Consider the following 95,779-nt stretch of genomic DNA (forward strand, 5'->3'; position numbering starts at 1 on the left):
GGGCATCTAGCCCGGTCATTTGATATCCATGCCGTCCTTTTATAGACCAGGATCGGGAGATGTGTAGATACCGATGCTGCGATGGGGCCATCAGCCTTTTAAAGGGTCTTGACCGAAGCCGGATTAATCATCCGCGCCAACCCAAGGTTCTTCAGCGCCAGTTGCAGCGAGCTGTGGATAACTTGCGGGTTGTCGATGGTCATCAGCTCAGCCAGCAACTCCTTGGCCTTGCTCAGGTTGATCTGACGCAGCATCCACTTCACTTTCGGCAAGTTGGTGGCGTTCATCGACAGGCTGTCGAAGCCCATCGCCATCAACAACACTGCCGCCGCCGGGTCACCGGCCATTTCGCCGCAGATACTTACGGGCTTGCCTTCGGCATGAGCATCACGCACCACGTTCTGCAAGGCTTGCAACACTGCCGGGTGCAGGTAGTCGTAGAGATCGGCCACCCGCGGGTTGTTGCGGTCCACGGCCAGCAGGTACTGGGTCAGGTCGTTGGAGCCGACCGACAGGAAGTCCACTTGTCGCGCCAGTTCCCTGGTCTGATACACCGCCGCCGGAATCTCGATCATCACGCCAACCGGCGGCATCGGCACGTCGGTGCCTTCGTCGCGGACTTCGCCCCAGGCCCGATGAATCAGGTGCAGGGCTTCTTCCAGTTCATGGATGCCGGAAATCATCGGCAGCAGAATACGCAGGTTGTTCAGGCCTTCGCTGGCCTTGAGCATGGCGCGGGTCTGCACCAGGAAGATTTCCGGATGGTCGAGGGTCACACGAATGCCGCGCCAGCCGAGGAACGGGTTGTCTTCCTTGATCGGGAAGTACGACAGCGCCTTGTCGCCGCCGATGTCCAGGCTGCGCATGGTCACCGGTTGCGGATGGAACGCGGCGAGCTGCTCGCGATAGATTGCCAGCTGCTCCTTTTCGCTCGGGAAGCGCTGGTTGATCATGAACGGCACTTCGGTGCGGTACAGCCCCACGCCTTCGGCACCGCGCTTCTGCGCCCGCGCCACGTCCGCCAGCAGACCGGTGTTGACCCACAGCGGCATGCGGTGGCCGTCGACCGTTACACACGGCAAGTCCCGCAATGCATCCAGCCCGAGGGCCAGCTGTTTCTCTTCCTCGACCACCTCGGCGAACTGCTTGCGCAGCACGTCACTGGGGTTGGTATAGACCTCACCGTGGTAGCCGTCGACGATCATCTGGATGCCGTCGACCTTGGAGTACGGCAAGTCGACCAGGCCCATCACCGTCGGAATACCCATGGCGCGCGCCAGGATCGCCACGTGAGAGTTGCCGGAACCGAGTACCGACACCAGACCCACCAGCTTGCCTTCCGGCACCTCGCCGAGCATCGCCGGCGTCAGTTCTTCGCTGACCAGAATGGTGTTGTCGGGGTAGACCAGCGTCTGCTGCCGCTCTTCCTGCAGGTAAGCCAGCAAGCGCCGCCCGAGATCCTTGACGTCCGAGGCGCGCTCACGCAAGTAGGCGTCGTCCATCAATTCGAATCGGTTGACGTGTTCGGTGACCACCTGACGCAACGCGCCCTGAGCCCACTGACCGGTCTTGATCACCGTGGTGATTTCGCTGCCGAGCGAAGCATCGTCGAGCATCATCAGGTAAACGTCGAACAGCGCCCGCTCTTCAGGCCGCAGCTGGGTCGCCAGCTTGGCGGACAAGGCACGCATGTCGGCGCGCACACCTTCGATGGCGGTCTTGAACAGGCCAAGTTCCGCGTTGATGTCGGTGATGGTCTTGTCCGGCACCACATCCAGATCGGCCGGTGGCAGCATGACGACCGCGGTTCCGACCGCCGCGCCCGGCGAACCCGGTACACCGACGAACTTTGCTTCCTGGATACCTTTGCCCTGCCGACCCAGGCCACGGATCGAACCGGTGGCCTCGGCGTGGGCGATAACGCCGGCAAGTTGCGCGCTCATGGTCACGAGGAAGGCTTCTTCACCTTCATCGAACTGACGGCGTTCTTTTTGCTGAATGACCAACACGCCGACAACGCGACGGTGGTGAATGATCGGCGCCCCGAGGAACGAGGCGTAGCGCTCTTCACCGGTCTCGGCGAAGTAACGGTAGCGCGGGTGATCCGCGGCGTTTTCGAGGTTCAGGGGTTCTTCACGCGTGCCGACCAGGCCGACCAGACCTTCGTTGGGTGCCATGCTGACTTTGCCGATCGAGCGCTTGTTCAAGCCCTCGGTGGCCATCAGCACGAAGCGATTGGTCTCGGGGTCAAGCAAGTAGACCGAGCAGACCTGGCTGCCCATGGCCTCTTTGACGCGCAACACAATAATCCCCAACGCCGCCTTGAGATCCTTGGCGGAGTTAACTTCCTGGACGATCTTGCGCAGCGTATTGAGCATGGCTCGGGGTCGAACTCCGTCGTCAGTCGCGCGCTAAAAGGCGCGGGGCAAGCTCTTTGAGAGCGCGGCGATAAACCTCGCGCTTGAATGTCACCACCTGGCCCAACGGATACCAATAACTGACCCAACGCCAGCCATCGAATTCCGGTTTACCGGTCAAATCCATCCGCACCCGCTGCTCGTTGGAGATCAGGCGCAGGAGAAACCATTTCTGCTTCTGGCCGATGCACAGCGGTTGGCTATGCGTCCTGACCAGACGTTGCGGCAAACGATAGCGCAACCAGCCCCGGGTGCAGGCGAGTATTTCAACATCTTCGCGCTCCAGGCCCACTTCTTCGTTCAACTCGCGGTACAAGGCGTCTTCCGGCGTCTCCTGGGGGTTGATCCCTCCCTGTGGAAACTGCCAGGCATCTTGATTGATACGGCGAGCCCATAGCACCTGGCCGGCATCATTCGTCAGAATGATCCCGACATTGGGGCGGAAACCATCGGGGTCGATCACGGCAACAACCTCGCAAACGCATGTCGTCGCATTGTTCCACAAAGGTTGTGAAAGCAGCAACGAGCCGACCTACCTTATGTGCACTCTTGTGAAAAGTCCGTATTCTGGACACCTTTCTACAGACTTTTCAGCGAGTAACTGTAATGCGGCTGGCTTTATTCGACTTGGACAACACGCTTCTGGGCGGTGACAGTGACCACGCCTGGGGCGACTATCTGTGCGAACGCGGTTTCCTCGACGCCGTCGCCTACAAGGCACGCAACGACGAGTTCTATCAGGATTACCTGGCCGGCAAGCTGGATAACGACGCGTACCTGAACTTCTGCCTGGAAGTGCTCGGCCGCACCGAGATGGCCACGCTGGATCAATGGCACCTGGACTACATGCGCGACTGCATCGAACCGATCGTGCTGCCCAAAGGCATCGAACTGCTGGCCAAACACCGTGAGGCCGGCGACAAACTGGTGATCATCACCGCCACCAACCGCTTTGTGACCGGGCCGATTGCCACACGTTTAGGCGTTGAGACCCTGATCGCCACCGAATGCGAAATGATCGACGGCCGTTACACCGGACGCAGCACTGATGTCCCGTGCTTTCGCGAAGGCAAGGTGACGCGGTTGAATCGTTGGCTGGACGAAACCGGCCATAACCTGGAAGACAGCTATTTCTACAGCGATTCGATGAATGACTTGTCGTTGCTGGAACAGGTGGCGAATCCGATTGCTGTTGATCCGGATCCGAATCTGCGGGCCGAGGCCGAGAAGCGGGGTTGGCCGGTGATTTCGCTGCGCGATTGAGATCGCCATCGCGGGCAAGCCCGCTCCCACAGGGATCTCTGCTGCAAATGCTATCTATGTCACACAGCAGAACCTTGTGGGAGCGGGCTTGCTCGCGAAGGGGCCGACTCGGTCCAAAGCCCTAAACCGGCTTGGCCCCCATCAACCCCGCAATGGCGATAAAGCAGACAACGCTGAACAATGCGAGGGCGAAGGTAAACTTGCCATTGCCTCCCGGAACAGTGCGCAGCCGATTCAGCCGCACCACCAGCCAGAACCAGCCCAACGCCGCCACGGTGTAGAGCACACTGGAAGCCAGCAGCCAGGTCTGCCCCAACGGCCAGCCCACCAGATGCACCATCCACCAACCGGTGAACGGCATGCTCAACAGTGCCAGCCCCATCAATAGCCAGATGAACACCAGCGGTCGTTGCAAAGTACGAGTGTGAGCGCTCGCGTCGCCGTTACGGCGGGCGCGCCAGACCCAGATCGCCAACCCCAGTGCGCTGATCAACAGCAACACCGTCGCCACGCTATGAGCGATTTTGAGGGCGGTTAACGTTTCCATTGTTCGATTTCCTTATGGCCTGCCGATCAGCGTAGCCGCTCAGCCGAGAAACAGCTGATAGGCCGGGTTGTCGCTTTCGTCCCAGTACGGGTAGCCGATTTCTTCCAGCGCGGCCGGTACCAGATGACGCTCGTCGTGCGGCACTTGCAGGCCCGCGACTACACGGCCATCGGCGGCGCCATGGTTGCGGTAGTGGAACATCGAAATGTTCCAGCGCCCGCCGAGCTTGTTGAGGAAGTTGAACAACGCACCCGGACGCTCCGGAAACTCGAAGCGCAGCACCACTTCATCGACCACATGGACAGCACGTCCGCCAACCATATGGCGGATGTGCAACTTGGCCAGTTCGTTGTCGGTCAGGTCGAGCACCGGGAAACCCTGCTCGGAGAGACTGGCGAGCAGCGCACTGCGCGGGTCGTTTTCCGGATGCGTCTGCACGCCGACAAAGATGTGCGCTTCGCTGCCGGTGTTGTAGCGGTAGTTGAATTCGGTGATCTGGCGCTTGCCGATGGCTTCGCAGAACGCCTTGAAGCTGCCCGGTTTCTCGGGGATGGTCACGGCGATGATGGCTTCGCGACCCTCGCCCAGTTCAGCGCGTTCGGCCACGTGGCGCAAGCGGTCGAAGTTGACGTTGGCGCCGGAATCGATGGCCACGAAGGTGTGACCGGTGACACCGCGCTGCTCGACATACTTCTTGATCCCGGCCACGCCCAAGGCGCCGGCAGGCTCAGTGATCGAGCGGGTATCGTCGTAGATATCCTTGATTGCCGCACAGATCTCGTCGGTGCTGACAGTGATCACTTCGTCTACGTAGTCTTTGCAGATATCGAATGTGTGCTGACCAATCTGCGCCACGGCGACGCCATCAGCGAAGAGACCCACAGTCGGCAAAACCACGCGTTCGCCAGCGGCCATGGCGGCTTGCAGGCAGTTGGAGTCATCCGGTTCGACGCCGATGATTTTGATGTCCGGGCGCAGGTATTTCACGTACGCCGCAATCCCGGCGATCAGCCCGCCGCCGCCCACCGGAACGAAGATCGCATCCAGACGCCCCGGGTGCTGGCGCAGAATCTCCATGGCCACCGTGCCCTGCCCGGCAATGGTGTGGGGGTCATCGTAAGGGTGAATGTAGACGTAGCCTTTTTCGTCGACCAGTTTCAGCGAGTAGGCCAGGGCTTCCGGGAACGAATCCCCGTGCAGCACCACTTTACCGCCACGCGAGCGCACACCTTCGACCTTGATTTCCGGGGTGGTCTTGGGCATCACGATGGTCGCTTTCACGCCCAGAACCTTGGCCGCCAGGGCCAGGCCTTGCGCATGGTTGCCCGCCGACGCGGTGACCACGCCGCGAGCGCGCTCTTCATCGCTCAGTTGCGTCAGCTTGTTATAGGCGCCGCGAATCTTGAACGAAAACACCGGCTGCAAGTCTTCACGCTTGAGCCAGATATCGTTGCCCAGCCGCTCGGAGAGCTGGCGGGCAGTCTGCAATGGGGTTTCTACGGCAACGTCATAAACGCGCGAGGTGAGGATCTTTTTGACGTACTGTTCGAGCATCGGAAAGCATCACTGAGCGGGTTGGGCAGGGCCAAGGAGTCTAACCCGGCTTTTGGGCGGGCGACCACACTTGTAGGAGCGAGGCTTGCCCGCGAAAGCGATCTTACTGCCAATATTTATGCTGGATGTGACGACCTCTTCGCGGGCAAGCCTCGCTCCTACAGTTAATCAGTTGTCTGGCGCGTGCATTTGACCCGCCAATCGGGCAATGACCTTCCCCATCGCGAGGCCTATAATGCCGGCCTTTCGTCCCCTCTTCGGCACTTCGGAGCCCGCATGACCCAGGATCAACTCAAACAGGCAGTGGCTCAGGCCGCCGTCGACTTCATCCTTCCGACACTCGACGACAAGAGCATCGTCGGGGTCGGCACCGGCTCCACCGCCAATTGCTTCATCGATGCCCTGGCCAAGCACAAAGGCGCGTTCGATGGCGCGGTCGCCAGCTCCGAAGCCACCGCCGCCCGCCTCAAGGGCCACGGCATTCCGGTGTATGAGCTCAATACCGTCAGCGACCTGGAGTTCTACGTCGATGGCGCCGATGAAAGCGACGCGCACCTGAACCTGATCAAGGGCGGCGGCGCGGCCCTGACCCGCGAGAAGATTGTTGCGGCCGTGGCCAAGACCTTCATCTGCATCGCCGACGCCAGCAAACTGGTGCCGGTGCTTGGTGCGTTCCCGCTGCCGGTGGAAGTGATCCCGATGGCCCGCAGCCACGTGGCCCGCCAACTGGTGAAGCTCGGCGGCGACCCGGTCTATCGTGAAGGCGTGCTGACCGACAACGGCAACATCATCCTCGACGTGTTCAACATGCAGATCACCAACCCGGTGGAGCTGGAAACACAGATCAATGCCATCGTCGGCGTGGTCACCAACGGATTGTTCGCAACCCGCCCGGCCGATTTGCTGCTGTTGGGCACGAGTGAAGGCGTGAAAACCCTGCGCGCCGAGTAAGCGAAATCGCCCGGATTTATGGGCAAATGAAATACCTGTGGGAGCGGGCTTGCCCGCGATGAGGCCGTAACATTCAACATTGATGTTGACTGAAAGGCCGCCATCGCGGGCAAGCCCGCTCCCACAGTGTTTTGCGGTGTTGGTTAGTTTTGCGGTGGTTTTTTGAACACGTAGAACAGATTTGGCTCGCTGACGAGGTACAGGGTGCCGTCATCGTCCATGGCGATGCCTTCCGCTTGCGGTACAGTCTTCTGCAATCCCTGACGGCCCTTGCTCAGTGACAGGGTGGTCAGCGGTCGCCCGTCAACGTCCAGCTCCAGAATCAGTCGCGACTCATCGGACAGCGCCAGCAAATGGCCGCTGCGCTCGTCATACTGCAGGCTCGACAGGTCTCGCACGAACATCCCGGCATCGCGCTTGGGGTTGTTCACCACATGCACTGCGTAGGACTTCTCCGGGTTGTAGTGCGGGAAGCCCTGCACTTCGTAGATCAGCATCGGGTCGCGCTCCTTGGCAACGAACAAGCGCTTGCCCACCGAGTCATAGGCCAACCCTTCGAAACCCTTATTGCCACGCATATGCACGCCGAGGGTGATCTGTTCAGCGTCGGCGGCATCAAGGAACGTCGTGTCCGCCTCCAGATGAATCTTGATCAACCGTTGCTGGCGCTCGTCGGTGATCACGTAAGTGTCAGCGCTGATGAACTCCACCGCCTCCGGGTCGCCAAACCCGATCAGTGCCACACGCCGCAGGATTTTGCCTTCCAGGGACAATTCGATCAGTTCGGCATTTTTGTTGGTAACCGTGAACAGGCTTTTGCGCACGGGATCGAAGGTCAGCGCCGAAACATCGTCGTCCAGCCCCTCAATGACTCGCGCCTCGACCGTAACCTGATATTGATCCAGGCCAATCGACTGGGCATTCATCGGCTGCCATAACGTCTGCATATTGAACCAGGTGCGCTCGAACAGGCGCAGGTATTGGCCGACGGCAACCAGCATGATCAGCGCAATGACCGACAGGATCAGTATCAGGGGTTTGGGACGGGCAAGTCGGCGCATTCAGGCGGGCTCGGAAACAAGACGGGTGGATGAAATACCACGGCAGTATGAATTCAAGCTTAATGGCCAATGGCCTTTGACGACAATTGCCGAACTCCTACGGTTGTTTTTCGAAGCGATAGAACAGGTTCGGCTCACTCACAATGTACAGCGTGCCCGCTTCGTCCATCGTCACGCCTTCGGCACGGGGAATGGTTTTTTTCAGACCATTGAAACCACCCAGCAGAGTCATGAAACTGACCTGCTCGCCTTTTTCGTCCAATTCCAGCAACAAGTGAGAGTCGGCGGACAGCACCAAGGTATGGCCGGTGCGCGGATCGATGGCCAAGGCCGACAGGTTGCGGATATCCAGTTCGTCGCTGGACAGCTTTTGCTTGTCGCCCTTGAGGATTTGGCTGCCATCGCTTTTCCAGCTGAACAGCGCCGGCGGACGCTCTTCGCCCAGCAGCAGTTGCTGGTTACGCGCATCCCAAACGATCGCCTCGAAGGCCTTATTCTGGTTTTCCGACGGGCCCAGGTCGTATTTCGGGAAACTGGCGATATTCAGTTCCCGGGTATCGGCATCGACCTTGACGATGGAAAGCAGGTGTTTGCGCTCATCGGTAATTGCCAGCAAACCGTTGCCCATGACCGCTACCGCTTCCGGGTTGCCCCAACCCACCAGCGGCATCTTGCGCAACACATCGCCCTGCAACGTCAGCTCGACCAGGAACGGGTTCTTGCCCATCACCGCAAACAGGGTTTTGGTCTGCGGGTCATAAGAAACATCTGACGCTTCGTCCTTCTCCATGCCCGGCAGCAACTTGGCGTCGATCACCGCCCGGTAATCCGGCAGCCAGATACTCTCTTTTCGCTCGGCCGGGCTTTCGAAACGCTCCATCACCCAGAGCACGCCGCGATCATCCCAGTGCATCGCAAACACGAGGCCATACACAGCAGCCGCTACCAGCAAAAGCCAGGAATACCAACGCATGACAAAGCGCGAGCGGCGGGCAGTTTTCAGCTTGGACAGCGGTTGGGTGGCCATGCAGGGATGTGTTCCAGAAATTCAGGCTATGGGTAATAGCACATTGGGACTGGCTCAGACGCCAGAAGCCCCGGAATTATCCGGACAGTATGTGAAAAAAACGGGAAATGGCGGGATTGCCCTGCGTGGACACAGAAACTTGCGACCACTAGAAACCATTGTGGGAGCGGGCTTGCCCGCGATGGCGGTCTGACATTCAACATCAATGTTGACTGTCATGGCCTCATCGCGAGCAAGCCCGCTCCCACACAGGGTTTTGTGTTGGGTCAGCGCACGCTGCTGGTGAAGCGGCTGGCGCCTGGCAGTTCGAGCACCAGTTCGTCACCGACATTCAGCGGGCCAACACCCACCGGCGTACCGGTGAGGATCACGTCACCGGCCTGCAGCGAGAAGCAGCCGGCCATGTACTGGATCATCGGCACAATCGGATTCAGCATGTCCTTGCTGTTGCCATCCTGGCGCACTTCACCATTGATGGTCAGGCGGATACCGATGTCGGTCAGGTCGGCGAAGGTGCTGCCAGCCACGAACGGCGCAATCACTGCCGCGCCGTCGAAGGACTTGGCGATTTCCCACGGCAGGCCCTTGGCTTTCAGCTCGGCCTGTTTGTCGCGCAGGGTCAAGTCCAGAGCAGGGGCGATGCCGGAGATGGCATCCAGTACTTCTTCACGGCTCGGCTTGGTCGACAGTGGCTTGCCGATCAACACGGCGATTTCCGCTTCGTAATGCACCGAGCCACGTTCGGTCGGAATACTGAAACCGCCTTCCAGCGGCACCACGCAACTGCCCGGCTTGATAAACAGCAGTGGCTCGGTCGGCACCGGGTTGTCCAGTTCCTTGGCGTGTTCGGCGTAGTTACGGCCGATGCACACCACTTTCCCCAACGGGAAATGAATACGCGTACCGTCGACATACTGGTGCTGATAGCTCATTACCGACTCCTGTTTCGTAGTGCTTAAATTCCAAGTCAAACAGCGAAAATCTTGCCCGGGTTCATGATGCCGTTCGGGTCGAACACCGCTTTGACGGCTTTCATGTACTCGATCTCAACCGGCGAGCGACTGTAGGTCAAGTAATCACGCTTGGTCATGCCCACGCCATGTTCGGCGGAAATCGAACCGTTGTACTTCTCCACGGTTTCGAACACCCACTTGTTGACGGTCGCGCATTTGGCGAAGAACTCGTCCTTGCTCAGGTTGTCCGGCTTGAGGATGTTCAAATGCAGGTTGCCGTCGCCGATGTGGCCGAACCAGACGATTTCGAAATCCGGGTAATGTTCGCCGACGATCGCGTCGATTTCTTTCAGGAACGCCGGGACTTTCGACACAGTGACCGAAATGTCGTTCTTGTACGGCGTCCAGTGGGAGATGGTTTCGGAGATGTACTCGCGCAACTTCCAAAGGTTCTGCAACTGGGTTTCGCTCTGGCTCATCACGCCGTCCAGTACCCAGCCTTGCTCGACGCAGTGCTCGAAGGTTTCCAGGGCATGATTGGCCACTTCTTCGGTGGTCGCTTCGAATTCCAGCAGCGCGTAGAACGGGCAATCGGATTCGAACGGCGCTGGTACGTCACCGCGCGCCATAACCTTGGCCAAGGCTTTATCGGAGAAGAATTCGAAGGCAGTCAGGTCAAGCTTGCTCTGGAACGCGTGCAATACCGGCATGATCGAATCGAAATCGGCAGTGCCGAGGACCATCGCGGTGAGGTTTTTCGGCGCACGGTCCAGACGCATGGTGGCCTCGACCACAAAACCCAGCGTGCCTTCGGCACCGATGAACAGCTGACGCAGGTCGTAGCCGGTGGCGTTCTTGATCAGATCTTTATTCAGCTCCAGCAGATCGCCCTTACCGGTGACGACTTTCATGCCGGCCACCCAGTTGCGGGTCATGCCGTAGCGAATCACCTTGATCCCGCCGGCATTGGTGCCGATGTTGCCGCCAATCTGGCTGGAACCTGCCGAAGCGAAATCCACTGGGTAGTACAAACCGTGCTCTTCGGCCTTGTTCTGCAGTTGCTCGGTGACCACGCCCGGCTGACAAACGGCCGTGCGGTCAGTCAGGTTCACGTCGAGGATCTGGTTCATGTAGTCGAAGGACACGACCACTTCGCCATTGGCTGCCACGGCCGCAGCCGAAAGCCCGGTACGACCGCCAGACGGCACCAGCGCAACCTTGTGTTCATTGGCCCAACGGACGATGGCCTGGACCTGCTCGGTCGTCTTGGGAAACACGATGGCGGTCGGGGCCGGGGCGAAATGCTTGGTCCAATCCTTACCGTAAGCATTCAGGGAGTCGGCGTCGGTCAGGACCTTGCCAGGCTCAACCAGGGTCTTCAGCTCATCAATCAGCGCAGGATCGGTCATCGACAGAACTCTCGAACAATTCATGGTCATCCTGAGAACGCTTCACGTCGCAGGAATGAGTGTTTAGCGGGGTGCATATGCTAGCATATCGACCCCGCAGCATAGTGCCCAACGGCTGTCCTGCGGCGACGGCTTTCTTGCCGTCCGGGTCAGCATCTGTTGACCATTTCCTGCCATTTTTCTCCGGGATACAGGTTTACGCAGATGAGCAAGACTTCTCTCGATAAGAGCAAGATCAAGTTCCTTCTTCTCGAAGGCGTCCACCAATCGGCTGTCGACGTCCTCAAGGCGGCGGGCTACACCAGCATCGAGTACCTCACAGGTTCTCTGCCGGAAGCCCAGCTCAAGGAAAAGATCGCTGATGCGCACTTCATCGGCATTCGCTCCCGCACTCAGCTGACCGAAGAGATCTTCGATCACGCGAAGAAACTGGTGGCTGTCGGCTGTTTCTGCATCGGCACCAACCAGGTCGACCTCAACGCGGCTCGCGAACGCGGCATCGCGGTATTCAACGCGCCGTACTCCAACACTCGCTCCGTAGCCGAGCTGGTATTGGCCGAGGCGATCCTGTTGCTGCGCGGCATCCCTGAGAAGAACGCTTCCTGCCACCGCGGCGGCTGGATCAAGAGCGCAGCCAACTCCTTCGAGATCCGTGGCAAGAAGCTGGGCATCGTCGGTTACGGCTCGATCGGTACTCAGCTGTCGGTTCTGGCTGAAGGCCTGGGGATGCAGGTGTACTTCTACGACACCGTGACCAAGCTGCCACTGGGTAACGCCACCCAGGTCGGCAACCTGCACGAGCTGCTGGGCATGTCCGACATCGTCACCCTGCACGTTCCGGAAACCGCAGCCACCCAGTGGATGATCGGCGAGAAGGAAATCCGCGCCATCAAGAAGGGCGGCATTCTGATCAACGCTGCTCGCGGCACTGTTGTTGAACTGGACGCCCTGGCGGACGCGATCAAGGACAAGCACCTGATCGGCGCGGCCATCGACGTATTCCCGGTGGAGCCGCGCTCCAACGAAGAAGAGTTCGAAAGCCCGCTGCGCGGCCTGGACAATGTGATCCTGACCCCGCACATCGGTGGTTCCACTGCTGAGGCGCAAGCCAACATCGGTCTGGAAGTGGCGGAAAAACTGGTCAAGTACAGCGACAACGGTACGTCGGTATCGTCCGTGAACTTCCCGGAAGTGGCCCTGCCGGCTCACCCTGGCAAGCACCGTCTGCTGCACATCCACGAGAACATTCCGGGTGTGATGAGCGAGATCAACAAGGTCTTCGCCGAAAACGGCATCAACATTTCCGGTCAGTTCCTGCAGACCAACGAGAAAGTCGGCTACGTCGTGATCGACGTCGATGCCGAATACTCGGAAATGGCGCAAGAGAAGCTGCAGCACATCAACGGCACCATTCGTTGCCGCGTGTTGTTCTGATCGCTACTTGAGCGACAAAAAAAGGAGACCTTCGGGTCTCCTTTTTCATGGGCGTGACCAATGTTACTTAACGTTGACGGTGATTTTCTCCGACACGATTGGCGGATCGAACGGCATGTGGCCGCTATCACCCAGCTCCAGCTGCAAGGTGTGTTTGCCCGGCGCCAGCTTTACTTCAGCCTGGGTCTGCGCCTTGCCAAAGTGCAAATGGTTGGCATCATTCGGAATCGGGGCGCCAGCGGCTGGGAGCTTATCGACATCGATCAGCAAATGGTGATGGCCGGTGTTCTTGGTGACATCGCCCGCCGGAGCCAGCGCAATGTTCTCGACAGCGAACTTGACAACGACAGTTTGCGGAACCGTGGCTCCGTCCGCAGGAGAAACGATGAACACTTCTGCACCTTTGGGAGCCGGTGTAGCAGCCGTTGCCAGCATCGATGCACCCAGCAACAGGCCAGCCAACGCTGCACGTGACATAAAGCTTTTCATTCTCTTCTCCAGTTTTTCCGTAAAATTCGCTCGACCGTGACAACTTCACGGCCATTCGTTGTCGAAGGCACACGACAACCATAGCAAAGCGAGCCTGAACAGCGCGTCGCGATAAATGAATTCAAAGGAGTGACCATGCGCTTTTTGCCTGGCCTGATCTGCCTGCTACCCCTTTTGAGCCCTTTGGCTCATGCCGAACTGATTGACGATGTAAACGACCGTGGCGAATTGCGCATTGCCCTTGAGGCTAATACACCGCCCTTCAATTTCAAGGATGACGACAAACTGACCGGCTTCGAAGTCGAGTTGGGTCAACTGCTGGCCGATGAGCTGGATGTGCGGGCCGACTTCGTCGTCACCGATTCCGACGATCTGTTGACCGGCGTCGAAAGCGGCAAATACGACGTCGCCATCAATCACGTAGCACCGACTCCGGACCTGAAGGATCGTTTCGACTTCAGCGAACCTTACATTCACACCAATGCGCAGTTGATCGCGCAGAAAGAAGAGCAACCGCGATCGATCCTGTTGGTGCAGTCGCTGACGGAGGAAAAGCCGAAAGCCGCCCCGGCTGTGAGCCTGGCGATTCCGTTTCAGAAGGGTAACCCGGCGTTTCACGCCAGCCTGGAAAACGCCTTGCAGCGGATCAAGGCTGATGGCCGGCTGGAGGCGCTGGAGCAGAAATGGTTCGGAGCGGATGCGAGTGTGGTGCCGAAACCCTGATTCAAGGTTGACGAGTAACCCTGTGGGAGCGGGCTTGCCCGCGATGGCGGTTTAACTTTCTACATCGATGTTGAATGTTATGGCCTCATCGCGGGCAAGCCCGCTCCCACAGGGATTTGTGCAGGGTCGTTAGTCGAGGGTTGCCAGTGCCTGCGCCGCTTCGGCCAACTCCAGCTCACTGAACACCTGCACGCCATGGCGCTTGAGCAATGCCGCAGTGACACCCTCGCCATTGACCTTCACGCCGCTGAACGTCCCGTCATAGGTCAACAGATTCCCGCAAGACGGGCTGTTGGCCTTGAGCACGGCGATACGGATGCCGTGCTGTTGCACCAGCTCCAGCGCCTGACAAGCCCCCGAAAGAAACTCGGCACTGACGTCCTCGCCCTCGGTGGTGATGACCGATGCAAGGCCATCAAGCACTTCACCGCCCTGCCCGCCCGGAATCTCCGCCGCGGCCCTTGGCGTCGGCAAACCACCGGCAACTTCCGGGCACAACGGCACCACCCGGCCTTCGGCAATCCACTGCTCCAACAGATTGAACGGCCCACTGGCGCCGCCGTCGTAACGGACGCGGTGACCGAGCAAACAGCGGCTTACCAGAATCTTTTGCATGATCAGAACGGCTCGTTGCCACGACGGCGGAACCAGCCCGTCAACGACAGGCGATCTCGGGTCGCGGGCAGGACTTCGTGGGGAACTTCGCCCGACAGGAACACCACCAGGCATCCGCCGGTGGGCACCACATCGTGTTCGACGCCTTCGTCCAGGTACATGCGCAACTGACCGCCATGCTCGGGCAGCCAGCCGTCATTGAGGTAGATCACCGCCGAGACCATGCGCCGGTCGTCGTCGCGGAAACGGTCGACATGCTTGAGGTAGAAAGCGCCAGGCGGGTAGAGGGCGAAATGGCTTTCGAAATCTTCCAGGCCCAGAAACAAACTGCGATTCATCGCCTCACGCAGGCTGTTCATCAACCCCAGATAACTGTCGCAGGCCTCGACCTGACCGGGTTCGAGCCACTGGATATGGTCGCCACGAATGCCCTCGCGGATCTCCGAAAACGGCCCGCGCCCGACGGCGGCCGGGGCGAGCTCACCCTCGGCGGCACGTTTGCGGCACTCGGCCGCCAGCGCCCGGGTCAGATCCAGAGGCAGGAAAATAGTCTGCTGCGACCAGCCGCGCTCAGCCAGGTCGTCGACGATACGTAACAGCAGCGGATGATCAGAGGATATTTGCATGGCGCGCATAGTATTCCTGTGCCCGCAAATCCGACAGAGCCGCGCAGCGGAGTATTGGTCGGATAAGGCGCGCAACCTGATACGAATTCTCGACAAGTGCGAATGCCGCACGGAGAATAGTCGCCTGCTGACAGGAGTCCCTATGCGCCGTTTGCTTTTCTCACTGCTGATGTTCTGTGTTTTGCCCGCCTGGGCGGACGGCCACGACCAGTTGTACAAGGTCGCCGGTTGGCCAGAACAACGCGCGCATTTCAGCGATGCTCTCTCTGCCGCTCAGCAGCGTTACCAGAACAGCCTGCCGCCAGCGGTGTTTCAGGCCCTGGTCAACAACAGTAATCAGCGTTTCGCCCCCAAGGCCATGGACCAGCGTGCCGAAGCGCAGCTGCGCAAAAAGCTAGCCGATCCGAAACCTGCATTGATCTTCTTCCAATCGCCCCTGGGCAAGAAAATCGTCGCCGCCGAACTGCTGGCGACCCGTCGCGATCAATTGGCGAAAAACGCCAAGGGCTTGCCGAAAATGCAGGCCAGCGATACCCGTCAGCTGATCATTGGTCACCTGGCCCAAGCCCTGCCTGCCCGCGAGGCCGGCGCTGAAGTCAGCCTGGCAATAGCGGGCGTGGCGGCCGACAGCCTGAGCTCGATGATCCCCGGCCTGCTCGGTGGCGGTCAGGCACAAGGCATGCTGAACGGCCAGCGCCAGCGCCTGATGGAGCAGATCGGCGCTGACCTGAACAATACGCTGCTGTATGTCTATCGCGACCTGTCGGATGACGAGCTGGAAGAATTCGCCACATTCGCCGAGTCCACTGAAGGCAAGGCTTACTACCAAGCGGCATTGGCGGCGATTCGGGCGGGGTTGGCGGTGGGGCAGAGTACGTCGAGCCTTGCCCAGTAATTTTGGCGTCAGCCAGATCGCCATCGCGGGCAAGCCCGCTCCCACAGTGATCGGTGTCGTTCACAAATCCTTCGGTCAAAGCAGATACCTGTGGGAGCGGGCTTGCCCGCGATGGGGCCCTGACTACCGCTGAAGATTTCGGCCCTTCATCCGCTTGCTCAAAAACCCGAAATACTCCTGCCGCAATCCCGCTGACTCATTCGCCAGATGATGCCGCGCCTCAGGCAGCATCAGCACCTGCGGTCGATCGAACTTACCTCGCAATACATCAAGGTTGTGCTTCCAATCCACCGTCATGTCCGCCTGTCCCTGCACGATCAGCGGCCGCCGTGGGCTGCTTGGTGCCGCTTCGATACGCTTGATCCACCGCCCCAGCGCACCGACCCAGGCCGTCGGCAGACGCAGCGGCTGCAGCGGATCCGCTTGCAGGAACGTCAGGAAGTCGGGGTCGTTGGAGTTCTCGCTGAAACGCCGGGCGATGCCTTTTACGAACGGTTTGAGCAGGTAATAGCTGAGCTGCGACCAGCCCCAGGCTCGCGGCCGAACCAGTGGCGACAGCAGAATCACTTGCCCTTGGGCCGGACTGCTCGCACCCTGATTGAGCACATGATCGATCACGATCGCCCCGCCGGTGCTTTGCCCGCACAGGTGCCAGGGCTGCGGAAGGCCCAGCGATTGCGCCTCGGCCAACAGCCCTTGCAGCGCGCTCTGATACTCGGCGAAGTCCTTGATGCTCGCCCGTTCGCCACTGGACAAGCCATGCCCCGGCAGGTCACAGGCGATCACCGCAAAACCCTGGTCCAGCGCCCACTCGATCACATGCCGATAGAGTCCGGTGTGATCGTAGAAACCGTGAAACAAAAACAGCGTCGCCTTCGCCCGCTCGGGCCACCAGAGCTGGCTGACCACTTCATAGCCATCGACCTCGAAACGCCCCAGGCCACTGCGCAGGTTTCGCCGGGGGAAATCCAGCCCATAAAAATGCTGATAGGCCATGGCCTCGGTCGACAGCGGCTGCCACTCGGCCAATGGCCGCAGGCTGGCACGCAAATGATCGGGGTCGAAAGTGGCAGACATGGGCTATTCCAGAGCGCGAAACGGACTTTATGGGCCTGCGATATTCATCTGTCGCGGCAAGCATGGCAAGCTAGCCGACCTTCGAGGATTGAAACCCATGCGTCCGGTCTACCGCACCACACTGCTTGCCAGCCTGCTCGCCCTTGTGTGTGTCGGCGTGCTATGGGCCGCCTACGACTGGTTTCAGGGGCGCTACTTGCGCGCCTTCAGCTCGCACACTGCGGTGTTCTCCGGCGACCCATTGCGCCTGCCAGACGAACTTGCCGGCCCCGGCGCCATTCGCCTGGTGCATTTCTGGGACCCGGCCTGCCCGTGCAATGTCGGCAACCAACAACACCTGACCGAACTGGTCGAGCAGTATGTACCGCAGGGCGTCGAGTTCTATGCGGTCCAAAAGACCGGCAGCCACGGTCAATTGCCCGGCACGTTGAGTCGCCTTAAAACCATCACTGTCTTGCCAGGTTCCGAACAGATCCCTGCCAGCCCGGCGGTGGCGATCTGGGACCGCAGTGGCAAGCTGGCGTATTTCGGGCCGTACAGCGAAGGCCTGACCTGCAATTCGAGCAACAGCTTTATCGAGCCCATTCTGCAAGCGCTGAATGAAGGCCGGGCGGTGAACGCCACCCACACACTGGCGGTGGGTTGCTACTGCCCGTGGCCTGCTGAGGTGAAGTAAGGCATTCCTGACTTTTCCAGGACCGCGATGCCCGGCACAGGAGGTCTGTGCTACACGTTTGCAGCCCCCACGGGCGGCAATCCCGAAAGAACAAGGAGTCACCATGAAACGCGTCCTGACCGTACTTGCCTTGCTGATCGTCGTATTCGCCGCCGGGGGCGGCTGGTATGTGTACAGCAAGCAACCGACGCGCCAGGGCCAGGTGAAACTGCAGCACCTGCAAGGTTCGGTGACCGTGCGCTACGACGAGCGCGGCGTGCCGCATATCCGCGCCGAAAACGAAACCGACCTCTACCGCGCCCTTGGCTATGTGCATGCCCAGGACCGACTGTTCCAGATGGAAGCCATGCGGCGCCTGGCCCGTGGTGAGCTGGCCGAAGTCCTCGGCCCGAAACTGATCGACACCGACAAACTGTTTCGCAGCCTGCGTATCCGCGAGCGGGCTGAAAGTTATGTTGCCGCGCTGGATCGTCAGTCGCCGGCATGGAAGGCCCTGCAAGCCTATCTGGACGGCATCAATCAATATCAGGACAGCCACGCGGCGCCCGCCGAGTTCGACGTGCTGGGGATCCCCAAGCGCCCTTTCACTGCCGAAGACAGCATCAGCATCGCCGGCTACATGGCCTACAGCTTTGCCGCGGCGTTTCGCACCGAACCCTTGCTGACTTACGTGCGTGACCAACTGGGCGCCGAGTACCTGAACATCTTCGATCTCGACTGGCAGCCCAAGGGCGTATTGGCCAAAGGGCGCGCCAACCCTGCGCCGACCCTCACCGCCAATGACTGGAAGGGGCTGAACGCCCTCGCCCGCTTGAGTGAGCAAGCCCTGGCCGACAATGGCCTGCCGCAATTCGAAGGCAGCAATGCCTGGGTGATTTCCGGCAACCACAGTAAAAGCGGCAAGCCTCTGCTGGCCGGCGACCCGCACATTCGCTTCTCGGTGCCGTCGGTGTGGTACGAAGCGCATCTGTCAGCGCCGGGTTTCGAGCTGTATGGCTACCATCAGGCGCTGGTGCCATTTGCGTTTCTTGGCCACAACCTGGACTTCGGCTGGAGCCTGACGATGTTCCAGAACGACGATCTGGACCTGATCGCCGAGAAGGTCAACCCGGACAACCCGAACCAGGTCTGGTATCGCGGCCAGTGGGTCGACATGATCAACAGCGAACAACAGATCGCCGTGAAAGGCCAGTCACCGGTCACGCTTACCCTGCGCCAGTCGCCCCACGGCCCGATCATCAACGATGCGCTCGGCACCGCCGCCGGCAAGACACCGGTCGCCATGTGGTGGGCCTTCCTCGAGACGCCGAATCCGATCCTCGACGGCTTCTACCAGCTCAACCGCGCCGACACCCTGGCCAAGGCCCGCGCCGCGTCGGCCAAGGTTCAGGCACCGGGGCTGAACATCGTCTACGCCAACGCCAAGGGCGACATCGGTTGGTGGGCCTCGGCGCTGCTGCCCAAGCGCCCGGCCGGGGTGAAGCCCGGTTTCATCCTCGACGGCAGCACCCCTCAGGCGGACAAGGAAGGTTTTTACCCGTTCAGCGCCAACCCACAGGAAGAGAACCCGGCGCGGGGCTATATCGTCTCGGCCAACTTCCAACCGGTGTCGCCGACCGGCATGGAGATTCCCGGTTACTACAACCTTGCCGATCGTGGTCAGCAGCTCAATCGCCAGCTCAGCGACAAGAATGTGAAGTGGGACAACGAGTCCAGCCAGAAGCTGCAACTGGGCACCACTACCGACTACGGTCCGCGCTTGCTGGTGCCATTGCTACCGGTACTGCGTGAAGGGGTGAGCGATCCCGCCGAGCTCAAACTGGTGGAACAACTGGCGCAGTGGAGCGGCGATTATCCGCTGGACTCCATCAGTGCCACACTGTTCAACCAGTTCTTGTTCAACCTTACCGACGCGGCGATGCGCGATGAACTGGGCAACGACTTCTTCGAAACGCTGCTGCCGACCCGGGTGATCGATGCCGCACTGCCGCGGCTGGCGGCCTCCGCCGACTCACCGTGGTGGGACAACCGCAACACCCCCGGCAAGGAAACCCGCGCCGATACGGTCAAGGTGGCCTGGCAAGCGAGCATGGCCCACCTCAAAACCACCCTGGGTGCCGATTTCGCGCAGTGGAAGTGGGGCAAGGCGCACACCTTGACTCACGGCCATCCGCTAGGGATGCAGAAACCGCTGGACCGCATCTTCAACGTCGGGCCATTCGCGGCGCCCGGCACCCACGAAGTGCCGAACAACCTCTCGGCCAAGATCGGCCCGGCGCCGTGGCCTGTGACCTATGGCCCGTCAACCCGACGGTTGATCGACTTCGCCGATCCGGCCCACAGCCTGACCATCAACCCGGTCGGCCAGAGCGGTGTGCCGTTCGACAGTCACTATGCCGACCAGGCCGAGGCGTATATCGAAGGGGTTTACTACCAGGCGCATTTCAATGATGAAGAAGTGACGGCCAATACCCGTAGCACGTTGAAGCTGCTGCCAGCGCGTTCAGGGCAATAGATTTCTGTTGGTTTAACTGACGTCATCACGCGCAAGCCTGCTTCCACAGGTTTTGTGGTGATCACAAGATTGTTGCTTCACACCGACCGCTGTGGGAGCGGGCTTGCTTGCGAAAGCGGTGGGTCAGTCAACATGGATGTTGAATGTCAGTCCGTCTTCGCGAGCAAGCCCGCTCCCACAATGGATTTGGGTTGGCCACACATGCGTGGTCAACCCGGCATCAAGCTCAAGCTGCTTCCGGCGCCTGCGCCCGGCGCACGTCCGGTTGTTTCCAGGAATCGGCGGCGCCTTCTTCGATGGCTTGCTGGATCGCACGCTTGCGAATCTCTTCGGCACGACGGCTGAAGTACCAGACCAGGAACGTCACTAGCGACACCGCCAGCAAAATCAGGCTGGCCACGGCATTGATCTCAGGCTTCACGCCCAGGCGCACCGCCGAGAACACTTCCATCGGCAGGGTCGTGGAACCCGGACCGGACACAAAGCTCGCCAGCACCAGGTCATCCAGCGACAAGGCGAACGACATCATCCCGCCCGCCGCCAGCGACGGCGCGATCATCGGAATGGTGATCAGGAAGAACACCTTCCACGGCCGCGCGCCCAGGTCCATGGCCGCCTCTTCGATGGACAGGTCCAGCTCACGCAAGCGCGCCGACACCACCACCGCCACATACGCCGCACAGAACGTGGTGTGGGCGATCCAGATGGTGACGATGCCGCGTTCCTGCGGCCAACCGATCATCTGCGCCATGGCCACGAACAGCAGCAACAGCGACAGGCCGGTGATCACTTCCGGCATCACCAACGGCGCGGTGACCAGACCACCGAACAGCGTGCGGCCCTTGAAGTGGGTGATACGCGTCAGCACGAACGCCGCCAGCGTCCCCAGTGCCACTGCTGCAATCGCGGTGTAGCAGGCGATTTCCAGCGAGCGCACCACCGAGCCCATCAGTTGGGTGTTGTCCATCAACCCCACGTACCACTTGATCGACCAGCCGCCCCACACCGTCACCAGTTTGGAGGCGTTGAACGAGTAGATCACCAGGATCAGCATCGGCGCGTAGATGAACAGCAAACCCGCTACCAGCATGAAACTTGAGAAACGGAAGCGCTTCATTCCTTGCCCTCCATTTCTTTGGCCTGACTACGGTTGAACAGAATGATCGGCACAATCAGGATCGCCAGCATCACCACCGCAAGCGCTGACGCCACTGGCCAGTCACGGTTGTTGAAGAACTCTTGCCAGAGCACTTTACCGATCATCAGGGTTTCCGGACCGCCGAGCAGTTCCGGGATCACGAACTCACCCACCACCGGGATGAACACCAGCATGCAGCCTGCGATGATGCCGTTTTTCGACAGCGGCACGGTGATCTTCCAGAAACTGTTGAAGGTGCTCGAACCGAGGTCCGACGCGGCCTCCAGCAGGCTGGTGTCGTGTTTGACCAGGTTGGCGTAGAGCGGCAGGATCATGAACGGCAGATAGGAGTAAACGACCCCGATGTAAACCGCGAGGTTGGTGTTGAGGATTTGCAGCGGCTCGTCGATCCAGCCCATGCTCATCAAAAAGCCGTTAAGCAGGCCGTTGTTGCTGAGGATACCCATCCACGCATACACGCGGATCAGGATCGCGGTCCAGGTCGGCATCATGATCAGCAACACCAGCACCGTCTGCAGTTCTTTGCGGGCACTGGCAATGGCGTAGGCCATCGGGTAGCCGATCAACAGGCAGAGGACGGTGCTGATCAGCGCCATCTTCAACGAGCCGAGGTAAGCGGCGATGTACAACTCGTCATCGCCCAGCATCGCGTAGTTGCTCAGGTTAAGCAGCACCTGGAGCTTCTGGTCGATGAAGCTGTAGATCTCGGTATACGGCGGAATGGCCACGTCGGCTTCGGCGAAGCTGATCTTCAAGACGATGAAGAACGGCAACATGAAGAACATGAACAGCCAAATGAACGGAACCCCGATGACCAGCTGACGGCCACCGGGAATTATTCGATTGAGGCGGCGTTTGAATTTGCGCAGGTTCATGAGCGAAGTACCACGCCACTATCGTCTTCCCAATACACGTAGACCTGGTCACCCCAGGTCGGCCGCTGGCCGCGGCGCTCGGCGTTGGCGACGAACGACTGGACGATCTTGCCGCTCGGCAGCTCGACGTAGAACACTGAGTGGCCACCGAGGTAGGCGATGTCATGCACTTTGCCGCTGGACCAGTTGTATTCGCAGGTCGGCATGGTCGGCGTCACCAGCAGTTTTTCTGGACGAATCGCGTAGGTCACGGATTTGTCCTGCACCGAAGTGCTGATGCCGTGGCCCACATAAATCTGCCGGTCCAGGTCCTTGCAGGTGATGATCGCGTGGCCTTCGGCGTCGTCGATCACTTCACCGTCAAAGATGTTGACGTTGCCGATGAACTCGCAGACCAGGCGGCTGGTCGGGGTTTCGTAGATGTCGATCGGGCTGCCGATCTGGGCGATCCAGCCCAAGTGCATGATCGCGATACGCTCGGCCATGGTCATGGCTTCTTCCTGGTCGTGGGTGACCATCACGCAGGTCACGCCGACCCGCTCGATGATCTCGACCAGTTCCAGCTGCATTTGCGAGCGCAGTTTTTTGTCCAGCGCGCCCATCGGTTCGTCGAGCAGCAACAGCTTCGGTCGCTTGGCCAAAGAACGCGCCAGCGCCACACGCTGACGCTGGCCACCGGACAATTGATGCGGCTTGCGCTTGGCGTACTGGCTCATCTGCACCAGCTTGAGCATGTCGGCCACACGTGCATCGACTTCAGCGGCGGGAAGCTTGTCCTGCTTGAGGCCGAAGGCGATGTTCTGCGCCACGGTCATGTGCGGGAACAAGGCGTAGGACTGGAACATCATGTTGATCGGCCGCTCGTACGGCGGCATGTCCGTGATGTCTACCCCATCGAGGTAAATGCGCCCCTCCGTGGGCCGTTCGAAACCTGCCAGCATCCGCAGCAAGGTGGATTTGCCCGAACCCGAGCCGCCGAGCAGGGCGAAGATTTCGCCTTTCTTGATTTCCAGGGACACGTCGTCCACGGCAATCGTCTCGTCGAACTTTTTTGTGACCCGGTCGATTTTGACCAGCACCTGTTTAGGTGTCTGGTCGCCCTCGAGGGCTTTCTTATAGGCGCCGGAGGCAACTGCCATTTACGAAACTCCCAACAGAATTTGCAGTTCGCTCAACGTGGCGAACCTGGATAGGTTGAAGCTATTTGCCCGACTTGACCTTGGTCCAGCTGCGCGTCATCAAACGTTGAATGTTCGGTGGCAACTCGATGGATACGTATGTCTTGTCGAGGACCGCTTGCGGTGGATATACCGATGCGTCGGTGCGTATGGACTGTTCCATCAGTTTGTCCGACCCGGGGTTCGGGTTGGCGTAGCCTACGGAATTGCTGACCTGGGCAATCACCTCGGGTTTCAGCAAATAGTTGATGAAGGCATGGGCTTCTTTGACGTTGGCGGCATCCTTGGGGATCGCCAGCATGTCGAACCAGAGCGCGCCGCCCTCTTTCGGAATCGAGTAGGCGATGTTCATGCCTTTGCCAGCTTCAGCCGCGCGGGCCTTGGCCTGGAACATGTCGCCGGAAAAACCGATCGCCACGCAAATGTCACCGTTGGCCAGGTCCGCGATGTATTTGGAGGAGTGGAAATACGTCACGTAAGGCCGCACCGCCAGTAACTTGGCTTCAGCCTTTTTGTAGTCTTCAGGGTTGGTGCTGTTGGCGTCCAGGCCCATGTAGTTGAGGACCGTGGGCATCATTTCATCGGCGGAGTCGAGGAACGCCACGCCACAGCTGTGCAGTTTCTTGATGTTCTGCGGCTCGAACACCACATCCCACGAATCGATCTTGTCGAGGCCCAGCACTGCCTTGACCTTGTCGACGTTGTAACCGATGCCGTTGGTGCCCCACAGATACGGTACGGCGTACTGATTGCCCGGATCGTTCTGTTCCAGGCGCTTGAGCAGTACCGGGTCGAGGTTGGAATAGTTAGTCAGCTTCGATTTATCGAGCTTCTGGAAAGCCCCGGCCTTGATCTGCTTGCCAAGGAAGTGGTTGGACGGCACGACCACGTCATAACCGGTACGCCCGGCCAGCAACTTGCCTTCCAGGGTTTCGTTGGAATCGAATACGTCATACACCGGCTTGATACCGGTTTCTTTCTGGAAGTCGGCCAGGGTGGTTTCACCGATGTAATCCGACCAATTATAAATATGCACTGTGCCAGCGGCCTGAACACTGACAGCGAGTGTCAGCCCGGCGCCGACCAACAGGGCATTGCGCAACAAAGAAAAAATAGGCAAGTGGAGGTCCTCTAAAATTAGTTGGGCCCAAGTTGCCCCGCGTTACATGACAGCCATGGCTGCCTGGCAACAAAACCGGCGCGCAACTTACCCTCGAAAAACCGTTCCAGCAAAACTTTCTGTCATTTAATTATTCCTGTTGCCGCCGTCGCGCGACGACGGCAACAGGTAGTTGCCTCAAATCGGCTTATTTACCGGATTTGATCTTGGTCCAACTGCGAGTCAGGATCCGCTGGGTCGCGGCCGGCAAGTCGGCAATCGCGTACAGCTTGGCCAACACTTCCGCTGGCGGGTAGATACCCGGGTCGGCAGTGATTTCTTTTTCAACCAGTGGCGTGGCGGCTGCGTTACCGTTCGGGAAACGCACGGCGTTGGTGATTTCAGCCATGATTTCCGGCTTCTGCAGGAAGGTCATGAACTTGTAGGCGCCTTCGACGTTTTCGGCATCTTTAGGGATGGCGACCATGTCGTAGAAGCTGCCGGCACCTTCTTTGGGAATGTTGTAGCTGACTTTCACCTTGTCACCGGCTTCAGCGGCGCGAGCCTTGGCCTGGTAGATGTCACCCGAGTAACCCACGGCGACGCAGATGTTGCCGTTGGCCAGGTCGGAGATGTACTTGGACGAGTGGAAGTAGCCCACCGAAGGACGGATTTTCAGGAACAGCGCTTCGGCTTCAGCCAGTTGTTTCTTGTCCTGGCTGTCGGTTGGATAGCCCAGGTAATGCAACGCCACCGGAATCATCTCGGTTGGCGAATCGAGGAAGCTGATACCGCACGACTTCAACTTGGCAGCGTTTTCAGGTTTGAACAGCAAGTCCCAGGAGTTGGTCGGCGCATCGGCACCCAGTGCAGCCTTGACCTTGTCAGGGTTGAAACCGATACCGATCGAACCCCACATGTAAGGAAATGCGTGTTCGTTACCCGGGTCGCTCACCGATACCGCTTTGAGCAGGTCCGTGTTCAGGTTTTTCCAGTTAGGCAGCTTGGACTTGTCCAGCTTCTGGTAGACGCCGGCCTTGATCTGCTTGGCCAGGAAGTTGTTCGACGGCACAACGATGTCGTAGCCGGACTTGCCTGCCAGCAACTTGGCTTCAAGGGTTTCGTTACTGTCAAACACGTCGTAGACGACTTTGATACCCGACTCGGCCTCGAACTTCTTGACGGTATCCGGCGCGATGTAATCGGACCAGTTGTACACGTGCAGCACTTTGTCGTCCGCCTGAACGGCGCCCGCCATCACGCCCATCAGGGACATGGCGAGGAGGGTCTTGCCAGCTATCTTCATACCTAATGCCTTCATGGGTAATGCTCCAATTTTTCTTTTTAACCACGTGCTCAGCGGCCTGTTACCGGGCATCCGAACAACCGTTAGTCTGGCAAGATCCAAGGCAGGCTTTCAAGGAAAGACCCATCCTTTGTTTGCACTGAGCGAAGTGCAATCTTCGCACCTCGCTCAGAGCCTAGCACTTAGCCCTGCAACGCACTCAGGGTCAGGTCCAGGCACTTGCGTGCCTTGGTCACCAACTCGTCGATTTCAGCCGGTGTAATCACCAGTGGCGGAGCAATGATCATGGTGTCGCCGACGGCGCGCATGATCAGGCCGTTTTCGAAGCAGAACGTGCGGCAGATCATGCCAACGCCCTTGCCTTCGTAACGTTTGCGGGTGGCTTTGTCCTGAACCAGTTCGATGGCCCCCAACAGACCGACCCCACGCACTTCCCCCACCAACGGGTGATCGCTCAGTTCCCGTAGACGCTTTTGCAAATAAGGTGCCGTTTCTGTGCGCACGCGCTCGACAATTTTCTCGTCGCGCAGGATACGAATGTTTTCCAGCGCTACCGCAGCGGCCACCGGGTGCCCGGAATACGTGAAACCGTGGTTGAAATCACCGCCTTCGTTGAGCACCTCGACCACATCGTCGCGCACGATCAAGCCACCCATCGGGATATAGCCGGAGGTCAGGCCTTTGGCGATGGTCATCATGTGGGGTTTGAGGTCGTAGAAATCGGTACCGAACCACTCACCGGTACGGCCGAAACCACAGATCACTTCGTCGGCCACGAACAGAATGTCGTACTTGGCGAGGATTTCCTTGATACGCGGCCAGTAGCTGTCTGGCGGAATGATCACGCCGCCGGCGCCCTGGATCGGCTCGGCAATAAAGGCACCGACGTTGTCGACGCCGACTTCCAGGATTTTCTCTTCCAGCTGATTGGCCGCCCAGATACCGAACTCGTTCGGCGTCATGTCGCCGCCCTCGCCGAACCAATACGGCTGGGCAATGTGGACGATGCCCGGGATCGGCAAGTCGCCCTGTTCGTGCATATACGTCATGCCACCCAGGCTCGCGCCGGCCACGGTGGAACCGTGATAGCCGTTCTTGCGACTGATGATGACTTTCTTCTTCGGCTGGCCCTTGATCGCCCAGTAATGGCGAACCATCCGCAGCATGGTGTCGTTGCCTTCGGACCCGGAACCGGTGAAGAACACGTGATTCATGCCTTCAGGCGCGACGTCGGAGATCACCTTGGCCAGCTCCAGCACCGGCGGGTGAGCCGTCTGGAAGAACAGGTTGTAATAAGGCAGTTCGCGCATCTGTTTGCTGGCGGCATCGGCCAGCTCATCGCGACCGTAACCGATCGCGACACACCACAGGCCGGCCATGCCGTCGAGGATCTTGTTGCCTTCGCTGTCCCAGAGGTAAACGCCCTTGGCGCTGGTGATGATGCGCGGGCCTTTCTCTTTCAGCTGCTTGAAGTCGCTGAACGGGGCCAGGTGGTGATCGCTGCTCAGGGCTTGCCATTCACGGGTTTGCGGGTTGTTGCTGGTCATGCGAATTCTCCTTGGATTCCAGTGAAGGCGCGGCGATTTACAGCCGCGCCCGGCGCATCAGACGGCGAAGAGCAGGAACTCCCGCTCCCACGAACTGATCACGCGCTTGAAGTTTTCATGCTCGGCCCGCTTGACCGCGACGTAGCCCGTGATGAATTTCTTGCCCAGGTATTTTTCGATGGTCTTGCTGTTTTCCATCCGTTCCAGGGCGTCTTCGATGGTCAATGGCAGGCGCAGGTTGCGCCGTTCGTAGCCACGACCCACGACCGGCGCACTCGGGTTATGCCCTTCGACCATGCCGATAAAGCCGCACAACAGGCTGGCGGCGATGGCCAGGTAAGGGTTGGCATCGGCACCCGGCAGACGGTTTTCCACCCGACGGTTCTGCGGCCCGGCATCCGGAACCCGCAGGCCCACGGTGCGGTTCTCTTCGCCCCACTCCACGTTCACCGGCGCCGAGGTATCCGGCAGGAAGCGGCGGAACGAGTTGACGTTGGGGGCGAACAGCGGCAGCAGCTCAGGAATGAATTTCTGCAGTCCGCCGATGTGGTTGAGGAACAGCTGGCTCATGGTCCCGTCTTCATTGGAGAAGACGTTTTTGCCGGTCTCGAGGCTGATAATGCTCTGGTGCAAGTGCATGGCGCTGCCCGGCTCGCCGGTCATGGGCTTGGCCATGAAGGTCGCGGCCACGTTGTGCTTGAGCGCGGCCTCACGCATCGTGCGCTTGAACACCAGAATCTGGTCGGCCAGGGACAGGGCATCGCCATGACGGAAGTTGATTTCCATCTGTGCCGTGCCGTCCTCGTGGATCAGCGTGTCGAGGTCCAGCTCTTGCAGTTCGCACCAGTCGTAGACGTCTTCGAATAACGGATCGAATTCGTTCGCCGCTTCAATGGAGAACGACTGGCGACCGGTTTCCGGGCGACCGGAGCGGCCAATCGGCGGTTGCAGCGGGTAGTCCGGGTCATCACTGCGCTTGGTGAGGTAAAACTCCATTTCCGGCGCCACGATCGGCTGCCAGCCGTGGTCGGCGTAGAGTTTCAGCACCTTCTTGAGCACGTTGCGCGGCGACAGCTCGATCGGGTTGCCCTGCTTGTCGTAAGTATCGTGGATCACGATGGCGGTGGGCTCGATGGCCCAAGGCACCAGGAACACCGCGTTATGGTCGGGGCGGCAGATCATGTCGATGTCGGCCGGGTCGAGCAGTTCGTAATAGATGTCGTCTTCGACATAGTCGCCGGTCACGGTCTGCAACAGAACGCTTTCGGGCAGGCGCATGCCTTTTTCGGCGATGAACTTGTTGGTCGGCGAGATCTTGCCCCGGGTGATGCCGGTCAGGTCGCCAATCATGCATTCGACTTCTGTGATCTTGTGGTCTTTCAACCAATCGGTGAGCTGGTCGAGGTTGTTACTCATAAATGCCTCTTAGGCTGAGTTTCCTGACTCTTATAAGTCAGGCGTTGTTTGACGCATCGGCGTCGCGTTGTAGAGCGTACTTGCGGCAGGCATCGCCAAATGCCTGGAAAATCGCAAGGTAGTCAGGATTCAAGCTTACCTGCCATTCGGGATGCCATTGCACCCCTAAAGCAAAAGCCTTGCCTTCGATGACAGAGACGGCTTCGATCAACCCGTCGGGTGCCACCGCTTCCACACGAAGACCAGGCGCCAGACGCTCGATGCCCTGACCATGAATCGAATTGACTTGAATCTCGCTCGCCAGGCCCAGCCCGGCGAGTACACCGCCCGGCTGAACGTGCACCGGGTGACTTGGCGCGTACTGCCCGTCCAGCGGCAGGCTGTCGTCTTCACGGTGATCCATGAATGGACCTGCCTCGTGAACCTTCTGATGCAGACTGCCGCCGAACGCCACATTCATTTCCTGGAAGCCACGGCAAATGCCGAGCACGGGAACACCGGCCTCGACAGCGGCGCGGATCAGCGGGAGAGTGGTGGCATCGCGTGCAGAATCATGAGCAGTACCTGGCGCACTGGCCGGGCCGTTATAGTGAAACGGTTCTATATTAGAAGGAGAGCCTGTAAAGAGAATGCCGTCCAGAGCGTCCAGAATTTCGGACGGCGCCAGTAGATCCGCCAGGGATGGAAGAATCAACGGCAGGCCCTTGGCAGCTGATGCCACGGCGCGTACGTATTTGTCGCCACTGATGTGATAAGCATGCAGACCGATCTGCTTTGAGCAGGCGGTGACGCCGATTAACGGCAGGCGAGACATGAAGCACCCCGGTATTATTGCTGTTATGGGTTTAAATCGAGCTTAGCCTTGTTCATTTTTTTACACAACACCCCCGTAAAAAATACAACACGGCCCGCTCAAGCTCGCGGGCGCCAAGAAGGCTGAAGGCAAAAAAACGCCCCAAAGTGCCTCAAAAAAGCCCCATGAGTGCTTTTTTAGGGCAAAAAAGGCCTCGCTTGACTTCGGCATGCCGTTCGGGTTGACTGGAATCCGAAGAGATCAATGATTGATATTTTTAACAACAAAGGTGTTGCATCATGTCGGTACCCCCGCGTGCCGTTCAGCTTAACGAAGCGAACGCGTTCCTTAAGGAACATCCTGAGGTTCTGTACGTTGACCTTCTGATTGCGGATATGAATGGTGTGGTGCGCGGCAAGCGCATTGAACGCACCAGCCTCCACAAGGTTTACGAGAAAGGCATCAACCTGCCGGCCTCTCTATTTGCTCTGGATATCAATGGCTCGACGGTGGAAAGCACCGGCCTGGGCCTGGACATCGGCGATGCTGACCGAATCTGCTATCCAATCCCCGACACCCTGTGCAATGAGCCCTGGCAGAAGCGCCCGACCGCGCAACTGTTAATGACCATGCACGAACTCGAAGGTGATCCTTTCTTCGCCGACCCGCGCGAAGTCCTGCGACAAGTCGTAGCCAAGTTTGACGAGATGGGCCTGACCATCTGCGCTGCGTTCGAACTGGAGTTCTACCTGATCGACCAGGAGAACGTGAACGGCCGCCCACAACCGCCGCGCTCGCCGATCTCCGGCAAACGCCCGCATTCGACACAGGTCTACCTGATCGACGACCTCGACGAATACGTCGACTGCCTCCAGGACATTCTGGAAGGTGCGAAAGAGCAAGGCATCCCGGCCGACGCGATCGTCAAGGAAAGTGCCCCGGCACAGTTCGAAGTGAACCTGCACCACGTGGCCGACCCGATCAAGGCCTGCGACTATGCGGTCCTGCTCAAGCGCCTGATCAAAAACATCGCCTACGACCATGAGATGGACACCACCTTCATGGCCAAGCCTTACCCAGGCCAGGCGGGTAACGGTCTGCATGTCCACATCTCGATTCTTGATAAAGATGGCAAAAACATTTTTGCCAGCGAGGATCCCGAGCAGAACGCCGCACTGCGTCACGCGATCGGCGGTGTGCTCGAGACCCTGCCGGCGCAGATGGCTTTCCTCTGCCCGAACGTCAACTCCTACCGTCGTTTCGGCGCACAGTTCTACGTGCCGAATTCGCCGTGCTGGGGCCTGGACAACCGTACCGTGGCCATCCGCGTACCGACCGGTTCCTCCGATGCCGTGCGCATCGAACACCGTGTCGCCGGCGCCGACGCCAACCCGTATCTGTTGATGGCTTCTGTTTTGGCGGGCGTGCACCACGGCCTGACCAACAAAATCGAGCCGGGCGCCCCCGTAGAAGGCAACTCCTACGAGCAGAACGAGCAAAGCCTGCCGAACAACCTGCGTGATGCATTGCGCGAGCTGGACGACAGCGAAGTCATGGCCAAGTACATCGATCCAAAATACATCGACATTTTTGTCGCCTGTAAAGAGAGCGAGCTGGAGGAGTTCGAACACTCCATCTCCGACCTCGAGTACAACTGGTACCTGCATACCGTGTAAGCGGTTGCAGTAAAAAAAACGCCGCCGGCTGATAAGGCCGAGCGGCGTTTTTTTATGGCCGCCTTCGGCGGATCGCTAGCAGGCTAGCTCCCACAGTTGATCTCCAGTGAACATACATTCTGTGTGCACCGGAAATCCCTGTGGGAGCTAGCCTGCTAGCGATGGCGTCCTGGCAGACAACATCAAACCCTGCTCGTACAATGCCCGCTGCCCCGCAGGAGACTTCAATGACGCGCACCGCCACCATTCGCAAACCCCGCGCCCGCAGTCAGGCCCGGATCGATTCGATACTCGATGCCGCCCGCACGCTGCTGGCCGCCGAGGGCGTGGCCAGCCTGTCGATCTACAGCGTCGCCGAACGCGCCGAGATCCCGCCCTCCTCCGTCTACCATTTTTTCGCCAGCGTCCCGGCCCTGCTCGAAGCCCTGACCGCCGACGTCCACGCCGCATTCCGCGCCTGCCTGCAAGCGCCCATCGACCACCATGCCCTCAACGGCTGGCGTGATCTGTCGCGCCTGGTGGAACAACGCATGCTCGCCATCTACGACGAAGACGCCGCCGCCCGCCAACTGATCCTCGCCCAGCACGGCCTGACCGAAGTCACCCAGGCCGACCGCCAGCACGACATCGAACTCGGCGACCTGATGCACAAGTTGTTCGACCACCACTTCCAATTGCCGACGCTGCCAAGTGATGTCGATGTGTTTGCACTGGCCATGGAGCTGGGCGATAGGGTGTATGCACGCTCGGTGCAGCAGCATGGGCAGATCACGCCGCGCATGGCTGAAGAAGGGATGCGGGTGTTTGATGCTTATCTTGGGCTTTATCTGCCGCCCTATTTGCCCAAGCGCACCGTTTGATTATTGATCGTTCCCACGCTCTGCGTGGGAATGCAGCCCGGGACGCTCTGCGTCCCAAAAGCCGAACGCGGAGCGTCCGAAGAGGCATTCCCACGCAGAGCGTGGGAACGATCAGGGCTCACACCCTCCGGGGCTGCTGTTTACGCACGCGCTTACAACTTGGCGATCGACACCTCGGTGGATTTCACAAACGCGATTACTTCACTGCCGACCACCAGCTCCAGCTCTTTCACCGAACGGGTGGTAATCACCGAAGTGACGATGCCGGAGGCCGTCTGCACGTCGATTTCCGACAGCACGTCACCCAGCACGATTTCCTTGATCGAGCCTTTGAACTGGTTACGAACGTTGATGGCTTTGATAGTCATGATGTTGATTCCTGTCGTTGGATGAATCTTTAAGTTATTGCGCCCAACGCAATTGCGTAGGCAGTGGTGAAACAGGTTCCGGTTCCGGCGGTTGGCCAGGCAGGGACAGCACGCGGTTGAGCACTTCGGTTTCCAGCGCCGCCAGCCGATGGGAGCCACGGACCCGAGGGCGCGGCAGTTCCACAGGCAGGTCGAGGCCGACTTCGCCCTCTTCAATCAGGATCACCCGATCGGCAATCGCCACCGCTTCGCTGACGTCGTGGGTCACCAGCAACACGGTGAAACCATGCTGTTGCCAGAGCCGTTCGATCAGTTGCTGCATTTCGATTCGGGTCAGGGCATCCAATGCGCCCAGCGGTTCGTCGAGCAACAGCAAGCGCGGTTGATGGATCAACGCGCGAGCCAGGGCCACACGCTGCTTTTGCCCGCCGGACAACGCTGCCGGCCATTCGTTGGCGCGATCCGCCAGGCCGACGGCTTCCAGCGCTTCCAACGCTTGCGGCCGCCAGTTGCCCTTGAGCCCGAGACCGACGTTGTCGATGATCTTTTTCCACGGCAGCAGACGCGCTTCCTGGAACATCAGTCGAGTGTCTTCCCGCGCCTCACTCAATGGCGCTGCACCCGCAAGCAGCTCCCCCCCTGTGGGCTTGTCGAGACCGGCGAGCAAGCGCAGCAAAGTACTTTTGCCGCAGCCGCTACGCCCGACCACCGCCACAAACTGCCCGGCCGGAATGTGCAGGTCGATTTCACGCAACACTTGCCGCGAACCAAAGGTTTTTTGCAGCTTGCGCACCACCAGCGGAATACCGCGCAGCAGGCGTGGAGGTTGTTGAGCCGTCATGCAGCACCTCCCTTGGCAACCTGATAAGCCGGATGCCAGCGCAGCCACACGCGTTCAAGCCCACGCGCCGCAAGGTCGGCCAACTTGCCGAGCACTGCGTACAAAAGAATCGCCAGCACCACCACGTCGGTCTGCAAGAATTCCCGGGCATTCATCGCCAGATAGCCAATGCCCGAGCTCGCGGAAATGGTTTCCGCCACGATCAATGTCAACCACATGAAGCCCAGCGCAAAACGCACACCGACCAGAATCGATGGCAGCGCCCCCGGCAAAATCACTTGGCGAAACAGGCTGAAACCGGACAGGCCATAACTGCGCGCCATCTCCACCAACGCTGGATCGACGTTGCGAATGCCGTGATACGTGTTGAGGTAAATCGGGAACAACGTGCCCAACGCCACCAGAAAAATCTTCGCCGACTCGTCGATGCCGAACCACAGGATCACCAGCGGAATCAACGCCAGATGCGGCACGTTGCGGATCATCTGCACCGAACTGTCGAGCAGGCGTTCGCCCCACGTCGACAGGCCAGTGATGAAGCCCAACGTAAGACCGATGCCGCCGCCGATGACGAAACCGAGCGCCGCGCGCCAGCCGCTGATGGCCAGGTGAGTCCAGATTTCACCGCTGCTGACCAGGCTCACACCGGCTTCGATCACCGCGATCGGCGCCGGCAGAATCCGCGTCGACAACCAGCCCGCCGACACCGACAACTGCCACACCGCCAGCAACAAGACCGGCAGCGCCCAGGGCGCGAGGTTGTGGATGAGTTTCTTCATGGCGACGCCTCAGCTCTGGGACGCGGCTTTGGGAAGAATGTCGTTGGCTACCATCTCGCCGAACGGGCTGACGTAACCGGCGCTTTTTGGCAGCTCCGGACGCTCGATATCCAAGTGCGGGAATAGCAACTCGGCCACCCGATAGGACTCTTCCAGGTGTGGATAACCGGAGAAGATGAACGTATCGATGCCCAGGTCCGCGTATTCCTTCACCCGAGCGGCCACGGTCGGGCCATCGCCGACCAGCGCCGTACCGGCCCCGCCGCGCACCAGACCGACACCGGCCCACAGGTTGGGGCTGACTTCCAGATGGTCGCGGCTGCCGCCATGCAATGCGGCCATGCGTTGTTGGCCGACCGAATCGAAACGCGCCAGTGACGCCTGGGCACGGGCAATGGTGTCATCGTCCAGATGCGAGATCAGTCGATCCGCCGCTTGCCATGCCTCGGCATTGGTTTCGCGAACAATCACATGCAAACGAATACCGAAGCGCACGGTGCGACCGAGCTTCGCGGCTTTGGCACGAACCTGCTCGATTTTTTCTGCCACGGCGGCCGGTGGCTCGCCCCAGGTCAGAACCATTTCGACCTGCTCTGCCGCGAGGTCTTGGGCGGCTTCCGACGAGCCACCGAAATACAGCGGCGGGCGCGGTTGCTGGATCGGCGGATAGAGCAACTTGGCGCCCTTCACGCTGATGTGCTGACCGTCGTAATCAACCGTTTCACCTTCCAGCACCCGGCGCCAGATGCGGGTGAATTCCACCGAAGCCTGATAGCGCTCTTCGTGACTGAGGAACAAACCGTCGCCGGCCAGTTCTTCCGGATCGCCACCAGTGACCAGGTTGAACAGCGCCCGACCGCCAGACAAGCGATCCAGTGTCGCGGCCTGACGCGCCGCCACCGTCGGGGAAATGATCCCGGGGCGCAGGGCGACAAGGAATTTCAAACGTTGGGTCACCGGGATCAGCGATGCGGCTACCAGCCACGAGTCTTCGCAGGAGCGACCGGTGGGAATCAGCACCCCGCCAAAGCCCAGACGATCCGCCGCTTGCGCGACCTGTTGCAGGTAACCGTGGTCGACGGCGCGAGCGCCTTCAGCGGTGCCAAGGTAATGGCCATCGCCATGGGTAGGCAGGAACCAGAAAATATTAAGGCTCATGGAGTGGTCTCCTCAGGAAATCGAATTACGGCGCTTTGGCCACGGCGGTGGGTGGCGTCCAGATCACGTCTTTGATGCTCAAGGGTTTGGGAATCAGCTTGAGCTGGTAGAAGCTGTCGGCGATTTTTTGCTGGGCAGCGACTACTTCCGGCGTAAGGAACAGCGCGCCGTAACCCTGGCGTTTCACCGAGGTCAGGGTGATGTCCGTTGGCAGGCCGAGCAGTGGCGAAACCTGTTTGGTCACGTCCTCAGGATTGGCCCTGGACCATTCGCCGACCGCGCGCACTTCTTCCACCAGAGCCTTGATCACTTCAGGATTTTTCTGCGCATAAGGTTTGGTCGCCAGGTAGAACTGATGGTTGTCGACGAGGCCTTTGCCGTCGCGCAGAGTGCGTGCTTGCAGTTGCTGTTCGGCGGCGGCCTGGTACGGGTCCCAGATCACCCAGGCATCGACGCTGCCACGCTCGAATGCGGCGCGGGCATCGGCTGGCGGCAGGAACACGGTCTGAATGTCGGTGTATTTGAGGCCGCCATCTTCAAGCGCACGCACCAGCAGGTAATGCACGTTGGAGCCTTTGTTGAGCACGACTTTCTTGCCCTTGAGGTCCTGCACCGATTTGATCGGCGAGTCCTTCGGCACCAGGATCGCTTCGCTGTGGGGCGCTGGCGGTTCATAGGCAACATAGAGCAGATCGGCACCGGCCGCCTGAGCGAACACGGGCGGCGTTTCACCGGTGACGCCAAAGTCGATGGAGCCGACGTTCAGGCCTTCGAGCAGTTGCGGGCCACCAGGGAATTCAGTCCATTGCACGTCCACGCCTTGGGCGGAGAGACGTTTTTCCAGTGTGCCTTTGGCTTTGAGCAGCACCAGGGTGCCGTATTTCTGATAGCCGATTCGTAATGTCTCGGCCTGAGCTTGAGTAATGGCGCCGAAGGTTACAGCCGCAGCAAACAGAGCGACCAGACCACGACGCAAAATGACAGGGCGCATGGCGCTCTCCTTTTTGCAGTTGGGTTTTGGCTGCACCTGCTTGCCCGTTAGCGGGCCAGTAAGGTGGAGTACTTCAAATTCAGATGTGGCTTGAGGGCTGGCTTAAATGCTCCAGCGAGCACTCAACAAACGTTCGTTCAACAGGTTCGGATCGAGCGGCTTGGGCCGTCGAGCCATGGCGCTGAAAAACTGCTCCAGCGCTTCAAACAATCGTTGCGCAAGCTCCGGCGCCAATTGCGCCTGGGCGCTGCCTTCGCCGTAAGCGATCTGGCTGTCCACGGCGAAAATCCCCTGCAGCATTTCCTGGGCTTTCAACGCTGACAGCACCGGTTTGAGCGCGTAATCCACCGCCAGCATATGGGCGATGCTGCCACCGGTAGCCATCGGTAAAACCACCTTGTGGCTCAAGGCGCGTTCGGGCAGTAGATCGAGCAAGGTTTTCAGCGCACCGGAGAACGACGCTTTGTAAACCGGTGTGGCGATCAACAAGCCATCGGCGTTTTCAATCTGTTGCAGCAGGTCGATCACCTTAGGGCTGTCGAAGCGGGCATGCAGCAAATCTTCGGCCGGGAAGTCCCGTACCTGATAACTCACCACTTCCACACCTTGCTCTTGCAGCCAGCGTCGCGAGCGCTCCAGCAAAACCCCGGAACGGGAGCGTGGGCTGGGACTGCCACCGAGTGAGACGACCAGCATTCAGACAATTCCTTTAAGCGGTGTTAGCGATTCGCGGCTTGCGATCTCGCGTTGATGGAGTGACCTTAACAGCTGATTTATATATCCATAAATCATATTTATTCATTTGGTTATGCATTGTTGTTCTATGTGAAACTGCTTTTTCCAGGCAAAAAAAAGGCCGTAGAAACGGCCCAAAATCCCCTGCTTTATGGATGACATGAAATTTTCACTGGCCGGTCTGCCGCCTTCGCGGGCAAGCCCGCTCCCACAGGGTTTTAGGTCTGCCACACATCTCTGATCCTCCCCAATCCACTGTGGGAGCGGGCTTGCCCGCGATAGCGATTTCAGCCACACCGCAAAATTCGGATGATTACCTGTTCGGCTGCGGCGTCAGACGCAGGTACGGCTTCACCGCGCGATAACCCTTGGGAAAACGTCGTTTGATTTCATCTTCGTCCTTGAGCGACGGCACGATCACCACCTCATCACCGTCTTGCCAGTTGGCCGGGGTGGCCACTTTGTAGTTGTCGGTGAGCTGCAGCGAATCGATCACCCGCAAAATTTCATTGAAGTTACGGCCGGTACTCGCCGGGTAAGTAATCGTCAGCCGAATCTTCTTGTTCGGATCGATCACGAACAGAGAACGTACGGTCAGGGTGTCGTTGGCATTCGGATGGATAAGGTCATACAGGTCGGACACTTTGCGGTCCACATCGGCAAGGATCGGGAAGTTGACGATGGCGTTCTGGGTTTCGTTGATGTCCTCGATCCACCTGTGATGCGAGTCCACCGGGTCGACCGACAGAGCAATGGCTTTGACGCCGCGCTGGGTGAATTCATCCTTGAGCCTGGCGGTGAAGCCCAGCTCGGTGGTGCACACCGGCGTGAAGTCCGCCGGATGGGAAAACAACACGCCCCAGCTATCGCCTAGCCATTCGTGGAAACGGACAGTGCCGGCGCTGGAATCCTGTTCAAAGTCGGGGGCGATATCGCCGAGTCTGAGGCTCATGGTGCGGCTCCTTGTGAGTGCTTGTTGAGCCCAACTGTGCCTGCGTTCGATATTAATTAAAAAGAATAAATATCGATTTATTTAGATCCATAAAGAATATTAAAAATCTGTTCACTGGACCTGAATAGTCATCGAGACGAACATCGGTCACAAGGTTCGAGAAGGCCTTGAGTTGTTGCAAAAAGGGGAATTTCAAGAAGGGTTTACGGGGGTGAGCCCACCTTGAAAACGCAAAAGCCCCGCCCGGCGTGATGCCGGGCGGGGCTTTTTTTACGTCGGTTACGCGAGCGCTGTTACAACAGCGGGATCGAGTAGCTGACGATCAGACGGTTTTCATCCTGGTCGCGCTGACCTGGGATGTCGTTGCGCCACATCGCGTTTTTCCAGGTGAGGCCCAGGTTTTTCAGCGGACCTTCTTGTACTACGTAAGCCAGGGTCAGGTCGCGTTCCCACTCGGAACGGCCGGAACCGTTCTCGCGACCATTGGTACCCACGGTATCAATGTTGTCGCCACGCAGGTAAACGATGCCGGCAGTAGCGCCTGGCAGGCCAACCTTGGCGAAGTCATACGAGTAGCGAGCTTGCCAGGTACGTTCGCCGGCACGGGCGAACTTGGCGATCTGGCTGTCGGTAGTTATGTAAGCCGACGAGCCGTCACCCTGGTTCAGCCAAGGGAAGTCGCTGCTGCCGTTGCTGACCTGATAACCGCCGCCGAAGGTGTGACCGGCAACGGAGTACAGGAACAGGCCGCTGTACAGGTTGTTGTCGACTTTACCGCGACCGGAACGGAAACCCTCATCGTTACCGGAGCTGAAATAAGCCGAGTCGTGGCCGTTGGCACCGTCATCGGAGCTGTTGAAGTAACGCAAGTCAGACTTCAACACACCAGGACCGATCGACCAGTTGTGAACCAGGCCCAGGAAGTGTTGCTTGTAGAAGTCTTCCAGGTTGCCGTAGTAGTACTGGGCAGTCAGGTCTTTGGTGATTTTGTAGTCACCGCCACCGTAGATGAACTTGTTGCTGTCACGACCGGCAGCAGTGTGAGCGTTCGCACCAGCAATCGACAACTCTTCGTTGTTGCTGGAGTTACGGCCCTTGGCGTGCTCGATCTGACCGCCGACCAGTGTCAGGTCTTTGATTTCGTTCGAGGTGATCTGACCGCCCTGGAAGGTTTGCGGCAGCAGACGACCATCGTTGGTCACGATCACCGGCAGTTTTGGCTGCAGGGTGCCCAACTTCAGTTCGGTCTGGGAGATCTTGGCTTTCGCAGTCAGGCCCAGGCTGGAGAAGTTATCAACCGCTTCGCCGTTGGATTTGCTTGGGAATACAGTGCCGCCATAAGAGGTAGCAGTAGCGCCATTGGTGCCGCCGCCCGAATCCAGACGGATACCCAGCAGGCCGATAGCATCAATACCGAAGCCAACGGTGCCTTGGGTGTAGCCCGAGGTGAAACGCAGATCGAAGCCTTGTCCCCATTCTTCGTTCTTGTTCTGAGCGCCAGCAGCTTTGGTGCCCGAATCGCGGTTATCGGTGTTGATGTAGAAGTTACGCAGCCCCAATGTAGCCTTGCTGTCTTCGATGAAACCGGCGGCGCCTGCCTGCTGCGCCAAAACCCCTACGGCCACTGCCAGGGCCAAGGTGGACTTCTTCATTGTTTCGCTCCTCTCGTTCTAATTTTTGTGTTCTTTGGTCTCGGGTCTAACGCCCAAGATCCACAGATGCGCGATTAGCACTGGTCCGTGACTGACAAGTCAATCGTAACCATGTGTGTCTACGACCAAGGTCTAACCGCCGTGATTTGGTCCCTGCAGGGTAATGATTTCCTCATAAACCCAAAAAGAATTATTTCATCCTTTTTCATACCATTTAGGAATATATCTTTCCATCAACGATCCGAACCGGGACACAACCTATCGGCTCATAAGTTAATTCCTAAATGGTATTTATTAGCCTTTTTTTAGATCGATTAGCTTTGGCGCATTCCCCATACGTCAATCACTTTCGAAAAGGCGACGCCCATCATGGCCAAACGCGCACTATCTAGTCAATTTGTTACAGTTTGTGTATCGCTTTTATTTTCTTTTTCCGCCCAAGCGGCGACTCTCACGGTCGGTTATCAAACCGGTATCGACCCCAGCAAAGTCCCTCAGGCTGATGGTGTTTACGAGAAAACCATTGGCCAGAAAATCGATTGGCGACGTTTCAACAGTGGCCCGGAAGTGGTCACTGCCATTGCCTCCGGCGATGTGCAGATTGGCAACCTCGGCTCAAGCCCGCTGGCGGCGGCCGCTTCGCGCAACCTGCCGATTGTCGCGTTCATTGTTTCGGCTCAGATCAACGCTGCCGAAGCCCTTGTGGTGCGCAACGGCAGCGGTATCGATAAACCGGAAGATCTGATCGGCAAAACCATCGCCACGCCCTTCGTTTCAACCTCCCATTACAGCCTGCTCGGCGCGCTGAAGCACTGGGGGCTGGACGCCTCGAAAGTCAAAGTGGTGAACCTGCAACCCGCCGAAATCGCCGCAGCCTGGAAGCGTGGCGACATTGATGGGGCGTTTGTCTGGTCGCCGGCGCTGGGGGAAATCCGCAAGACCGGCAAGACCTTGACCGACGCGGCGCAGGTCGGCCAATGGGGCGCGCCGACCTTCGAGGTGTGGGTCGCTCGCAAGGATTACGCCGAGAAGCATCCTGAGATCGTGGCCAAATTTGCCAAGGTCACTCTGGACTCCTTCGCCGACTATGCCGCCCATAAAGACAGCTGGACCGCCGATTCGGTGCCGGTGCAGAAAATCGCCAAATTGACCGGTGCCAATGCCGCCGATGTGCCGGAGCTGCTGGCCGGCTCCGCATTCCCGGATGCCAAGGCACAACAGACCACCGCGCTACTGGACGGAGGCACAGCCAAGGCGATTGGCGAGACGGCGAAGTTTTTGAAGGAGCAAGGGAAGGTCGAGACGGTGCTGCCGGATTATTCGCCGTATGTCAGCGCGAAATTCGTCACTGAATAACACCCCCAAACCTGTGGCGAGGGAGCTTGCTCCCGCTGGAGGCCGGAGGACTCCCCAATCCAACAACGCGGTGAATCAGTCATAACGCGTTCGCTGGTTTTGGGGCCGCTTCGCTGCCCAGCGGGAGCAAGCTCCCTCGCCACAAATGCCAACACAGACAGTGGCAATCACAGGGCTTTTTCGAAGATCTTCGAATTACGCTGATAGTTGTAAAGCGACGCCCGCGCCGACGGCAGACGTTCGACGCTGCTCGGCACGAAGCCCCGCTCACGAAACCAGTGAGCGGTCCGGGTGGTCAGCACGAACAAGGTTTTCAGCCCCTGGGCCCGGGCGCGGGTTTCGATGCGTTCCAGCAGTTCATCACCGCGACCGCCATGGCGGTACTCCGGGTTCACCGCCAGACACGCCAACTCCCCAGCATCCGAATCGGCAATCTGATACAGCGCGGCGCAGGCGATGATCATGCCTTCGCGTTCGACCACGCTGAACTGCTCGATCTCACGCTCCAGCACCTCGCGGGAACGCCGCACCAGAATGCCCTGCTCTTCCAGCGGGCTGATCAAGTCCAGCAAACCGCCCACATCCTCAATAGCCGCCTCGCGTACAACTTCGAATTGCTCCTGGGCCACCAGCGTACCGCCACCGTCACGGGTGAACAGTTCAGTCAGCAACGCGCCATCTTCGGCATAGCTGACGATGTGACTGCGCGCCACCCCGCCCCGGCACGCTTCAGCGGCCGCATCCAGCAGCTCGGCTTGATAGTTGCTGCCTAAACGCTGCAAATGCGCCGGCACCTGTTGCGGGCGCAATTCGCGAACCAGCCGGCCATTTTCGTCGATCAAGCCCAGATCGGCGCCGAACAGCAGCAGCTTGTCCGCCCCCAGATCGATAGCTGCACGGGTGGCGACATCTTCGCAAGCGAGGTTGAAGATTTCACCGGTCGGCGAGTAACCCAACGGCGACAACAGCACGATGGAGCGTTCGTCCAGCAGGCGATTGATGCCCTTGCGGTCGACACGGCGCACTTCGCCGGTGTGGTGATAGTCGACACCTTCAAGTACGCCGATCGGCCGTGCAGTGACCAGATTGCCGCTGGCCACCCGCAGGCGCGAACCCTGCATTGGCGATGAGGCCATGTCCATGGACAGCCGCGCTTCGATGGCGATGCGCAGTTGACCGACCGCATCAATCACGCACTCAAGCGTCGCCGCATCGGTGATTCGCATGCCGTGGTGGTAATGCGGAGTCAGGCCGCGAGCGGCGAGGCGGGTTTCAATTTGCGGACGCGAACCGTGAACCAGCACCAGTCGTACGCCCAGGCTGTGCAGCAACACCAGGTCGTGGACGATGTTGCCGAAGTTCGGGTGCTCCACGCCGTCGCCGGGCAGCATGACGACGAAGGTGCAATCGCGGTGGGCGTTGATGTAAGGCGAAGCGTGACGAAGCCAATTGACGTATTCGGGCATGAACCTGGGCCTGTAATAAATAGCAGCCGAAAAAAGGGTAAAGCAGTAAACGCACAGCGGGCTGATGGTTATCGTCGGAACAGGCTTGGCGACACGCGCGCTCTCCTCATGAATACGGGTTGGGACACTGGCAATTTATACGTTTAGTCAGCCAAAACACAGAACCTGTGGGAGCGGGCTTGCTCGCGAAGGCGGCGTATCAGACACATTAATATCAACTGACACTCCCTATTCGCGAGCAAGCCCGCTCCCACATGGGTTGCGCTCAACTGACTGGCATCGCCGTTTTGGCCGGTGTCAGGCAGTAATGTTCAATCAGTTGACGTAATAGATGCACGGTAGGCTGCAAACGTGACATTTCGAGGTATTCCCCCGGTTGGTGTGCGCAGGCGATGTCGCCCGGTCCCAATACCAGTGTTTCACAACCAAGACGCTGAAGATAAGGCGCTTCCGTGCCGAACGCCACTGCTTCGGCGCGATGGCCGGTGAGCTTTTCGGCAACCCGCACCAATTCCGAGTCCTCGGCCTGCTCGAAGGGTGGCACTTCGGGGAACAGCGGCGCGTAATCGATCTTCACCTTGTGCCGTTCGGCAATCGGATTGAGCTTCTGCAGAATCGCCGCGCGCAGCGCTTTGGGGTCCATGCCCGGCAACGGACGCAAGTCGAACTCCAGCGAGCACTGGCCGCAGATTCGGTTGGGATTGTCGCCCCCATGGATGCAGCCGAAGTTAAGGGTCGGCTGCGGCACGCTGAACTGCGGGTTATGGAATTCGCGCTGCCACGCCAGGCGCAGGCCGCGCAATTCGCCCATGGCGTCGTGCATGGCTTCGAGGGCGCTGTGGCCCAGACGCGGGTCCGAGGAATGGCCGCTCTGGCCGAGGATGTCGATGCGTTCCATCATGATGCCTTTGTGCATTCTGATCGGCTTCAGCCCGGTCGGCTCGCCGATCACCGCCGCGCGACCTAATGGCCGCCCGGCTTCGGCCAGAGCGCGAGCACCAGACATCGAGCTTTCTTCATCGCAAGTGGCGAGGATCAGCAAGGGTTGCTTGAACGGTTGGTCGAGCAAGGGTTTGACGGCTTCGATGGCCAAGGCGAAAAAACCCTTCATGTCGCAACTGCCCAAGCCGACCCAACGACCGTCCACTTCCGTCAGTTTCAACGGGTCGGTCTGCCACAACGCCTCGTCGTAGGGCACTGTATCGCTGTGACCAGCCAGCACCAGGCCGCCGGGGCCGGAGCCAAAACTGGCCAGCAGATTGAATTTGCCGGGGCTGACCTGCTGGATATCGCAGGCAAAACCCAAGTCCCCAAGCCATGTCGCCAACAAGTCGATGACCGGCCGATTGGTTTGATCCAGGCTGGGTTGGGTACAGCTGACAGACGGCGCGGCGATCAGCGCAGCGAACTGATCTTTCATGGACGGCAAAGGCATCGCTGACTCCCAACTCCCGAATTGAAGTCCATCATAGAACCATCCGGCGACAGGAATAAACCGTCGCGGCGCGTAGGGTGTGTTGACGCTTGGTGACGAGCCGCGACGGCGGCCCACTTGGTGCAGGGCAAGGCGCGAGGAACGTGGTTTGGTTGTCCCAAATAAGTTCCGAGCAACGCAGCCCTGCGCCAAGTGGGGCCCGTCCCGGTCGTCACCAAGCGTCAACAGACCCTATCTCGAATGAGTCCTGTACACTGCACGACCTTGGCAGCCACACATTCCCCCGGCTGCGCTCCCGATCCTGGATTTTCCGGCCATGCAGAAAGAAACCGAAATCAAACTCCGCGTCAGCCGCGAAACCCTCGCTGCCCTGCGCGAGCACCCGTTACTGAAAAAACGCAACAAAAGTGGCTGGGAACGCCGTGAGTTGATGAATCAGTACTTCGACACGCCTGAGCGCGACCTGGCCCGCGCCAAGGTTGCCCTGCGCCTGCGCCGCGATGGCGAAGAAGTGATTCAGACCCTCAAGACCCGTGGCCAGAGCGTCGCCGGTCTGTCCGAACGTCACGAGTACGACTGGAATTTGCCCAAAGCCAAGCTCGACGTTAAGAAACTCGACGGTGAATGCTGGCCCGAAGAGCTGGCCGAGCTGGACAAGAAAACCCTGAAAGCCATCTTCACCACCGATTTCGTGCGCGAACGCGCGGAAATCGCTTGGGGCCGTGGCAAGACCAAAGTGGTCATCGAAGCCGCGCTGGACCTGGGCCACGTGGTGGTCGGCAAGCAGAAAGAAGAAATCTGCGAGCTGGAACTGGAGCTGCGCGAAGGCGAACCGGCTGCGCTGCTAGAGCTGGCCGCCGAACTGGCTGCAACACTGGCGCTGATGCCGTGTGACATCAGCAAGGCCGAACGCGGTTATCGCTTGTTCGACGCCAACAGCTACTCGCTGAGCTTGCCGGCGCCGCAGATCACCGCCGAAATGCCGCTGGACGATGCGTTCGCCGCCCTGAGCTGGCATTTGCTGAGCAGCAGCCAGCGTCTGGCCGAACAGTATCGCTTCAACGGTCACTGGCGCCTGTTGCAGGACTGGGTCGAGAACCTCGCTGAAATGCGCGCGCTGATCAGCAGCCTCGGTCAGGCCGCACCGCGTCAGTCGACTCACGATCTGCGGGTCGCGCTGGATGCCCTGCTGGAAGACTGGCGCCCGCTGGTACAAGCCGGCCTGGACGACGAAGACGTACGTAAAGCTGCGCCGGAGCAGTTCCTCGAAGAGCTGGAAGACCCACGTTGGGGCCTGTTCTCCCTGAACACTTCACGCTGGCTGCTGGCCCGCACCTGGGCCGCCGATCGCAACGTCCGCGGCAATCGCCAGGGCGCTGCACAACTGGGCAGCTGGCTGCCGCGCATGCTGGGCGAAGAAGCCAACTCGCTGCAATTGCAGCGTTACCAGCAACAGCCGGAAGACTTGGCCGAGCAGCTGCCGCGTATCGAGCGCATCCAGGCCTGGCTGCACCATGCCCGCGGCGTACTGGAGATCCCGGAAATGGATCGCCTGTATGGTGAGTTGAACAAACTGACGCAACTGGCCAACGAACCGATCACCGATGAATCGCTGGATGCGCGCAAGCACCAGGCGATCGCGGTGTATCAGAATCGCGCCTGGAAGACTTTGCTGCGTCTGTAAGACCGCCATCGCGGGCAAGCCCGCTCCCACAGGGTTATCTGTCGCTCACATATTCGTGGACGCTGAAGATCAATGTGGGAGCGGGCTTGCCCGCGATGAGGCCAGCACATTCACCGCAAAAGCTTCAGACCGGCAAACTCGTCGTGGACTTGATTTCGGACAACGCCACGATCGAGTTGACCTCCTGAATCCCCGGCACCATCGACAGCTTCTCGAAGAAGAAGCGCTCATAAGCCTCGATGTCCGCCGTGACGATCCGCAGCATGAAATCCACCGACCCCATCAGCACATAACATTCCAGCACTTCGGGAAAACCGCGAATCGCCTCGGTGAACTCGGTGAAGTTCGAACGTCCGTGGGCGTTTAGTTTGATTTCGGCGAAGATCTGCGTGTTAAGGCCGATTTTCTTGCGGTCAAGCAACGTCACTTGAGCGCGAATGATCCCCTCCTCCTTCATCCGCTGAATCCGCCGCCAGCACGGCGACTGCGAGAGCCCCACTTGTTCGGCGATCTGCGCGCTGGAGAGCGAAGCGTCCTCTTGCAGCAACGCGAGAATCTTGCGGTCGTAGCCATCCAGCTCACTGTGCATAGAAAAACCTATAGTGGGTACTAGATCGAATTGATCTATTCGATAAATGGTCAATAAACCCAATCATAGATAAGAAATGCCCGGCACCGAATGTAAAAATTCCTCCAGTGATTTTGGAGCCCGACCATGCCGCATTTAGAAGCCGTGAACACCCCGCCCGCCCGCGCCGATGTCTGGAACGTCAGCAACGCCCACTGCCGCGTTCACTATCAATTAGTGGCTGAGGCCGAGCCGGATCTGCTGTGTCGGGCGCTCAATCTTTTCGCCTTGCAGTTTCTGACGCCGCAGCAGGTCAACGTGCAGCGCATGGACGATCTGCTGTCGGTCGATATCGTCATGGACGGCCTGAGCTGGCACCGTGCTCAAGTGATCGCGGAAAAATTACGTAACCTGATCAGCGTCTGCTCGGTGAACCTGCAAGTGGCTGATTCTGCGTGGGAAGAGCCGGCTCAGGCGGCAGGCTGAAAAGAAACGTCACGCCTTGGTCGGGTAGTGGCCCAACGGTCTACGGGTGCGCGACTATCCTTTGCGAACGGTTGTTCATAAGGAGCCCGCATGTCCGTTCAACTCGCCACTCAGGACCGCTGGCTGGACCTCAATGATTTGCTGCGTGAATTGGTCGCCCAAGGCTTTATCAGCCAGGATTCGGCCGAACACGCACTCAACGCCCGCCGCCGTCACGCCATAAATGGTCAGCAGCACCCGCTGGAGTTCATCGCCAGCCAACACCTGGACGACCTCAGCCGTCCCGGCAAACACCTCGATCTGGAAAGCCTGACGCTCTGGCTGTCTCAGCAGGCCGGTCAGCCTTACTTGCGCATCGACCCACTGAAAATCAACGTCGCGGCCATCACGCCGCTGATGTCCTATGCCTTCGCCCAACGCCACAAGATTCTGGCGGTATCCATCGACCGCGAGGCCGTCACCGTGGCCAGCGCCCAGCCCTTCGTCAGCAGCTGGGAAGCCGACCTGACCCACGTGCTGAAGGTGCCGATCAAGCGCGTAGTGGCCAACCCGGTGGACATCCAGCGCTTCAGCGTGGAGTTTTTCCGCCTGGCTAAATCGGTCACCGGCGCCACCAACGCTGATCAACAAACAAGCACCCTGGGCAACTTCGAACAGTTGCTCAACCTCGGCGCCAGCGACCAGGAGCCGGACGCCAACGATGCGCACATCGTCAACATCGTCGATTGGCTGTTCCAGTACGCGTTCCAGCAACGGGCCAGCGATATCCACATCGAACCCCGGCGCGAGCAAGGCACGGTGCGCTTTCGCATCGACGGCGTGTTGCACAACGTCTATCAATTCCCGCCGCAGGTGACCATGGCCATCGTCAGCCGCCTGAAAAGCCTGGGGCGGATGAACGTCGCGGAAAAGCGCAAACCCCAGGACGGCCGGGTCAAAACCAAAACCCCGGATGGTGGTGAAGTCGAGCTGCGGCTGTCGACATTACCGACGGCGTTCGGCGAGAAGATGGTCATGCGGATTTTTGACCCGGAAGTGCTGCTCAAGGACTTCGATCAGCTGGGTTTTTCCGCCGATGACCTGCGTCGCTGGCAAGACATGACCCGCCAGCCCAATGGCATCATTCTGGTGACCGGGCCGACTGGTTCAGGCAAGACCACCACGCTGTACACCACCCTGAAGAAACTGGCGACGCCGGAGGTCAACCTCTGCACCATTGAAGACCCGATCGAAATGGTCGAGCCAGCGTTCAATCAGATGCAGGTCCAGCACAACATTGACCTGACCTTTGCCGCCGGCGTGCGCGCGCTGATGCGCCAAGACCCGGACATCATCATGATTGGCGAGATCCGCGACCTCGAAACCGCCGAGATGGCGATTCAGGCCGCACTCACTGGCCACTTGGTGCTGTCGACGTTGCACACCAACGACGCCCCGAGCGCCATCAGCCGCCTGCTGGAGCTCGGCGTGCCGCATTACCTGATCAAGGCCACGGTGCTCGGGGTCATGGCTCAGCGTCTGGTCCGGACCCTTTGCCCGCATTGCAAGGCGCCGCTGACCTTGGGCGAGGACGACTGGCAAACCCTGACCCGGCCCTGGCAGGCACCACTGCCAGGTAACGCACAACGCGCCATCGGTTGCCTGGAATGCCGCGAAACCGGCTATCGCGGCCGCGCCGGGGTGTACGAAATCATGCAGCTGACTGACGGCATCAAAGCGCTGATCAACCCCGATACCGATTTGCTCGCGGTCCGGCGTCAGGCCTTCAAGGAAGGCATGCGCAGTTTGCGCTTGTCGGGGGCGCAGAAAGTGGCGGCGGGTTTGACCACGATCGAAGAGGTGTTGCGAGTGACGCCGCAGAGTGAGCAGAAATAGGCCTGATGTCGGTAGGAGCTGCCGCAGGCTGCGATCCTTTGATCTTGTTTTTAAAAGCAAAAATCAGAAGATCGCAGCCTGCGGCAGCTCCTACGGCGAGCCGACTAACGTCACGGAACTCGATTGGGTAATTGGCAATCAAAGGCCGCAGTTAATACCCAGTGGAGTCACCTTTTATGCGTCTCAAACTTGCTGTCGCTACCTTCGCCGTGTTGTCCCTTCAAGTCGGTTCGGCGATGGCTGATGACAGCTTTTTGCGTAACGTCCTTACGTCCGGTGCCACCACCGGCACCTCTTACCTGACCTCCAGGGATCACAAGCTGGTCGTCGCCGCCCAGGACGATGCCGGCAGCTTTGTCGCCAGTGACGGCGCCATTCGCGGCCCCTACCTGGAAGCCGCCATACAGAAAGTCCGTGCCGACAATCCTGGCCTGCAAGCCACGGACATGGAACTGGCGAACGCCATCCTGGCGAAGAATGCCATCGCCTCGAAGTAAGGTTCGTTGCTGAACAAAAATGCCGCTCACATGAGCGGCATTTTTTTTGCCCCTTAATTGTCGATGATCGCTCCCACGCTCCGCGTGGTAGCGCCGCCATGGACGCGGAGCGTCCCGGGATGCATTCCCACGCAGAGCGTGGGAACGATCATCTCTCGTGATTTCAACGATATTCGTCCACCGGCACACACGCGCAAAACAGGTTGCGGTCACCGTAGACATTGTCCACGCGGTTCACCACCGGCCAGTACTTATGGGCCTTGGTGTGAGCATCCGGCGTCACCGCCCGCTCGATGCTGTACGGCCGCTCCCAAACCCCGGTGATGTCGGCCAAGGTATGTGGCGAACGCTTCAGCGGGTTGTCCTCTGCCGGCCAGTTGCCGTTCTGCACCTCCGTGATTTCCGCGCGGATACTCAGCATCGCGCCGATAAAACGGTCCAGCTCCGCCTTCGATTCACTCTCGGTCGGTTCGACCATCAACGTCCCCGGCACCGGGAATGACATGGTCGGCGCATGGAAGCCGTAGTCCATCAGGCGTTTGGCAACGTCCTCTTCACTGATTCCGGTCTGCGCCTTGAGCGGTCGCAAGTCGAGAATGCATTCGTGGGCCACTCGCTCGTTGCGCCCGGTGTAGAGCACTGGAAATGCGCCGGCCAAATGCTGCGCCAGGTAATTCGCGGCGAGAATCGCCACCTCGCTCGCATCCGCCAGTTGCGGCCCCATCATGGCGATGTACATCCAGCTGATAGGCAAAATGCTCGCGCTGCCCCAAGGTGCCGCGCTCACTGCGCCGTTCTCCGGCAGCGGGCCGTCGATTGGCACTACCGGGTGGTTGGCAACGAACGGCGCCAGGTGCGCCCGAACGCCAATCGGGCCCATCCCCGGCCCGCCACCGCCGTGGGGAATGCAGAAGGTTTTGTGCAGGTTCATGTGCGACACGTCGGCACCGATGTCTGCCGGCCGTGCCAATCCAACCTGCGCGTTGAGGTTGGCACCATCCATGTACACCTGACCGCCATGGCTGTGGATAACTTCACAGATCTCGCTGATGCCTTCCTCGTAGACCCCATGGGTCGAAGGATAAGTCGCCATCAGGCAGGCGAGTTTATCCCCTGCCTCCGTGGCTTTTTCCTTCAGATCATCCAGATCGACATTACCTCCCTCGTCGCACTCGACGATCACCACCCGCATCCCGGCCATTTGCGCCGAGGCCGGGTTGGTGCCGTGGGCCGAGGACGGGATCAGGCAGATATCCCGCGCGCCCTGATGGCGGCTCTCGTGGTATTTGCGGATCGCCAACAACCCAGCGTATTCGCCTTGAGCGCCCGAGTTGGGTTGCATGCAGATCGCATCGAAACCGGTGATAGCGCAGAGCCAACGCTCCAGTTCCGCGATCATCAAGGAGTAACCCACTACCTGCTCTTTCGGCACGAACGGATGCAGATTGGCGAACTGTGGCCAGGTGATGGGGATCATCTCGCTGGTGGCATTGAGCTTCATGGTGCAGGAGCCCAGCGGGATCATCGATTGGTTGAGCGCCAGGTCTTTGTTTTCCAGCTGCTTGAGGTAACGCAGCATTTCGGTTTCGCTGTGATGAGCGTTGAACACCGGATGACGCAGATAAGATGTACTGCGCTGCAACCCGGCAGGAATGCCGGATACCAGCGTTTCAGCATCCAGGTCGTCGACGTTGAGCCCATGATCGGCACCGAGAAACACATCGAACAGCTTCGCCACGGTGGTTTCGTCACAGGTTTCGTCGAGGCTCAGGCCCAACTGCCCACGTCCGAGAATGCGCAAATTGATCTGCGCCGCCTGAGCACTTTCGATGATCGCCGTCTGAGTTCCCCCCACCTCCAGGGTCAGGGTGTCGAAGAAATTCTGGTTGAGACGGGTGATCCCGTGACGCTCCAGACCGGCGGCGAGGATGCAGGTCAGCCGATGGACGCGCTGGGCAATCCGTTTTAGCCCTTCCGGTCCATGGTAGACCGCGTAGAAACTGGCGATATTGGCCAGCAGCACCTGAGCGGTGCAGATGTTGGAGTTGGCCTTCTCCCGGCGGATATGTTGCTCGCGGGTTTGCAGGGCCATGCGCAGAGCGACGTTGCCGCGCGCATCTTTCGACACGCCGATGATCCGCCCGGGAATCGCCCGTTTGTACTCGTCGCGGCTGGCAAAAAACGCGGCGTGAGGGCCGCCGTAACCCATGGGCACGCCGAAGCGCTGGGACGAACCGAACACCACGTCAGCGCCCAGCTCCCCCGGCGGGGTCAGCAACAGCAGGCTTAGCAGATCGGTCGCCACACAGACCAAAGCTTGCTGGGCATGCAGATGATCGATCAATGGGCGCAGATCGCGCACTTCACCATGGGTGTCGGGATACTGCAGCAGCGCGCCGAACACCTGGTGCTGTTTCAAGTTATCCACAGCATCGATGATCAACTCGAAACCAAACCCTTCGGCCCGGGTCCGCACGACGGAAATGGTCTGCGGGTGGCAATTCTCATCGACAAAAAACAGGTTACTTCTGGATTTGGCCACGCGCTTGGCCAGCGCCATGGCCTCGGCTGCCGCCGTGGCTTCATCCAGCAGCGAGGCGTTGGCCAGTTCCAGGCCGGTCAGGTCGATGGTCAGCTGCTGGAAATTCAGCAACGCTTCGAGCCGGCCTTGAGCGATCTCTGGTTGATAGGGGGTATAGGCGGTGTACCAACCGGGATTTTCCAGCACGTTGCGCAGGATGACGGCCGGCGTGAGAGTGCCGTGGTATCCCATGCCGATCAGGCTGGTCCAGATCTGGTTTTGCTCGGCGTAGCCCCGCAGCTTGGCCAGCGCGGCTTCTTCGTCGAGGGCCGGCGGCAAGTCCAGCGGCCGGTTGAGGCGGATTCCCGGCGGTACCGTCTGCTCGATCAGTTCGACCCGGCTGCCAAGGCCAAGGCTGTCGAGCATCGCCTGCTGCTCGGCGGCATCGGGGCCCAGATGGCGGCGCAGGAAGGTATTGGGGTCGCGTAACTGGCTCAAGGACGGCAACTGGGACATGACGGGCTCTCTCTTGACTGGCGCTCGGCGTCGATGCAATGCGGTCAAACCAGCATAGCAGTCGCTGCCGACAGCGAGCCTGTGGGGAGCTTGACACTTACCCTGTGGGAGCGGGCTTGCTCGCGAAAGCGGTGGGTCAGTCGCCCTATACGCTGAATGATTAATCGCTTTCGCGAGCAAGCCCGCTCCCACATTTAGTCCTCAGCGCATCAAGTTGGCAGATACAAAAAAGCCCCGGATAATCGGGGCTTTGAGGTAACGCTGAAGGCTTATTCGCCGATGGCGGCCTTGTAGGCAGCTGCATCGAGCATCAGATTGTCCAGTTCGGAGGTATCGCTTGGCTCGAGTTTGAAGAACCAGCTGTCATAAGGCGCGCTGTTGACCAGTTCAGGGTTGTTGGCCAACTCTTCGTTGACAGCAATGACTGTGCCGGAGACTGGCGAGTAGATATCCGAGGCAGCCTTGACCGACTCGACGACACCCGCAGCCTCACCGGCAGCGAACACTTTGCCGATTTCCGGCAGCTCAACGAACACTACGTCACCCAAGGCTTCCTGAGCATGGTCTGAAATACCCACTTTCACGCCGCCATCATGGTCTAGACGGGCCCATTCGTGACTTTCGGCAAAACGCAGGTCGACAGGGATTTCGCTCATGTTCTGTGTCCTCAAGAAAAATGTCAGCGGTCATTGCCCGCCAAAAAAAGTTAGATCAAGGTTTTGCCGTGGCGTACGAAGGTCGGTTTGACCACTCGAACCGGGTACCACTTGCCACGGATTTCCACTTCGGCGCGGTCGGCGGTGGCCACCGGTACGCGCGCCAGTGCAATCGACTTGCTAAGCGTAGGAGAGAAACTACCACTGGTGATCTCCCCTTCGCCAACATCGGCGATGCGAACCACCTGATGCGCCCGCAAAACCCCACGTTCTTCCAGGACCAGACCCACCAGTTTGTGCTGTACGCCATCGGCCTGTTCGGCTTCCAGTGCAGTGCGGCCAATGAACTGGCGCGTGGCCGGTTCCCAGGCAATGCTCCAGGCCATGTTGGAGGCCAATGGCGAAACTTCTTGATGAATGTCCTGGCCGTAGAGGTTCATGCCGGCTTCGACCCGCAAGGTATCGCGGGCACCGAGGCCGATCGGGGAAATACCCGCGCCCACCAGATCGTTGAAGAAGCCCGGTGCCTGATCGGCCGGCAACACGATTTCCAGACCATCCTCACCGGTGTAACCGGTGCGCGCGATGAACCAGTCACCGTCAGTCTGACCTTCGAAATATTTGAGCTGCTGAATCAGCGTGCCACGGGACTGAGTCACCAGTTCGGCAATCTTGTGCCGGGCGTGAGGCCCTTGAATGGCCAGCATCGCCAACTCGGAACGCTCGTTGAGCCGCACATCGAAGTCACCGAGATGAGCCTGCATCCAGGCCAGATCCTGATTGCGGGTGGAGGCGTTGACCACCAGGCGATAACCGTCCTCGAGACGATAGACGATCATGTCGTCGACGATGCCGCCGTGCTCGTTGAGCATGGCGCTGTACAAGGCACGGCCGGGGCTGTGCAGACGTTCGACGTCATTGGCCAGTAAATACTGAAGCCAGGCCTTGGCCTGGGGGCCGTCAACATCGATCACGGTCATGTGGGATACATCGAAAACCCCGCAATCGCGGCGCACCTGATGGTGTTCCTCAACCTGCGAGCCGTAATGCAGAGGCATATCCCAACCGCCAAAATCGACCATCTTCGCGCCGAGGGCGAGATGAAGGTCGTACAGAGGCGTACGCTGTCCCATGGGTTTCTCCTTCCGGGCGTGGCGAAGGTGCGGGCAGGCGCTGCACGGGATGAAATGCCTTGAAATAAAAGGCTTTCAGCCGATTTCAGCAACCGGATCCGAGGATGGACCGCACCGAATGCCGCGCATTGTAGCCGCAAGGTGTAGGACTGACACCTACGCGTTTCGATGCGCCGAACGTCGGATCAATCCGATGACCGGTAACAACCCGACCAACACCAGGGTCAGTGCCGGCAACGAGGCCCTCGCCCACTCGCCTTCGCTGGTCATTTCAAAGATCCGCACCGCCAGCGTGTCCCAGCCAAACGGGCGCATCAGCAGGGTCGCGGGCATTTCCTTGAGCACATCGACGAACACCAGCAACGCCGCGCTCAATGTGCCCGGCAGCAGCAACGGCAGATACACTTTGAAAAACAGTCGTGGCCCACTGACGCCAAGGCTACGTGCTGCTTCGGGCAAAGAGGGCCGTATTCGCGCCAGACTGCTTTCCAGCGGTCCATAGGCCACCGCGATAAAACGCACCAGATAGGCCAGCAACAACGCCGACAGACTGCCCAGCAGTAACGGTTTGCCCGCGCCGCCAAGCCATCCCGACAGCGGGATCACCAGTTCGCGATCCAGGTAACTGAACGCCAGCATGATCGACACCGCCAGCACCGAGCCCGGCAAGGCGTAGCCAAGGTTGGCCAGACTGATGCCGGAACGGATCGCCCGGGTCGGCGCCAATCGACGGGCAAAGGCCAGCACCAGAGCGACACTGACGGTGATCAACGCCGCTATGCCGCCCAGGTACAGGGTATGGATGATCAATCCTGCATAACGCTCATCCAGATCGAAGCGCCCACGTTGCCAGAACCACACCATCAATTGCAGCACGGGAATGACGAAGGCGCAGGCAAATACCAGACCACACCAGCTCATGGCCGCCAGCGCCTTGACCCCGCGCAGGTGATACAACGCCTTGACCCGCGGTCGTTCGTTACTCGCCCGATTGGCCCCACGAGCACGACGCTCGCCATACAGCACGACCATCACCACCAACAGCAACAGGCTGGCCAGTTGCGCGGCCGTGGAAAGACTGAAAAAGCCGTACCAGGTTTTGTAGATAGCGGTGGTGAACGTATCGAAGTTGAACACCGACACGGCCCCAAAATCCGCCAGGGTTTCCATCAGCGCCAACGCCACGCCCGCGCCAATGGCTGGACGTGCCATCGGCAACGCAACCCGCCAGAACGCCTGCCATGGGGATTGCCCAAGGACTCGCGCCGCTTCCATCAAGCCTTTGCCCTGAGCCAGGAATGCGCTACGCGCCAACAAGTAAACGTACGGATAGAAAACCAGCACCAGCACCAGAATCACACCGCCGGTGGAGCGCACTCGGGGCAGCCTCAGGCCGCTGCCGAACCATTCGCGCAGCAAGGTTTGCACGGGACCGGCAAAATCCAGCAGGCCAACGAAGACAAATGCCAGCACATAAGCAGGAATCGCAAAGGGCAACATCAGCGCCCAGTCCAGCCAACGCCGCCCGGGAAACTCGCAGAGGCTTGTGAGCCAGGCCAGGCTGACGCCCAGCAGCGTTACGCCGAAACCGACGCCGAGTACCAGCGTCAGGGTATTGCCCAGCAATCGCGGCATCTGGGTGTCCCACAGGTGGGACCAGATCTGCTGATCGATGATTTGCCAGGAAAAAAGCAGAACGCTCAGGGGCAGCAAGACCAGCGCAGCAATGGCGAAGACCAAGGGATACCAGCGGCGTTGGGCGGGGTGGGCCAAGGAAAGCTCTCGTTTAAATGATTGTGCCCACGCTCTGCGTGGGCACACATCTTGTGACGCTCTGCGTCACGCCTCGACGCGGAGCGTCGGTGGATGCATTCCCACGCAGAGCGTGGGAACGATCAGGCCGGCGGGGACGCCGCCGACTTCATTCTGTGGCGCAGTATATCGACAGACTCAGTTCCAGCCAGCCCGATCCATCATCCGGATCGCTTCAGCCTGACGCTTGCCAGCGATTTCCACCGGTAAGGTGTCAGCCACAAACTTGCCCCAGCTCGCTACTTCAGCTGAAGGCTGAACGGCAGGGTTGGCCGGGAATTCCTGGTTCACGTCAGCGAAAATCTTCTGCGCTTCAGGCGTGGTCATCCACTCCACCAGCGCCTTGGCGGCTTCTGGGTGTGGCGCGTGTTTGGTCAGGCCGATGCCCGACAGGTTGACGTGCACGCCACGGTCGCCCTGATTCGGCCAGAACAGCTTCACCGGCAGGTCCGGCTTCTGTTTGTGCAGACGGCCGTAGTAGTAAGTGTTGACGATGCCGACGTCGCACTGGCCGGCGTTGATCGCCTCCAGCACGGCAATGTCGTCGGAGAACACGTCGGTGGACAGGTTATTGACCCAGCCCTTGAGGATTTTCTCGGTTTTCTCGGCGCCATGGACTTCGATCATCGTGGCGGTCAGGGACTGGTTGTAGACCTTCTTCGCCGTGCGCAGGCACAGGCGGCCTTCCCACTGCTTGTCGGCCAGCGCCTCGTAGGTGGTCAACTCACCGGGTTTCACCCGGTCGGTGGAGTAGGCGATGGTCCGTGCCCGCAGGCTGAGGCCGGTCCAGGCATGGGAGGAAGCGCGGTATTGCAGTGGGATGTTGGCGTCGATCACCTTGGACGTGAACGGCTGGAGGATGCCCATCTGCTCGGCCTGCCAGAGGTTGCCGGCATCGACGGTCAGCAGCAGGTCGGCGGTGGCGTTTTCACCCTCGGCCTTGATCCGCTGCATCAGCGGCGCTTCCTTGTCGGTGATGAACTTCACCTGCACGCCGGTTTTCTGGGTGTAGACATCGAAGACTGGCTTGATCAACTCATCGATACGCGAGGAGTAAACCACCACCTCGTCGGCGGCCTGGGCGGCGGTGCTGCCAATCAGGGTCAGGGCCAGTGCGGTCAGTAGACGCTTGGGTGCCAACATGGAAGCGGTCTCTCGAATGGGGAAGTGAGAGCGAATGATAAGGACTCACATTTCGCATCTCAATCGGACAGTGAGTTGAGGCGTTACCGGATGTTGCATAACCGAGAGTGGTGGTGGATGTACCGACGCCTTCGCGGGCAAGCCTCGCTCCTACAGGTATTGGTCAACCGCGACATTGGCAAACGACACAAAACCTGTAGGAGCGAGGCTTGCCCGCGAAGAGTCCATCAGCCCCAACGAAGATCTCAGGCCTTGGCAAGTGCCGGCAGATCCCCGATCAACCCAAGCGCTTCACGAACGAACAACGCCTTGGCCTCGGGCATCTGGTCAACCATCTTCAACCCGGTATTACGCAACCAGCGCACCGGCAACGGATCGGCCTGGAACAACCGCTCGAACCCTTCCATCGCCGCCATCAACGCCAGGTTGTGAGGCATGCGCCGACGCTCGTAGCGACTGAGCACTTTCACGTCCGCCAACCGCTCGCCGCGCGTGGCCGCTTGCAGCAGCACTTCGGCCAGCACCGCGGCATCGAGGAAACCAAGGTTCACGCCCTGCCCGGCCAGCGGATGAATGGTGTGGGCCGCGTCGCCGATCAACGCCAGTCCTTCAGCCACATACCGTTTGGCATGACGCTGACGCAGCGGCACACACAAACGCGGGTCGACGCTGAGCACTGTGCCAAGGCAGCCTTCAAAGGCCCGCTCCAGCTCCTTGCAGAAGCCTTCGTCATCCAGCGCCATCAGGCGTTCGGCTTCGCTCGGCGTGGTCGACCAGACGATCGAGCACCAATCCTGTTGACCATCCCGCTCCAGCGGCAGAAACGCCAGTGGACCGTTGTCAGTGAATCGTTGCCACGCAGTCATTCGATGGGGTTTTGAGCTGCGCACGCTGGTAACGATCGCGTGGTGCATGTAATCCCATTCGCGAGTCGCAACACCGGTCAGGCGCCGAACGGCCGAGTTGGCGCCATCCGCCGCGATCACCAAAGGTGCCCGCAAGGTGCGGCCATCGGCCAGGGTCAGCAGCCAGTCGTCACCGGAGCGACGCATCTGCTCCAGACGCGCATTGGCCAGCATCCCGAGATCGCAGTCGTGCAGTCGGTCGAGCAAGGCGTCCTGAACCACGCGGTTCTCGACGATATGCCCGAGCACTTCGGCATGCACGCTGGTCGCCGAGAAATGGATCTGCCCGGTGCCGCTGCCATCCCAGACATGCATGTCCGTATAGGGGCTGCTGCGCCGGCTGACGATGCCATCCCAAACGCCCAGACGTTCGAGTATTCGCTGGCTGGCTGCCGACAAAGCGCTCACCCGCGGTTCGAACGGAGCCTGCCCATCGAAGGGTTTGACGCTCAGGGGACTACCGTCCAGCAGCAGGACTTCGAGCCCACTGTTTTGTAACGCCAGCGCCAGGGCACTGCCGACCATTCCGGCCCCGACAATCAGCAGATCTGCGCGCATTTCCATGCTTTAAGCCTGTCTCGCTTGCGGCTTGAGCCGCTCATAAAGTTTTTTCCGACGCGCGTCACCCAAGTGCTCGCGCCGTCGTGAATATCGACTTGCAGGTACACCCTGCCCGGCTTTCGCTTAGTCATCGGGACGCGTACCCAGGCCCATGGCCTGCCGGGCGAACCAGCGTTTGGCCGGCGGCAGCAGATCGAGGCCAAGCAGCCCAATGTTGCGGCCCAGGGAAACCAGCGGCTGAGTGCTGCCGAACAAGCGGGTGACCTGATCGGAGAAGCCCACGGTCAGGTTCTGGTCCAGACGCTGACGCTCGCGATAGGCCTGCAAGGTGGCGAAATCACCGGGCGATGTCTCGCTGCCCAACAAACTGTCGGCCAGCGCCTGGGCGTCACGCAACGACAGGTTGAACCCTTGCCCGGCAATCGGATGCAGGCTGTGGGCGGCGTTGCCGAGGATCGCCAGATGCGGGCGGACTTGTTCCTCGGCTTCGATCAGCGACAGCGGATACAAATGCCGTGCGCCGACCTGTTTCAGCGTGCCGAGACGATAACCGAAGATGCCCTGTAGCTCAGTGAGAAAGCTGCGGTCATCAAGGGCTGCCAGCCGTTGCGCGTCCATGCCCAGACGGGTCCAGACCAAAGCGCAGCGATTGTCCGGCAATGGCAGCAAAGCCATCGGACCATCGTCGGTGAAACGCTCGAAGGCCATGCCGTTGTGCGCTTCGCTGGGGGTGATGTTGGCGATCAGCGCGCTCTGGTTATACGGGCGTTTCTTGATGCCGATTCCCAGTTGCTCACGCAAGCCGGAACGGCCGCCATCGGCGAGCACCGCAAGGTCGCATTCCACCAGAGTTTCATCATTGAGCGTCAGGCGATAGCCGTCGGTCAGCGGTTCCATGCCGGTGACCTCCGCCGGGCAACGCCAACTGATCACGTCCTTGTCCAGACTGTGCCAGAGGCATTGGCCGAGCCAGGCGTTTTCCACCACATAACCCAACGCCGGAACGCCCTCTTCCATCGCCGACAGCCGCGCGGTGGAGAAACGTCCACGGTCGGAGACATGAATCTGCTTGATCGGCTCGGCGCGGCGGGAGATTTCCTGCCACACGCCCAACCGTTGATAAATCTGCCGGGCACCATAGGACAGCGCCGAAGAGCGGGCGTCATAACTCGGTTGATAGCTGTCGCCGGGGGCAAACGGTTCGATCAGCACGATCTTCCAGCCACGGGCCTTGGCCCCGGCCTGCAACGCCAACGCCAGACTGGCGCCGACCAGGCCACCGCCGATGATTGCCAGATTGACTCGACTCATGCCGCTTGTGTCCGTGCTGCGGCCATCAATGCCTCGATGTCGGCGACCGTTTTCGGCACGCCGTTCGTCAGGATTTCACAACCGGTTTTAGTGACCACCACGTCGTCCTCGATGCGCACGCCAATGCCGCGCCATTTCTTCGCCACGTTCTGGTTGTCCGGCGCAATGTAAATGCCCGGCTCGACCGTCAGCGCCATGCCGACTTCCAGCACGCGCCATTCGCCGCCGACCTTGTACTCGCCAACGTCGTGCACATCCATGCCCAGCCAGTGGCCGGCGCGGTGCATGTAAAACGCTTTATAGGCTTCGCTGGCGATCAACTCGTCGACGTCGCCCTGCAACAGGCCCAACGTCACCAGACCGGCGGTAATCACCCGGACCGTGGCTTCGTGTGCCTGATTCCAGTGTTTGTTCGGTGCGATTTCAGCAAACGCGGCTTCCTGGGAAGCCAGCACCAACTCGTAAATCGCCTTCTGCTCCGGTGAATACTTGCCATTGACCGGCCAGGTGCGAGTGATGTCGCTGGCGTAGCAGTCAATCTCGCAACCGGCGTCGATCAGCACCAGATCGCCGTCCTTGAGCACCGCGTCATTCTGCTGGTAATGCAGGATGCAGCTGTTGCGCCCGGCGGCGACGATCGAACCGTAAGCCGGCATCTTCGCCCCGCCCTTGCGAAACTCGTAATCGAGCTCGGCTTCGAGGCTGAACTCATGCAAACCGGCACGGCTGGCCTGCATCGCACGAATATGGGCCTGGGCGGAAATCCGTGCGGCTTCGCGCATTACCTTCACTTCTGCCGCCGATTTATACAGGCGCATGTCGTGAAGCAGATGATCCAGGGCAACGTATTCGTTCGGCGGCTGGGCGCCGAGGTGCGCTTTAGAGCGGATCACGTTGATCCAGTCCATCAGGTGCCGATCGAATTCCGGGTTGCTGCCCATGGCCGAGTACACCCGGTCACGGCCTTCGATCAGGCCCGGCAGGATGTCGTCGATGTCGGTGATGGGGAATGCGTCGTCGGCGCCGAAGTCGCGGATCGCGCCTTCCTGACCGGCGCGCAGGCCATCCCACAATTCCCGTTCGGCATTACGCTCCCGGCAAAACAGCACGTATTCGCCGTGCTCACGGCCGGGCATCAAGACGATGACGGCTTGAGGCTCGGGGAAACCGCTGAGGTACTGGAAATCGCTGTCCTGACGGTAGACGTGCTCGACGTCACGGTTGCGGATGGCCACCGCGGCGGCGGGCAGGATGGCGATGCTGTTGGGTTCCATCTGCGCCATCAGGGCCTTGCGGCGACGGCTGTATTCCGATTTCGGGATATGAATCATGGGCAGATGGCTTTCCCTGGCACGCGATTAATGCAACGACGGTTTGGCAGCCGCTTCGTCGGTTTTCTTGGTTTCGGTGAACAGCAGCAACGGAGCGACGCGCAGGTACTCCATCACTTCCATGTAGTCGCTTTCGCCGTCGTCGGACTCTTCCAGGGCATCCTGGACCTGAGAAATCGCCGCCAGGTCCTGCAACACTTCTTTAGCTTCTTCGCTCAACGCGTATTCACGGCGGGTCAGGCCAAAGCCGGCGAGGAAGCCCTGGCACCACTGGCCCAGTGCAGCCGCGCGCTCGGTGAGCGGCGCGTCGTCGGTCGGCAGCAGCAGAACAACGGTCATGTCGTCGCTGGTAAGCTCGCCCTTGACCATCTCTTGCAGGCCGATCAAGGCGTTGCGAACGTTGTCTTGCGGCTCGCCTTCGAGCAGCTCGGCGGCGTCGGCCAACCAGCTGTCGGCTTCGAAGCCGGCACCGGCGCAACTGCGACCGAGCAACAGGCCGTGCAGTTCGGCAGGCGAGACGGGATGGCCGCTGGTGCTCAGCAGGGTGGCAAAGGCTTGATACGGAGAATTCTGAATGGGCATGGGCAGCTAGGCGCCAGACGGCGCTATGTCTAGAATGAAGGCCTTGTATCCTACATCGACAGACTCGCCAAGACTATTAAAGGCTGTCCGCCAGCTATCACGCATCAGACACAACCAGTGGACACAATGGAAGACACCGACCTGCAAGCGCTGATGGCCAGACTCGAGCTGCTAATTACTCGAGTCGAGCAACTAAAGAGTCAGAATGGACTCCTATTAGCTCAGGAAAAGACCTGGCGCGAGGAACGCGCGCACCTCATTGAAAAAAATGAAATCGCCCGGCGTAAGGTCGAATCGATGATTTCGCGCCTCAAGGCCCTGGAGCAAGACTCATGAGTTCAAGCAATAGCGTTACCGTGCAGATCCTCGACAAAGAATATTCGATCATTTGCCCCCAGGAAGAGCGCAGCAACCTGGTGAGCGCTGCCCGTTACCTGGACGGCAAGATGCGCGAAATCCGCAGCAGTGGCAAAGTCATCGGCGCCGACCGCATCGCCGTGATGGCCGCCCTGAACATCACGCACGATCTTCTGCACAAGGATGAACGCCCGGATGTGCAGGCCAGCGGCTCGACCCGTGAGCAGGTTCGCGACCTGCTGGACCGCGTCGATCTGGCGCTGTCGACCGATCCGGATGTCACCAAGGGCTGAAACGCGAAACCGCTTGGGGTATACTCGCATCACTCCCTGGGGTGCTTGCCAGTTGACGACGTCCCTGAGCCGATTCGCACTACCCTGGAGGTTGCACGTTGGGCTGGTGTGCATGTCCGCTAGACGGAAAGCCTTAAAGCCTACTGCATCTTCCACCTTGAACTTTCGGGTTCAAGGGCTAAGTCGACAGCGGTTCATCCGGGGAGCCTTATTTCAGTCCGATGCCGGTTTAAATACCGGCATCGGCTTTTTTACGGGTACGCTTTGGTACTCGCACTTCTGAAGCCTGAACCCATGACCGAACCTGCGCTGCTGCCCCGCCCGCAACTTCGACGCATGCTGCGCAAGGCCCGCCGCGCACTGACACCCAGTCAGCAGCGCGAGGCCGCTCGCGGGCTGTATAAGCAATTGATCCAGCACCCGCTGTTCCGCCGCGCAAAACACATCTCCCTGTACTTGCCCAACGACGGTGAAATCGATCCGCGCCTGCTGATGCGTGCCGCGCAACGTCGGGGCAAGGTTACGTATCTGCCGGTGCTCAGTGCCTGGCCGCGAACCAAAATGGTGTTCCAGCGGATACGCCCCGGCGAAAAGCTCAAACCCAACCGTTTTCGCATCCCCGAACCACGGCACAACATCGCCCGACAACGCAAGGTCTGGGCGCTGGATCTGGTGTTGTTGCCGCTGGTGGGGTTTGACGATGTCGGCGGACGCCTGGGAATGGGCGGTGGTTTCTACGATCGAAGCCTGGCGTACCTGGCGCGCCGCAAAAACTGGCGCAAGCCGACACTGCTGGGCCTGGCCCATGAATGTCAGAAGGTTCAACGATTGGCTCAGGCGAGCTGGGATGTACCGCTGCAGGGAACGGTCACGGACAAGGCATGGTATTTCGCGGACTAGACGCCACTGATTTCAGCGGCGTCGAAAGACAGGTTCAGCGCTTGAAGGCCGACGGCTGTTGCTGCGAGATCTCGACCGGAGCATCGGGTTTGGCGTTCCACAGGCTTTGGGCATAGCCGGTGGTCACGACACCAAGGCCGAACAAAATAACCAAAATCCATAGTAAATCCGGTTTGCGTTTCATCGATTGCCCCCCAAAGGCACATCAACACGATGACAGCAGCGGTTTCCGTTGTAGGTGTAGGCCGTGCAGCAGCGTCAAGCTTAGAAGGCCGGCATTTTGCGACAACGTGAACCGACACGCAAACGCTGGCGTCAACCGACTGTCGGTTTGTCATAAAATTGCCTGACCGCTTGCCCACTCACCTCGCAAGGAGCAAAACCATGGCCTATTGGCTGATGAAATCCGAGCCTGACGAACTCTCGATCAAAGACCTGGAGAAGCTTGGCCGAGCGCGCTGGGACGGGGTTCGCAACTACCAGGCGCGCAACTTTCTGCGGGCCATGGCGGTGGGTGACGAGTTTTTCTTCTATCACTCCAGCTGCCCGGAGCCGGGGATTGCCGGGATCGGCAAGATTGTCGAGGCCGAGTACCCGGACCCGACGGCACTGGAGCCGGAGAGTCATTACTTCGATCCGAAGGCCACTGCCGAGAAAAACGCCTGGAGCGCGATTGATGTTGCTCACGTCGAGACGTTTTCCAGGGTGCTGAAGCTCGATTATCTGAAGCAGCAAACGGCATTGGCTGAGATGCCACTGGTGCAGAAGGGTTCGCGGCTATCGGTGATGCCAGTGACGGCGGAGCAGTGGGCGGCGGTGATGGCGCTCAAACCGTAGATTTGTGGCGTTTTTCAGAATGCCATCGCGGGCAAGCCCGCTCCCACAATGATCTCCTGCGTATGCAGCTTTTGCATCCACCCGGATCCCTGTGGGAGCGGGCTTGCCCGCGATGAGGCCCACCCGAACAACGAATGTCTTACTGGATGATCAGGTTGTTGAACAACAAATCCTCAACCACCGGCTTGCCGGTCTCGTCGTTCATCACTTGCTGGGTCTGCTTCAAGGCTTCCTGACGCAGCTTTTCCTTGGCTTCAACGTTGTTCATGGCTTCAGTGGTCTGCTGTGCAAACAACGCCACCAGCTGATTACGGATCAATGGCTCATTGGCCTTTACCGCTTTGGTCGCCTCGTCACCGGTCACCCGCAACGCCACATCGGCCTTGTAGACCTTGAGCTTCGGCGTACCGTCCAGCCCATAGTTGCCCACGAATGGCGGACTCAGGGTGATGTAGTTGACCTTCGGGGCTTCACCTTCTTTGGCTTCTTCGGCCAGCGCTGCCACAGGCAGAGACAGGGCCAGCATCAACATGATCCACGCTTTCACAATTCGCTCCTTATCCGGTTTGCGGCCAAGCATAACGACCCGCCGCTCAAGCACAAGCTTATGGCTGACTATCAGGGTCGGGCATGCTCGTTGACCCAATGACTCACACACCTACACTTATCGGCCATCACTCCCAAAGGAATAGCCCTGATGAAAGCCGTGCTGTGCAAAGCCTTCGGCCCTGCCGAATCGCTGGTGCTGGAAGACGTCGCCAGTCCTGTCGCGAAGAAGAATGAAATCCTGCTGGACGTGCATGCGGCTGGGGTGAATTTCCCGGACACGTTGATCATCGAGGGCAAATATCAGTTCAAGCCGCCCTTCCCGTTTTCTCCGGGTGGCGAAGCGGCCGGCGTGGTCAGCGCAGTGGGCGAGAAGGTCAGTCACCTCAAGGTCGGTGACCGGGTCATGGCCCTGACTGGCTGGGGCAGTTTTGCCGAGCAGGTCGCGGTGCCGGGCTACAACGTGCTGCCGATCCCGGCATCAATGGACTTCAACACCGCCGCCGCATTCAGCATGACCTACGGCACTTCGATGCACGCCCTCAAGCAACGGGGCAACCTGCAACCTGGCGAAACCTTGCTGGTGCTCGGCGCTTCCGGTGGTGTCGGTCTGGCCGCTGTAGAAATCGGCAAAGCCATGGGTGCTCGCGTTATAGCCGCCGCCAGCAGCGCAGAAAAACTCGCGGTGGCCAAGGCTGCCGGTGCCGATGAGTTGATCAACTACAGCGAAACCAGCCTCAAGGACGAGATCAAACGCCTGACCGACGGCCAGGGCGCCGACGTGATCTACGATCCGGTGGGCGGCAACCTGTTCGACCAGGCGATCCGCGCCATTGCCTGGAACGGCCGTCTACTGGTGGTCGGTTTCGCCAGCGGACGAATCCCGGAGCTGCCAGTGAACCTGGCACTGCTCAAAGGCGCCGCGGTAGTCGGCGTGTTCTGGGGCTCCTTTGCCCAGCGCCAACCACAGGACAACGCGGCAAACTTCCAGCAGTTGTTTGGCTGGTTTGCCGAGGGCAAGTTGAAGCCGCTAGTGTCTCAGGTGTATCCCCTGAGCAACGCGGCCCAGGCGATCAATGATCTTGGCCAGCGCAAGGCGGTCGGGAAAGTGGTCGTGCAGGTTCGCTGATTATTTTCTAGCCAGGTCGCAGCCTTGCGGCCTGGTTCCATCATCCCCACACCGACCCTCATTTACACCTGAGCGACATGTTCATAAAAGAACATGCAATCTCCAACATTTCCACTGTTTGGCCGATGCGAACCGGTGCTATTTTCGGTAACGAAACTGTAACATTCGCATCCGCAGTCAAAACAAGAAATCTGGAGCTCTTGAATGTTTGCTTTCTTTCGTCCTGCCGCACATCAGGCTCCATTGCCTGAAGAAAAAATAGACAGCACCTACCGACGCCTTCGCTGGCAGATCTTCGCCGGGATTTTCATTGGGTATGCGGGTTACTACCTGCTGCGCAAGAACTTCACCCTGGCATTTCCGGATCTAATCGCCCAAGGCTATACAAAAGGTCAGCTCGGGGTGGCGATGTCGGCGATTGCGATCGCCTACGGCCTTTCCAAGTTTCTGATGGGTATCGTGTCCGACCGCTCCAACCCTCGTTACTTCCTGCCTTTTGGCCTGATAGTGTCCGCCGGGGTGATGTTCGTTTTCGGTTTCGCACCGTGGGCAACGTCCAGCGTGACCATGATGTTCATCCTGTTGTTCATCAACGGCTGGGCGCAAGGCATGGGCTGGCCACCGAGCGGGCGCACCATGGTGCACTGGTGGTCGCAGAAAGAACGCGGCGGTGTGGTTTCGGTCTGGAACACCGCGCATAACGTCGGCGGTGGCTTGATCGGCCCGCTGGCGATACTCGGCATGGGTTGGTTCAACGACTGGCACAGCAAGTTCTACGTACCGGCAGCGGTGGCGTTGCTGGTCGCTGTATTTGCCTTCATTGTCATGCGCGATACCCCGCAATCGACGGGCTTGCCGCCCATCGAGAAGTACAAGAACGACTACCCGGAAGGCTACGACGCCAGCCACGAAGAAGAATTCAGCGCCAAGGACATCTTCGTCAAATACGTGCTGCGCAACAAAATGCTCTGGTTCATCGCGCTGGCCAACGTCTTCGTCTACTTGCTGCGCTACGGCATTCTGGACTGGGCGCCGACCTACCTCAAAGAGGTCAAGCACTTCGACTTCGACAAGACGTCCTGGGCTTACTTCCTGTACGAGTGGGCAGGCATTCCCGGCACACTGCTATGCGGCTGGATGTCGGACAAGATCTTCCGGGGCAACCGTGGCCTGACGGGCATGGTGTTCATGGCACTGGTGACCGTTGCGACGATCGTTTACTGGCTGAATCCGCCGGGCAATCCGATGGTCGACATGATCTCGCTGTTCGCCATCGGCTTCCTGATCTATGGCCCGGTGATGCTGGTCGGCCTGCAGGCGCTGGAGCTGGTTCCGAAGAAAGCTGCAGGAACGGCCGCGGGCTTTACCGGTTTGTTTGGTTACCTGGGTGGTTCAGTCGCGGCCAGTGCCCTGATGGGCTACACGGTGGACTATTTCGGCTGGGATGGCGGCTTCATCCTGCTGGTCGTCGCCTGCCTGCTGGCGATGGCGTTCCTGGCGCCCACCCTGGGCCACAAGAACGTCGCCAGTCAGAGCCGCGAAGCGATCGCCTGATCGGCCTTTGATTTACAGCGCTTGAGCCGCGCCTCCAGATTCCGGTCTGGCATGGCGTGGCTACGCAGGGCGTGAGCTGTCTGCTCGACATATTCGCGCGTGGTGCCGTAACGCCCGCAAGCGCTTTCGAACACCTGGCTCAGCACATGATCCGGCAAGTTGCCGGCATAGCTGGGCAGGTGCCGCTCCAAAACGAATCCCAATGCCTGAACCTGGCTTCCGTCTTCGAGACGGCAGTTGAGCCAGTGTGGGCGATAGGACGGGAATGGCATTTCACGCTGCCAGAGCGCATAAAGCGAAGCTTCGAGTTGTTCTTCGGGCAACCGATAGGCAAACCCGCTGCATGAGCCGCCACGATCCAGGCCAAACACCAGCCCCGGCACTTCCGGTGTACCGCGATGTTCGTGGGACCACAGGTACAAACCGCGATGGTAGCCATGCACGCGACCGCGCACTCGCTCAACCGCTGCACATTCAGGGCGCCAGATCAGCGAACCATAAGCGAATAGCCAGACCGGCCCACCCTTGTGGCGCGCCATGGTCGATTGCATCGAGCTAAGCAATTGTTCGTGCGTAAGCTGCGGCCCCAGATCGAGCCGCGGAGGGTAAGCCAGATTCAAAAAAGCAGATTCAATGGCGCTCATGGCGAATAGCGTTCAGCTCCCCGCGGGTGAAGAATTACTTAATAGAACGCACCGCTGTAACAATAAGGCACATATGGTTCAAGGCAATTTAAGTGCCATGGCGGCGCTCTAAAACTTATTGCCTGAATGAGATATAACCTACCGGCATTTATAAAAATTTATAAATACCGATCGGCTATATGGGGAGTTATAACGATTTAAGATCGTGGATCAAGATCGGGGGGCGTAGGCGAACACATCCGCGCGCATCTGATGGGCATCCATCCCCGCGTCGACCAGCGCATCCAGCGTGCCATAGACCATGGCCGGAGAGCCGCTGGCATAGACATGCAGGGCTTTCAGGTCAGGGAAATCTTCACACACTGCCGCATGCAACATGCCGCAGCGCCCTCCCCAGCCGCATTGATCGCTGACGACTTTATGCAGGAACAGATTGGGCAGTTTTTCCCATTCATCCCAATGTTCGATGTCATAAAAGTCTTCAGGACGACGCACCCCCCAATACAGATGCACCGGATGCTTGAATCCCGTGGCCCGGCAATGTTCGATCAGACTGTGGATCTGACCCATGCCGGTACCAGCAGCAATCAGTACCAGTGGACCGTCCGGCAATTCCGCCAGATGGGTATCGCCGAATGGCATCTCGATACGCACCATCGAGTTGCGCTGAAGCTGTTCGATCAGGCTCAGCGCACTGCTTTCGCGCGCCAGTACGTGAATTTCCAGGTCGCGCCCGGAATGCGGTGCAGAGGCCAGGGAGAAGGCGGATTTCTCGCCGTTCTCTCGCTCGATCATCAGGTACTGACCGGCGTGATAGCGCGGCGGCTTGCCCGCCGGCGCACGCAGACGCACGCGCCAGGTATCGCCGCCGACATCCCTGCATTCAATGACCTGACACGACACGCTGCGCACCGGCAACTCTCCCAGCGCGAGCACGCCATCCCACAGCACGATGCAGTCTTCCAGCGGCTCTGCAATGCAAGTGTAGAACTCGCCATGGTCACGCACATCGCCGGCTTGTTCGACCCGCCCTTCCACCAGCAACGCGCCGCACACATGGCAATTGCCGTTACGACAGCTTTGCGGGCATTCATAGCCCAGGCGCCGCGCGCCATCGAGAATCCGCTCGCCGGGCAGAATCTCTAGCACTGCTCCGGAGGGCTGCAAGGTTACACGCATCAATCTATTCCTAACTGATTCCAGATGGCATCGATCCGTTGGGTAACGGCTTCATCCTTGACGATGACCCGGCCCCACTCGCGGGTGGTTTCGCCTGGCCATTTATGCGTGGCATCGAGTCCCATCTTCGAGCCCAGGCCGGAAACCGGCGAGGCGAAGTCGAGGTAGTCGATCGGCGTGTTGTCGATCATCACCGTGTCGCGCTTGGGGTCCATGCGCGTGGTGATGGCCCAGATCACGTCGCTCCAGTCCCGTGCGTTGATATCGTCGTCAGTGACGATAACGAACTTGGTGTACATGAACTGTCGCAAAAACGACCAGACACCGAGCATTACCCGCTTGGCATGCCCTGGATACGACTTCTTCATGGTCACGATGGCCATGCGGTACGAACAGCCTTCGGGCGGCAGGTAGAAGTCGGTGATCTCAGGAAACTGCTTTTGCAGGATCGGCACGAACACTTCGTTCAGCGCCACACCGAGAATCGCCGGCTCATCCGGCGGACGACCGGTGTAGGTGCTGTGGTAGATCGGTTTGATCCGGTGAGTGATGCGCTCGACGGTGAACACCGGGAAGCTGTCGACTTCGTTGTAGTAGCCGGTGTGGTCGCCATACGGACCTTCATCGGCCATTTCGCCCGGATGGATCACGCCTTCAAGGATGATCTCGGCGGTGGCCGGCACTTGCAGGTCGTTGCCGCGGCACTTCACCAGTTCGGTGCGATTTCCGCGCAACAGACCGGCGAAAGCGTATTCGGAGAGGCTGTCCGGCACCGGCGTCACAGCGCCAAGAATGGTTGCCGGATCAGCACCCAGGGCCACAGACACCGGAAACGGCTGGCCGGGGTGTTTCTCGCACCACTCACGGTAATCCAGCGCGCCGCCACGGTGGCTCAACCAGCGCATGATCACCTTGTTGCGGCCGATCACTTGCTGACGATAGATGCCGAGGTTCTGGCGGTCCTTGTTCGGACCTTTGGTGACGGTCAGCCCCCAAGTAATCAGCGGACCGACGTCGCCCGGCCAGCAGGTCTGTACCGGCAACATCGCCAGATCGACATCATCACCTTCGATGACCACTTCCTGGCACACCGCGTCTTTGACGACTTTCGGTGCCATGGCAATGATCTTGCGGAAGATCGGCAGCTTGGACCAGGCGTCCTTCAGACCCTTCGGCGGCTCGGGCTCCTTGAGGAACGCCAACAGCTTGCCGATTTCGCGCAACTCGCTGACCGCTTCTGCGCCCATGCCCAGCGCCACGCGCTCGGGGGTGCCGAACAGGTTGCCGAGTACTGGAATGTCATAGCCGGTAGGGTTTTCGAAAAGCAGCGCCGGGCCCTTGGCGCGCAACGTGCGATCGCAGACCTCGGTCATTTCGAGCACTGGGGACACTGGAACCTGGATGCGCTTGAGTTCGCCGCGCTTTTCCAGGCCGCTGATAAAGTCGCGCAAGTCGCGATACTGCATGCGTGAGCCTCGTGTTGGCCGTGGCGTTCGGGGCAGGCAGTTTAGCGCCGAACCCCTCTATTCAGAACCACGAACTGCCGTTGATCAAAAATCAGATAGCAAAAAGCCGGGTTTCCCCGGCTTTTGCTGACTTTCTGCGACTTACTTGCGTTTCATCGACAGGAAGAACTCGTCGTTTGTCTTGGTCTGTTTCAGCTTGTCGACCAGGAACTCGATGGCGGAGACTTCGTCCATCGGGTGCAGCAGCTTGCGCAGGATCCACATACGCTGCAGTTCGTCGTCGGCCGTCAGCAACTCTTCGCGGCGAGTACCGGAACGGTTGATGTTGATGGCCGGGAACACACGCTTTTCGGCGATCTTGCGATCCAGAGGCAGTTCCATGTTGCCGGTGCCTTTGAATTCTTCGTAGATCACTTCGTCCATCTTCGAGCCGGTTTCAACCAGCGCGGTAGCGATGATGGTCAGCGAGCCGCCTTCTTCGATGTTCCGTGCAGCGCCGAAGAAACGTTTCGGTTTCTCCAGGGCGTGGGCATCGACACCACCGGTCAGCACCTTGCCGGAGCTCGGGATCACGGTGTTGTAGGCACGCGCCAGACGGGTGATGGAGTCGAGCAGGATCACCACGTCCTTTTTGTGTTCGACCAGGCGCTTGGCCTTCTCGATCACCATTTCGGCAACCTGCACGTGGCGGGTTGGCGGCTCGTCGAACGTCGAGGCAACCACTTCGCCGCGCACGGTGCGCTGCATTTCGGTCACTTCTTCCGGACGTTCGTCGATCAGCAATACGATCAGATGAACTTCAGGATTGTTACGTGCGATGTTCGCCGCGATGTTTTGCAGCATGATCGTTTTACCGGCTTTCGGCGGTGCAACGATCAGGCCGCGCTGGCCTTTGCCGATCGGGGCGCACAGGTCGATGACACGACCGGTCAAGTCTTCGGTGGAACCGTTGCCGGCTTCCATCTTCATGCGCACGGTCGGGAACAGCGGGGTCAGGTTCTCGAAGAGAATCTTGTTTTTCGCGTTCTCGGGACGATCGTAGTTGATCGTGTCGACCTTGAGCAGTGCGAAATAACGCTCGCCTTCCTTTGGAGGGCGGATCTTGCCAACGATGGTGTCACCGGTGCGCAAGTTGAAGCGGCGGATCTGGCTCGGCGAGACGTAGATATCGTCTGGGCCGGCGAGATAGGAAGCGTCAGCGGAGCGCAGGAAGCCGAAGCCGTCCTGGAGAATCTCCAGCACGCCATCACCGGAGATTTCCTCGCCGCTTTTAGCGTGCTTTTTGAGCAGGGAGAAAATCACGTCCTGCTTGCGCGAACGGGCCATATTTTCTATGCCCATCTGTTCGGCCAATTCGAGCAGTTCGGTAATCGGCTTTTGCTTGAGTTCAGTCAGATTCATATAGGAATGACGTAATCATTTATGGAGGGGGGAAATTAAGCTTTTGGCTTAATGAGGCCGCGCCGCAGAGAAGGCGACAGGATCGCGTACTTATTCGAAAAGGAGTGCGTCGGCGACGGCTAGCAGGGGGCAGTGGAGAAACCAGTGCGGGGCCGAATGTACCACCTGAGTTTCGGAGCGTCTAGCCCTCAATAACGAAAAGGCCCCGCATTATGCGGGGCCTTTTCATGACGCTTTATAACAACGCTTAGATGTTGGCGTCGAGGAAAGCAGCCAGTTGCGACTTCGACAGCGCACCGACCTTGGTGGCTTCGACGTTGCCGTTCTTGAACAGCATCAGCGTCGGGATACCACGTACGCCGTGCTTGGCCGGGGTTTCCTGGTTTTCGTCGATGTTCAGCTTGGCTACGGTCAGCTTGCCTTTGTAGGTCTCAGCGATTTCGTCCAGAACAGGAGCGATCATTTTGCAAGGGCCGCACCATTCAGCCCAGTAGTCGACCAGTACAGCGCCTTCGGCCTTGAGTACGTCGGCCTCGAAGCTAGCGTCGCTAACGTGTTTGATAAGATCGCTGCTCATGGAAGTCTCCAGGTTGTAAGCAAAAAAACGTGGCCCATCATAGCCGCCCTTCCCGCGTTCAGGAAGCTGCAGATGATTGAGTCTCGCTATGGTGGCCCATGAGTTTGGGTATAGCTCAAGTCATGAGGTGGCGGGAGCGACGAACGCAATTCCGGTACGAAGCGCAGCGTTGCGCACATGCTCCTGCATGGCCTTCTGCGCGGCGCCAGAGGCCCGGCGAGCCAGCGCCCGGAGGATTTTACGGTGTTCCTGCCAGGTTTCCATCGCCCGTTCGGCCCGGATGAACGGTAGCTTCTGGCTCTCCAGGAAGATGTCGGCGCTGGCCGTCAGAATGCTCAGCATCGCCTGATTGCCGCTGGCCAGGAGGATGCGCCGGTGAAACTCGAAGTCCAGTCGTGCCGCCGCCTCGAAGTCGGCGGCACGCAGTTCGTTGCGCATGGCGGCGACATTGTCCTCCAGGGCATCAAGATCGTCGGTGCTCAGGGTCACGGCCGCCAGCCCGGCGGCAAAGCCTTCCAGCGCATAGCGCAACTGGAAGATGTCCAGCGGCGATGCCTGGGCCGCGAACGGCCAGCCCGGCGCCGCATCGCCCCGGGGCAGATCAACCGGTGATTGCACAAACACGCCCTTGCCCGGCTGGATACTGATCACGCCCAGCGCACTCAGGGACGATAACGCCTCACGCAACGACGCCCGACTGACCCCCAATTGCACCGCCAGGTCCCGTTGCGAGGGCAAGGCATCCCCCGCCCCGAAACCTTGTTCGGTGATCAGCTTGCGGATGGCTTGCAGCGCCACTTCGGGTACGGCGCGGGAGATCGAGTTCATGGTTTTTTCAGACGAGCCAGGCCAATGAGCGGCTAGTTGTAAAGCTATTCGCGGCGTCCGGCAAGTCGTGCCCCATGGGGGTTCGGGGATTTTCACGGGTGCGCCATCAGGGTGCGAAATGCCACCCAACTGTTCAGACCAGTAAGACCGAACGACACCAGCAAAACCGTGGCCTGCGGCCCCCAAAACCGAATCTTGGCATGTCCTGTGCTCTGTCGATCCGCAGAAATCACTTCCCGCCGATCCGGAGATTTGCCATGACCATGCGTTACAGTGCCCTCCTCGCCGCTCTGTTTGCCAGCCTGATGCTGAGCCAGGCGCCCGCCCACGCCGACGGTCTGGAGGATGTGGTCAAACGCGGCACCCTCAAAGTCGCGGTGCCCCAGGACTTCCCACCATTCGGTTCGGTCGGCCCGGACATGAAACCTCGCGGCCTGGACATCGACACCGCCAAACTGCTGGCCGACCAGCTCAAGGTCAAACTTGAACTGACCCCGGTCAACAGCACCAACCGCATTCCGTTCCTGACCACCGGCAAAGTCGACCTGGTGATTTCCAGCCTCGGCAAGAACCCTGAGCGCGAGAAAGTCATCGATTTCTCCCGTGCCTACGCGCCGTTCTACCTCGCCGTATTCGGCCCGCCAGACGCCGCCATCAAGGGCCTGGACGATCTCAAGGGCAAAACCATCAGCGTCACCCGTGGCGCCATCGAAGACATCGAGCTGACCAAAGTCGCTCCCGAAGGCGCGACCATCAAACGTTTCGAAGACAACAACTCGACCATCGCCGCTTACCTCGCAGGGCAAGTCGACCTGATCGCCAGTGGCAACGTGGTGATGGTGGCGATCAGCGAGAAAAACCCGAAACGCGTGCCGGCGCTGAAAGTGAAGCTCAAGGACTCACCGGTTTATGTCGGCGTGAACAAGAACGAGCCAGCGCTGCTGGGCAAGGTCAACGACATCCTCGCCACAGCCAAGGCTGACGGTGCGCTGGAAAAGAACTCGCAAACCTGGCTGAAAGAGCCGCTGCCGGCCGATCTCTGATCGTTCGCGGAGACGACTTATGGCTTATCAGTTCGATTTCTTGCCGGCGGTGGAAAACACCGATCTGCTGCTGCGTGGTGCGCTGTTCACCCTTGAGTTGACGGCCATTGGCGCGGTGCTCGGGGTCGGTCTGGGTATCGTCGGGGCACTGGTGCGGGCGTGGAACATCCGCCCGTTCGCCGGCATTTTCGGGGTTTACGTCGAGTTGATACGCAACACGCCATTCCTGGTGCAGTTGTTTTTCATCTTCTTCGGTTTACCGTCGCTGGGCCTGCAGATTTCCGAATGGCAGGCAGCGGTGCTGGCGATGGTGATCAACCTTGGCGCCTATTCGACCGAGATCATCCGCGCCGGCATTCAAGCGATCCCCCGCGGGCAGCTGGAGGCCGCGGCCGCCTTGGCGATGACCCGCTTCGAAGCCTTCCGCCACGTGGTTCTGCTGCCGGCGCTGGGCAAGGTCTGGCCGGCCCTGAGCAGCCAGATCATCATCGTCATGCTCGGCTCGGCGGTCTGTTCACAGATCGCCACCGAAGAGCTGAGCTTCGCCGCCAACTTCATTCAATCGCGTAACTTCCGCGCCTTTGAAACCTATGCCCTGACCACACTGATCTATCTGTGCATGGCGTTGCTGATCCGCCAATTGCTGAACTGGATCGGCCGGCGCTACATAGCAAGGAGCAGCAGCCAATGAGCGATTTCACCTTCTGGGACATCCTGCGCAACCTGCTCACGGGCCTGCAATGGACCCTGGCATTGTCGCTGGTGGCGTTTATCGGCGGCGGGCTGATCGGCTTGCTGATCATGGTGATGCGGATTTCAAAAAAATCCCTGCCCAGCCACTTCGCCCGCACCTACATCGAACTGTTCCAGGGCACACCGCTATTGATGCAGCTGTTTCTGGTGTTCTTCGGTGTGGCGTTGGCCGGTGTGGAGATTTCGCCGTGGATGGCCGCGGCGATCGCCTTGACGCTGTTCACCAGCGCTTACCTGGCGGAGATCTGGCGCGGTTGTGTCGATTCGATCCCCCACGGCCAGTGGGAAGCCTCGTCGAGCCTGGCGCTCAACCCGCTGGAGCAACTGCGTTACGTGATCCTGCCGCAAGCCTTGCGCATCGCCGTGGCGCCGACCGTGGGCTTCTCGGTGCAAGTGGTCAAAGGCACCGCCGTCACCTCGATCATCGGCTTCACCGAACTGACCAAGACCGGCGGCATGCTCGCCAACGCGACCTTCGAACCCTTCATGGTCTACGGCCTGGTGGCGCTCGGTTACTTCCTGCTCTGCTACCCCTTGTCCCTCAGTGCGCGCTACCTGGAAAGGAGACTGCATGCCTCTGCTTAGAATTTCCGCCCTGCATAAATATTACGGCGACCACCATGTGCTCAAAGGCATCGACCTGAGTGTCGACGAAGGCCAGGTGGTGGCAATCATTGGCCGCAGCGGCTCGGGCAAATCCACCTTGCTGCGCACCCTCAATGGTCTGGAGTCGATCAATGACGGCGTGATCGAAGTCGACGGCGAATACCTCGACGCCGCCCGCGCCGACCTGCGCAGCCTGCGGCAGAAAGTCGGGATGGTGTTCCAGCAGTTCAATCTGTTCCCGCACCTGACCGTGGGCGAAAACGTCATGCTCGCGCCGCAAGTGGTGCAGAAAGTGCCGAAAGCCAAAGCCGCCGAACTGGCGCGGCAGATGCTGGAGCGGGTGGGGCTGGGGGAAAAATTTGATGCCTTCCCCGACCGACTGTCTGGCGGCCAGCAACAGCGGGTGGCGATTGCCCGGGCGCTGGCGATGTCGCCGAAGGTGCTGTTGTGCGATGAAATCACCTCGGCGCTGGACCCGGAACTGGTCAACGAAGTGCTGAGCGTGGTCCGGCAACTGGCCAAGGAGGGCATGACGCTGATCATGGTCACCCATGAAATGCGCTTTGCCCGCGAGGTTGGGGACAAATTGGTGTTCATGCACCATGGCAAGGTGCATGAGGTGGGGGATCCAAAGGTATTGTTTGCCAACCCGCAGACGGCGGAGCTGGCGAATTTCATTGGCACTGTTGAAGCGACAGCCTGAAAGAGCCTCAGTGTCTTTAATGCCCTCATCGCTAGCAGGCTAGCTCCCACAGGGGTACGCATTCCAATGTGGGAGCTAGCCTGCTAGCGATTGACCGCGCAGCGGTCATCGACTTTTCTGCCTCGGATCAACGCTTTGAACACTGCGCGTTGGCGGCAGCGTTTGATCGTGGCAGGATGTCGAGGTTATCGACCGAGACCCCCTGACCATGCCGCAATCCCAAGCCAAGAATCTGTCCCTGATCGCCGCAATCGACCTGGGCTCCAACAGCTTTCACATGGTCGTGGCCAAGGCCCAGAACGGCGAAATCCGGATTCTCGAACGTCTCGGGGAGAAGGTTCAGCTGGCCGCCGGCATCGACGAAGAGCGCCAACTCAGCGAAGAATCCATGCAGCGCGGGCTCGATTGCCTGAAGCGTTTCGCCCAACTGATCAGCGGTATGCCGCCCGGCACCGTGCGGATCGTCGGCACCAACGCCCTGCGCGAAGCCCGTAACCGCGCCGAATTCATCCACCGCGCCGAAGAAATTCTTGGCCATCCGGTAGAAGTCATCTCTGGCCGTGAAGAAGCGCGCCTGATTTACCTCGGCGTCTCCCACACCCTCGCCGACACGCCGGGCAAGCGCCTGGTAGCCGACATCGGCGGCGGCAGTACCGAATTCATTATCGGCCAGCGCTTCGAACCGCTGCTGCGCGAAAGCCTGCAAATGGGCTGCGTCAGCTATACCCAGCGCTATTTCAAGGATGGCAAGATCACCCCGGCCCGCTATGCCCAGGCGTACACCGCGGCGCGGCTGGAGATCATGAGCATCGAACACGCCCTGCACCGCCTGACCTGGGATGAAGCCATCGGCTCCTCGGGCACCATTCGCGCCATTGGCCTCGCGCTGAAGGCCGGCGGGCATGGCACTGGCGAAGTGAATGCCGAAGGCCTGGCCTGGCTCAAGCGCAAGCTGTTCAAACTCGGCGATGTCGAGAAAATCGATTTCGAAGGCATCAAGCCCGACCGCCGGGCGATTTTCCCCGCCGGGTTGGCGATTCTCGAAGCGATCTTCGACGCCCTCGAATTGCAACGCATGGACCACTGTGAAGGCGCCCTGCGCGAAGGCGTGCTCTACGACCTGTTGGGCCGTCATCATCATGAAGACGTGCGTGAGCGCACACTCAGCTCGCTGATGGATCGTTATCATGTTGACCTGGAACAAGCCGCGCGGGTCGAACGCAAGGCGCTGCATGCCTTCGATCAAGTGGCCGAGGATTGGCAGCTGGATGACGGTGTCTGGCGCGAACTGCTGAGCTGGGCGGCCAAGGTCCATGAAGTGGGTCTGGACATCGCGCACTATCAGTACCACAAGCACGGCGCCTACCTGATCGAGCACTCGGACCTGGCCGGATTCTCCCGCGAAGACCAGCAAATGCTCGCGCTGCTGGTGCGGGGCCACCGACGCAACATTCCCAAGGACAAGTTCGCCGAATTCGGCGACGACGGCATCAAGCTGATTCGCCTGTGCGTGTTGCTGCGTTTTGCGATTCTGTTCCACCACATCCGCGGTACCCAGGAAATGCCACAAGTGGTGCTACACGCCAATGGCGACAGCCTGGACGTGTTGTTCCCGGAACACTGGCTGGACGACAACCAGTTGACCCAGGCCGACTTCGCCCTGGAAGCGGAATGGCTGACCCGCGTCAGCTTCGTGCTGAACGTTCGCTAAACCCTGTGGCGAGGGAGCTTGCTCCCGCTGGGCTGCGAAGCGGCCCCAAAAAGAGGGACTGCTGCGCAGTCCAACGGGAGCAAGCTCCCTCGCCACAAGTCATTCACCGCTCGGGCGGGAACAAAAAAGGGCGATCCACATGGATCGCCCTTTTTTGTATCAACCGAATCTACGTTAACGAACAGCCAGAATCGGGCTGCCCAAACGCTCAAGCAAGGTAGCCTGGGCACTGCGCGGGTTCTGGTTGCCGGTCGGCGTGTTGCGGATGTAGCGACCGTCCGCCTGCAGGCTCCAGCTGTGGGTGTTATCGGTCAGATAAAGCTCCAGCTCTTTCTTGACCCGCAAAATCAGCTTCTTGCCCTCGACCGGGAAGCAAGTCTCGACGCGCTTGTCGAGGTTGCGCTCCATCCAGTCGGCGCTGGACAGGAACATCTGCTCTTCGCCACCGTTGAGGAAGTAGAAAACCCGGGTGTGTTCCAGGAAACGACCGATGATCGAGCGCACATGGATGTTGTGGGAGACCCCGGCGATACCCGGTCGCAGGCAGCACATGCCACGCACCACCAGATCGATACGCACCCCCGACTGACTGGCCTTGTACAACGCGCGGATGACCTTCGGGTCGGTCAGCGAGTTGAACTTGGCGATGATGTGCGCCGGTTTGCCGTCGAGGGCGAACTGCGTCTCCCGGGCAATCATGTCGAGCATGCCCTTCTTCAACGTGAACGGTGCGTGCAGCAGTTTCTTCATGCGCAGGGTCTTGCCCATACCGATCAACTGGCTGAACAGTTTGCCGACGTCTTCGCACAAGGCGTCGTCGGAGGTCAGCAGGCTGTAGTCGGTGTACAGACGGGCGTTGGCCGCGTGGTAGTTGCCGGTCCCCAAGTGGGCGTAACGGACAATTTCGCCCGCCTCGCGGCGTAAAATCAGCATCATCTTGGCGTGGGTCTTGAAACCGACCACGCCGTAAATCACCACCGCACCGGCCGCTTGCAGACGGCTGGCCAGTTGCAGGTTGGACTCTTCATCGAACCGCGCGCGCAATTCGATCACTGCCGTCACTTCCTTGCCGTTACGCGCAGCGTCTACCAGCGCATCGACGATCTCGGAGTTGGCGCCGCTTCGATACAACGTCTGGCGTACCGCCAACACGTGCGGGTCTTTCGCTGCCTGACGCAGCAAGTCGACCACCGGGGTGAACGACTCGAACGGGTGCAGCAGCAGAATGTCCTGCTTGCTGATCACGCTGAAAATGTTCTCGCTGTTTTGCAGCAGTTTCGGGATCTGCGGGGTGAACGGGTTGTATTGCAGCTCCGGATGACTGTCCAGGCCAGTGATGCTGAACAGCCGGGTCAGGTTGACCGGGCCGTTGACCTGATACAACTCGGTCTCATGCAGGTTGAACTGCTTGAGCAAGTAGTCGGACAAGTGTTTCGGGCAGGTATCGGCAACTTCCAGCCGCACCGCGTCACCGTAGCGACGGGAGAACAACTCGCCGCGCAGGGCGCGGGCCAGGTCTTCGACATCTTCGGTGTCGACCGCGAGGTCGGCGTTTCGGGTCAGGCGGAACTGGTAGCAGCCCTTGACCTTCATGCCCTGGAACAGGTCATCGGCGTGAGCGTGGATCATCGACGACAGGAACACATAGTTGTCGCCGGGACCGCCGACTTCTTCCGGCACCTTGATGATCCGCGGCAGCAGACGCGGTGCCGGGATAATCGCCAGACCGGAGTCGCGACCGAAGGCGTCGATGCCTTCGAGCTCGACGATGAAGTTCAGGCTCTTGTTCACCAGCAACGGAAACGGGTGCGTCGGGTCGAGGCCGATCGGGGTGATAATCGGGGCGATCTCGTCGCGGAAATAACGACGAACCCAGGTCTTGAGCTTGGTGGTCCAGTAACGGCGACGGATGAAGCGGACCTGATGTTTTTCCAGTTCCGGCAACAGAATGTCATTGAGGATCGCGTATTGGCGATCGACGTGGCCATGCACCAGTTCACTGATGCGAGCCAGGGCCTGGTGCGGTTGCAGGCCATCGGCGCCGGCCTGTTCGCGAGCGAAAGTGATCTGCTTCTTCAGGCCGGCGACACGAATCTCGAAGAACTCGTCCAGGTTGCTGGAGAAAATCAGCAGAAACTTCAACCGCTCCAGCAATGGGTAGGACTCATCCAGCGCCTGTTCCAGCACGCGGATGTTGAACTGCAGTTGCGAGAGCTCACGATGGATGTACAGGCTGCTGTCATCCAGGCCGGGAATGGCAATCGCTGGCGCCGCAACAACGGGCTCGGCCACCACCGCGGGAGGAGCAGGCTCCAGCTCCGGCGGGGTTTCGGCGATTGGCTCCACCACAGGTTGAGCGTCTTTTACGGCAACTTCAGTGAGTCCTTCGGTATTCATCGAATGTTCCTGGGAGGGCTATTTTTGCTCTCGTAACAATTGAGCAGCACGGACGGCAAAGTAAGTCAGGATGCCATCAGCGCCTGCACGTTTAAAAGCGGTCAGGGATTCAAGGATAACCCCTTCGCTCAACCAGCCATTCTGGATCGCTGCCATGTGCATGGCGTATTCACCGCTGACCTGATAGACAAAGGTCGGCACTTTAAATTCTTCTTTGACCCGATAAAGGATATCCAGATACGGCATGCCTGGCTTGACCATGACCATGTCCGCGCCTTCTGACAAGTCCGCCGCCACTTCGTGCAGGGCTTCGTTGCTGTTGGCCGGGTCCATCTGATAGGAGGCCTTGTTGGCCTTGCCCAGGTTCAGCGCCGAACCCACCGCATCGCGGAACGGGCCGTAATAGGCGCTGGCGTATTTGGCCGAGTAAGCCATGATCCGCACGTTGACGTGATCGGCCAGCTCCAGCGCTTCGCGGATCGCCTGAATGCGACCGTCCATCATGTCCGAAGGCGCCACCACCTGAGCGCCGGCTTCGGCGTGGGACAGGGCCTGTTTAACCAGTGCGTCGACGGTAATGTCGTTCTGCACGTAGCCTTCTTCGTCGAGAATGCCGTCCTGGCCGTGGGTGGTAAACGGGTCCAGGGCGACGTCGGTGATAACACCCAGCTCCGGGAACCGGTCACGCAGGGCTCGGGTGGCGCGCTGGGCGATGCCGTCGGGATTCCAGGCTTCAGCGGCGTCCAGGGATTTGAGCTCCGGCGGCGTCACCGGGAACAATGCCAGGGCCGGAATCCCCAACTCAACCCACTTGGCCGCTTCTTCCAGCAACAGGTCGATGGTCAGACGCTCGACGCCCGGCATCGACGCCACCGCTTCGCGACGGTTTTCACCGTCCAGCACGAACACCGGCAGGATCAGGTCATCGACGGTCAGTACGTTTTCACGGACCAGTCGACGCGAGAAATCATCACGACGGTTGCGACGCAGGCGGGTTGCAGGAAACAAACGATTGGCGGGGGTAAAGCTCACGGCAGACTCCTGAGCCCGCGCTGGCGGGCGAGCGTGACAGTTATAAGCGGCCATTATGACGAACGGATGACAGTTGTGCTTCAGGAAGCCGCATTCCATTGTCCTTGTAGGAAATGTTCACGTCGAGACACATTTTGACACTTTCCTGAATGTGTCCGAGGGGTTAGGCTGCGCGTTCATTTCGCCAGCACCCAGACAATGCTCCAACAATTTCTTCAGGAATTCGGCTACTTCGCCCTCTTTCTCGGCACATTCTTCGAAGGCGAAACCATCCTGGTGCTCGCGGGCTTCCTTGCGTTCCGTGGATACATGGACATCAAGGTAGTGATGCTCGTGGCATTCCTCGGCAGTTATGCCGGCGATCAGCTGTGGTATTTCCTGGGACGCAAGCACGGGCGCAAACTGCTGGCGCGCAAACCGCGCTGGCAACTGATGGGCGATCGGGCGCTGGAACATATCCGCAAGCACCCGGACATCTGGGTGCTGAGCTTCCGCTTTGTCTATGGACTGCGCACCGTGATGCCAGTGGCGATCGGTCTGTCGGGCTATCCACCGGGACGTTACCTGCTGCTCAACGGGATTGGCGCAGCCATCTGGGCCGCCGCGCTGGCTTCCGCCGCCTATCATTTCGGCGCAGTGCTCGAAGGCATGCTGGGCAGCGTCAAGAAGTATGAGCTGTGGGTGCTGGGCGCCCTGCTGGTACTGGGCTTTTGCCTGTGGCTGCGGCGGCGCTTCAAGAATGCCCGTCTGGCGAAGAAGATCTACGCCGACGAGCAAGCGTTGAAAGCTGAACAGGCCAAGTCCAGCGAACCTACGACGCCCATCGAGTGAAACGGTTTCTACAACAGTAGAGACCGATGCCGCTGAGCAGGCTGTAACTGAGCAGCCCCACCCAGCCCACCGCATTGCCCATTACACTGTCCGGCCATAACCCGACCATCGGCGCCAACCACACCAGCGGCAGGTTCGACGCCAGCCGCAATAGCTCCAGTTTCAATGCCTGCGGGCGATTTTCCAGGGCCACGCCCAACACAAACAGCCCCAGTGCCACGGCGCCCCAGCCCAACACCAAGGCCGAAGTCGGCAGGCTCTGCTCCAGGTTCATCAAGTAACTGCCCAAGGCGATGTAGACGCAGAACTGCAGCGCCACATACCACTGCTGGCGTCCATCCAGCGGTACCTCGAATTTGCGGAACTGGCTCAGGTCCGGTTTGTTCATCGGGTACTTGGCCGCCACATCCGCTGGTCGCCAACCGGTGCGCATGAACCAGATCCGCAGCTTGTCCCACCAGCGTTCGGCGCGCCGTGCGTCATCCCACAGTTGCGCATAGAACTGCACGTTCGCCCACAACGGATTCCAGCTTGCCAGCGGTGTGGTCACGCCGAAAATCACCGGCTCGTTGTCGTCCTCTTCCTGGAACGAGCCAAATAGACGGTCCCAAATAATGAACACCCCGCCGTAGTTGCGATCCATGTAAAGAGCGTTCTGTGCATGGTGAGCCCGATGATTGGACGGCGTGACGAAGAACCATTCGAACCAGCCGAGCTTGGGAATATGCCGGGTATGCACCCAGAATTGGTACAGCAGATTCAGCGCCGCAACGCTGACGAACACCACGAGTGGAACGCCGAGCACGGCCATGGGCAGGTAGAAAATCCAGCTCAACAGAAACCCGGTGCTGGTCTGGCGCAAGGCGGTGGAGAGGTTGTAGTCCTCGCTCTGGTGATGCACCGAGTGGGCGGCCCAGAGGATGTTGCGTTCGTGGCCCATGCGGTGCAGCCAGTAGTAGCAGAAGTCGTAGAAGACGAAAGCGAACACCCAGACCCAGACGCTGTCGGCCGACAGCTCAATCACGGCCAGGTGCTTCAGGGCGAAGGCATAAGTCACCAGGCCGACGCCTTTGGTCAACAGGCCCGTGGTAGTCGACAGCACGCCGGTGCTGAGGCTGTTGATCGCGTCTGCCACGCGGTAATTGCTCACCCCGCGCCAACGGTCGGCCAGCAACTCGACCGCAATCAGCACAAAGAAAAACGGCACCGCATACAGAATGAAGTCCATGACGCGTCCTGATCAGAATCGTTCAGCAGAGATTAGGTGTAGCCGCGTGTTAACCCTATGGCAACGAATGACAAATTAGTGGACATTTAACGCCATGAATCTGGAGAAAAGCCCATGAGCAAAAAAATTGCAGTGATCCTTTCCGGCTGCGGCGTGTACGACGGCGCCGAGATCCACGAAAGCGTGATCACCCTGCTGCGGCTGGACCAGCGCGGCGCCCAGGTGCAGTGTTTCGCACCCGATATCGCGCAGTTGCATGTCATCAACCACGTTACCGGCGAAGAAATGCCCGAGTCGCGCAACGTGCTGGTGGAGTCGGCGCGGATCGCCCGGGGCAACATCAAGGATATCCGTGAAGCCAGCGTCGAAGACTTCGATGCGCTGATCGTTCCCGGCGGATTCGGATCGGCCAAAAATCTGTCGAACTTTGCCGTCGAAGGTGCCGGATGCAGCGTTCAGCCTGACGTCCTGGCGTTGACCGAAGCGTTCGCCGAGGCCGGCAAACCGGTAGGGCTGATCTGCATCTCGCCGGCCCTGGCGGCCAAGATCTACGGCCCGGGCGTGACCTGCACCATCGGCAACGATGCCGATACCGCCGCCGCGATGAACAAAATGGGCGCCACCCATGCCGAGTGCGCGGTGACCGACATCGTCGAAGACAAGGCGCGCAAGCTGGTGAGCACGCCGGCATACATGCTGGCGCAATCGATCAGCGAGGCCGCTTCCGGGATCAATAAACTGGTCGACCGCGTGCTCGAACTGACCCACGAAAACGACGAGTAAAAGAAGCAAGATGATCATTCCCACGCTCCGCGTGGGAATGCAGCCCGGGACGCTCTGCGTCCCAAAGCGGACGCAGAGCGTCCATTGAGGTATTCCCACGCGGAGCGTGGGAACGATCATTTGCTCAAGACTTGCGCGACAACCGCGTAAGTATCCGGTCCAGCGCATTGGCGAATGCCTGCTTCTCGCGCTCGCCAAACGGCGCCGGTCCGCCGCTCATCTGGCCCTGCTCACGCAGATCAGTGAACAGATTACGCACCGCCAGTCGATCGCCCATGTTCTGCGCATCGAACTCCTTGCCCCGTGGATCCAGCGCCGCCACGCCTTTCTTCACCAACCGGTCCGCCAGCGGCACATCGCTGCAAATTACCAGCTCACCCGGCGCCGCGTGTTCCACCAGGTAATCGTCAGCGGCATCCGGGCCGCTGGGTACTACGATCAACTTCACCAGCGCGAGGCCCGGTTTAATCTGCGGCTGGCCGGCGACCAGCACCACTTCGAACTGGCGCTTGAGGGCGAACTTCACCACCAGATCCTTGGCTGCCCGAGGGCAAGCGTCGGCATCGATCCACACGCGCATAGTGTTTCCTCTATTGAAAAGCATCGCGGGCAAGCCCGCTCCCACAAGGTTAGCGCTGAACCTGTGGGAGCGGGCTTGCCCGCGATTATGAGCGTAGCGAATGCTTCAGGAAACCGACACCCGCCGCTTCTCGGCCATCCGGCTACGGCTATACAACACAATGATCGCAATGATCGCCACAGCCTGAGCACTCAGGGAATACGCATCAGCGTGGATCCCCAGCCAGTCGAAGTCAAAGAACGGCACCGGCCGCGTGCCGAAGATCCCGGCTTCCTGCAACGCCTTCACGCCATGGCCGGCAAACACCACCGACAACGCGCAGAGCAACCCGGCATTGATGCCGAAGAACAACGCCAGCGGCAATTTCGCCGAGCCACGCAGAATCACCCAGGCCAGGCCGATCAGCATTACCAGCGCTGTCGCTCCGCCCGCCATTACGGCGTTGTGTCCTGCCGGCCCGGCCTGCAACCACAGGGTTTCGTAAAACAGGATCACTTCGAACAGCTCGCGATAAACCGAGAAGAACGCCAGGATCGCAAAGCCGAAACGCCCGCCACCACTCACCAGGCTGCTCTTGATGTAATCCTGCCAGGCCGCTGCGTGGCGACGGTCGTGCATCCACACGCCGAGCCAGAGCACCATGACACTGGCAAACAACGCCGTCGCGCCTTCCAGCAGTTCACGCTGGGCGCCGCTGACGTCGATCACATAAGCCGCAACCGCCCAGGTCGCCAGCCCGGCCAGCAGTGCCAGGCCCCAACCGATGTTGACGCTACGTACCGCCGATTGCTGACCGGTATTGCGCAGGAATGCGAGGATCGCCGCGAGCACCAGAATCGCTTCCAGACCTTCACGCAGCAGAATCAGCAGACCGGAAATGTAGCTCAGCGACCAGCTCAAGCCATCACTGCCCAGCAGGCCAGCGGACTCTTTCAACTTGGCTTTGGCCGCTTCCAGGCGCTGCTCGGCCTGGGCCACCGGCAAGCCGTCCTGCAACGACTGACGGTACGCCATCAGGGATTTTTCGGTGTCTTTGCGCACGTTGGCGTCGACGTTGTCCAGAGAGCTTTCGACCAGCTCGAAGCCTTCCAGGTACGCCGCTACCGACAAGTCATAAGCCTGATCGTGATCACCGGCGCGGTAGGCTGCGATGCTCTTGTCCAGGGTGGCCGCCGTGTAATCAAGCAACTGCCCCGGACCACGCTTGACCTGCGGCGGTTGCGCTCGTTGCGCTCGGAAAGTGGCGGCTGCTTGCGGACCTTCGGCGGCCTGCACTTCGGCTGGCGTCTGACGTGCCAGGTCGGCGATGTTGTAGGTTTTCTCGGATTTGGCCGCAGCCGGATCGGCGCTGAAGCTGGCGATATAGGTCGCCAGATCCCAACGTTGACGATCATCCAACTGATCGGCGAAAGCCGGCATGTCGGTGCCTTCAACGCCCATGCCCAGCGTGTTGTAGATCGCATAGAGGCTCAGACGGTCCAGTCGCACGGCATCGCGCAGATTGGCCGGCGGTGGCGTCATGCCGACACCCGCCGGACCGTCACCGGCACCCGCCTCGCCATGGCACACCGAGCATTGCTGGGTATACAGCAGCGCGCCGCGAGTCGGGTCTGGAGTGATAACCGGAGCTTGGCTGACCTCATAGGTCACCGCCAGTTTTGCCCCCAGCTGCCGCGCCTGACGGGCAACATCCGCGCCGTCCTTGCGAGCGGCGATGGCAGCGCCAAGGCTGCCGACGCCCTGCTCCAGCTCTGCGCGTTCGGGTTTGGCCGGCAAATCGGCGATCAAACCTTGTAGCACCTTGAGGAATTCCTGCTGTTCGCGGTATTCAGACTCATCGATGACCTTGCCCGCCTCGACCGTCGCTGGGTAATCGGCGCCAATGTAATCGAGCAAATGCAGGGCCTTGGGCGCACCTTCCGCGGTTTCGGCCAGCGCATTGAAGCTGCAGAACGCGATCACCGGCAGCACGAGCCACGCCAGAAAACGAGAGGAGGCAATCATGAATAAATCTCAAATGGAAATACGAAGTAACACATTGTTCACTCCCAATGAGTTTCACTCAAGCTTTGTTGGTATTTCCTGCGTAGCTGCGTATAAATTCAGCGGCCAATTGCCACCCTCCGCCGGTTTCGTTCAGGGAAGAATCAACGTCCATGCGTTCACACCTGTTTTTCTCACTGCTGTTAAGCCTTGCCCTGCAACTGACTGGTTGCGCCGCCTATCGCGACTACGACCTGGAACTGGAGCAAACGACCGCCCAGTTGAAAGCCGGAAATCCGCAGGGCGCTCTCCAACTGCTGGAGCTGCACAATCCGTCAGAAGAACGGGATCTGCTCTACTACTTCGAAAAAGGTGCAGTCCTGAGTGCCGGTGGTGCACTGCCGCAAAGCCAGGTTGCCTGGCGCAGTGCAGAGCAAATGGTGATCCAGCGCCAGGACACCGTCGAGTCTGCTGGCACACAGCTCTTGTCCGCGATGGGCGATCATTGGGGCAGCATCATCAATGACAAACTGCGGCGCTATGATGGCTACGACTACGAAAAAGTCATGCTGACCACGCAAATGGCCCTGAACCAGTTGGCCGTGAATGACTTCGACGGTGCTCGCGCCGACATCAAGAAAACCCACGAACGTGAAGCACTGATTGCCCGTCAGCGGGAAAAGGAATACGAGCGACTTGAAGAAGAAGCCAAGGCTCAGGGCGTTCGCGTGCACTACAAGGATCTCCAGGGCTATCCCGTGATGACCCTCGACGCGCCCGCCGTGATCGCGCTGAAAAACGGCTATCAGAGTGCATTCAGTCACTACCTGGCCGGGTTTACGTATGAAGCGCTGGGTGAGCGTGATCTTGCCGCCCCGGGTTATCGCCAGGCCATCGAGTTGCGACCCGACCTGCCCTTCTTCGAGCAGGCATTGCGCGAACTCGACAAACCCGCAGCCAAGGCAAATGAAAGTGATGTGCTAGTCATCGTGCAAAGCGGCCTGGCGCCGGCGCGCAGCTCGGTTCGTGTCCCCTACCCGGTGCGCCTGGAAGACAATCAGGTGATCGTCGCCAACGTGTCGTTTCCGGTGATGGTTCCCGACACGTCGACCCCGGCGTTCACGCAGATGACGATCGACGGTCGCAAACAGCAACTGACCCTTGTTAACAGCATCACCGACATGTCTTTGCGCACGCTGCGCGACGATATGCCGGGCATCATTCAGCGCACCGCGCATCGCGCCTACCTGGCTGCTTCTGTTCAGGCTACAGACAACCGACGCGACCCGAGCAAAGCCTCTTACGTGACGCAGCACGATGACTTTGAGCACGCGGACACCCGAACCTGGCGCACGTTGCCCAATATCACCCTGGTGGCGCGCCTGCGCCTCAAAAAAGGTGAGCACCTGATCAGCCTGCCCAACGCGCCGGGCGCCGCGCCCCTGAAAGTCCGCATCGAGCAGAACCATCAGGTCATAGGCCTGCGAGCGCTGGGCGAGCGGGTTTACAGCAACGGAGTGGCTTTCGAACCTGCCGTTGCGCCTGAAAGTAGTGTGGTATCCGGTCTGAAATAAGTAATAGCACATTTGTGAAAGCATGTAATTAAAAAGCCATTACATAGCCAGCATCCCTGTCTATAATGCCACGCCGTCGTTATTGCGATATGGCATTTAAGCTCCTCTTTTTATGAGGAATTGGCAGGAAGCCAACAGCCCTGCCGATAGGTCCCAACAGCCCGACCAGCACGCGGCTGCATATATTCAGGGAAGACGTACCCCTTATGGCATTCCGTGCCCCCGCCTTGATCGCGCTCAGCGCTGTCACATTGCTTTCCGGCTGCTCGGCCTTTCGTAACTACGATTCGGAACTTGCACAAACCAACCAGCAACTGGCCTCCGGCAACGTCGAAGCCGCCTTGACCCTGCTGGAAAAGAACAACACCGGCAAAGACAAAGACCTGCTCTATTACTTCGAGAAGGGCGAACTGCTGCGCGCCAAGGGCGACTTGTCCGGCAGCCAGAACGCCTGGACCAGCGCCGATCAGGTGGTGGGCAAGTGGGAAGACGCAGTCAAGCTCGACACCGATAAATACCTGGCTCAGTTCGGCAGCTTCCTGGTCAACGACAAGGTTCGTCGCTACGAAGGCTACGACTACGAAAAAGTCATGCTGACCACGCAGATGGCCCTCAACCTGCTGGCGGTGAACGACTTCGACGGCGCGCGCACCGCGATCAAGAAGACTCACGAACGTGAAGCGGTGATCGCCGACCTGCGTGACAAGGAATACCTCAAGAGCGAAGAGCAAGCCGAGAAAGAAGGCGTCAAAACCCAGTACAAGGATCTTCAGGGTTACCCGGTGGCGAGCCTCGACGCGCCGGAAGTGGTCAGCCTGAAAAACAGCTACCAGAGTGCGTTCAGCCATTACCTGGCAGGCTTCGTTTATGAAGCCCTGGGCGAGAAAGATCTGGCGGCGCCGGGTTATCGCAAGGCCGTCGAACTGCGCCCGAACACGCCGCTGCTGGAACAGGCACTGGTGAATCTCGACAAACCGGCCAAGAGCGATGACAGCGACATCCTGATCGTCGTGCAAAGCGGTCTCGCACCGTCCCGCGACTCGATCCGCATTCCGCTGCCGTTGCCGATCAGCAACAACGTGGTGATCACGCCGCTGTCGTTCCCGATCATCAAGCCCGATACCTCAACCGCCACCTTTGCCCAGATCGGCGTGGACGGCCAGCAGCTGAACCTGACCCAACTCAACAGCACCACTGCCATGTCCCGTCGCGCGCTGCGTGATGACATGCCAGGCATCATCCTGCGCACCACCGTGCGGGCGATCACCCGGGGTGTGGCACAGAAGCAGATCAACGAAACCAACCCGCTGGCGGGCCTTGCAGTCGGTATTACTTCAGCCGTACTCGAAGGTGCCGATACTCGTACATGGCGTACGCTGCCGGACAACACTCAGGTGGTGCGTCTGCGCTTGAAGAAAGGCGAGCACCACGTCACGTTGCCAAGCGCCGTGGGCGGCTCGGTGGTCAAGGTCATCGTTGATCAGCGCTTTCAGGTCATCACCCTGCGCGCCGTGGGCAATCAAGTATTCGCCAACGGCCTGGCCGCACACGTGATCCCGAGCGCCAACGCGACCGCCGTGGCCAGCCTCAAACAACCTTAAGAACGGAGTCTTTGCATGCGCTTCAAATTCATCGCTGTCGTCGCCCTCGCCTTGCTGGCCGGCTGCGCCACCCCGCCACCGCCGGAGCCAGGCAGCGCTGCCAGCAAGGTCGTGGCCATGGGCAAGCTCAAGAACATCGTGGTCGGCGCCATGCGCGTGGCCCGGGAAAACGGCTTCATGACGGTCAATGCGCAGCTGAGCAACACCAGCTACAACAACAAGACCTTCTACTACCGTTTTGCCTGGCTCGGCCCTGAAGGCTTCCCGGTTGCCGAAGAGGAAACCTGGAAAAGCCAGATGATGTACGGCGAGCAGACCAGTTTCATTCAGGCGATTGCGCCAACCGCCAAAGCCGTGGATTTCCGTCTCGAAATCAAAACGCCTTAAGCCCAACACCCTATTCGTTCAGTTTTAGAGAGCATTCCCATGTTTGCACGCTTTTCGTTCATCGCCGTCATTGCCCTTCTGGCCAGCGGTTGCGCCAACACTTCGCCGACGCTTGGCAGCAAAAACATCAGCTACGGTGACACCAAGGCCGTGGAAACCGTGACCAACGAGTTCGGTTCCACCGACCTTCAGATGATCGCCGAATCCATGACCCGCTCCCTGGCCCAGTCCGGCATCCTGCAAGGCCGTCCGGTGGTTCAGGTCTACGACGTGAAGAACAAGACCAGCGAATACATCGATACCCGCGAAATCACCACCAGCATCAAGACCCAATTGATGAAGACCGGCGTCGCCCGCTTCGCCAGCGACAACACCGCCATGCAAAGCCAGGTTGACCAGCTCAAGCTGCAAAACCAGAGCGGCCTGTACAAGAAAAGCACCGTGGCCAAGACTGGCAACATGATCGCTGCCCAGTATCGCATCGAAGGTTCGATCAGCTCGATCGTCAAGCGCAGCAGCGACTACAAGGACGTCTTCTACAAATTCAGCCTGCAGTTGATCGACGTTGAAAGCGGTCTGGCCGAGTGGATGGACGAAAAAGAGATCCGCAAAACCACGGAGCGTTAATCGATGCGCGCATGGATTGGCATGATGGCCCTGGCTTGCGCGTTCAGCGTGCAAGCGGCCCCGAAAGTCGCGGTGACGGATCTGGCGTATCAGGAGCGAGTGGAGCAATACATCCACATCGTTTCGGCACAGAGCAACCACAGCCAGAGTTACTACGGCGCCAGCGGCTCTTCGAGTTACAACGAGATCGAAGCGACCAGCAGCTACATCGAGCAAGGCGAGCTGCGTAAATTCACCGGCGACATCAAGGGCGAGATTCTGCGCACCGGCATGTTCCAGCTGGTGCAGGGCACGCCTTACACAGCATCGTCCAAAGGTGACGTGTATGACGTGATCAAGCGGATCAAGGCCGGTAGCTTCAAGGGTGCCGACTACGTGCTGTTCGGCACTGTGTCAGACATCGACTTTACCCGCGACATGAACGAGCTGGCCAACACCGACAGCTATTCGGCGGTGCTGGGGCTGACGCTGGTGGCGGACTTCAGCCTGATCAACACCAAGACCTATGAGATCACCTCGGCCTTCACGGCGATGGGCGAAGGTCAGGACACCAAACTGGTGAATGGTCGGGATATCAAGATTTCACTGAACCGCCCACGGGTGGTACGTGATGTGTCCAAGGCGCTGGGTGAAGATGTGGCTGCGCAACTGAGCCAACAGCTCGGTGGCGGTGGTTACGAGCAGCCGGGGCAAGCGCCGCTGCGCAATAACCTGCCGCAGGATACGGCGCCGGTGATTCTGCACTGAGTAGGCTCTGATCGTTCCCACGCTCCGCGTGGGAATGCAGCCTGGGACGCTCTGCGTCCCAAAGAGCCGAACGCGGAGCGTCCGTTGAGGCATTCCCACGCAGAGCATGGGAACGATCAGGCGACCTCGATGGGTCGCCTTTTTTGTGTCTGAAGGTTTTACACCGCGGCTTTGCGCAGGGTCGCCATGAACGCCGCCGCGCCGATGAACAGCCCGGCAAAAGTGCGGTTCATGCGTTTTTGCTGCTTGGGTGTGCGCAACAAACGCAGCACCTTCGCCGCCAGCCCGGTGTAGCCGGCCATGACGATCAGGTCGACGCAGATCATGGTCACGCCAAGGATCAGGTACTGGGCCACCAGCGGCGCGTGGGGGTCGATGAATTGCGGCAGCACCGCGAGCATGAACACCAAGGCCTTGGGGTTGCTGACGTTCACCAGAAAACCGCGGAACACCAGCGCCATCGGCTTGCCGATCTGCCGTATGGCAGCGTCGTCGTTCATATCATTAGGCAGCGCGCGCCATTGCTTGACCGCGAGGTAGACCAGGTAGGCCACGCCGAACCATTTGATCGCATAGAAGGCGGTAGCGGAGGCCGCGAGGATCGCACCGACACCGGCGGCGACAATCGCGATCTGCAAGGCCAGGCCCAGTTGCAGGCCCAGGGCGTTCCAGTAACCGCGCCAGAAACCGTAGCGCAGACCGCTGGACATCGACGCAATGGCGCCGGCACCGGGAGAAAGACTGATCACCCAGCAGGCGGCAAAAAACGCCAGCCATGTTTGAAGCACCATCGCACACCTCGACTCAGACTCGTGACAGACGTCTAAGCTAATGCGCCTTTGGGCCGATGACTACCGATTTTTTGCAGGACATGGCGACTGCCGACCAGCGTTTACGGCTTGAAAGGCCCATCGTCTGACGGGCCGCCATCGCGGGCAAGCCCGCTCCCACAGGGTTTCGGGCTGATCACAAACCTGTAATCCGACTCCAAAAAAACTGTGGGAGCGGGCTTGCCCGCGATGGTGGTGCGTCAGGCAACAGAAGGCTTACTTTTCAAACCCGTTCGAAGGGAACACATCCGTCCCACGCCAGCGTCGAACCGAGCGCTGGAAGAACAGGCTATTGGGCACTTGCACCATGGCGCTGCCGGTGCCGAGTTCTTCGGCTTCGATCAGCGTGGTGTAGAGCAGATTGATCGCCACCACCCGACCTTTGACGCCGGGCTTGTCGGTGGTATCCACCAACTCGACCACATCGCCGATACGGAATGGGCCGACGGTAAAAATCAGGATCGCGCACAGCAGGTTGGACAGCACGCTCCACATGGCGAAAAACGCCACGGCGGCCACCGCAACGAAACCGGACAACGCCGTCCAGAGCACCGTGGCCGACACGCCAAGGCGTTCCAGCACGAAAATCAGCGCACTGCCCATGATCAGCCAGCGCAAACCACCGCGCAGCGGCATGAAAAACTGCGGCGGAAACGGATAGCGTTCACCCAGGCGAGTCAGGCATTTAGCGACAACTCGCTGGGCGACATAACCGGCCAGCAGGATCAGCAGAATTTGCACGACCAGCCAGAGCGGCTCGCCCCACCCAGCCGGCAACGGCAGCTTGAAGGCTTCCATCAGGACAGTGCCTCCAGCTCCGCCTGCATGCTTTCCAGCAGTTCCAGCGCTTCCATCCAGGCTTCTTCCAATTCGGCTTCACGCACCTTCAGCTTGGCTTGTTCAGCCAGCAGATCACGCAAATCGTTCTTGCGCATCGGCTCGTAAATGTCGCTGTCGCCAAGGCTGGTATCGATCTTGGCCAGCTTCTCGTGCAGCTTGCCCAGCTCGGCTTCAAGCTTGTCGGCCTCGCGCTTGTGCGGTGCCAACTGCTGACGCAATGCAGCAGCGGCCTGGCGCTGGGCCTTCTTGTCGGTCTTGTCCGGATTGACCGGGGTATTGCTGACCGGGGCATTGCGTTGACGGTATTCGACCAGCCAACGGGCGTAGTCTTCCAGGTCGCCGTCGAACTCCTCGACCTTGCCGTCGGCCACCAGATAGAAATTGTCAGTAGTGCTTTTGAGCAGATGGCGATCGTGTGAGACCACCAGTACCGCGCCACTGAATTCCTGCAGGGCCATGGTCAGCGCCAGACGCATTTCCAGGTCCAGGTGGTTGGTCGGTTCGTCGAGCAGCAACAGGTTCGGTCGATCCCAAGCGATCAATGCCAGGGCCAGACGCGCCTTCTCACCGCCGGAGAAATTCAGTACCGGCTCATCGATACGCGCGCCGCGGAAGTCGAACCCTCCGAGGAAGTCGCGCAGGGTCTGCTCACGCTCGGTCGGCGCCAGGCGCTGCAAGTGCAGCAACGGGCTGGCTTTGGAGTCGAGAGAATCCAGCTGATGCTGGGCGAAGTAGCCAACGACGGTGTTTTCACCGCGCGTCAGGCGACCGGCCAACGGCGAGAGTTCACCGGCGAGGTTTTTGATCAGGGTCGATTTACCCGCGCCGTTCGGGCCGAGCAAACCGATCCGCGCGCCGGGGGTCAGTTGCAGCTTGACCTTCTCCAGCACGGCTTTGTCGCCGTAACCCAGTCGAGCATCCGACAGGTCGATCAGCGGGCTGGAAATTTTCGTCGACTCGCGGAAGACGAAGTCGAACGGCGAATCGACGTGGGCGGCGGATAGCTCTTCCATCCGCTCCAGTGCCTTGATTCGGCTCTGGGCCTGACGGGCCTTGGTGGCCTGGGCCTTGAAGCGGGCGATGTAGCTTTCCATGTGCGCACGTTGCGCCTGTTGCTTCTCGTAGGCCTGTTGCTGCTGGGCCAGACGTTCGGCACGGGCGCGTTCGAAAGCGCTGTAACCACCGCGATACAGGGTGATCTTGCGTTGATCGACGTGGGCTACGTGATCGACCACGGCATCGAGGAAGTCCCGGTCGTGGGAAATCAGCAGCAAGGTGCCAGGGTAGCTTTTAAGCCACTCTTCGAGCCAGATGATGGCGTCGAGGTCCAAGTGGTTGGTCGGTTCGTCGAGTAGCAACAGGTCCGAAGGGCACATCAAAGCCTGCGCCAGATTCAGACGCATCCGCCAGCCACCGGAGAAATCTCCTACTTGCCGATCCATCTGCTCATTGGTGAACCCAAGGCCGGCCAGCAGCTTTCGAGCCCGGGCATCGGCGGTGTAGCCGTCGGCGCTGTCGAGTTCCGAGTGCAGGCGGGCCTGAGCGGCACCGTCATGGGCCGCTTCGGCTGCGGCGAGGTCGCGTTGCACCTCGCGCAGGCGCAGGTCGCCATCGAGCACGTAGTCGACCGCCAGGCGTTCGAGTGTCTCGATTTCCTGGCGCATGTGGGCGATACGCCAGTCAGCCGGCAGGAAGCAGTCACCCGAGTCCGGGTGCAGTTCGCCACGAATCAAGGCGAACAGGCTCGATTTGCCGGCGCCGTTGGCACCGATGAGGCCGGCTTTGTGGCCGGCGTGCAGGGTCAGCTCGGCGTCTTCTAGCAGACGTTGCGGGCCACGCTGTAAAGTGAGGTTCTGAAGTCGAATCATAATGGCGGCGGAGTCTACCAGCTTCGCTCGCAACTGGCGCGAGTAGCACTATGTCCTCTGACCTGTGGAGCTTTTCCCTTGGCACTTACACCCGTCCCGGCGTTGAACCCGCATGCCTGCAATTGCAGTCGGCGGGTATCAATGTGTGCCTGCTCCTGTGCGGGTTGTGGCTGGAAGAACGTGGAGTTACCTGCAACAAACAACGCTTGCAGCTGCTTCGCAATGTAGCCGGGCCTTGGGACGCGGATGTCGTGCAACCGTTGCGCGCCTTGCGCCTGCAATGGAAAGCCGCCGCTAGCGAGGATGCCGGGCTGAATGATTTGCGCGAACAGGTAAAGTCACTGGAGATGGAAGCCGAACGACATCTGCTGTCACGGCTGGAACGATTGGCACAGAGTTGGCCGCAGTATGAGGAGACCGAACGAACGGCCTGGCTCGAAGGTGTGGCGGCGGGTGCCGCCAACCTGGACCGCGACGCGCTGCATCAGC

Annotated in this window: 89 protein-coding genes and 1 other RNA gene; 34 read left to right on the plus strand and 56 right to left on the minus strand. The window is 59.7% G+C overall.

Annotated features, from left to right (window positions below; genetic code table 11):
• Positions 1-98: 98 nt before the first annotated feature.
• Complete coding sequence (ptsP, locus tag AC1RQB_RS01855; RefSeq protein ID WP_008068020.1) at positions 99-2,378, minus strand: phosphoenolpyruvate--protein phosphotransferase; 2,280 nt, start codon at positions 2,376-2,378, stop codon at positions 99-101.
• 22 nt (positions 2,379-2,400) lie between these two features.
• Positions 2,401-2,880 carry an RNA pyrophosphohydrolase gene (locus AC1RQB_RS01860; RefSeq protein WP_007897732.1) on the minus strand — a complete coding sequence of 160 codons (480 nt, stop codon included), beginning with the start codon at positions 2,878-2,880 and terminating at the stop codon, positions 2,401-2,403.
• A gap of 143 nt (positions 2,881-3,023) precedes the next feature.
• On the opposite strand from AC1RQB_RS01860, the gene AC1RQB_RS01865 reads away from it, so the two are divergent.
• A complete protein-coding gene (locus tag AC1RQB_RS01865; RefSeq protein WP_063342221.1) occupies positions 3,024-3,680 on the plus strand; it encodes a histidinol-phosphatase in 657 nt (218 codons plus the stop codon).
• Positions 3,681-3,801: 121 nt separating this feature from the next.
• Here AC1RQB_RS01865 and AC1RQB_RS01870 read toward each other — a convergent pair whose 3' ends face one another.
• Positions 3,802-4,227: a DUF2269 domain-containing protein gene (locus AC1RQB_RS01870; protein ID WP_008068016.1), complete on the minus strand. Its 426-nt coding sequence runs from the start codon at positions 4,225-4,227 to the stop codon at positions 3,802-3,804.
• 39 nt (positions 4,228-4,266) lie between these two features.
• The gene (gene ilvA / locus AC1RQB_RS01875; RefSeq protein ID WP_008068014.1) at positions 4,267-5,781 is read right to left on the minus strand and encodes a threonine ammonia-lyase, biosynthetic; all 1,515 of its coding nucleotides are present in this window, start codon (positions 5,779-5,781) and stop codon (positions 4,267-4,269) included.
• 276 nt (positions 5,782-6,057) lie between these two features.
• Between ilvA and rpiA the strand changes: the two genes are divergently transcribed.
• Complete coding sequence (gene rpiA, locus AC1RQB_RS01880; RefSeq protein WP_063342220.1) at positions 6,058-6,732, plus strand: ribose-5-phosphate isomerase RpiA; 675 nt, start codon at positions 6,058-6,060, stop codon at positions 6,730-6,732.
• Between the two features lie 143 nt (positions 6,733-6,875).
• Here the strand turns inward: rpiA and AC1RQB_RS01885 are convergent, their stop codons facing one another.
• The 4 genes from AC1RQB_RS01885 to AC1RQB_RS01900 form a co-directional block, all read right to left on the minus strand.
• The gene (locus tag AC1RQB_RS01885) at positions 6,876-7,793 is read right to left on the minus strand and encodes an SdiA-regulated domain-containing protein (protein ID WP_063342219.1); all 918 of its coding nucleotides are present in this window, start codon (positions 7,791-7,793) and stop codon (positions 6,876-6,878) included.
• A 97-nt stretch (positions 7,794-7,890) separates the two neighbouring features.
• Positions 7,891-8,820, minus strand: coding sequence for an SdiA-regulated domain-containing protein (locus tag AC1RQB_RS01890; protein ID WP_063342218.1), 930 nt, complete (start codon positions 8,818-8,820; stop codon positions 7,891-7,893).
• Positions 8,821-9,086: 266 nt separating this feature from the next.
• Positions 9,087-9,752: a fumarylacetoacetate hydrolase family protein gene (locus tag AC1RQB_RS01895; protein ID WP_008007329.1), complete on the minus strand. Its 666-nt coding sequence runs from the start codon at positions 9,750-9,752 to the stop codon at positions 9,087-9,089.
• Positions 9,753-9,787: 35 nt separating this feature from the next.
• A complete protein-coding gene (locus tag AC1RQB_RS01900) occupies positions 9,788-11,182 on the minus strand; it encodes an FAD-binding oxidoreductase (RefSeq protein WP_063342217.1) in 1,395 nt (464 codons plus the stop codon).
• A gap of 204 nt (positions 11,183-11,386) precedes the next feature.
• Between AC1RQB_RS01900 and serA the strand changes: the two genes are divergently transcribed.
• Positions 11,387-12,616, plus strand: a complete 1,230-nt coding sequence (serA, locus tag AC1RQB_RS01905; RefSeq protein WP_007897715.1) for a phosphoglycerate dehydrogenase — start codon at positions 11,387-11,389, stop codon at positions 12,614-12,616.
• A gap of 63 nt (positions 12,617-12,679) precedes the next feature.
• On the opposite strand, the gene AC1RQB_RS01910 is transcribed toward serA, so the two are convergent.
• Positions 12,680-13,105 (minus strand): DUF4399 domain-containing protein, encoded by a 426-nt coding sequence (locus tag AC1RQB_RS01910; protein ID WP_063342216.1) that lies wholly within the window; start codon positions 13,103-13,105, stop codon positions 12,680-12,682.
• A gap of 135 nt (positions 13,106-13,240) precedes the next feature.
• Between AC1RQB_RS01910 and AC1RQB_RS01915 the strand changes: the two genes are divergently transcribed.
• Entirely contained in the window at positions 13,241-13,828 is a 588-nt protein-coding gene (locus AC1RQB_RS01915; protein ID WP_063342215.1) for a transporter substrate-binding domain-containing protein, read from the plus strand.
• A 129-nt stretch (positions 13,829-13,957) separates the two neighbouring features.
• Here the strand turns inward: AC1RQB_RS01915 and AC1RQB_RS01920 are convergent, their stop codons facing one another.
• Positions 13,958-14,443: a 2-thiouracil desulfurase family protein gene (locus AC1RQB_RS01920; protein WP_063342214.1), complete on the minus strand. Its 486-nt coding sequence runs from the start codon at positions 14,441-14,443 to the stop codon at positions 13,958-13,960.
• Between the two features lie 2 nt (positions 14,444-14,445).
• Positions 14,446-15,078 carry a 2OG-Fe(II) oxygenase gene (locus AC1RQB_RS01925; RefSeq protein WP_063342213.1) on the minus strand — a complete coding sequence of 211 codons (633 nt, stop codon included), beginning with the start codon at positions 15,076-15,078 and terminating at the stop codon, positions 14,446-14,448.
• A 133-nt stretch (positions 15,079-15,211) separates the two neighbouring features.
• Here AC1RQB_RS01925 and AC1RQB_RS01930 point away from each other — a divergent pair, with 133 nt between their 5' ends.
• Positions 15,212-15,964: a DUF2059 domain-containing protein gene (locus tag AC1RQB_RS01930; protein ID WP_063342212.1), complete on the plus strand. Its 753-nt coding sequence runs from the start codon at positions 15,212-15,214 to the stop codon at positions 15,962-15,964.
• Between the two features lie 123 nt (positions 15,965-16,087).
• On the opposite strand, the gene bipL is transcribed toward AC1RQB_RS01930, so the two are convergent.
• Positions 16,088-17,041 (minus strand): phospholipase BipL, encoded by a 954-nt coding sequence (gene bipL, locus AC1RQB_RS01935; protein WP_063342211.1) that lies wholly within the window; start codon positions 17,039-17,041, stop codon positions 16,088-16,090.
• A gap of 97 nt (positions 17,042-17,138) precedes the next feature.
• On the opposite strand from bipL, the gene AC1RQB_RS01940 reads away from it, so the two are divergent.
• Complete coding sequence (locus AC1RQB_RS01940) at positions 17,139-17,717, plus strand: DUF6436 domain-containing protein (RefSeq protein ID WP_063342210.1); 579 nt, start codon at positions 17,139-17,141, stop codon at positions 17,715-17,717.
• Between the two features lie 103 nt (positions 17,718-17,820).
• Positions 17,821-20,232 carry a penicillin acylase family protein gene (locus tag AC1RQB_RS01945; RefSeq protein WP_063342209.1) on the plus strand — a complete coding sequence of 804 codons (2,412 nt, stop codon included), beginning with the start codon at positions 17,821-17,823 and terminating at the stop codon, positions 20,230-20,232.
• Positions 20,233-20,458: 226 nt separating this feature from the next.
• Here AC1RQB_RS01945 and AC1RQB_RS01950 read toward each other — a convergent pair whose 3' ends face one another.
• The 8 genes from AC1RQB_RS01950 to AC1RQB_RS01985 form a co-directional block, all read right to left on the minus strand.
• Positions 20,459-21,349, minus strand: coding sequence for an ABC transporter permease subunit (locus AC1RQB_RS01950; protein WP_007897694.1), 891 nt, complete (start codon positions 21,347-21,349; stop codon positions 20,459-20,461).
• The gene (locus tag AC1RQB_RS01955; protein WP_177319477.1) at positions 21,346-22,227 is read right to left on the minus strand and encodes an ABC transporter permease subunit; all 882 of its coding nucleotides are present in this window, start codon (positions 22,225-22,227) and stop codon (positions 21,346-21,348) included. Before AC1RQB_RS01955 ends, AC1RQB_RS01950 begins: the two co-directional genes overlap by 4 nt.
• Before the next feature lie 35 nt (positions 22,228-22,262).
• Complete coding sequence (locus tag AC1RQB_RS01960) at positions 22,263-23,405, minus strand: ABC transporter ATP-binding protein (RefSeq protein WP_008067988.1); 1,143 nt, start codon at positions 23,403-23,405, stop codon at positions 22,263-22,265.
• 61 nt (positions 23,406-23,466) lie between these two features.
• Positions 23,467-24,564 carry a polyamine ABC transporter substrate-binding protein gene (locus AC1RQB_RS01965; RefSeq protein WP_063342208.1) on the minus strand — a complete coding sequence of 366 codons (1,098 nt, stop codon included), beginning with the start codon at positions 24,562-24,564 and terminating at the stop codon, positions 23,467-23,469.
• A gap of 187 nt (positions 24,565-24,751) precedes the next feature.
• Positions 24,752-25,849, minus strand: coding sequence for a polyamine ABC transporter substrate-binding protein (locus AC1RQB_RS01970; RefSeq protein ID WP_063342207.1), 1,098 nt, complete (start codon positions 25,847-25,849; stop codon positions 24,752-24,754).
• A 182-nt stretch (positions 25,850-26,031) separates the two neighbouring features.
• The gene (locus tag AC1RQB_RS01975) at positions 26,032-27,396 is read right to left on the minus strand and encodes an aspartate aminotransferase family protein (RefSeq protein ID WP_008067985.1); all 1,365 of its coding nucleotides are present in this window, start codon (positions 27,394-27,396) and stop codon (positions 26,032-26,034) included.
• Between the two features lie 57 nt (positions 27,397-27,453).
• Positions 27,454-28,812, minus strand: coding sequence for a glutamine synthetase family protein (locus AC1RQB_RS01980; protein WP_008067984.1), 1,359 nt, complete (start codon positions 28,810-28,812; stop codon positions 27,454-27,456).
• Positions 28,813-28,849: 37 nt separating this feature from the next.
• Positions 28,850-29,626: a gamma-glutamyl-gamma-aminobutyrate hydrolase family protein gene (locus tag AC1RQB_RS01985; RefSeq protein WP_063342206.1), complete on the minus strand. Its 777-nt coding sequence runs from the start codon at positions 29,624-29,626 to the stop codon at positions 28,850-28,852.
• A gap of 278 nt (positions 29,627-29,904) precedes the next feature.
• Here AC1RQB_RS01985 and AC1RQB_RS01990 point away from each other — a divergent pair, with 278 nt between their 5' ends.
• Together AC1RQB_RS01990 and AC1RQB_RS01995 are read left to right on the plus strand one after the other, a co-directional pair.
• Positions 29,905-31,281 carry a glutamine synthetase family protein gene (locus AC1RQB_RS01990; RefSeq protein WP_007897683.1) on the plus strand — a complete coding sequence of 459 codons (1,377 nt, stop codon included), beginning with the start codon at positions 29,905-29,907 and terminating at the stop codon, positions 31,279-31,281.
• A 227-nt stretch (positions 31,282-31,508) separates the two neighbouring features.
• Complete coding sequence (locus AC1RQB_RS01995) at positions 31,509-32,141, plus strand: TetR/AcrR family transcriptional regulator (RefSeq protein WP_063342205.1); 633 nt, start codon at positions 31,509-31,511, stop codon at positions 32,139-32,141.
• A gap of 152 nt (positions 32,142-32,293) precedes the next feature.
• Here the strand turns inward: AC1RQB_RS01995 and AC1RQB_RS02000 are convergent, their stop codons facing one another.
• The 8 genes from AC1RQB_RS02000 to AC1RQB_RS02035 all read right to left on the minus strand — a co-directional run bounded on the left by AC1RQB_RS02000 (position 32,294) and on the right by AC1RQB_RS02035 (position 39,617).
• Positions 32,294-32,509: a TOBE domain-containing protein gene (locus AC1RQB_RS02000; protein ID WP_003229256.1), complete on the minus strand. Its 216-nt coding sequence runs from the start codon at positions 32,507-32,509 to the stop codon at positions 32,294-32,296.
• Positions 32,510-32,543: 34 nt separating this feature from the next.
• The gene (gene ssuB / locus AC1RQB_RS02005) at positions 32,544-33,350 is read right to left on the minus strand and encodes an aliphatic sulfonates ABC transporter ATP-binding protein (protein WP_063342204.1); all 807 of its coding nucleotides are present in this window, start codon (positions 33,348-33,350) and stop codon (positions 32,544-32,546) included.
• Positions 33,347-34,129, minus strand: a complete 783-nt coding sequence (gene ssuC, locus AC1RQB_RS02010; RefSeq protein WP_063342203.1) for an aliphatic sulfonate ABC transporter permease SsuC — start codon at positions 34,127-34,129, stop codon at positions 33,347-33,349. The genes ssuB and ssuC overlap by 4 nt, the downstream gene beginning before the upstream one ends.
• A 9-nt stretch (positions 34,130-34,138) precedes the next feature.
• Positions 34,139-35,287: an FMNH2-dependent alkanesulfonate monooxygenase gene (gene ssuD, locus AC1RQB_RS02015; RefSeq protein ID WP_008067973.1), complete on the minus strand. Its 1,149-nt coding sequence runs from the start codon at positions 35,285-35,287 to the stop codon at positions 34,139-34,141.
• Between the two features lie 25 nt (positions 35,288-35,312).
• Entirely contained in the window at positions 35,313-36,278 is a 966-nt protein-coding gene (locus AC1RQB_RS02020; RefSeq protein WP_063342202.1) for a sulfonate ABC transporter substrate-binding protein, read from the minus strand.
• 102 nt (positions 36,279-36,380) lie between these two features.
• Positions 36,381-36,974 (minus strand): NADPH-dependent FMN reductase, encoded by a 594-nt coding sequence (ssuE, locus tag AC1RQB_RS02025; RefSeq protein ID WP_007899466.1) that lies wholly within the window; start codon positions 36,972-36,974, stop codon positions 36,381-36,383.
• A 352-nt stretch (positions 36,975-37,326) separates the two neighbouring features.
• The gene (locus AC1RQB_RS02030) at positions 37,327-37,965 is read right to left on the minus strand and encodes a peroxiredoxin (RefSeq protein ID WP_063342201.1); all 639 of its coding nucleotides are present in this window, start codon (positions 37,963-37,965) and stop codon (positions 37,327-37,329) included.
• Between the two features lie 293 nt (positions 37,966-38,258).
• Positions 38,259-39,617 carry an OprD family porin gene (locus AC1RQB_RS02035; RefSeq protein ID WP_063342200.1) on the minus strand — a complete coding sequence of 453 codons (1,359 nt, stop codon included), beginning with the start codon at positions 39,615-39,617 and terminating at the stop codon, positions 38,259-38,261.
• 369 nt (positions 39,618-39,986) lie between these two features.
• Here AC1RQB_RS02035 and tauA point away from each other — a divergent pair, with 369 nt between their 5' ends.
• Positions 39,987-40,973, plus strand: coding sequence for a taurine ABC transporter substrate-binding protein (gene tauA, locus AC1RQB_RS02040; protein ID WP_063342199.1), 987 nt, complete (start codon positions 39,987-39,989; stop codon positions 40,971-40,973).
• A 167-nt stretch (positions 40,974-41,140) separates the two neighbouring features.
• On the opposite strand, the gene argA is transcribed toward tauA, so the two are convergent.
• The gene (gene argA / locus AC1RQB_RS02045) at positions 41,141-42,439 is read right to left on the minus strand and encodes an amino-acid N-acetyltransferase (protein WP_007899457.1); all 1,299 of its coding nucleotides are present in this window, start codon (positions 42,437-42,439) and stop codon (positions 41,141-41,143) included.
• Between the two features lie 265 nt (positions 42,440-42,704).
• On the minus strand, positions 42,705-43,874 hold the full coding sequence (gene argE, locus AC1RQB_RS02050) for an acetylornithine deacetylase (protein ID WP_008067964.1): 1,170 nt from the start codon (positions 43,872-43,874) through the stop codon (positions 42,705-42,707).
• 316 nt (positions 43,875-44,190) lie between these two features.
• Between argE and AC1RQB_RS02055 the strand changes: the two genes are divergently transcribed.
• Positions 44,191-45,558: a CYTH domain-containing protein gene (locus AC1RQB_RS02055; RefSeq protein ID WP_063342198.1), complete on the plus strand. Its 1,368-nt coding sequence runs from the start codon at positions 44,191-44,193 to the stop codon at positions 45,556-45,558.
• Positions 45,559-45,682: 124 nt separating this feature from the next.
• Here the strand turns inward: AC1RQB_RS02055 and AC1RQB_RS02060 are convergent, their stop codons facing one another.
• Entirely contained in the window at positions 45,683-46,147 is a 465-nt protein-coding gene (locus AC1RQB_RS02060; protein ID WP_063342197.1) for an Lrp/AsnC family transcriptional regulator, read from the minus strand.
• Between the two features lie 126 nt (positions 46,148-46,273).
• Here AC1RQB_RS02060 and AC1RQB_RS02065 point away from each other — a divergent pair, with 126 nt between their 5' ends.
• From AC1RQB_RS02065 to AC1RQB_RS02075, 3 genes are all read left to right on the plus strand, one after another.
• Entirely contained in the window at positions 46,274-46,612 is a 339-nt protein-coding gene (locus AC1RQB_RS02065) for an ACT-like domain-containing protein (RefSeq protein ID WP_063342196.1), read from the plus strand.
• A 90-nt stretch (positions 46,613-46,702) separates the two neighbouring features.
• Entirely contained in the window at positions 46,703-48,487 is a 1,785-nt protein-coding gene (gene tfpB, locus AC1RQB_RS02070) for a type IV pilus assembly ATPase TfpB (protein ID WP_063342195.1), read from the plus strand.
• A 176-nt stretch (positions 48,488-48,663) separates the two neighbouring features.
• Positions 48,664-48,984, plus strand: coding sequence for a DUF2388 domain-containing protein (locus tag AC1RQB_RS02075; RefSeq protein WP_008076034.1), 321 nt, complete (start codon positions 48,664-48,666; stop codon positions 48,982-48,984).
• A 163-nt stretch (positions 48,985-49,147) separates the two neighbouring features.
• On the opposite strand, the gene gcvP is transcribed toward AC1RQB_RS02075, so the two are convergent.
• From gcvP to AC1RQB_RS02120, 9 genes are all read right to left on the minus strand, one after another.
• Positions 49,148-52,021 carry an aminomethyl-transferring glycine dehydrogenase gene (gene gcvP, locus AC1RQB_RS02080; RefSeq protein WP_063342194.1) on the minus strand — a complete coding sequence of 958 codons (2,874 nt, stop codon included), beginning with the start codon at positions 52,019-52,021 and terminating at the stop codon, positions 49,148-49,150.
• 269 nt (positions 52,022-52,290) lie between these two features.
• On the minus strand, positions 52,291-52,677 hold the full coding sequence (gcvH, locus tag AC1RQB_RS02085) for a glycine cleavage system protein GcvH (protein WP_063342193.1): 387 nt from the start codon (positions 52,675-52,677) through the stop codon (positions 52,291-52,293).
• 50 nt (positions 52,678-52,727) lie between these two features.
• Entirely contained in the window at positions 52,728-53,810 is a 1,083-nt protein-coding gene (gene gcvT, locus AC1RQB_RS02090; protein ID WP_207267418.1) for a glycine cleavage system aminomethyltransferase GcvT, read from the minus strand.
• A 156-nt stretch (positions 53,811-53,966) separates the two neighbouring features.
• A complete protein-coding gene (locus AC1RQB_RS02095) occupies positions 53,967-55,583 on the minus strand; it encodes an ABC transporter permease (protein WP_008076044.1) in 1,617 nt (538 codons plus the stop codon).
• Between the two features lie 177 nt (positions 55,584-55,760).
• Positions 55,761-56,765, minus strand: a complete 1,005-nt coding sequence (locus AC1RQB_RS02100) for an extracellular solute-binding protein (RefSeq protein WP_063342192.1) — start codon at positions 56,763-56,765, stop codon at positions 55,761-55,763.
• A 245-nt stretch (positions 56,766-57,010) separates the two neighbouring features.
• Positions 57,011-58,228 carry a 2-octaprenyl-3-methyl-6-methoxy-1,4-benzoquinol hydroxylase gene (locus AC1RQB_RS02105; RefSeq protein ID WP_198537229.1) on the minus strand — a complete coding sequence of 406 codons (1,218 nt, stop codon included), beginning with the start codon at positions 58,226-58,228 and terminating at the stop codon, positions 57,011-57,013.
• 126 nt (positions 58,229-58,354) lie between these two features.
• Positions 58,355-59,542, minus strand: coding sequence for a 2-octaprenyl-6-methoxyphenyl hydroxylase (gene ubiH / locus AC1RQB_RS02110; RefSeq protein WP_063342190.1), 1,188 nt, complete (start codon positions 59,540-59,542; stop codon positions 58,355-58,357).
• Positions 59,539-60,873 carry a Xaa-Pro aminopeptidase gene (gene pepP / locus AC1RQB_RS02115; RefSeq protein WP_008076048.1) on the minus strand — a complete coding sequence of 445 codons (1,335 nt, stop codon included), beginning with the start codon at positions 60,871-60,873 and terminating at the stop codon, positions 59,539-59,541. The genes ubiH and pepP overlap by 4 nt, the downstream gene beginning before the upstream one ends.
• Before the next feature lie 27 nt (positions 60,874-60,900).
• Complete coding sequence (locus AC1RQB_RS02120; RefSeq protein WP_063342189.1) at positions 60,901-61,455, minus strand: YecA/YgfB family protein; 555 nt, start codon at positions 61,453-61,455, stop codon at positions 60,901-60,903.
• 126 nt (positions 61,456-61,581) lie between these two features.
• On the opposite strand from AC1RQB_RS02120, the gene AC1RQB_RS02125 reads away from it, so the two are divergent.
• The 4 genes from AC1RQB_RS02125 to AC1RQB_RS02140 all read left to right on the plus strand — a co-directional run bounded on the left by AC1RQB_RS02125 (position 61,582) and on the right by AC1RQB_RS02140 (position 63,005).
• Positions 61,582-61,791, plus strand: coding sequence for a TIGR02449 family protein (locus AC1RQB_RS02125; protein ID WP_007982902.1), 210 nt, complete (start codon positions 61,582-61,584; stop codon positions 61,789-61,791).
• Entirely contained in the window at positions 61,788-62,105 is a 318-nt protein-coding gene (locus AC1RQB_RS02130; protein WP_008076050.1) for a cell division protein ZapA, read from the plus strand. Before AC1RQB_RS02125 ends, AC1RQB_RS02130 begins: the two co-directional genes overlap by 4 nt.
• Before the next feature lie 30 nt (positions 62,106-62,135).
• Positions 62,136-62,314: non-coding RNA, 6S RNA (gene ssrS, locus AC1RQB_RS02135), on the plus strand.
• An 85-nt stretch (positions 62,315-62,399) separates the two neighbouring features.
• On the plus strand, positions 62,400-63,005 hold the full coding sequence (locus tag AC1RQB_RS02140) for a 5-formyltetrahydrofolate cyclo-ligase (RefSeq protein ID WP_008076052.1): 606 nt from the start codon (positions 62,400-62,402) through the stop codon (positions 63,003-63,005).
• A 34-nt stretch (positions 63,006-63,039) separates the two neighbouring features.
• On the opposite strand, the gene AC1RQB_RS02145 is transcribed toward AC1RQB_RS02140, so the two are convergent.
• Positions 63,040-63,189 (minus strand): hypothetical protein, encoded by a 150-nt coding sequence (locus tag AC1RQB_RS02145; protein WP_008076065.1) that lies wholly within the window; start codon positions 63,187-63,189, stop codon positions 63,040-63,042.
• Between the two features lie 200 nt (positions 63,190-63,389).
• On the opposite strand from AC1RQB_RS02145, the gene AC1RQB_RS02150 reads away from it, so the two are divergent.
• Positions 63,390-63,842, plus strand: a complete 453-nt coding sequence (locus tag AC1RQB_RS02150; protein WP_063342188.1) for an EVE domain-containing protein — start codon at positions 63,390-63,392, stop codon at positions 63,840-63,842.
• A 139-nt stretch (positions 63,843-63,981) separates the two neighbouring features.
• Here AC1RQB_RS02150 and AC1RQB_RS02155 read toward each other — a convergent pair whose 3' ends face one another.
• The gene (locus AC1RQB_RS02155; protein ID WP_032830753.1) at positions 63,982-64,389 is read right to left on the minus strand and encodes a flagellar basal body-associated protein FliL; all 408 of its coding nucleotides are present in this window, start codon (positions 64,387-64,389) and stop codon (positions 63,982-63,984) included.
• 150 nt (positions 64,390-64,539) lie between these two features.
• Between AC1RQB_RS02155 and AC1RQB_RS02160 the strand changes: the two genes are divergently transcribed.
• Positions 64,540-65,517 (plus strand): NADPH:quinone oxidoreductase family protein, encoded by a 978-nt coding sequence (locus tag AC1RQB_RS02160; RefSeq protein WP_063342187.1) that lies wholly within the window; start codon positions 64,540-64,542, stop codon positions 65,515-65,517.
• A 204-nt stretch (positions 65,518-65,721) separates the two neighbouring features.
• Positions 65,722-67,071, plus strand: coding sequence for a glycerol-3-phosphate transporter (glpT, locus tag AC1RQB_RS02165; RefSeq protein WP_008012529.1), 1,350 nt, complete (start codon positions 65,722-65,724; stop codon positions 67,069-67,071).
• Here glpT and AC1RQB_RS02170 read toward each other — a convergent pair.
• The 6 genes from AC1RQB_RS02170 to AC1RQB_RS02195 form a co-directional block, all read right to left on the minus strand.
• Positions 67,047-67,715: a gamma-glutamylcyclotransferase gene (locus AC1RQB_RS02170; RefSeq protein ID WP_008012527.1), complete on the minus strand. Its 669-nt coding sequence runs from the start codon at positions 67,713-67,715 to the stop codon at positions 67,047-67,049. The two genes, glpT and AC1RQB_RS02170, sit on opposite strands and share 25 nt — an antisense overlap.
• Positions 67,716-67,925: 210 nt before the next feature.
• Positions 67,926-68,894: a CDP-6-deoxy-delta-3,4-glucoseen reductase gene (locus tag AC1RQB_RS02175; RefSeq protein ID WP_063342186.1), complete on the minus strand. Its 969-nt coding sequence runs from the start codon at positions 68,892-68,894 to the stop codon at positions 67,926-67,928.
• On the minus strand, positions 68,894-70,360 hold the full coding sequence (ubiD, locus tag AC1RQB_RS02180; protein WP_063342185.1) for a 4-hydroxy-3-polyprenylbenzoate decarboxylase: 1,467 nt from the start codon (positions 70,358-70,360) through the stop codon (positions 68,894-68,896). Before ubiD ends, AC1RQB_RS02175 begins: the two co-directional genes overlap by 1 nt.
• A gap of 141 nt (positions 70,361-70,501) precedes the next feature.
• Complete coding sequence (gene rho / locus AC1RQB_RS02185) at positions 70,502-71,761, minus strand: transcription termination factor Rho (protein WP_007899384.1); 1,260 nt, start codon at positions 71,759-71,761, stop codon at positions 70,502-70,504.
• A 247-nt stretch (positions 71,762-72,008) separates the two neighbouring features.
• Positions 72,009-72,338, minus strand: coding sequence for a thioredoxin TrxA (gene trxA / locus AC1RQB_RS02190; RefSeq protein ID WP_003206727.1), 330 nt, complete (start codon positions 72,336-72,338; stop codon positions 72,009-72,011).
• A gap of 120 nt (positions 72,339-72,458) precedes the next feature.
• Entirely contained in the window at positions 72,459-73,166 is a 708-nt protein-coding gene (locus AC1RQB_RS02195) for a FadR/GntR family transcriptional regulator (RefSeq protein ID WP_063342184.1), read from the minus strand.
• Positions 73,167-73,423: 257 nt separating this feature from the next.
• Here AC1RQB_RS02195 and AC1RQB_RS02200 point away from each other — a divergent pair, with 257 nt between their 5' ends.
• The 5 genes from AC1RQB_RS02200 (at position 73,424) to ppx (ending at position 77,982) form a co-directional block, all read left to right on the plus strand.
• Positions 73,424-74,209 carry a transporter substrate-binding domain-containing protein gene (locus AC1RQB_RS02200; protein WP_063342183.1) on the plus strand — a complete coding sequence of 262 codons (786 nt, stop codon included), beginning with the start codon at positions 73,424-73,426 and terminating at the stop codon, positions 74,207-74,209.
• 19 nt (positions 74,210-74,228) lie between these two features.
• Entirely contained in the window at positions 74,229-74,900 is a 672-nt protein-coding gene (locus AC1RQB_RS02205) for an amino acid ABC transporter permease (RefSeq protein ID WP_063342182.1), read from the plus strand.
• Positions 74,897-75,547 carry an amino acid ABC transporter permease gene (locus AC1RQB_RS02210; protein ID WP_063342181.1) on the plus strand — a complete coding sequence of 217 codons (651 nt, stop codon included), beginning with the start codon at positions 74,897-74,899 and terminating at the stop codon, positions 75,545-75,547. The genes AC1RQB_RS02205 and AC1RQB_RS02210 overlap by 4 nt, the downstream gene beginning before the upstream one ends.
• Positions 75,534-76,271 (plus strand): amino acid ABC transporter ATP-binding protein, encoded by a 738-nt coding sequence (locus tag AC1RQB_RS02215; protein ID WP_063342180.1) that lies wholly within the window; start codon positions 75,534-75,536, stop codon positions 76,269-76,271. The genes AC1RQB_RS02210 and AC1RQB_RS02215 overlap by 14 nt, the downstream gene beginning before the upstream one ends.
• Before the next feature lie 208 nt (positions 76,272-76,479).
• Entirely contained in the window at positions 76,480-77,982 is a 1,503-nt protein-coding gene (gene ppx / locus AC1RQB_RS02220; protein ID WP_008076080.1) for an exopolyphosphatase, read from the plus strand.
• A gap of 174 nt (positions 77,983-78,156) precedes the next feature.
• On the opposite strand, the gene ppk1 is transcribed toward ppx, so the two are convergent.
• Positions 78,157-80,379: a polyphosphate kinase 1 gene (gene ppk1, locus AC1RQB_RS02225; RefSeq protein ID WP_008076081.1), complete on the minus strand. Its 2,223-nt coding sequence runs from the start codon at positions 80,377-80,379 to the stop codon at positions 78,157-78,159.
• A gap of 18 nt (positions 80,380-80,397) precedes the next feature.
• Positions 80,398-81,411 carry a porphobilinogen synthase gene (hemB, locus tag AC1RQB_RS02230; protein WP_008076082.1) on the minus strand — a complete coding sequence of 338 codons (1,014 nt, stop codon included), beginning with the start codon at positions 81,409-81,411 and terminating at the stop codon, positions 80,398-80,400.
• Positions 81,412-81,609: 198 nt separating this feature from the next.
• Here hemB and AC1RQB_RS02235 point away from each other — a divergent pair, with 198 nt between their 5' ends.
• On the plus strand, positions 81,610-82,242 hold the full coding sequence (locus AC1RQB_RS02235; RefSeq protein ID WP_008076083.1) for a DedA family protein: 633 nt from the start codon (positions 81,610-81,612) through the stop codon (positions 82,240-82,242).
• Here the strand turns inward: AC1RQB_RS02235 and AC1RQB_RS02240 are convergent.
• Entirely contained in the window at positions 82,223-83,470 is a 1,248-nt protein-coding gene (locus AC1RQB_RS02240) for a sterol desaturase family protein (protein WP_008076084.1), read from the minus strand. The genes AC1RQB_RS02235 and AC1RQB_RS02240 overlap by 20 nt on opposite strands.
• A 114-nt stretch (positions 83,471-83,584) precedes the next feature.
• Between AC1RQB_RS02240 and elbB the strand changes: the two genes are divergently transcribed.
• Positions 83,585-84,253, plus strand: coding sequence for an isoprenoid biosynthesis glyoxalase ElbB (gene elbB, locus AC1RQB_RS02245; RefSeq protein ID WP_008076085.1), 669 nt, complete (start codon positions 83,585-83,587; stop codon positions 84,251-84,253).
• A 124-nt stretch (positions 84,254-84,377) separates the two neighbouring features.
• Here elbB and AC1RQB_RS02250 read toward each other — a convergent pair whose 3' ends face one another.
• A complete protein-coding gene (locus AC1RQB_RS02250; RefSeq protein WP_063342179.1) occupies positions 84,378-84,833 on the minus strand; it encodes a YaiI/YqxD family protein in 456 nt (151 codons plus the stop codon).
• A 105-nt stretch (positions 84,834-84,938) separates the two neighbouring features.
• Positions 84,939-86,837 carry an FTR1 family protein gene (locus AC1RQB_RS02255; protein ID WP_063342178.1) on the minus strand — a complete coding sequence of 633 codons (1,899 nt, stop codon included), beginning with the start codon at positions 86,835-86,837 and terminating at the stop codon, positions 84,939-84,941.
• A gap of 152 nt (positions 86,838-86,989) precedes the next feature.
• Between AC1RQB_RS02255 and AC1RQB_RS02260 the strand changes: the two genes are divergently transcribed.
• From AC1RQB_RS02260 to AC1RQB_RS02280, 5 genes are all read left to right on the plus strand, one after another.
• On the plus strand, positions 86,990-88,390 hold the full coding sequence (locus AC1RQB_RS02260; RefSeq protein ID WP_063342177.1) for a COG3014 family protein: 1,401 nt from the start codon (positions 86,990-86,992) through the stop codon (positions 88,388-88,390).
• Positions 88,391-88,596: 206 nt separating this feature from the next.
• Positions 88,597-89,991, plus strand: coding sequence for a COG3014 family protein (locus AC1RQB_RS02265; RefSeq protein ID WP_008076089.1), 1,395 nt, complete (start codon positions 88,597-88,599; stop codon positions 89,989-89,991).
• 15 nt (positions 89,992-90,006) lie between these two features.
• Positions 90,007-90,378 carry a YcfL family putative periplasmic lipoprotein gene (locus AC1RQB_RS02270; protein ID WP_007899347.1) on the plus strand — a complete coding sequence of 124 codons (372 nt, stop codon included), beginning with the start codon at positions 90,007-90,009 and terminating at the stop codon, positions 90,376-90,378.
• Between the two features lie 39 nt (positions 90,379-90,417).
• Positions 90,418-91,005, plus strand: a complete 588-nt coding sequence (gene lpoB, locus AC1RQB_RS02275) for a penicillin-binding protein activator LpoB (RefSeq protein WP_007899345.1) — start codon at positions 90,418-90,420, stop codon at positions 91,003-91,005.
• 3 nt (positions 91,006-91,008) lie between these two features.
• Positions 91,009-91,752 (plus strand): hypothetical protein, encoded by a 744-nt coding sequence (locus tag AC1RQB_RS02280; protein WP_063342176.1) that lies wholly within the window; start codon positions 91,009-91,011, stop codon positions 91,750-91,752.
• A gap of 158 nt (positions 91,753-91,910) precedes the next feature.
• Here AC1RQB_RS02280 and AC1RQB_RS02285 read toward each other — a convergent pair whose 3' ends face one another.
• From AC1RQB_RS02285 to AC1RQB_RS02295, 3 genes are all read right to left on the minus strand, one after another.
• Positions 91,911-92,543 (minus strand): LysE family transporter, encoded by a 633-nt coding sequence (locus AC1RQB_RS02285; RefSeq protein ID WP_063342175.1) that lies wholly within the window; start codon positions 92,541-92,543, stop codon positions 91,911-91,913.
• Positions 92,544-92,798: 255 nt separating this feature from the next.
• Positions 92,799-93,380, minus strand: coding sequence for a mechanosensitive ion channel family protein (locus AC1RQB_RS02290; RefSeq protein WP_063342174.1), 582 nt, complete (start codon positions 93,378-93,380; stop codon positions 92,799-92,801).
• Complete coding sequence (locus tag AC1RQB_RS02295) at positions 93,380-95,290, minus strand: ATP-binding cassette domain-containing protein (RefSeq protein ID WP_008076093.1); 1,911 nt, start codon at positions 95,288-95,290, stop codon at positions 93,380-93,382. Before AC1RQB_RS02295 ends, AC1RQB_RS02290 begins: the two co-directional genes overlap by 1 nt.
• A 50-nt stretch (positions 95,291-95,340) precedes the next feature.
• Between AC1RQB_RS02295 and AC1RQB_RS02300 the strand changes: the two genes are divergently transcribed.
• Positions 95,341-95,779 (plus strand): TIGR02444 family protein (locus AC1RQB_RS02300; protein ID WP_493094085.1); only part of this gene is annotated, 439 nt, incomplete at its 3' end.

The organism is Pseudomonas sp. GW822-FHT02E03, assembly GCF_058802325.1.

Bases quoted from the DNA above. Each gene is read 5' to 3' on its own strand.
- ptsP (WP_008068020.1), bottom strand. From the start codon at position 2,378: ATGCTCAATACGCTGCGCAAGATCGTCCAGGAAGTTAACTCCGCCAAG.
- AC1RQB_RS01865 (WP_063342221.1), top strand. From the start codon at position 3,024: ATGCGGCTGGCTTTATTCGACTTGGACAACACGCTTCTGGGCGGTGAC.
- AC1RQB_RS01870 (WP_008068016.1), bottom strand. From the start codon at position 4,227: ATGGAAACGTTAACCGCCCTCAAAATCGCTCATAGCGTGGCGACGGTG.
- ilvA (WP_008068014.1), bottom strand. From the start codon at position 5,781: ATGCTCGAACAGTACGTCAAAAAGATCCTCACCTCGCGCGTTTATGAC.
- rpiA (WP_063342220.1), top strand. From the start codon at position 6,058: ATGACCCAGGATCAACTCAAACAGGCAGTGGCTCAGGCCGCCGTCGAC.
- AC1RQB_RS01885 (WP_063342219.1), bottom strand. From the start codon at position 7,793: ATGCGCCGACTTGCCCGTCCCAAACCCCTGATACTGATCCTGTCGGTC.
- AC1RQB_RS01890 (WP_063342218.1), bottom strand. From the start codon at position 8,820: ATGGCCACCCAACCGCTGTCCAAGCTGAAAACTGCCCGCCGCTCGCGC.
- AC1RQB_RS01895 (WP_008007329.1), bottom strand. From the start codon at position 9,752: ATGAGCTATCAGCACCAGTATGTCGACGGTACGCGTATTCATTTCCCG.
- AC1RQB_RS01900 (WP_063342217.1), bottom strand. From the start codon at position 11,182: ATGACCGATCCTGCGCTGATTGATGAGCTGAAGACCCTGGTTGAGCCT.
- serA (WP_007897715.1), top strand. From the start codon at position 11,387: ATGAGCAAGACTTCTCTCGATAAGAGCAAGATCAAGTTCCTTCTTCTC.
- AC1RQB_RS01910 (WP_063342216.1), bottom strand. From the start codon at position 13,105: ATGAAAAGCTTTATGTCACGTGCAGCGTTGGCTGGCCTGTTGCTGGGT.
- AC1RQB_RS01915 (WP_063342215.1), top strand. From the start codon at position 13,241: ATGCGCTTTTTGCCTGGCCTGATCTGCCTGCTACCCCTTTTGAGCCCT.
- AC1RQB_RS01920 (WP_063342214.1), bottom strand. From the start codon at position 14,443: ATGCAAAAGATTCTGGTAAGCCGCTGTTTGCTCGGTCACCGCGTCCGT.
- AC1RQB_RS01925 (WP_063342213.1), bottom strand. From the start codon at position 15,078: ATGCGCGCCATGCAAATATCCTCTGATCATCCGCTGCTGTTACGTATC.
- AC1RQB_RS01930 (WP_063342212.1), top strand. From the start codon at position 15,212: ATGCGCCGTTTGCTTTTCTCACTGCTGATGTTCTGTGTTTTGCCCGCC.
- bipL (WP_063342211.1), bottom strand. From the start codon at position 17,041: ATGTCTGCCACTTTCGACCCCGATCATTTGCGTGCCAGCCTGCGGCCA.
- AC1RQB_RS01940 (WP_063342210.1), top strand. From the start codon at position 17,139: ATGCGTCCGGTCTACCGCACCACACTGCTTGCCAGCCTGCTCGCCCTT.
- AC1RQB_RS01945 (WP_063342209.1), top strand. From the start codon at position 17,821: ATGAAACGCGTCCTGACCGTACTTGCCTTGCTGATCGTCGTATTCGCC.
- AC1RQB_RS01950 (WP_007897694.1), bottom strand. From the start codon at position 21,349: ATGAAGCGCTTCCGTTTCTCAAGTTTCATGCTGGTAGCGGGTTTGCTG.
- AC1RQB_RS01960 (WP_008067988.1), bottom strand. From the start codon at position 23,405: ATGGCAGTTGCCTCCGGCGCCTATAAGAAAGCCCTCGAGGGCGACCAG.
- AC1RQB_RS01970 (WP_063342207.1), bottom strand. From the start codon at position 25,849: ATGAAGATAGCTGGCAAGACCCTCCTCGCCATGTCCCTGATGGGCGTG.
- AC1RQB_RS01975 (WP_008067985.1), bottom strand. From the start codon at position 27,396: ATGACCAGCAACAACCCGCAAACCCGTGAATGGCAAGCCCTGAGCAGC.
- AC1RQB_RS01980 (WP_008067984.1), bottom strand. From the start codon at position 28,812: ATGAGTAACAACCTCGACCAGCTCACCGATTGGTTGAAAGACCACAAG.
- AC1RQB_RS01985 (WP_063342206.1), bottom strand. From the start codon at position 29,626: ATGTCTCGCCTGCCGTTAATCGGCGTCACCGCCTGCTCAAAGCAGATC.
- AC1RQB_RS01990 (WP_007897683.1), top strand. From the start codon at position 29,905: ATGTCGGTACCCCCGCGTGCCGTTCAGCTTAACGAAGCGAACGCGTTC.
- AC1RQB_RS01995 (WP_063342205.1), top strand. From the start codon at position 31,509: ATGACGCGCACCGCCACCATTCGCAAACCCCGCGCCCGCAGTCAGGCC.
- AC1RQB_RS02000 (WP_003229256.1), bottom strand. From the start codon at position 32,509: ATGACTATCAAAGCCATCAACGTTCGTAACCAGTTCAAAGGCTCGATC.
- ssuB (WP_063342204.1), bottom strand. From the start codon at position 33,350: ATGACGGCTCAACAACCTCCACGCCTGCTGCGCGGTATTCCGCTGGTG.
- ssuC (WP_063342203.1), bottom strand. From the start codon at position 34,129: ATGAAGAAACTCATCCACAACCTCGCGCCCTGGGCGCTGCCGGTCTTG.
- ssuD (WP_008067973.1), bottom strand. From the start codon at position 35,287: ATGAGCCTTAATATTTTCTGGTTCCTGCCTACCCATGGCGATGGCCAT.
- AC1RQB_RS02020 (WP_063342202.1), bottom strand. From the start codon at position 36,278: ATGCGCCCTGTCATTTTGCGTCGTGGTCTGGTCGCTCTGTTTGCTGCG.
- ssuE (WP_007899466.1), bottom strand. From the start codon at position 36,974: ATGCTGGTCGTCTCACTCGGTGGCAGTCCCAGCCCACGCTCCCGTTCC.
- AC1RQB_RS02030 (WP_063342201.1), bottom strand. From the start codon at position 37,965: ATGAGCCTCAGACTCGGCGATATCGCCCCCGACTTTGAACAGGATTCC.
- AC1RQB_RS02035 (WP_063342200.1), bottom strand. From the start codon at position 39,617: ATGAAGAAGTCCACCTTGGCCCTGGCAGTGGCCGTAGGGGTTTTGGCG.
- tauA (WP_063342199.1), top strand. From the start codon at position 39,987: ATGGCCAAACGCGCACTATCTAGTCAATTTGTTACAGTTTGTGTATCG.
- argA (WP_007899457.1), bottom strand. From the start codon at position 42,439: ATGCCCGAATACGTCAATTGGCTTCGTCACGCTTCGCCTTACATCAAC.
- argE (WP_008067964.1), bottom strand. From the start codon at position 43,874: ATGCCTTTGCCGTCCATGAAAGATCAGTTCGCTGCGCTGATCGCCGCG.
- AC1RQB_RS02055 (WP_063342198.1), top strand. From the start codon at position 44,191: ATGCAGAAAGAAACCGAAATCAAACTCCGCGTCAGCCGCGAAACCCTC.
- AC1RQB_RS02060 (WP_063342197.1), bottom strand. From the start codon at position 46,147: ATGCACAGTGAGCTGGATGGCTACGACCGCAAGATTCTCGCGTTGCTG.
- AC1RQB_RS02065 (WP_063342196.1), top strand. From the start codon at position 46,274: ATGCCGCATTTAGAAGCCGTGAACACCCCGCCCGCCCGCGCCGATGTC.
- tfpB (WP_063342195.1), top strand. From the start codon at position 46,703: ATGTCCGTTCAACTCGCCACTCAGGACCGCTGGCTGGACCTCAATGAT.
- AC1RQB_RS02075 (WP_008076034.1), top strand. From the start codon at position 48,664: ATGCGTCTCAAACTTGCTGTCGCTACCTTCGCCGTGTTGTCCCTTCAA.
- gcvP (WP_063342194.1), bottom strand. From the start codon at position 52,021: ATGTCCCAGTTGCCGTCCTTGAGCCAGTTACGCGACCCCAATACCTTC.
- gcvH (WP_063342193.1), bottom strand. From the start codon at position 52,677: ATGAGCGAAATCCCTGTCGACCTGCGTTTTGCCGAAAGTCACGAATGG.
- gcvT (WP_207267418.1), bottom strand. From the start codon at position 53,810: ATGGGACAGCGTACGCCTCTGTACGACCTTCATCTCGCCCTCGGCGCG.
- AC1RQB_RS02100 (WP_063342192.1), bottom strand. From the start codon at position 56,765: ATGTTGGCACCCAAGCGTCTACTGACCGCACTGGCCCTGACCCTGATT.
- AC1RQB_RS02105 (WP_198537229.1), bottom strand. From the start codon at position 58,228: ATGCGCGCAGATCTGCTGATTGTCGGGGCCGGAATGGTCGGCAGTGCC.
- ubiH (WP_063342190.1), bottom strand. From the start codon at position 59,542: ATGAGTCGAGTCAATCTGGCAATCATCGGCGGTGGCCTGGTCGGCGCC.
- pepP (WP_008076048.1), bottom strand. From the start codon at position 60,873: ATGATTCATATCCCGAAATCGGAATACAGCCGTCGCCGCAAGGCCCTG.
- AC1RQB_RS02120 (WP_063342189.1), bottom strand. From the start codon at position 61,455: ATGCCCATTCAGAATTCTCCGTATCAAGCCTTTGCCACCCTGCTGAGC.
- AC1RQB_RS02125 (WP_007982902.1), top strand. From the start codon at position 61,582: ATGGAAGACACCGACCTGCAAGCGCTGATGGCCAGACTCGAGCTGCTA.
- AC1RQB_RS02130 (WP_008076050.1), top strand. From the start codon at position 61,788: ATGAGTTCAAGCAATAGCGTTACCGTGCAGATCCTCGACAAAGAATAT.
- AC1RQB_RS02140 (WP_008076052.1), top strand. From the start codon at position 62,400: ATGACCGAACCTGCGCTGCTGCCCCGCCCGCAACTTCGACGCATGCTG.
- AC1RQB_RS02145 (WP_008076065.1), bottom strand. From the start codon at position 63,189: ATGAAACGCAAACCGGATTTACTATGGATTTTGGTTATTTTGTTCGGC.
- AC1RQB_RS02150 (WP_063342188.1), top strand. From the start codon at position 63,390: ATGGCCTATTGGCTGATGAAATCCGAGCCTGACGAACTCTCGATCAAA.
- AC1RQB_RS02160 (WP_063342187.1), top strand. From the start codon at position 64,540: ATGAAAGCCGTGCTGTGCAAAGCCTTCGGCCCTGCCGAATCGCTGGTG.
- glpT (WP_008012529.1), top strand. From the start codon at position 65,722: ATGTTTGCTTTCTTTCGTCCTGCCGCACATCAGGCTCCATTGCCTGAA.
- AC1RQB_RS02170 (WP_008012527.1), bottom strand. From the start codon at position 67,715: ATGAGCGCCATTGAATCTGCTTTTTTGAATCTGGCTTACCCTCCGCGG.
- AC1RQB_RS02175 (WP_063342186.1), bottom strand. From the start codon at position 68,894: ATGCGTGTAACCTTGCAGCCCTCCGGAGCAGTGCTAGAGATTCTGCCC.
- ubiD (WP_063342185.1), bottom strand. From the start codon at position 70,360: ATGCAGTATCGCGACTTGCGCGACTTTATCAGCGGCCTGGAAAAGCGC.
- rho (WP_007899384.1), bottom strand. From the start codon at position 71,761: ATGAATCTGACTGAACTCAAGCAAAAGCCGATTACCGAACTGCTCGAA.
- trxA (WP_003206727.1), bottom strand. From the start codon at position 72,338: ATGAGCAGCGATCTTATCAAACACGTTAGCGACGCTAGCTTCGAGGCC.
- AC1RQB_RS02195 (WP_063342184.1), bottom strand. From the start codon at position 73,166: ATGAACTCGATCTCCCGCGCCGTACCCGAAGTGGCGCTGCAAGCCATC.
- AC1RQB_RS02200 (WP_063342183.1), top strand. From the start codon at position 73,424: ATGACCATGCGTTACAGTGCCCTCCTCGCCGCTCTGTTTGCCAGCCTG.
- AC1RQB_RS02205 (WP_063342182.1), top strand. From the start codon at position 74,229: ATGGCTTATCAGTTCGATTTCTTGCCGGCGGTGGAAAACACCGATCTG.
- AC1RQB_RS02210 (WP_063342181.1), top strand. From the start codon at position 74,897: ATGAGCGATTTCACCTTCTGGGACATCCTGCGCAACCTGCTCACGGGC.
- AC1RQB_RS02215 (WP_063342180.1), top strand. From the start codon at position 75,534: ATGCCTCTGCTTAGAATTTCCGCCCTGCATAAATATTACGGCGACCAC.
- ppx (WP_008076080.1), top strand. From the start codon at position 76,480: ATGCCGCAATCCCAAGCCAAGAATCTGTCCCTGATCGCCGCAATCGAC.
- ppk1 (WP_008076081.1), bottom strand. From the start codon at position 80,379: ATGAATACCGAAGGACTCACTGAAGTTGCCGTAAAAGACGCTCAACCT.
- AC1RQB_RS02235 (WP_008076083.1), top strand. From the start codon at position 81,610: ATGCTCCAACAATTTCTTCAGGAATTCGGCTACTTCGCCCTCTTTCTC.
- AC1RQB_RS02240 (WP_008076084.1), bottom strand. From the start codon at position 83,470: ATGGACTTCATTCTGTATGCGGTGCCGTTTTTCTTTGTGCTGATTGCG.
- elbB (WP_008076085.1), top strand. From the start codon at position 83,585: ATGAGCAAAAAAATTGCAGTGATCCTTTCCGGCTGCGGCGTGTACGAC.
- AC1RQB_RS02250 (WP_063342179.1), bottom strand. From the start codon at position 84,833: ATGCGCGTGTGGATCGATGCCGACGCTTGCCCTCGGGCAGCCAAGGAT.
- AC1RQB_RS02255 (WP_063342178.1), bottom strand. From the start codon at position 86,837: ATGATTGCCTCCTCTCGTTTTCTGGCGTGGCTCGTGCTGCCGGTGATC.
- AC1RQB_RS02260 (WP_063342177.1), top strand. From the start codon at position 86,990: ATGCGTTCACACCTGTTTTTCTCACTGCTGTTAAGCCTTGCCCTGCAA.
- AC1RQB_RS02265 (WP_008076089.1), top strand. From the start codon at position 88,597: ATGGCATTCCGTGCCCCCGCCTTGATCGCGCTCAGCGCTGTCACATTG.
- AC1RQB_RS02270 (WP_007899347.1), top strand. From the start codon at position 90,007: ATGCGCTTCAAATTCATCGCTGTCGTCGCCCTCGCCTTGCTGGCCGGC.
- lpoB (WP_007899345.1), top strand. From the start codon at position 90,418: ATGTTTGCACGCTTTTCGTTCATCGCCGTCATTGCCCTTCTGGCCAGC.
- AC1RQB_RS02280 (WP_063342176.1), top strand. From the start codon at position 91,009: ATGCGCGCATGGATTGGCATGATGGCCCTGGCTTGCGCGTTCAGCGTG.
- AC1RQB_RS02285 (WP_063342175.1), bottom strand. From the start codon at position 92,543: ATGGTGCTTCAAACATGGCTGGCGTTTTTTGCCGCCTGCTGGGTGATC.
- AC1RQB_RS02290 (WP_063342174.1), bottom strand. From the start codon at position 93,380: ATGGAAGCCTTCAAGCTGCCGTTGCCGGCTGGGTGGGGCGAGCCGCTC.
- AC1RQB_RS02295 (WP_008076093.1), bottom strand. From the start codon at position 95,290: ATGATTCGACTTCAGAACCTCACTTTACAGCGTGGCCCGCAACGTCTG.